Annotated in this window: 108 protein-coding genes and 2 tRNA genes (2 of these 110 running past the window's edge); 45 read left to right on the top strand and 65 right to left on the bottom strand. The window is 66.1% G+C overall.

The annotated features are described in order from the left end of the window. Positions 1–766 carry the 5' portion of a histidine--tRNA ligase gene (hisS, locus tag GGR11_RS11820; protein WP_183197232.1) on the bottom strand. 725 nt of this gene lie to the left of the window's left edge, so the window shows 766 of its 1,491 coding nt (coding positions 1–766); its start codon is at positions 764–766; its stop codon lies beyond the left edge, outside the window. A 155-nt stretch (positions 767–921) separates the two neighbouring features. On the opposite strand from hisS, the gene GGR11_RS11825 reads away from it, so the two are divergent. Together GGR11_RS11825 and GGR11_RS11830 are read left to right on the top strand one after the other, a co-directional pair. Then, positions 922–1,125, top strand: a complete 204-nt coding sequence (locus GGR11_RS11825; RefSeq protein ID WP_246331781.1) for a hypothetical protein — start codon at positions 922–924, stop codon at positions 1,123–1,125. Then, positions 1,125–1,706 (top strand): ATP-dependent Clp protease proteolytic subunit, encoded by a 582-nt coding sequence (locus GGR11_RS11830; protein ID WP_183197236.1) that lies wholly within the window; start codon positions 1,125–1,127, stop codon positions 1,704–1,706. Before GGR11_RS11825 ends, GGR11_RS11830 begins: the two co-directional genes overlap by 1 nt. Positions 1,707–1,722: 16 nt before the next feature. Here GGR11_RS11830 and hslV read toward each other — a convergent pair whose 3' ends face one another. Further along, positions 1,723–2,277 carry an ATP-dependent protease subunit HslV gene (gene hslV, locus GGR11_RS11835; protein WP_183197238.1) on the bottom strand — a complete coding sequence of 185 codons (555 nt, stop codon included), beginning with the start codon at positions 2,275–2,277 and terminating at the stop codon, positions 1,723–1,725. A 132-nt stretch (positions 2,278–2,409) separates the two neighbouring features. Here hslV and GGR11_RS11840 point away from each other — a divergent pair, with 132 nt between their 5' ends. From GGR11_RS11840 to GGR11_RS11850, 3 genes are all read left to right on the top strand, one after another. Next, entirely contained in the window at positions 2,410–2,820 is a 411-nt protein-coding gene (locus GGR11_RS11840; RefSeq protein WP_183197240.1) for a BLUF domain-containing protein, read from the top strand. A gap of 81 nt (positions 2,821–2,901) precedes the next feature. Beyond that, positions 2,902–3,312 (top strand): BLUF domain-containing protein, encoded by a 411-nt coding sequence (locus GGR11_RS11845; RefSeq protein WP_183197242.1) that lies wholly within the window; start codon positions 2,902–2,904, stop codon positions 3,310–3,312. 38 nt (positions 3,313–3,350) lie between these two features. Further along, on the top strand, positions 3,351–4,088 hold the full coding sequence (locus GGR11_RS11850; RefSeq protein ID WP_183197244.1) for a HesA/MoeB/ThiF family protein: 738 nt from the start codon (positions 3,351–3,353) through the stop codon (positions 4,086–4,088). Positions 4,089–4,091: 3 nt separating this feature from the next. On the opposite strand, the gene GGR11_RS11855 is transcribed toward GGR11_RS11850, so the two are convergent. Continuing rightward, entirely contained in the window at positions 4,092–4,343 is a 252-nt protein-coding gene (locus tag GGR11_RS11855; RefSeq protein WP_183197246.1) for a hypothetical protein, read from the bottom strand. A gap of 119 nt (positions 4,344–4,462) precedes the next feature. Between GGR11_RS11855 and GGR11_RS11860 the strand changes: the two genes are divergently transcribed. After that, positions 4,463–5,668, top strand: a complete 1,206-nt coding sequence (locus GGR11_RS11860; protein WP_183197248.1) for a DUF6880 family protein — start codon at positions 4,463–4,465, stop codon at positions 5,666–5,668. Here GGR11_RS11860 and GGR11_RS11865 read toward each other — a convergent pair. After that, complete coding sequence (locus GGR11_RS11865; protein ID WP_183197250.1) at positions 5,665–6,651, bottom strand: 2-hydroxyacid dehydrogenase; 987 nt, start codon at positions 6,649–6,651, stop codon at positions 5,665–5,667. The two genes, GGR11_RS11860 and GGR11_RS11865, sit on opposite strands and share 4 nt — an antisense overlap. A 65-nt stretch (positions 6,652–6,716) precedes the next feature. On the opposite strand from GGR11_RS11865, the gene GGR11_RS11870 reads away from it, so the two are divergent. The 5 genes from GGR11_RS11870 to GGR11_RS11890 all read left to right on the top strand — a co-directional run bounded on the left by GGR11_RS11870 (position 6,717) and on the right by GGR11_RS11890 (position 12,667). Then, entirely contained in the window at positions 6,717–7,289 is a 573-nt protein-coding gene (locus tag GGR11_RS11870) for an SH3 domain-containing protein (protein WP_343051126.1), read from the top strand. Between the two features lie 77 nt (positions 7,290–7,366). Continuing rightward, positions 7,367–7,903, top strand: coding sequence for a 3-hydroxyacyl-[acyl-carrier-protein] dehydratase FabA (gene fabA, locus GGR11_RS11875; protein ID WP_008263519.1), 537 nt, complete (start codon positions 7,367–7,369; stop codon positions 7,901–7,903). Between the two features lie 77 nt (positions 7,904–7,980). Further along, positions 7,981–9,198: a beta-ketoacyl-ACP synthase I gene (gene fabB / locus GGR11_RS11880; protein ID WP_183197252.1), complete on the top strand. Its 1,218-nt coding sequence runs from the start codon at positions 7,981–7,983 to the stop codon at positions 9,196–9,198. Positions 9,199–9,474: 276 nt separating this feature from the next. Beyond that, the gene (locus GGR11_RS11885) at positions 9,475–11,088 is read left to right on the top strand and encodes an NAD(P)/FAD-dependent oxidoreductase (protein WP_183197254.1); all 1,614 of its coding nucleotides are present in this window, start codon (positions 9,475–9,477) and stop codon (positions 11,086–11,088) included. A gap of 535 nt (positions 11,089–11,623) precedes the next feature. After that, the gene (locus GGR11_RS11890) at positions 11,624–12,667 is read left to right on the top strand and encodes an aspartate-semialdehyde dehydrogenase (RefSeq protein WP_183197256.1); all 1,044 of its coding nucleotides are present in this window, start codon (positions 11,624–11,626) and stop codon (positions 12,665–12,667) included. 18 nt (positions 12,668–12,685) lie between these two features. Here the strand turns inward: GGR11_RS11890 and truA are convergent, their stop codons facing one another. The 10 genes from truA to GGR11_RS11940 all read right to left on the bottom strand — a co-directional run bounded on the left by truA (position 12,686) and on the right by GGR11_RS11940 (position 20,135). Then, complete coding sequence (gene truA / locus GGR11_RS11895; RefSeq protein WP_183197258.1) at positions 12,686–13,429, bottom strand: tRNA pseudouridine(38-40) synthase TruA; 744 nt, start codon at positions 13,427–13,429, stop codon at positions 12,686–12,688. After that, on the bottom strand, positions 13,429–14,352 hold the full coding sequence (fmt, locus tag GGR11_RS11900; protein WP_183197260.1) for a methionyl-tRNA formyltransferase: 924 nt from the start codon (positions 14,350–14,352) through the stop codon (positions 13,429–13,431). Before fmt ends, truA begins: the two co-directional genes overlap by 1 nt. Before the next feature lie 27 nt (positions 14,353–14,379). Next, positions 14,380–14,622, bottom strand: a complete 243-nt coding sequence (locus GGR11_RS11905) for a hypothetical protein (RefSeq protein WP_183197261.1) — start codon at positions 14,620–14,622, stop codon at positions 14,380–14,382. Continuing rightward, positions 14,622–15,200: a peptide deformylase gene (def, locus tag GGR11_RS11910; protein ID WP_183197264.1), complete on the bottom strand. Its 579-nt coding sequence runs from the start codon at positions 15,198–15,200 to the stop codon at positions 14,622–14,624. The genes GGR11_RS11905 and def overlap by 1 nt, the downstream gene beginning before the upstream one ends. Positions 15,201–15,259: 59 nt before the next feature. After that, positions 15,260–15,529 carry a hypothetical protein gene (locus GGR11_RS11915; protein ID WP_183197266.1) on the bottom strand — a complete coding sequence of 90 codons (270 nt, stop codon included), beginning with the start codon at positions 15,527–15,529 and terminating at the stop codon, positions 15,260–15,262. A gap of 83 nt (positions 15,530–15,612) precedes the next feature. Further along, the gene (locus tag GGR11_RS11920) at positions 15,613–16,014 is read right to left on the bottom strand and encodes an acyl-CoA thioesterase (RefSeq protein WP_008260913.1); all 402 of its coding nucleotides are present in this window, start codon (positions 16,012–16,014) and stop codon (positions 15,613–15,615) included. Between the two features lie 33 nt (positions 16,015–16,047). Continuing rightward, complete coding sequence (locus tag GGR11_RS11925) at positions 16,048–16,644, bottom strand: hypothetical protein (protein WP_183197268.1); 597 nt, start codon at positions 16,642–16,644, stop codon at positions 16,048–16,050. 1 nt (position 16,645) lies between these two features. After that, complete coding sequence (locus GGR11_RS11930; protein WP_183197270.1) at positions 16,646–17,818, bottom strand: polysaccharide biosynthesis/export family protein; 1,173 nt, start codon at positions 17,816–17,818, stop codon at positions 16,646–16,648. A gap of 30 nt (positions 17,819–17,848) precedes the next feature. Beyond that, the gene (locus GGR11_RS11935) at positions 17,849–19,132 is read right to left on the bottom strand and encodes a glycosyltransferase family 4 protein (protein WP_183197271.1); all 1,284 of its coding nucleotides are present in this window, start codon (positions 19,130–19,132) and stop codon (positions 17,849–17,851) included. 10 nt (positions 19,133–19,142) lie between these two features. After that, entirely contained in the window at positions 19,143–20,135 is a 993-nt protein-coding gene (locus GGR11_RS11940; protein ID WP_183197273.1) for a KpsF/GutQ family sugar-phosphate isomerase, read from the bottom strand. Positions 20,136–20,288: 153 nt separating this feature from the next. On the opposite strand from GGR11_RS11940, the gene otsB reads away from it, so the two are divergent. Genes otsB through GGR11_RS11955 form a run of 3 tightly spaced genes read left to right on the top strand, consistent with a single transcriptional unit; the run spans position 20,289 to position 24,318 of the window. Further along, positions 20,289–21,062 (top strand): trehalose-phosphatase, encoded by a 774-nt coding sequence (gene otsB / locus GGR11_RS11945; protein ID WP_425485673.1) that lies wholly within the window; start codon positions 20,289–20,291, stop codon positions 21,060–21,062. 4 nt (positions 21,063–21,066) lie between these two features. After that, positions 21,067–22,851 (top strand): glycoside hydrolase family 15 protein, encoded by a 1,785-nt coding sequence (locus GGR11_RS11950; RefSeq protein WP_183197275.1) that lies wholly within the window; start codon positions 21,067–21,069, stop codon positions 22,849–22,851. A 54-nt stretch (positions 22,852–22,905) separates the two neighbouring features. Further along, a complete protein-coding gene (locus tag GGR11_RS11955; RefSeq protein WP_183197277.1) occupies positions 22,906–24,318 on the top strand; it encodes an alpha,alpha-trehalose-phosphate synthase (UDP-forming) in 1,413 nt (470 codons plus the stop codon). A 4-nt stretch (positions 24,319–24,322) separates the two neighbouring features. Here the strand turns inward: GGR11_RS11955 and GGR11_RS11960 are convergent, their stop codons facing one another. The 6 genes from GGR11_RS11960 to GGR11_RS11985 all read right to left on the bottom strand — a co-directional run bounded on the left by GGR11_RS11960 (position 24,323) and on the right by GGR11_RS11985 (position 30,385). Then, on the bottom strand, positions 24,323–25,306 hold the full coding sequence (locus tag GGR11_RS11960) for an esterase-like activity of phytase family protein (RefSeq protein ID WP_183197279.1): 984 nt from the start codon (positions 25,304–25,306) through the stop codon (positions 24,323–24,325). Continuing rightward, positions 25,303–27,186 carry a cobaltochelatase subunit CobT gene (gene cobT / locus GGR11_RS11965; RefSeq protein WP_183197281.1) on the bottom strand — a complete coding sequence of 628 codons (1,884 nt, stop codon included), beginning with the start codon at positions 27,184–27,186 and terminating at the stop codon, positions 25,303–25,305. Before cobT ends, GGR11_RS11960 begins: the two co-directional genes overlap by 4 nt. Positions 27,187–27,227: 41 nt before the next feature. Further along, positions 27,228–28,481: a DUF418 domain-containing protein gene (locus GGR11_RS11970; protein ID WP_183197283.1), complete on the bottom strand. Its 1,254-nt coding sequence runs from the start codon at positions 28,479–28,481 to the stop codon at positions 27,228–27,230. 39 nt (positions 28,482–28,520) lie between these two features. Beyond that, entirely contained in the window at positions 28,521–29,078 is a 558-nt protein-coding gene (locus tag GGR11_RS11975) for a phthalate transporter (protein WP_183197285.1), read from the bottom strand. Further along, positions 29,075–29,956 carry a 3-hydroxybutyryl-CoA dehydrogenase gene (locus tag GGR11_RS11980; RefSeq protein ID WP_183197287.1) on the bottom strand — a complete coding sequence of 294 codons (882 nt, stop codon included), beginning with the start codon at positions 29,954–29,956 and terminating at the stop codon, positions 29,075–29,077. Before GGR11_RS11980 ends, GGR11_RS11975 begins: the two co-directional genes overlap by 4 nt. Positions 29,957–30,079: 123 nt before the next feature. Continuing rightward, the gene (locus GGR11_RS11985) at positions 30,080–30,385 is read right to left on the bottom strand and encodes a YggT family protein (RefSeq protein WP_008262663.1); all 306 of its coding nucleotides are present in this window, start codon (positions 30,383–30,385) and stop codon (positions 30,080–30,082) included. A 166-nt stretch (positions 30,386–30,551) separates the two neighbouring features. Between GGR11_RS11985 and GGR11_RS11990 the strand changes: the two genes are divergently transcribed. Then, positions 30,552–30,627: transfer RNA gene (locus GGR11_RS11990), tRNA-Ala, on the top strand. 39 nt (positions 30,628–30,666) lie between these two features. Here GGR11_RS11990 and GGR11_RS11995 read toward each other — a convergent pair. Both GGR11_RS11995 and GGR11_RS12000 read right to left on the bottom strand, forming a co-directional pair. Then, on the bottom strand, positions 30,667–31,224 hold the full coding sequence (locus GGR11_RS11995) for a lipocalin family protein (protein ID WP_183197290.1): 558 nt from the start codon (positions 31,222–31,224) through the stop codon (positions 30,667–30,669). 64 nt (positions 31,225–31,288) lie between these two features. Continuing rightward, positions 31,289–31,666: a hypothetical protein gene (locus GGR11_RS12000; RefSeq protein ID WP_183197291.1), complete on the bottom strand. Its 378-nt coding sequence runs from the start codon at positions 31,664–31,666 to the stop codon at positions 31,289–31,291. Positions 31,667–31,807: 141 nt separating this feature from the next. Between GGR11_RS12000 and GGR11_RS12005 the strand changes: the two genes are divergently transcribed. Beyond that, a complete protein-coding gene (locus tag GGR11_RS12005) occupies positions 31,808–32,599 on the top strand; it encodes an SDR family oxidoreductase (protein ID WP_183197293.1) in 792 nt (263 codons plus the stop codon). Between the two features lie 18 nt (positions 32,600–32,617). On the opposite strand, the gene GGR11_RS12010 is transcribed toward GGR11_RS12005, so the two are convergent. From GGR11_RS12010 to fsa, 3 genes are read right to left on the bottom strand one after another with little or no spacing between them, the layout of a single operon-like run. Continuing rightward, a complete protein-coding gene (locus GGR11_RS12010; protein WP_183197295.1) occupies positions 32,618–33,547 on the bottom strand; it encodes a tyrosine recombinase XerC in 930 nt (309 codons plus the stop codon). Next, positions 33,529–34,242, bottom strand: a complete 714-nt coding sequence (locus GGR11_RS12015) for a DUF484 family protein (RefSeq protein WP_183197297.1) — start codon at positions 34,240–34,242, stop codon at positions 33,529–33,531. The genes GGR11_RS12010 and GGR11_RS12015 overlap by 19 nt, the downstream gene beginning before the upstream one ends. A 36-nt stretch (positions 34,243–34,278) precedes the next feature. Next, positions 34,279–34,932, bottom strand: a complete 654-nt coding sequence (gene fsa, locus GGR11_RS12020) for a fructose-6-phosphate aldolase (protein WP_183197299.1) — start codon at positions 34,930–34,932, stop codon at positions 34,279–34,281. Positions 34,933–34,962: 30 nt separating this feature from the next. Here fsa and GGR11_RS12025 point away from each other — a divergent pair, with 30 nt between their 5' ends. Beyond that, a complete protein-coding gene (locus GGR11_RS12025; RefSeq protein WP_183197302.1) occupies positions 34,963–37,125 on the top strand; it encodes a primosomal protein N' in 2,163 nt (720 codons plus the stop codon). A gap of 23 nt (positions 37,126–37,148) precedes the next feature. Here the strand turns inward: GGR11_RS12025 and GGR11_RS12030 are convergent. Beyond that, a tRNA-Ala gene (locus GGR11_RS12030) sits at positions 37,149–37,225 on the bottom strand. A gap of 257 nt (positions 37,226–37,482) precedes the next feature. Here GGR11_RS12030 and GGR11_RS12035 point away from each other — a divergent pair. The 6 genes from GGR11_RS12035 (at position 37,483) to GGR11_RS12060 (ending at position 42,575) form a co-directional block, all read left to right on the top strand. Next, positions 37,483–37,908 carry a DUF2141 domain-containing protein gene (locus tag GGR11_RS12035; RefSeq protein WP_183197304.1) on the top strand — a complete coding sequence of 142 codons (426 nt, stop codon included), beginning with the start codon at positions 37,483–37,485 and terminating at the stop codon, positions 37,906–37,908. A gap of 24 nt (positions 37,909–37,932) precedes the next feature. Further along, entirely contained in the window at positions 37,933–39,405 is a 1,473-nt protein-coding gene (locus tag GGR11_RS12040) for a carotenoid oxygenase family protein (RefSeq protein WP_183197306.1), read from the top strand. Between the two features lie 66 nt (positions 39,406–39,471). Next, positions 39,472–40,599, top strand: a complete 1,128-nt coding sequence (locus tag GGR11_RS12045) for an acyltransferase family protein (protein WP_183197307.1) — start codon at positions 39,472–39,474, stop codon at positions 40,597–40,599. Positions 40,600–40,647: 48 nt separating this feature from the next. Continuing rightward, on the top strand, positions 40,648–41,178 hold the full coding sequence (locus tag GGR11_RS12050; protein WP_183197310.1) for a CHAP domain-containing protein: 531 nt from the start codon (positions 40,648–40,650) through the stop codon (positions 41,176–41,178). Positions 41,179–41,218: 40 nt separating this feature from the next. Next, on the top strand, positions 41,219–42,016 hold the full coding sequence (locus tag GGR11_RS12055; protein ID WP_183197311.1) for a tryptophan 2,3-dioxygenase: 798 nt from the start codon (positions 41,219–41,221) through the stop codon (positions 42,014–42,016). Between the two features lie 73 nt (positions 42,017–42,089). Continuing rightward, complete coding sequence (locus GGR11_RS12060; RefSeq protein WP_183197313.1) at positions 42,090–42,575, top strand: PA2169 family four-helix-bundle protein; 486 nt, start codon at positions 42,090–42,092, stop codon at positions 42,573–42,575. 97 nt (positions 42,576–42,672) lie between these two features. Here GGR11_RS12060 and rplS read toward each other — a convergent pair whose 3' ends face one another. From rplS to GGR11_RS12075, 3 genes are read right to left on the bottom strand one after another with little or no spacing between them, the layout of a single operon-like run. Continuing rightward, positions 42,673–43,095 (bottom strand): 50S ribosomal protein L19, encoded by a 423-nt coding sequence (gene rplS / locus GGR11_RS12065; RefSeq protein WP_008262119.1) that lies wholly within the window; start codon positions 43,093–43,095, stop codon positions 42,673–42,675. Position 43,096: 1 nt separating this feature from the next. Continuing rightward, positions 43,097–43,822 carry a tRNA (guanosine(37)-N1)-methyltransferase TrmD gene (gene trmD / locus GGR11_RS12070; RefSeq protein WP_183197315.1) on the bottom strand — a complete coding sequence of 242 codons (726 nt, stop codon included), beginning with the start codon at positions 43,820–43,822 and terminating at the stop codon, positions 43,097–43,099. Between the two features lie 44 nt (positions 43,823–43,866). Next, the gene (locus tag GGR11_RS12075; protein ID WP_183197317.1) at positions 43,867–45,714 is read right to left on the bottom strand and encodes a DUF885 domain-containing protein; all 1,848 of its coding nucleotides are present in this window, start codon (positions 45,712–45,714) and stop codon (positions 43,867–43,869) included. 185 nt (positions 45,715–45,899) lie between these two features. Between GGR11_RS12075 and GGR11_RS12080 the strand changes: the two genes are divergently transcribed. Beyond that, positions 45,900–46,037 (top strand): entericidin A/B family lipoprotein, encoded by a 138-nt coding sequence (locus GGR11_RS12080; protein ID WP_183197320.1) that lies wholly within the window; start codon positions 45,900–45,902, stop codon positions 46,035–46,037. Positions 46,038–46,129: 92 nt separating this feature from the next. Here GGR11_RS12080 and GGR11_RS12085 read toward each other — a convergent pair whose 3' ends face one another. The 8 genes from GGR11_RS12085 to GGR11_RS12120 form a co-directional block, all read right to left on the bottom strand. After that, complete coding sequence (locus GGR11_RS12085) at positions 46,130–47,818, bottom strand: AmpG family muropeptide MFS transporter (RefSeq protein WP_183197322.1); 1,689 nt, start codon at positions 47,816–47,818, stop codon at positions 46,130–46,132. 41 nt (positions 47,819–47,859) lie between these two features. Beyond that, the gene (locus GGR11_RS12090; protein WP_183197324.1) at positions 47,860–49,395 is read right to left on the bottom strand and encodes a response regulator; all 1,536 of its coding nucleotides are present in this window, start codon (positions 49,393–49,395) and stop codon (positions 47,860–47,862) included. A gap of 51 nt (positions 49,396–49,446) precedes the next feature. Beyond that, the gene (locus tag GGR11_RS12095; protein WP_183197326.1) at positions 49,447–51,063 is read right to left on the bottom strand and encodes a YifB family Mg chelatase-like AAA ATPase; all 1,617 of its coding nucleotides are present in this window, start codon (positions 51,061–51,063) and stop codon (positions 49,447–49,449) included. A gap of 61 nt (positions 51,064–51,124) precedes the next feature. Beyond that, positions 51,125–52,081 carry a glutathione synthase gene (gene gshB / locus GGR11_RS12100; RefSeq protein WP_183197328.1) on the bottom strand — a complete coding sequence of 319 codons (957 nt, stop codon included), beginning with the start codon at positions 52,079–52,081 and terminating at the stop codon, positions 51,125–51,127. Between the two features lie 83 nt (positions 52,082–52,164). After that, on the bottom strand, positions 52,165–52,359 hold the full coding sequence (locus tag GGR11_RS12105) for a Trm112 family protein (RefSeq protein WP_183197330.1): 195 nt from the start codon (positions 52,357–52,359) through the stop codon (positions 52,165–52,167). Between the two features lie 26 nt (positions 52,360–52,385). Next, entirely contained in the window at positions 52,386–53,042 is a 657-nt protein-coding gene (locus GGR11_RS12110; protein WP_183197332.1) for an LON peptidase substrate-binding domain-containing protein, read from the bottom strand. Between the two features lie 16 nt (positions 53,043–53,058). Continuing rightward, positions 53,059–53,964 carry a thioredoxin family protein gene (locus GGR11_RS12115; RefSeq protein WP_183197334.1) on the bottom strand — a complete coding sequence of 302 codons (906 nt, stop codon included), beginning with the start codon at positions 53,962–53,964 and terminating at the stop codon, positions 53,059–53,061. Positions 53,965–54,229: 265 nt separating this feature from the next. Continuing rightward, positions 54,230–54,550: a 2Fe-2S iron-sulfur cluster-binding protein gene (locus GGR11_RS12120; protein WP_183197336.1), complete on the bottom strand. Its 321-nt coding sequence runs from the start codon at positions 54,548–54,550 to the stop codon at positions 54,230–54,232. Positions 54,551–54,637: 87 nt separating this feature from the next. Here GGR11_RS12120 and GGR11_RS12125 point away from each other — a divergent pair, with 87 nt between their 5' ends. Both GGR11_RS12125 and GGR11_RS12130 read left to right on the top strand, forming a co-directional pair. After that, the gene (locus GGR11_RS12125) at positions 54,638–54,859 is read left to right on the top strand and encodes a hypothetical protein (RefSeq protein WP_183197338.1); all 222 of its coding nucleotides are present in this window, start codon (positions 54,638–54,640) and stop codon (positions 54,857–54,859) included. Beyond that, positions 54,856–55,233, top strand: coding sequence for a PIN domain-containing protein (locus GGR11_RS12130; protein WP_183197340.1), 378 nt, complete (start codon positions 54,856–54,858; stop codon positions 55,231–55,233). Before GGR11_RS12125 ends, GGR11_RS12130 begins: the two co-directional genes overlap by 4 nt. A 25-nt stretch (positions 55,234–55,258) precedes the next feature. Here the strand turns inward: GGR11_RS12130 and GGR11_RS12135 are convergent, their stop codons facing one another. The 6 genes from GGR11_RS12135 to sdhC all read right to left on the bottom strand — a co-directional run bounded on the left by GGR11_RS12135 (position 55,259) and on the right by sdhC (position 61,507). Further along, on the bottom strand, positions 55,259–55,717 hold the full coding sequence (locus GGR11_RS12135; RefSeq protein WP_183197342.1) for an ASCH domain-containing protein: 459 nt from the start codon (positions 55,715–55,717) through the stop codon (positions 55,259–55,261). After that, a complete protein-coding gene (locus GGR11_RS12140) occupies positions 55,707–57,863 on the bottom strand; it encodes a GNAT family N-acetyltransferase (RefSeq protein WP_183197345.1) in 2,157 nt (718 codons plus the stop codon). Before GGR11_RS12140 ends, GGR11_RS12135 begins: the two co-directional genes overlap by 11 nt. Before the next feature lie 161 nt (positions 57,864–58,024). Beyond that, positions 58,025–58,822 carry a succinate dehydrogenase iron-sulfur subunit gene (locus GGR11_RS12145; protein WP_183197346.1) on the bottom strand — a complete coding sequence of 266 codons (798 nt, stop codon included), beginning with the start codon at positions 58,820–58,822 and terminating at the stop codon, positions 58,025–58,027. 12 nt (positions 58,823–58,834) lie between these two features. Beyond that, a complete protein-coding gene (gene sdhA, locus GGR11_RS12150) occupies positions 58,835–60,619 on the bottom strand; it encodes a succinate dehydrogenase flavoprotein subunit (protein ID WP_008261579.1) in 1,785 nt (594 codons plus the stop codon). Positions 60,620–60,626: 7 nt separating this feature from the next. After that, a complete protein-coding gene (gene sdhD, locus GGR11_RS12155) occupies positions 60,627–61,046 on the bottom strand; it encodes a succinate dehydrogenase, hydrophobic membrane anchor protein (RefSeq protein WP_183197348.1) in 420 nt (139 codons plus the stop codon). Continuing rightward, positions 61,043–61,507 (bottom strand): succinate dehydrogenase, cytochrome b556 subunit, encoded by a 465-nt coding sequence (sdhC, locus tag GGR11_RS12160; protein WP_183197351.1) that lies wholly within the window; start codon positions 61,505–61,507, stop codon positions 61,043–61,045. The genes sdhD and sdhC overlap by 4 nt, the downstream gene beginning before the upstream one ends. A gap of 255 nt (positions 61,508–61,762) precedes the next feature. On the opposite strand from sdhC, the gene GGR11_RS12165 reads away from it, so the two are divergent. Next, positions 61,763–62,659, top strand: coding sequence for a pirin family protein (locus tag GGR11_RS12165; RefSeq protein ID WP_246331785.1), 897 nt, complete (start codon positions 61,763–61,765; stop codon positions 62,657–62,659). Positions 62,660–62,702: 43 nt separating this feature from the next. On the opposite strand, the gene GGR11_RS12170 is transcribed toward GGR11_RS12165, so the two are convergent. The 3 genes from GGR11_RS12170 to GGR11_RS12180 form a co-directional block, all read right to left on the bottom strand. After that, entirely contained in the window at positions 62,703–63,053 is a 351-nt protein-coding gene (locus tag GGR11_RS12170) for a hypothetical protein (RefSeq protein ID WP_246331787.1), read from the bottom strand. A 45-nt stretch (positions 63,054–63,098) separates the two neighbouring features. Next, on the bottom strand, positions 63,099–63,311 hold the full coding sequence (locus tag GGR11_RS12175) for a hypothetical protein (RefSeq protein WP_183197353.1): 213 nt from the start codon (positions 63,309–63,311) through the stop codon (positions 63,099–63,101). 146 nt (positions 63,312–63,457) lie between these two features. Next, complete coding sequence (locus GGR11_RS12180) at positions 63,458–63,886, bottom strand: VOC family protein (protein WP_183197354.1); 429 nt, start codon at positions 63,884–63,886, stop codon at positions 63,458–63,460. 233 nt (positions 63,887–64,119) lie between these two features. On the opposite strand from GGR11_RS12180, the gene alaS reads away from it, so the two are divergent. Continuing rightward, a complete protein-coding gene (gene alaS, locus GGR11_RS12185) occupies positions 64,120–66,768 on the top strand; it encodes an alanine--tRNA ligase (RefSeq protein WP_183197356.1) in 2,649 nt (882 codons plus the stop codon). Positions 66,769–66,780: 12 nt separating this feature from the next. On the opposite strand, the gene GGR11_RS12190 is transcribed toward alaS, so the two are convergent. The 3 genes from GGR11_RS12190 to GGR11_RS12200 form a co-directional block, all read right to left on the bottom strand. Beyond that, complete coding sequence (locus tag GGR11_RS12190; RefSeq protein WP_183197358.1) at positions 66,781–67,335, bottom strand: DUF2939 domain-containing protein; 555 nt, start codon at positions 67,333–67,335, stop codon at positions 66,781–66,783. A 46-nt stretch (positions 67,336–67,381) separates the two neighbouring features. Continuing rightward, the gene (locus GGR11_RS12195) at positions 67,382–67,987 is read right to left on the bottom strand and encodes a DUF2939 domain-containing protein (RefSeq protein WP_183197360.1); all 606 of its coding nucleotides are present in this window, start codon (positions 67,985–67,987) and stop codon (positions 67,382–67,384) included. A gap of 171 nt (positions 67,988–68,158) precedes the next feature. Further along, positions 68,159–69,379: an NADP-dependent isocitrate dehydrogenase gene (locus tag GGR11_RS12200; protein WP_183197362.1), complete on the bottom strand. Its 1,221-nt coding sequence runs from the start codon at positions 69,377–69,379 to the stop codon at positions 68,159–68,161. 308 nt (positions 69,380–69,687) lie between these two features. On the opposite strand from GGR11_RS12200, the gene GGR11_RS12205 reads away from it, so the two are divergent. The 3 genes from GGR11_RS12205 to GGR11_RS12215 are packed head-to-tail and all read left to right on the top strand — an operon-like array spanning position 69,688 to position 71,959. Further along, positions 69,688–69,900 (top strand): hypervirulence associated TUDOR domain-containing protein, encoded by a 213-nt coding sequence (locus tag GGR11_RS12205; RefSeq protein WP_183197364.1) that lies wholly within the window; start codon positions 69,688–69,690, stop codon positions 69,898–69,900. After that, entirely contained in the window at positions 69,897–71,054 is a 1,158-nt protein-coding gene (locus GGR11_RS12210) for a DUF1176 domain-containing protein (RefSeq protein WP_183197366.1), read from the top strand. The genes GGR11_RS12205 and GGR11_RS12210 overlap by 4 nt, the downstream gene beginning before the upstream one ends. Then, on the top strand, positions 71,003–71,959 hold the full coding sequence (locus GGR11_RS12215; RefSeq protein WP_183197368.1) for an NAD(P)/FAD-dependent oxidoreductase: 957 nt from the start codon (positions 71,003–71,005) through the stop codon (positions 71,957–71,959). The genes GGR11_RS12210 and GGR11_RS12215 overlap by 52 nt, the downstream gene beginning before the upstream one ends. A gap of 12 nt (positions 71,960–71,971) precedes the next feature. On the opposite strand, the gene GGR11_RS12220 is transcribed toward GGR11_RS12215, so the two are convergent. Then, a complete protein-coding gene (locus GGR11_RS12220; RefSeq protein ID WP_183197369.1) occupies positions 71,972–73,801 on the bottom strand; it encodes a DUF885 domain-containing protein in 1,830 nt (609 codons plus the stop codon). 25 nt (positions 73,802–73,826) lie between these two features. After that, positions 73,827–75,662: a DUF885 domain-containing protein gene (locus tag GGR11_RS12225; protein ID WP_183197371.1), complete on the bottom strand. Its 1,836-nt coding sequence runs from the start codon at positions 75,660–75,662 to the stop codon at positions 73,827–73,829. Between the two features lie 237 nt (positions 75,663–75,899). Here GGR11_RS12225 and GGR11_RS16660 point away from each other — a divergent pair, with 237 nt between their 5' ends. Next, entirely contained in the window at positions 75,900–77,327 is a 1,428-nt protein-coding gene (locus tag GGR11_RS16660; RefSeq protein WP_221205251.1) for a tyrosine-type recombinase/integrase, read from the top strand. A 543-nt stretch (positions 77,328–77,870) separates the two neighbouring features. Here the strand turns inward: GGR11_RS16660 and GGR11_RS12235 are convergent. After that, complete coding sequence (locus GGR11_RS12235) at positions 77,871–79,970, bottom strand: ATP-binding protein (protein WP_183197373.1); 2,100 nt, start codon at positions 79,968–79,970, stop codon at positions 77,871–77,873. A 180-nt stretch (positions 79,971–80,150) separates the two neighbouring features. After that, positions 80,151–81,155: a hypothetical protein gene (locus GGR11_RS12240; RefSeq protein WP_183197375.1), complete on the bottom strand. Its 1,005-nt coding sequence runs from the start codon at positions 81,153–81,155 to the stop codon at positions 80,151–80,153. 525 nt (positions 81,156–81,680) lie between these two features. Here GGR11_RS12240 and GGR11_RS12245 point away from each other — a divergent pair. From GGR11_RS12245 to GGR11_RS12275, 7 genes are all read left to right on the top strand, one after another. Further along, a complete protein-coding gene (locus GGR11_RS12245) occupies positions 81,681–83,429 on the top strand; it encodes a DNA methyltransferase (protein WP_183197377.1) in 1,749 nt (582 codons plus the stop codon). Then, positions 83,419–85,977 carry a DEAD/DEAH box helicase gene (locus tag GGR11_RS12250; RefSeq protein ID WP_183197379.1) on the top strand — a complete coding sequence of 853 codons (2,559 nt, stop codon included), beginning with the start codon at positions 83,419–83,421 and terminating at the stop codon, positions 85,975–85,977. The genes GGR11_RS12245 and GGR11_RS12250 overlap by 11 nt, the downstream gene beginning before the upstream one ends. A 49-nt stretch (positions 85,978–86,026) precedes the next feature. Beyond that, a complete protein-coding gene (locus GGR11_RS12255; protein WP_183197382.1) occupies positions 86,027–86,515 on the top strand; it encodes a hypothetical protein in 489 nt (162 codons plus the stop codon). A gap of 306 nt (positions 86,516–86,821) precedes the next feature. Then, entirely contained in the window at positions 86,822–89,101 is a 2,280-nt protein-coding gene (locus tag GGR11_RS12260) for an ATP-dependent nuclease (protein WP_183197384.1), read from the top strand. Further along, positions 89,094–91,016, top strand: a complete 1,923-nt coding sequence (locus tag GGR11_RS12265; RefSeq protein WP_183197386.1) for a UvrD-helicase domain-containing protein — start codon at positions 89,094–89,096, stop codon at positions 91,014–91,016. The genes GGR11_RS12260 and GGR11_RS12265 overlap by 8 nt, the downstream gene beginning before the upstream one ends. Positions 91,017–91,459: 443 nt before the next feature. After that, positions 91,460–91,957, top strand: coding sequence for a Panacea domain-containing protein (locus GGR11_RS12270; RefSeq protein ID WP_183197388.1), 498 nt, complete (start codon positions 91,460–91,462; stop codon positions 91,955–91,957). Positions 91,958–91,963: 6 nt separating this feature from the next. Next, positions 91,964–92,692 (top strand): hypothetical protein, encoded by a 729-nt coding sequence (locus GGR11_RS12275; RefSeq protein WP_183197390.1) that lies wholly within the window; start codon positions 91,964–91,966, stop codon positions 92,690–92,692. 51 nt (positions 92,693–92,743) lie between these two features. Here GGR11_RS12275 and GGR11_RS12280 read toward each other — a convergent pair whose 3' ends face one another. Then, the gene (locus GGR11_RS12280; RefSeq protein WP_183197392.1) at positions 92,744–94,336 is read right to left on the bottom strand and encodes a type IV secretory system conjugative DNA transfer family protein; all 1,593 of its coding nucleotides are present in this window, start codon (positions 94,334–94,336) and stop codon (positions 92,744–92,746) included. Between the two features lie 13 nt (positions 94,337–94,349). Then, positions 94,350–94,637 carry a mobilization protein gene (locus GGR11_RS12285; RefSeq protein WP_183197394.1) on the bottom strand — a complete coding sequence of 96 codons (288 nt, stop codon included), beginning with the start codon at positions 94,635–94,637 and terminating at the stop codon, positions 94,350–94,352. 428 nt (positions 94,638–95,065) lie between these two features. Between GGR11_RS12285 and traA the strand changes: the two genes are divergently transcribed. Both traA and GGR11_RS12295 read left to right on the top strand, forming a co-directional pair. Continuing rightward, positions 95,066–98,056, top strand: a complete 2,991-nt coding sequence (gene traA, locus GGR11_RS12290; RefSeq protein ID WP_183197397.1) for a Ti-type conjugative transfer relaxase TraA — start codon at positions 95,066–95,068, stop codon at positions 98,054–98,056. Between the two features lie 18 nt (positions 98,057–98,074). Then, the gene (locus GGR11_RS12295; protein WP_183197399.1) at positions 98,075–98,770 is read left to right on the top strand and encodes a DUF6118 family protein; all 696 of its coding nucleotides are present in this window, start codon (positions 98,075–98,077) and stop codon (positions 98,768–98,770) included. Here GGR11_RS12295 and GGR11_RS12300 read toward each other — a convergent pair. Both GGR11_RS12300 and GGR11_RS12305 read right to left on the bottom strand, forming a co-directional pair. Continuing rightward, positions 98,767–100,149 carry a recombinase family protein gene (locus GGR11_RS12300; RefSeq protein WP_281380222.1) on the bottom strand — a complete coding sequence of 461 codons (1,383 nt, stop codon included), beginning with the start codon at positions 100,147–100,149 and terminating at the stop codon, positions 98,767–98,769. The two genes, GGR11_RS12295 and GGR11_RS12300, sit on opposite strands and share 4 nt — an antisense overlap. A 274-nt stretch (positions 100,150–100,423) precedes the next feature. Then, positions 100,424–100,714: a helix-turn-helix domain-containing protein gene (locus tag GGR11_RS12305; protein WP_183197402.1), complete on the bottom strand. Its 291-nt coding sequence runs from the start codon at positions 100,712–100,714 to the stop codon at positions 100,424–100,426. Positions 100,715–100,810: 96 nt separating this feature from the next. Here GGR11_RS12305 and GGR11_RS12310 point away from each other — a divergent pair, with 96 nt between their 5' ends. The 3 genes from GGR11_RS12310 to GGR11_RS12320 all read left to right on the top strand — a co-directional run bounded on the left by GGR11_RS12310 (position 100,811) and on the right by GGR11_RS12320 (position 102,260). Further along, positions 100,811–101,356 (top strand): helicase, encoded by a 546-nt coding sequence (locus GGR11_RS12310; protein WP_183197404.1) that lies wholly within the window; start codon positions 100,811–100,813, stop codon positions 101,354–101,356. Positions 101,357–101,404: 48 nt separating this feature from the next. After that, the gene (locus GGR11_RS12315) at positions 101,405–101,722 is read left to right on the top strand and encodes an RNA polymerase sigma factor (protein ID WP_246331789.1); all 318 of its coding nucleotides are present in this window, start codon (positions 101,405–101,407) and stop codon (positions 101,720–101,722) included. A gap of 229 nt (positions 101,723–101,951) precedes the next feature. Next, positions 101,952–102,260, top strand: a complete 309-nt coding sequence (locus GGR11_RS12320) for a hypothetical protein (RefSeq protein WP_183197408.1) — start codon at positions 101,952–101,954, stop codon at positions 102,258–102,260. Between the two features lie 443 nt (positions 102,261–102,703). On the opposite strand, the gene glmM is transcribed toward GGR11_RS12320, so the two are convergent. Next, positions 102,704–104,053 (bottom strand): phosphoglucosamine mutase, encoded by a 1,350-nt coding sequence (gene glmM, locus GGR11_RS12325; RefSeq protein WP_183197409.1) that lies wholly within the window; start codon positions 104,051–104,053, stop codon positions 102,704–102,706. A 179-nt stretch (positions 104,054–104,232) separates the two neighbouring features. Here glmM and glmS point away from each other — a divergent pair, with 179 nt between their 5' ends. Then, positions 104,233–106,047 carry a glutamine--fructose-6-phosphate transaminase (isomerizing) gene (glmS, locus tag GGR11_RS12330; protein ID WP_183197411.1) on the top strand — a complete coding sequence of 605 codons (1,815 nt, stop codon included), beginning with the start codon at positions 104,233–104,235 and terminating at the stop codon, positions 106,045–106,047. Here the strand turns inward: glmS and GGR11_RS12335 are convergent. The 7 genes from GGR11_RS12335 to GGR11_RS12365 all read right to left on the bottom strand — a co-directional run. Next, entirely contained in the window at positions 106,008–106,691 is a 684-nt protein-coding gene (locus GGR11_RS12335; protein WP_183197413.1) for a Crp/Fnr family transcriptional regulator, read from the bottom strand. The genes glmS and GGR11_RS12335 overlap by 40 nt on opposite strands. A gap of 51 nt (positions 106,692–106,742) precedes the next feature. After that, entirely contained in the window at positions 106,743–107,498 is a 756-nt protein-coding gene (locus GGR11_RS12340) for a Crp/Fnr family transcriptional regulator (protein WP_183197416.1), read from the bottom strand. After that, positions 107,495–107,758, bottom strand: coding sequence for a DUF6894 family protein (locus GGR11_RS12345; RefSeq protein ID WP_008263959.1), 264 nt, complete (start codon positions 107,756–107,758; stop codon positions 107,495–107,497). Before GGR11_RS12345 ends, GGR11_RS12340 begins: the two co-directional genes overlap by 4 nt. Positions 107,759–107,813: 55 nt before the next feature. Then, a complete protein-coding gene (locus tag GGR11_RS12350) occupies positions 107,814–108,500 on the bottom strand; it encodes a class I SAM-dependent methyltransferase (RefSeq protein ID WP_183197418.1) in 687 nt (228 codons plus the stop codon). A gap of 37 nt (positions 108,501–108,537) precedes the next feature. Then, a complete protein-coding gene (locus GGR11_RS12355; protein ID WP_183197420.1) occupies positions 108,538–110,037 on the bottom strand; it encodes a phosphomannomutase/phosphoglucomutase in 1,500 nt (499 codons plus the stop codon). Between the two features lie 9 nt (positions 110,038–110,046). Beyond that, positions 110,047–111,132, bottom strand: coding sequence for a glycosyltransferase family 4 protein (locus GGR11_RS12360; protein ID WP_035305868.1), 1,086 nt, complete (start codon positions 111,130–111,132; stop codon positions 110,047–110,049). Positions 111,133–111,232: 100 nt separating this feature from the next. Then, positions 111,233–112,781, bottom strand: partial view of an AGE family epimerase/isomerase gene (locus tag GGR11_RS12365; RefSeq protein ID WP_246331791.1) — the 3' portion only. It continues 671 nt past the right edge of the window; 1,549 of the gene's 2,220 nt are visible here — the last part of the coding sequence; its start codon lies off the right edge, out of view; its stop codon occupies positions 111,233–111,235.

Consider the following 112,781-nt stretch of genomic DNA (forward strand, 5'->3'; position numbering starts at 1 on the left):
GGCCCGGCGTATTGGCCGAGGCCAGAAAGGCCTCGATGGCGGCCGTCACCTTGGCCGGCAGGCTCGCGCCCTTGGTGTAGTCGCCGGAGTCGTCCAGACGGCCTTCGCCGAGCAGTTGGACGACGCCTTCCCAGCCCAGCCTGTCGAACTTGTCGATGGCCCGCAGGGCCGTCAGCCGCTGGCCCGCCTCGGTCACGCCGCCGGCGTCGAACAGGCCGTCGAACAGCTTGCGGTTCGAAACGCGGATCAGGGCCTGGCCCGCACCAAGGCCGGCGGTGCCCAGACCCTCGCAGGCCATGGCGATGATCTCGGCGTCGGCCTCGGGCCGGTCCGAGCCGACGGTGTCGGCGTCGCACTGCCAGAACTCACGGAACCGACCGGGGCCCGGCTTCTCGTTGCGCCAGACCGGGCCATAGGCATAGCGGCGGAACGGCTTGGGCAGAGTCTCCCAGGTCTGGGCGGCGAACCGGGCCAGGGGGGCGGTGTGGTCGTAACGCAGGGCCATCCAGTCGCCTGGCTCGTCCGAGCCCGCATCGTCCTGAAGGGCGAAGACCCCCTCATTGGGCCGGTCGGCGTCGGGCAGGAACTTGCCCAGGGCGTCGGCGTATTCGAAGGCTGGAGTCTCCAGCGGCTCAAAGCCCCAGCGCTCATAGACTTCGGACACGCGCGCGACGATGCGGCGTTCGGCGGTCAGGTCGCGGCCGCGCTTGTCGGCGAAACCGCGCGGATTGCGGGCGAGGGGTCGAAGGGGGGCGTCATCGGTCATGGCGCGCGCTTAAGCCAAGGGGGAGATGATCGCAACGTACCGCCGGCGGCTGCGCAGGGGGCAGACGCCCGTGAATTGCAGGCAGCCTGTTGTTCTCGCAAAGAAAATCGGACCGCGAAGGAACAAAGGCGAAGTCTTGCCCGTTGTTGCGCGCCATGACGCCACACGCCGTCCTCGTCTCCAAGACCTGCATCACCTCCGATCGCCGGACCATCCGGTGGTGGGAATGCGAATTGGTCGATGAAGGCGGCGCCCGACGCATCCGCGAGCAGGCTTTCTTCTCCATCGGCGAAGCTCGATCCTGGGCGTCGTCCCAAGGCTATCCGGTCGAGGAGCCGTCGTCGCCGGAGGGCCGCTGATGACGGCTTCGCCTTCATCCGAAATTCTGACGCCCGAAGCCTTCGACGCTCCGCGCATCCTGCTGGCGGGAACGGTCGATTATGCGATGTATGAGCGGTTCCGGGACCAGTTGGTCCGTGCGCCCACGTCCGGCCTGGTCGTGATCGAACTGTCCACCTTGGGCGGCGATCCGGAAGTGGCGCGCATGATGGGCGAGGACGTGCGGTTCCAGAGCGAGATCAACCCCGAGCGCCGCCTGGTGTTTCTGGGCAAGGCCGCCATCTATTCGGCCGGCGCCACCTTCATGAGCTTCTTCGCCATCCCAAACCGTTATCTGACCCGCGGAACGCGGGTGATGATCCACGAGCGCAAGATGGACAAGCATCTCCATGTCTCCGGCCCCCTGACGACCTGTATAGCCTCGGTCCGGGCGGTGCTGCATGAGTTGGAACACTCGATCGCGATCCAGAACGAGGGGTTCGAGAACCTTGTGCGCGGATCCTCCATCTCCATGGAGGATGTGCTGAAACGGGCGCCCGAGAACTGGTACGTCGAGGCGCAGGACGCCAAGGCCTTCGGCCTCATCGCCGACGTGATCTGAGCCTGCCGCAGGCCGATCAGGCCTCCAGCGTCTCCACCGTCAGATTGCCGTTGGTGTAGACGCAGATCTCGGCGGCGATCTTCATCGCCTTGCGGGCGACCTGTTCGGCGTCGAGGTCGGTCTCCTCGATCAGGGCTCGCGCGGCCGACAGGGCGTAGTTGCCCCCCGAGCCGACGGCGGCGACCCCGTGTTCAGGCTCCAGCACGTCGCCGACGCCGGTGACGGTGAAGATCGACGACTTGTCCGCGACCAGAAGCATGGCCTCCAGCCGACGCAGATAGCGGTCGGTGCGCCAGTCCTTGGCCAGGTCGACGCAGGCCCGCGCCAACTGGTCCGGATACTGCTCCAGCTTCGCTTCCAGCCGTTCGATCAGGGTGAAGGCGTCGGCCGTGGCGCCGGCGAAGCCCGCCAGAACCTTGCCGCCCGCCAGGGTGCGCACCTTGCGCGCCGCGCCCTTGACGATGGTCGGTCCCATCGAGACTTGGCCGTCGCCCGCGATGACGGTGCGGCCGTTCTTGCGCACCGCCAGAATGGTGGTGCCGTGCCAGTCGGGAAAATTCGATTGAGTCATGATCCGCAGATGGCGAGACGGCCGCCGCCGATCAAGAGTGGTCCTTTTTGGATACCGGTGTCATATTTACACCCTAGTTCCCACTATAACGCGCCATTCTTAACTGCATAATCCGCCAAGGGAGATATAAAATTGCTCTATCGCGTGCTTCTAGTGAGTGAAACGGTCGGCGCGATTGAACAATCTCCGCTGATGCTGGCTGACATTCTCGGTGCGTCCGAACGCAACAATCGTCGGGACATGATCGGCAGCGCCATGATGTTTCATGAAGGCCGGGCGGCCATGATGCTGGAGGGCATGCGCGCGGACGTCGATCGGTTGATCGCGCGCCTTCTTTCAGACCGCAGGCACCGGAATCTCAAGGTCGTCGAGGATCGCCCCATCGTTCACCGTCGCGTGGCCGAGCCGGTCAAGCTCAACGCCATGTCGCCTCATCAGGCGGGCGAATATCTGGGCGGTCGCCGACTGGACCAGCTCGCCGCCTCGGTGCTGGAGCGGCTGTTGTCCTGCGACGGATTGCGTGTCTCAAGCTGTGCGGTCTGACGCCTTTCCTGCGTGTTTCGTTAACTCTATGGCCTTACTTCGGTCCTGTGGCTGTAAATTGTAAAAGCGTAAGAGTAATCAATGAGTTTGTTCCGTATTGTCTATGTCAGCGACGCCGTGGGCGACGCGGGCGTGGGCCTGCTGCCCCTGATCGACATCATCGGCGCGTCGGACCGGAACAATCGCCGGGATCATGTGACCGGGGTGCTGATGCGCCACGACGGCCGGTTCTTTCAGGCCATTGAGGGCGCGCGGGTCGATCTGGATCGGTTGCTGGGCCGGCTGCGCGCCGATCGACGCCACACCAATATCCGCATCCTCGCCGACCTTGTGATCGATCAGCGCCTGTTCCCGGGTTGGGCCATGGCCCAGATGGACGCGTCGCCGGGGTTGGAGCGCCTGCTGTCCGAGGGGCTGGACCATCCGAGCGCGAGCGCGAGCGCCGACAGGATCGTGTCGGAGGCGAGCCGGAGCCTGGCCGCCGTTTCCTGAGGCCTCGCGCCTAAGCCTGCCCCTCGCTAGAGAAGGGCATGGTTTTCTCTGAAGACGAAGTCGAACGCTACGCCCGCCATCTGGTCCTGTCCGAGATCGGGGGGCCGGGCCAGCAGGCCTTGAAGCGCGCGCGGGTGCTGATTGTCGGGGCCGGCGGCGTGGGCGCGCCGGCGGCCCTCTATCTGGCCGCAGCCGGCGTCGGGACGTTGGGCCTGATCGACGACGACGTGGTGGGTTTGTCGAACCTGCAGCGCCAGATCGCCTTTTCCACGCCCGAGGTGGGCCGGCCCAAGGTCGAAGCGGCCGCCGAACGCCTGGGCGGGCTGAACCCGCATGTGACGATCCAGACCTTCGCCGAACGGCTGACGCCGGCCAATGCGGCCGAGCGGATCGACGGCTTCGACATCGTGCTGGACGGGACCGACGATTTCGAGACCCGGCTGATCGTCAACGCCGCCTGCGTGGCGGCCGGCAAGCCTCTGGTTTCGGGTGCGCTGGGGAGATGGAGCGGCCAGGTGGGGGTGTTCGCCGGTCGGCCCTGTTACCAGTGCCTGGTGCCCGAGGTTCCGCCGGACGCCGAGACCTGCGCCCGTGTCGGCGTGGTCGGCGCCCTGGCGGGCGTGGTCGGATCGATGGCGGCGCTGGAGACGATCAAGCTGATCACGGGGGCTGGCGAGGCTCTGGCCGGGCGGCTGATGCTGTACGACGGTCTGGCGGCGACGGCGCGGACGGTGCGGGTGACGGCCGACCCCCAGTGCCCGGTTTGCGGCGGCTGACCCTCAGGCGGCCGTGGCGAAACGGACGTCGGCCAGATCCAGGTCCGGGATGGGCGGGGCGAAGCCCAGGGCCGGATTGCTGAGCACCGTCACCAGCCGCTCGCCGCAGTACAGATAAAGGGTCTCGAATCCGACCCAGGTCCGGGCGAGTTCGGCCAGAGCCTGATTCGCCGCCGAGTCGTGGCTCGCGCCCAGAACACAGATGTCACGCACCGGAACGCCCGGCAGGTTGACGATACAATAGTAGGAGTCCAACGCACGCTTCCTCAGACAGGTCGCCGGAAACGAAGCTCGCTCGCGGCGGTTCCTCCCCTGCCCGTGGTTTTCGACAGCCGTGTGAGTCCGGTTCGACAGACTTGTGAAAAGGAGACCCGATGGCCCGACGTCCCGCCTCGCCCAAACGTCTGAGCGCCGCCAGTCTGGCGTCCCTGGGGGCGGATCGGCTGGGCGATCTGCTGATGCAGGCGGCGGACGGCGACGCCTTGTTGAAGCGTCGTCTGCGGCTGGTGCTGGCGGCCGAGGCGGGGGAGGAGCCCCTGACGGTCGAGCTGGACAAGCGGCTGACGGCTCTGGCGGTCGGACGGGCGCGGGTGTCCTGGCGCAAGCGGCCGGACCTGCTGCGCGACCTCTACATGTTGCGCCGTGCGGTGGTGGACGACCTGGCGCCGATCGCGCCCGTCGCCGGGCTGGACCGGATGATCGCCTGGTTCGACCTGTTTCGCGGTTTGACGCTGCGGGTCAAGGATCCGCGCGGCGAGATGACGGCCGCCTTCGACGCGGCTGCGCCCGATCTCTGGACCCTCGCTCAGACGGCCCTCATGGATCAGGCGGCGATGGAACGTGTGGCCGCCGCCATCGAACGCCATCCGCTCGACTACGCCCGCTGGATCGACGCGGCGGGCGAGGCCCTGACCCCGGAACTGGCGCGGGCTCTGCTGGCCGTGCTGGACACCAGTTTAGGTGTGCGCGGCGCGCGGACGGCGATCCGGCGACTGGCGGACCGGGCCGAGGACCTGGATCTTTGGCTGTCCTTGGTCACGCCGGATGAACAGGGATCGCCGGACTTCGCGGCGGCGGCGGCGCGGCGGTTGCTGGCCGCCGGTCGGATCGCCGAGGCGCGACAGGCCCTGGAGGCGGCGCTGAAGCCGTCGGCGGCGAACCGGCGCTTTACCTTCGGCCGGTCGCCGTCTGCGGGTCCGCCGATCCTGACCCCCGCCTGGGAGGCGGCCTCCATCGATCTGCTCGACGCCGAGGGGCGCAAGGCCGAGGCCCAGGATCTGCGCTGGGCCATGTTCGAGCGCGACCTGTCGGCGTCGGCCTTACGGGACTATCTCGCCCGCCTGCCCGATTTCGACGATGTCGAGGCGCTAGACCGCGCCCTGGCCCATGCCGCGACCCACGCCGATTTCGAGACCGCTTTGGGCTTCCTGATGGACTGGCCCGCCCACCGCGAAGCCGCCGCCCTGGTTGAGCGCCGCATCGGTCAGGCCCGCACGTCTCTGCCGCTCAAGGCCGACTGGGCCGCGCGGCTGGCGCAGAAATATCCCGACGCCGCCGAACGGCTGCTGGCCGCGCCCTAAAGCATCGCCGGGATGACCCGGTCAGGCGGGCGGTGGCCGTTCTGGTAGGTCATGACATTGGCGATGACCCGGTCGCCCATGTCCTGGCGGGCCTCCAGCGTCGCCGAGCCCAGGTGGGGCAGAAGGACGACGTTCGGCTGGCCCAGCAGGCCGGGGTGGATGGCCGGCTCGTTCTCGAACACGTCCAGGCCAACGCCGGACAGGGACCGGGTCGCCACGGCCTGGGACAGGGCCGCCTCGTCGATCAGATCGCCCCGCGCGGTGTTGATCAGTATGGCGTGGGGCTGAAGCCGGGCCAGGCGTTCGGCGGACAGCAGATGATGCGTGTCCTTCGTCGCCGGGCAGTTCAGAGAGATGATGTCCATCCGGGCCAGCATCTGGTCCAGATCGTCCCAGTAGGTCGCGCCCAGTTCTTCCTCGATCAGGGCGGAGACGGGTTTCCTATTGTGATAGTGGACCTGCAGGCCGAAGGCCCTGGCGCGTCGGGCCAGGGCCTGGCCGATCCGGCCCATGCCCACGATGCCCAGTCGCTTGCCCCACAGTTTGCGGCCGCACATCCAGGTCGGGGTCCAGCCCTCGAACCGTCCCTCGGCCACCACCTGGGCGCCCTCGACGATGCGGCGGCTGACGGCCAGGATCAGGCTCATGGCCAGGTCGGCGGTGTCCTCGGTCAGGACGCCGGGGGTGTTGGTGACGATAATGCTGCGCGCCACGGCCGCATCGACGTCGATATGGTCCACCCCTGCGCCGAAGTTGGCGATCATCTTCAGTTGATCGCCTGCGCCGTTGATCAGGTCGGCGTCGATGACGTCGGTGATGGTGGGGACCAGAACCTCGGCGCGCTGAACCGCCGCCTGAAGCGCCGCCCGGTCCATCGGCTGGTCCTTCAGGTTCAGTTCGGCGTCGAATAGTTCGCGCATCCGCGTCTCGACCGCGTCGGGCAGGCGTCTGGTTAATACGACCTTAAGCTTGCGGACGGACATTGCGGGCCTTGGTTAGCGGGCGGCGATTCAGGATCGAAAGCCCGCGCGACGGGTCGTTCCATCCAGTGTCTAGCAAAGCCTCCGCCATCTTCCAAAGCCTGCGACGCCGCAGCGCCCTCGCCCTGGCCATTCTGGGCGTGGGCCTCATGGCCGGCGCGGGCGCGACCATGCCCGATGGCCGCCCCACGCCGACTGGGCTGGAGGTGCCGCGCTGGATATCGCTGAAGTCGTCGCACGTCCGTGCGCGCCAGGGGCCGGGGCTGGATTATCCAATCCTGTGGGAATATCGCGCCGCCGGCCTGCCGGTGCAGGTGATCGCCGAGACGACCGAATGGCGCAAGATCTGCGATCCGGACGGGGCAGTGGCCTGGATCCACCGCACGGTGTCGTCGGGCCGCCGGTCCGTCTTCAACACCTCGCCCGAAGAAGTGATGATCCACGCCGGCAAGTCCCAGGCCTCGGCCGTGCGGGCGCGCCTGTCGCCCCGCTCGTTGGTGACGCTGGACGAATGCGAGGACGGCTGGTGCCAGGTGCGGGCGCGGCGCCTGCGCGGCTGGGTCCAGGAACGGGCGGTGTTTGGAACCCAGCAGAGGGCGCTGTGCAACGCCAACCGCCCCGCCGGGACCGGTCGGGACTGACCGCCGTAACCCTTGGTGTTGAGCGAAGTCGCGCGGTCGTGTAACCCGCCAGCAACAGCAGACGTAACGGAACCGCCTTGACCCAGTCCCAATATCCCTCGTCCTTCGATCACGAGGCCCTGCTCGCCTCCGGGCGCGGCGAACTGTTCGGTCCCGGCAACGCCCAACTGCCCGCCCCGCCCATGCTCATGTTCGACCGGATCACCCAGATCTCGGCCGATGGCGGCGCCCACGGCAAGGGCTATGTCGAGGCCGAACTCGACATCAATCCCGAGCTCTGGTTCTTCCAGTGCCACTTCATCGGCGACCCGGTCATGCCCGGCTGCCTGGGCCTGGACGCCATGTGGCAGCTGGTCGGCTTCTATCTGGGCTGGATCGGCGGCCCGGGCCGCGGCCGCGCCCTGGGCGTCGGCGAGGTCAAGTTCACGGGCCAGGTCACGCCGGACATCAAGAAGGTAGTCTACAAGATCAACCTGAAGCGGGTCATCAATCGCAAACTGGTCATGGGCATCGCCGACGGCGTGCTGGAGGCCGACGGCGAGGTCATCTACACCTGCAACGACATGCGTGTGGGACTCTTTGGCGCCGCCAAGGATGAGCAAGCGGGCGCCTAAACCCCTATATAACCGCGGACAGCGCGGAAGGCCCCCGCTCGAGAAGCTCGGGTCGAGAAGCTTAAGAAGGAAACACCATGCGTCGTGTCGTCGTCACCGGCCTGGGCATCGTCTCTTCCATCGGCCATGGCGCCGAAGAGGTGACCCAGTCCCTGCGCGAGGCCCGTTCGGGCGTCGTCCATGCCCCCGATCACGCCAAATACGGCTTCCGCAGCCAGGTCTGGGCCCCGCCCAAGATCGGCCCGTGGGAAGAACTGATCGACCGCCGCGCCGCACGCTTCCTGGCCAACGGCACGGCCTGGGCCCACATCGCCTTTGAAGAGGCGCTGAAGTCGTCGGGCATGACGGCCGAAGAGATTCGCGACGACCGCATCGGCCTGATCGTCGGCGAGGGCGGCCCCTCGACCCAGGTGATCCTCCAGGCGGCGGCGACCACCATCGAGAAGACCTCGCCCAAGCGGATCGGCCCGTTCGCCGTGCCGAAAGCCATGGCGTCCGGCCCTTCGGCCGTCCTGTCCACCTGGTTCCAGATGCGCGGCGTCAACTATTCGATCAGCTCTGCCTGCGCGACCTCCGCCCACTGCATCGGCGCCGGGGTCGAACAGATCCAGTGGGGCAAGCAGGACGTGGTCTTCGCCGGCGGCTGCGAGGACATCGACTGGTCCATGTCGAACATGTTCGACGCCATGGGCGCCATGTCATCCGACTTCAACGAGACCCCGTCCGTCGCCTCGCGGGCCTATGACGTCAACCGCGACGGCTTCGTCATCGCCGGCGGCGCCGGCATCGTCGTGCTGGAAGAATACGAGCGGGCCAAGGCCCGCGGCGCGACCATTCTGGCCGAAGTCACCGGCTATGGCGCCAATTCCGACGGCTACGACATGGTCGCCCCCTCGGGCGAGGGCGCCCAGCGCTGCATGAAGATCGCGCTGGAACAGGCCGGCAATCCCCGGATCGACTATCTGAACCCGCACGGCACCTCGACCCCGGTCGGCGACTCCAAGGAAATGGAGGCCGTGCGCGCCGTCTTCGGCGACCAGATGCCGATGATCTCCTCGACCAAGTCGCTGACGGGCCACTCGCTCGGCGCGGCGGGCGCCCAGGAAGCCATCTACTGCCTGTTGATGATGCAGAACGGCTTCGCCGCCGAGAGCGCCCATATCGAGACCCTGGATCCGGCCTTCGAGGGCATGCCGATCCTGCGTCAGCGCCGCGAGGGCGAACTGACTCACGTCATGTCCAATAGCTTCGGCTTCGGCGGCACCAACGGCACGCTGATCCTGTCCAAGGTCTGAGCCCCTGTTCGCCCTGCGGGTGGACGATCTGAGCGGGGAGGCGGTTCGCGCCCTGCTGGCCTTCCACCTGTCGGGCATGCACGCGCGACCGTGACGACCGCTTCTGACTGAGGCTGTGTGAAAACGTGCGGAGCCGGTTTGAACCGGATCAGGCATTGAGGCGCAGATTGCTATCGTTTCAGGCCCTGATCGCTTCCATCAGCGGCGTGGTTCCCGGCGCCGCCCTTTGAATCTTGCCTCATGCGTTTGGCGTCGCGAGCGGCTAGAACGGCCCGGATGTTGCGCCTGTCAGAACTCAAGCTGCCCCTCGACCACCCGCCGGAGGCCTTGCCCGCCGCGATCGCCGCCCGCTTGGGCGTGCCGCCGCACGATCTTATCTCTTGGTCGATATGGAAGCGGGCGCACGACGCCCGCCGGAAGTCCGCGATTCTGAAAGTCTACATCTTCGACGTCGAGGTGAGGGACGAATCGGCGGTGCTGGCCCGTTTTGCGGACGACGTGCACGTGGCGCCGACGCCAGACGTCGCCTATCGCCCGGTCGCTGTCGCGCCCAAGACCGATCGCCTGCGGCCGGTCGTGATCGGGGCCGGGCCGTGCGGCTTGTTCGCCGGGCTGATCCTGGCCGAGATGGGGTTCAAGCCGATCATCCTCGACCGCGGAAAAGTGGTTCGGGAGCGGACTAAGGACACCTGGGACCTGTGGCGGAGAGGCAGGTTGGACCCGGAATCCAACGTGCAGTTCGGCGAGGGCGGCGCGGGCACCTTCTCCGACGGCAAGCTCTACAGCCAGATCAAGGATCCGCGTTTCCTGGCCCGCAAGGTGTTGACCGAATTCGTCGCGGCCGGGGCGCCGGCGGAAATCCTCACCGAGGCCCACCCGCACATCGGCACCTTCCGCCTGGTGACCATGGTCGAGGCCATGCGCGAGAAGATCGAAGCCCTCGGCGGCGAATACCGCTTCGAGCATCGGGTCACCGACATCGATCTCGACAAGGGCGCCCTCCGGGGCGTGCGCCTGCACACCGGCGAGACGCTGGAGGCCGATCACGTGGTCTTCGCCATCGGCCATTCGTCGCGCGACACCTTCCAGACCCTCTACGACCGTGGCGTCCATATCGAGGCCAAGTCGTTCTCGGTCGGTTTCCGCATCGAGCATCCGCAGTCGTGGATCGATCGGGCGATGTTCGGTCCTTGCGCCGGCCACCCCGATCTTGGCGCGGCGGCCTATACGCTTTCGCACCATTGCAGCAACGGTCGCACCGTCTACAGCTTCTGCATGTGCCCGGGCGGCACCGTGGTCGCGGCCACCAGCGAGCCGGGCCGCGTCGTGACCAACGGCATGAGCCAATATTCGCGCAACGAGCGGAACGCCAACTCCGGCTTCGTGGTCGGCATCTCGCCGGAGGATTATCCGAGCGACCATCCGCTGGCGGGCATCGAACTGCAACGGGAGCTGGAGACCCGCGCCTATGTGGCCGGCGGCGGGGACTATTTCGCGCCGGGCCAGCTGGTCGGCGATTTCATGCAGGGCCGCGCCTCGACCGCGCTGGGGGAGGTTGTTCCCAGCTACAAACCCGGTGTGCGCCCAACCGACCTGGCGCCGCTGATGCCCGACTATGTGATCGCCGCAATGCGCGAGGCCCTGCCTGTCTTCGGCCGCAAGATCGCCCGCTACGACGACGCCCAGGCGGTTCTGACGGGCGTCGAAACCCGAAGTTCATCCCCGATCCGAATGACCCGCGGCGCGGACTTTCAGAGCCTGAACGTGCGCGGCCTGTTCCCTGCCGGCGAAGGCGCCGGCTATGCGGGCGGCATCCTGTCGGCCGCCGTCGACGGCATTAAGGTGGCCGAAGCCGTCGCTCGGTCGATGGTCGCGAAGGTGGCGGCGTAGACAGCGCCCACGATCCTCGCCGTCAGCTTTTTGGATGCCCTTGGCCGGCGGCTACTGGAGCGTAGCAGCCGCCATCGTGCGACAATCCGGACCTCGTCAGAGGGAGCGGAGCAGACGTCTACTCTCAGTTGAGTTTCGCCTAATGCAGCGTTAGGCGAAAGGCATGCCGCCTTGCTCGCCTGTCCAACAGTTACGCATGCTTCTGGCGCAAACCCTCTGGGTCTTGCCGATGCCTCCATCCCCGTCGTTTCAGGGGCGGAATGACGGATTTTTGCGCGTTGAGCCCTCAAAACTATGCGCGGCGCCGGTCTTGTCTCCAAATGGCTGTTTACAGGGATGATCCTTGCCCCTAGAGAGCGTCGCCGTGACCCGGCCCATGACCAAAGCGATTACCTCGAAAACCACCCGCTGCGGCGGGGCGGTTTCGGGTATGTGCGCGGTCTGAAGCGCCGAAGCCCGATCCCAAGCCCCGCCGATGCGCGGGGCGGTCGATCCGGCTGAACCCCGCGCCTCCATCCTTCCAGGAGACGCCTGAATGTCCTTTTCCCCGTCCAATCCCCCTCACGTCGGCATCGTCGGCGCCACCGGCCTCGTCGGTGAGATGATGCGTGGCCTGCTGGCCGAGCGGAACTTCCCGCTGGCCTCGCTGCGCCTGTTCGCCTCGGTCCGGTCGGCGGGCAAGACGGTTCGCTTCGGGGAGACCGACATCGTGGTCGAGGATGCGGCCAGCGCCGACTACGCCGGTCTGGACATCGTCTTCTTCTCGGCCGGCGGCGACACGTCCAAGGCCCTGGCGCCCAAGGTCGCCGCCGCCGGGGCGGTGGTGATCGACAACTCGTCCGCCTGGCGCTCCGACCCTCAGGTGCCGCTGGTGGTCGCCGAGGTGAACCCCCACGCCCTGGCGAACCTGCCCAAGGGGATCATAGCCAACCCCAACTGCACCACCATGGCCGCCATGCCGGTGCTGAAGCCCCTGCACGACGCGGCGGGCCTGAAGCGTCTGACGGTCTCGACCTATCAGGCCGTCTCGGGCGGCGGGGTCGAGGGCATTCGCGTGCTTGATGAGCAGTCGCGCGCGGCCGTGGGGCAGGGCGCGGCCCTGGCCCGCGACGGCGGGGCCGTGGACTTCGGCGCGCCTGAGAAGTGGGTCGTGCCGATCGCCGCCAATGTCGTGGCCCTGAACTACACGCTCGGCGAGGACGGCTATACCGACGAGGAGCTGAAGCTGCGCGACGAGAGCCGCAAGATCCTGGAAATCCCTGGCCTGCCGGTCTCGGGCACCTGCGTCCGGGTGCCGGTCTTCACCGGCCACTCCCTGTCGATCAACGCCGAGTTCGAGCGGGCGCTGTCGGTGACGCAGGCTTTGGAACTGCTGGCCCAGGCGCCGGGCGTGGTCGTCACCGCCGTGCCGAACCCGCTGGAGGCTGCGGGTCAGGATCCGGTCTTCGTCGGCCGGGTGCGCCCCGATCCGACCGTCGAGTACGGTCTGGCCCTGTTCGTCTCCAACGACAATCTGAGGAAGGGCGCGGCCCTGAACGCGGTGCAGATCGCCGAGGTTCTAGTCCAGCAGCGCGGCTGACCCGATCCCAGGCGGGGTTCAGTCGTAGCGCACGCCGCTGAGATAGAGCCCCGCCGACGGGGCGACGGGGCCGCACCGGGCGCGGTCCTTCGCCTCCAGCGCCGCCTTGACGTCATGGGCGGTCCAGCGGCCCAGCCCCACCTCGACCAGGGTGCCGGCCATCGACCGGACCTGGCGGTGCAGGAAGCTGCGGGCCTGGAAGACCAGATGCACCTCCTCGCCGAAGCGGGAGACGCGGGCGACGTCCAGGGTCTTGACCGGCGACTTGGACTGGCAGCCCACGTCGCGGAAGGTGGTGAAGTCGTGCAGGCCGACAAGGACCTGGGCGGCGTGGTGCATGGCCTCGGCGTCCAGGGTCTTCTTGACGTGCCAGACCCGGTCCCGCTCCAGCACCGGCTGGGGCCGACGGTTCAGGATCCGGTACAGATAGCCCCGGCCGGTGGCCGAGAACCGCGCGTGCCAGTCGGGATCGGGCGCGTATTCGGCCGACAGGACGCAGACGTCCTGTTTGATCAGATGGGCGTTGATGGCGTTCAGGACGGTGTCTACCGGCCAGTCGCGCTCCAGATCGGCATGGATGACCTGGGCCGTGGCGTGAACGCCGGTGTCGGTGCGGCCCGCCGCAGCGATGCGGATATGCTCGCCCGAAAAGGCCAGTATGGCGGCCTCGACCGCGCCCTGGACCGTCGGCTGGTCCGCCTGGGCCTGAAAGCCGTTATAGGCCGTGCCGTCGTATTCGAGGGTCAGCTTGTAGCGCGGCATCAGCCGAGCACGGTCCCGGCCGGCAGGGCAAAGCCCCGCAGCATCTCCTCGGCCGACTGCGCCGCCTTGCCCTCGCGCTGAACCCGGATCAGGCGCACGGCGCCGGTCCCGCAGGCCACGGTCAGGGCGTCGTCCAGCGTCGCGCCGGGCGTGCCAGAGCCGTCGGCCAGGGCCGACAGCAGGGCCTTGATCCGAACCGGCCCCGCTTCAGACGGCGCCTCGAACCAGGCGCCGGGGAAGGGCGACAGGCCGCGGATATGGGCGTCCACCTCGGCCGCCGAACGGGTCCAGTCGATGCGGGCCTCGGCGGGGGTGATCTTCCTGGCATAGGTCGGTTCGCCGACCTGTTCGGTGGGCGTGACGCCGCCGCGGTCAATGGCGGCCAGGGCGCGGGGCCACAGGCCGGCGCCGACATGGGCCATGCGTTCGGACAGGCTGGCGGCCGTGTCGTCGGGCCGGATGTCCATCACCTCGCCCAGCAGGATCGGGCCTTCGTCCAGGCCCAGGCTCATCTGCATGATCTGAACCCCGGTCTCGGCGTCCCCGGCCATGATCGCCCTCTGGATCGGCGCCGCGCCGCGCCAGCGGGGCAGCAGCGAGCCATGGAGGTTCAGACAGCCCAGCCGGGGCGCGGCCAGCACCTCGGCGTTCAGAATCTGGCCGTAGGCGACGACGCAGGCGGCGTCGAGGTCCAGGCTCTGGAAGTCGGCGACGGCCTCGGGCGACTTCATGCTTTCAGGCGTGAAGACCGGCAGACCCATGGTCTCGGCGAAGGCGTGAACCGGCGACGGCGTCAGCTTCTGGCCCCGGCCCTTGGGGCGCGGCGGCTGCGAATAGACGGCGACGATCTCGTGGCCCGAGGCGAGAAGCTCGGCCAGGGACGGCACGGCGAAATCGGGAGTTCCCATGAAGGCAAGGCGCATGGGCACGCCTTTAGAGGTTTAGGCGGCCTACTGCCAGCGGGTGAAGACGCCGCCGCCCTCGTCCCATTCGCCACCGGCGTCCAGGGCGTCGTCGAAATCGAGCAGGCGGTCCAGCAGCAGACCCGCAACCACGCCCAGCAGGGCGACGCCCGCCAGGGTCGCGACCCCGGCGACGCCGATCTTCTGGCTGCGGGTCAGGCGACGGCGCCCTTGCGTGTCGATGACCAGGGACTGGCCGCGGCGGATGGGGCGAGTGGGGCGTTGGGTCATCAGGCGGCGATCCTGTCGCGGGCGGCCTTCTTGACCTTGGTCACGGCGCGATCCCGCTTCAGCCGCGACAGATGGTCGATGAAGAGCACGCCGTTAAGGTGGTCCATCTCGTGCTGGATGCAGACGGCGTAGAGGCCTTCGGCCTCTTCCTCCACCGACTGACCGTCACGGTTCAGATAGCGAATGCGGACGCGGGCCGGGCGTTCCACCTTGTCGAAATACTCGGGGATCGACAGGCAGCCTTCCTCGTAGGTGTAGAGCTCGTCCGAGGTCCACAGGATTTCCGGATTGGCGAAGAAGCGCGGGTTCTTGCGCGCCTCGGCGGCTTCCGGGGTGTCTTCTTCCTCGGTTTCGCAGACGGTTCCGTCGCGATCGCCCAGGTCCATGACGATGACCCGGTCCAGCGCGCCGACCTGAACGGCGGCTAGGCCGATGCCCGGCGCGGCGTACATGGTCTCCAGCATGTCGTCCATCAGGGTGCGCACGGCGTCATCGACGGCCGTGACCGGCTTGGACACCTGTTTCAGAATCGCCAGGTCGGCGGGGATGTCGATGGTGAGGATGCGTCGGATGGCCATGGCCGGGACGTAGGCGCGCCCCGGCGCGAGGTCAAGATTTCCAGGCGTCGCACGCTGTTCTACAGCGGTGCAGCGGCCTGTAAAACGGCGCCGAAGAGGGTCCAAACGGTCCAGCCGACGGCGAGCGCGAGAACCAGTGCGCCGACGCCCATGGCTCGAAACCGGTTCGCGGCCAGAGCCGCGAAGCGTTCAGGCTCTTCCGCGCGCAACACCTTATGGCGTCGGTGGCCGCGTGTGTAGATGACCCCCGACGCTCGCGCCTTAAGCCACGGAACGGCCTCCCGCAGAACCAGAAAGAGACCCGCGATATAGGCGGCGATGACGATCATGCTGTTCCCCCAAACGGCCTGAGCATTTGTCGGTCCGGCTGCGCTACTGTCAACCGGACGACGCCAGACCTTGAGGGGACCGCCTATTCCTTGCCGGGCAGGGGGCGGGGTTTGCGGTTCTCGTCGATGGCCACATAGGTGAAGACGCCTTGGGTCACGCGGACCGAAGTGGCCAGAGGCTGGCCGCGCGCGCGTTTCCAGGCCTCGACATGGATGCGGATCGAGGTGCGGCCGGTGCTGATGACGTCCGCGTAGATGCTGACCTCGTCGCCGACGGCGACCGGCTGGTGGAACACCATGCCGTCCAGGGCCACGGTGGCGCAGCGGCCCTGGGCGAGTTCGAAGGCCGGGGTGGCGCCCGCGACGTCCATCTGGGCCAGCAGCCAACCGCCGAAGATGTCGCCTTCGGGATTGGTGTCGGCCGGCATGGCGATGATGCGTCCGACCGGACGGGTCTCGGGCGGATATTCGGGCGCGTCGGACATGGGCAGGCTCTGGCGTTCGGGAAGGCGGCGTTCCTAGCGCGCCTCGGACGACTTGTCGCGTCTGGTCCTGGCCTTCTTTGGCGGAGCCGGAGGCTTCAGGGTCAGGCGCGACGGCTTAACGGCCTGGGAGTCCCTGAGCGCCCGCCATGCCCCGCCCAGTTCCATCGCGATCGACAGGTGGTCCACGGTCAGAAGGCCTCGCCTGGCCGACCGAAGATCGGCGATGTCGCGCAACAGGCGCGAGGAGGCTTTCAGATCAGGGCGTTCGGACCGCGCGCCCAGGTCCTGCAGACGCGCGAACCGCCAGCCCATTTCCGCAGGATGTTCCAGCGTCAGGGCGAAGCGCGCCTCTGGCGACAGTGTGGCGGCGATGAAGGTCCAGGCGTCCGTGCCGGGCGGCTTGCGATAATGGCCCGGCTCAGTCGGGAGTCCGGCGCGGGCATAGACCTCCAGCGCGCCGGTCTCGATCTCGACGAGCGCGATCTCCAGAGGGTCCGGCGCAGACGGCTCGAGATCGGACGGACGGTCGAAGGGCGACGCCGCGGCGCTGTCGTCGTCTGTCCTTCGAAGGCGACCGGACGCGGCGGGGCCGCTCAGTCGGGACAGCAGGATCCGCCAGCGCCCCAGCACCTCAGTCGATGTTGACGGCGCTGGTCACCGACACGTCATAGACCACGCGAGTGACAGTCTGAACGAACTCGAAGAATTTACGCGCCTCGGCGGCGCCGGCCAAGGGCACATAGATTACGTCTTCGGGCATGATCTGCATATTGGTGGCGGCGAAGACGTTGGCCGCCTCGTTGAAGTTCAGTTCATAGACCACGGGCACGCCCCGCGGGGTAGCGGGCTGGTTGATACCCAGGGCTTGCGCCACTTCCGGACGCTCGAAGCGGAAGACCATCACACGACGGGCGTTGGCTGTATTGGTGTTCAGTCCGCCGACCTTCGACATGGCGCCGGTCAGGGTCATGACCCCGGCGGGCATGTCGACCTGCGTCACCGCATTCAGGGCGCCGAAGGTCGAGAAGCGGCGCGGCTTGTACTGGACATTGATCACGTCGCCGCGTTGCAGGCGGACGTTCTCGCCGAACTCCGTCGTCACGGCGGTCATGGGGGCAGTATAGGTCTGGCCGCCGCGTTGGACGCTGATGGTCAGGTCGTCGGTTTCACGCGCGGAGCCGCCGGCGGCGGCGATCACGTCCAGAATCCGGTCGCTGTTGACGCCCAGCGGCGCGCGACCGGGCCGGCGCACGTCGCCGAAGACATTGACCGTATTGGAGGCGTTGTCGGCGATGCCGACCAGAACCTGGGGATTGGCGACCTTGCCGACCAGGGCGCGCCGAACGGCCGCCGCCGCCTGGGGCGCCGTCAGACCCTGGACGCGGACCTGGCCGGCGAAGGGCACGGCGACCGAGCCGCTGCGGTCGACGGTCACGCCCGGCAGGGCCTGGGACCCGCTGGACGGGGTCGACAGAGTGCGATTGGCGCTGGAGCCGCTGCCGAGCGCGCCGCCGAACAGGGAGCCCGAGGGATCGTAGATCGAGATGGCCAGGGTGTCGCCAACGCCGATCACATCGGCCGGCTGCTCGCTGGAGGCGGCGACCAGGGTGCCGAAGAACTGGGGCGGCACCGCCTTCATCCGTTCGGTGATTTCATAGGTGAGGGGCACCAGAGCATAGCTGCCCAGAGCCTGGGGCGTCGTGGCGCCGGCGTTGATCGAGGCGCCTGAAGGTCCGTCGCGCGGCAGGGTGGAGCACCCGCCCAGGATGGCGACGATGGCGAGGGGGAGGATGGTGCGAGTCATGAAGCAGGACGGCCCTTGTTCGCGGACTGATTACAAGTCTTTGGAGGCGCCCGCCAGAGGCGAAGCCGGCGATAGACCGATGGCCTCGGCGACGATGTCGAAATGTCCCGCCCAGGACGGCGCGGACTGAGGCGTCGGTCGCGCGGGTCTTTCCAGGGTGGCGCGTTCGACCGCAGCCAGCCAGCCGAGCCCGTCCAGCGGGTCGATCAACTCGGCATCGGGCGTGAGTTCGCGGTGGGCCGGAATGTCGGAAGCGAGCAGGGGCAGGCCCATGGCGCGGGCCTCGACCGCCGGGAGGTCGAAGCCTTCGATCGAAGACGGCGCCAGGACCGCGCGTGCGCCCCGCATCAGCCGCGCCAGCAGGACGTCGGAGAGATTGGAGGCCTGGTGCACGACGCCTCGCAGGTTCGGCGACCGTTCCAGATGGTCCAACACCGCCTCGTTTTCCCAACCGTAGCGACCAACCAGCACCAGGGACGGCGTCCTCTCTCCCAGCCGTTCTTCCAGCCGCCGCCACAGGGTCAGCAGAAGCGCCAGATTTTTGCGGGCCTCGATCGTGCCGACATGAACGAAATACGGCCGGGCCGTCTCTACGACGTCGCCGTCGATGAAGGCGGGCTCCAACCCCAGGTGCGCGACATGGACGGGCGGTTGAGGCAGGCCTTCGCAGGAGGCGAAGGCGCGCAGCTCGTCCCCTGTGGAGACCGAGTTGACGATGACGCGGCTGGCGTATCGCAGGGTGTTGGCGACCCGGGCGTGATGTTTGGCGCCGTCGCCGGGACGGCAGAATTCCGGATGGGTGATCGGAATCAGGTCGTGGAGCAGAACAACCCGTTCCACACCCGCCGCCTCCAGCTCAATCAAGGCCGTCGGCTCGTGCAGCGTAGTGTGGCCCACGTTGAGATAGAGATCGGCGGGCGGCGGTGCGACGACATGGCGGGAGCGGAAGAACTGTTTCAGCACCCGGCTTCTGTCCGCCGGCTTTTTGAGCGACGGTGCGGGCGGTGGGCTGATCACCGACTGGTCTGGGCGAACCGACGCGGTCAGCGCAGTCAGCAGCCGCGCCTCGTGCGCCGGATCGCCCGACGCATCCGCAGCCCCGTTCCACCGCGCCCGCAGTTCGCCGACGAACCGGCGGAACCATTCGGTATCGACCGCCACCAGTCGGTTCTTGCGGCCCCGCACCGGTATGGTGACGACGTCGGGGCGGGACAGCAGCCATTCGGCGTAGGCCAGACAGACCCGATCGACTCCTGTGGGGGCGGAACGGTCGGCCCGGCTCATCAGCCGGCTGGCGTCGTAAAGGATTCGCATGTTCGGGTCGTCAGGCGACGTAGCCAGCCTGCATCAGTTCGGCGATGTGGACGATGGCGGTCGGCCGGCCCTCCTCGACGACAAACAGGTTGGCGATCTTGTTCGCGGTCAGAAGATCGACGACGTCGCTCATCCGCGCGTCCGGATCGACGGTGATGGGATTAGGTCCCATGATGTCGGCCGCCGTCAGATTGGTGGTGTCGCGCTGGAAGGCGCGGCGCAGGTCGCCGTCGGTGACGATCCCGGCCAGCGTCCCGTCCGGGTCGAGCACGGCGACGGCGCCCTTTCGTCCCTCGGTGATGGCCGAGACGACCTCGCTGAAATTGGCGTTCAGCGGCACGCTGGCGGGGGCGGCGGCGTTGTCGCCCATCCATTCGCGCACGCTCTGCAGGCTCATGCCCAGTGCGCCGCCGGGGTGGTGCAGGCCGAAGTCCATGGCGCTGAAGGCGCGGCGGTCCATCAGCACCATGGCCAGGGCGTCGCCCAGGGCCAGGGTCATCAAGGTCGAGGTCGTCGGGGCCAGGCCGTTGGGGCAGGCCTCGGCCACCTTGGGCATGGTCAGGCAGACGGCGGCGTTGCGGCCCAGGAAACTGGCAGGTCGCTGGGTGATGGCGATGACCGGTATGCCGTTGCGCTGGCAAAAGATCAGCGGATCACGCAGTTCGCGGCTCTCGCCCGAGTTTGAAATGGCCAGGACGGTCACGTCCGGGCGCAACATGCCCAAGTCGCCATGGCTCATTTCGGCTGGATGGACGAAGAAGGCGCTGGTGCCGGTCGAGGCCAGGGTGGCGGCGATCTTTCCGCCGATATGGCCCGACTTGCCCATGCCGGTGACGATCACATAGCCCGGCCTGCTCATGATGACATCGACGGCGCGGGCCATCGAAACGTCGATCGACCGCTCCAAGGCCTCCAGCGCCTCGATGTTCAGCCGCATCACGTCGCGGGCGCGATCAGTCATGGCGGCGATGTCATCGGGAGACGAGTGGGCGATCTCGGTCATGGTCTGTCAGGCCCCTTATGGGCTCTCCTTGGTGCGAGGCGCGCGATCTGCCCCATCCCAAGGCCACGCGCAACGTGTCCTTTCAGACGACTTTGTCGCTTTCGGGTCAACCTTTGCCGGAGTGGCGCGTTAGGAGATGCTGGGGAAGTCAAAATGAGTGCACGCCACATGCCGTCTCACGCCGGAGCCGAAGCTCTATTGCTGCCAACGCCGCCTGTCGTCGCGGATGGGATCGCCCTGTTCCTGGATATGGACGGCGTTCTGGCGCCCATGGCGCCGACGCCCGACGGCGTCGGGCCGGTCGCGCGTCGCACCGCCGCTCTGAAGGCGGTCGAGGCCCGATTGGCGGGCCGCGTCGCCATCGTCAGTGGGCGAACAATAGCCGAGGTCGACCGGATTTCCGACCATGCCCTGACCTCGGCGTCCGGGGTGCATGGGCTGGAGCGTCGGCTGAAAGACGGATCCATCAGCCGTGGCGCGCCGGACGCCGGCGTCGCCGTGGCCCTGGCCGGCTTCAAGGCTTTCGCTGCGGATCGGCCGGGCGTCATCGTCGAGGACAAGGGGGTTTCGGCCGGGCTGCACTATCGCCAGGCGCCGGAACAGACGGACGCGGCCAAGGCCCTGGCCAAACGCTTGCAGGTCGAGACGGGCTTGAGCCTGCAGCCCGGCCATATGGTGCTGGAACTCAAGACGCCCGGCGCCGACAAGGGCACGGCCGTGATCGATTTCATGCAGGACGCCCCGTTCAAGGACGCTATCCCTGTCATGCTGGGCGACGACCTGACCGACGAACACGGGTTCGAGGCTGCGGCGGCTCTGGGCGGATATGGCGTGCTGGTGGGGCCGCAACGCGAGACGGCCGCGCGCTATCGACTGGACGACGTAGACGCCGTCCTGACCTGGCTCGAAGCCGTGGCTAAGGCCTGAACCGATGAAACCCAATCTTGATCTCTTCCCCATCGGCAACTGCGCCATCAGCGCCCTGATCGATCGTCAGGGCCGGTTCGTCTGGGCCTGTGCGCCGCGCGTGGACGGCGATCCGGTCTTCTCGTCCCTGATGAACGGCGAGGATCCCGAACACGGCTATTGGGCTGTCGAACTGGAGGGCCTGAAACACGTCAGCCAAGCCTATATCCGCAACACGCCGGTGCTGCGCACGGTCCTGACGGCGGAAGACGGCGCGGCGGTCGAGATCATCGACTTCGCGCCCCGCCATGCGAAACACTCCCGCACCTATCGGCCTCTGGCGTTCGGGCGGATCATCCGGCCGCTGGAGGGCACGCCACGCATTCGTATCCGGCTGCGTCCGTCCGCCGACTGGGGCGCCCGGCGGGCGCCCTGCACCTCCGGCTCGAACCATATCCGCTACATCTGCCCGGATGTGACCTTCCGCCTGACCACCGACTGTCCGGTGTCGCATGTGGTCGAAGAACGGGTGTTCCGCCTGGAGCGGCCGCACGCCTTCTTCATGGGGCCTGACGAGGGCTACGATCAGGACGTCGGCCCCGGGGTTCAAGCGGCGCTGGACCGCACCATCGCCTATTGGCAGGACTGGGTGCGCAAGCTGTATCTGCCGCTGGATTATCAGGAGGCGGTCATCCGTGCGGCCATCACCCTGAAACTGTGCGCCTACGAGGAGACGGGGGCCATCGTCGCCGCCATGACCACCTCGGTGCCCGAGTTCAAGGAGAGCGGCCGCAACTGGGACTATCGCTACTGCTGGATCCGCGACGCCTATTATACGGTGCGGGCGCTGAACCGACTGGGCGCGGTCGATATTCTGGAAAACTATCTCGGCTATCTGCGCAATCTGGTCGATGACGCCGCAGGCGGCCATGTGCAGCCGGTCTATGGGGTGGGTCTGGAGCCCGGCATCGGCGAAAGCATCGTCGATACGGTCGAGGGCTATCGCGGCATGAAGCCGGTGCGGATCGGCAATCAGGCGCACGAGCATCTGCAACATGACGTGTACGGACAGATCGTCCTGCCTCTGGTTCAGGCCTTCTATGACCAGCGTCTGCTGCGTCCCGGCACGGTCGAGGATTTCCACGCCCTGGAGAAGGTCGGCGAGCGGGCCTTCGCCATGCATGATCAGACCGACGCCGGCCTGTGGGAGTTCCGCACCATCGCCCGCGTCCACACCTATTCGTCGGTCATGTGCTGGGCGGCGTGCGACCGTCTGGCCAAGGCGGCGGACCATCTGGGCCTCAGCGCGCGGGGCGAGGTCTGGCGGGAACGGGCCAGGATCATCCGCGAGCGGGTCGAGGCTGAGACCTTCCTGCCGGACGAGGGTCGGTTCGCCGCCAGTTTCGGCGGTCGCGAACTGGACGCCTCGTTGTTGCAGTTGACGGACCTGGGCTTCCTCGACGCCCACGACCCGCGTCAGGTCGCCACTTTCGACGCCATCGAGCGCGATCTGAAGAAGGGCGCCTTCCTGTTCCGCTATGTCGAGCCGGACGATTTCGGCGAACCGGAGACGGCGTTCAACTTCTGCACCTTCTGGTTCATCGAGGCCCTGCACCAGAACGGCCGGGTTGAGGAAGCCCGCGAAATTTTCCAGGAAATGCTGAACCGTCGCACCGAGGCGGGTTTGCTGAGCGAAGATATTTCGGTCGAGGACGGCGAACTGTGGGGCAACTACCCCCAGACCTATTCGCTGGTCGGCATCATCAATTGCGCCGTGATGTTGAGCCGTTCCTGGACCGACGTGCGTTAAACCGCCGAACGCCGTGTCTGACCCCGGGGCTGGGGTCGTTGCCGAAGTGAAATCATGAGCCGTCTTATCGTCGTATCCAACCGGGTTTCGGCCCCCATCGACCCTGCCGCAGGCTCGGCCGGGGGGCTGGCCATGGCCCTGTCCGCCGCCTTGAGGAAATACGAGGGTCTGTGGTTTGGCTGGTCCGGCGAGACGATCGAGACCTTCACCGGCGAGATGAAGGTGGAGGACCGGGCCGGGGTCACGGTCGGTCTGGTCGATCTGGAGCCGCAGGACGTCGACGAATACTACAACGGCTACGCCAACAAGACCCTGTGGCCGCTGTTCCACCACCGCACCGATCTGGCCCAGTACGAAAGGTCCTACGGCGAGGGCTATGAGCGTGTGAATCGACGGTTCGCCGAGGTTCTGGCGCCGGTGATCCAACCTGACGACGTCATCTGGATCCACGACTATCACATGATCCCGATGGCGCGGGACCTGCGCCGCCTGGGGATCCGCAACCGGATCGGCTTCTTCCTGCACACGCCCTGGCCGGCGCGTCAGCTGCTGGTCACCTTGCCGCACCACCGGCGACTGGTGGAGTCGATGTTCGATTTCGACCTGATCGGCTTCCACACCCAGGAATGGAGCGACCTGTTCACCGACTATGTGGTCAGCGAAGCTCAGGGCGAGTTGTTCGGCCATGGCGGGCTGGAATGTTTCGGACGGCGGGTTCAGACCGGCGTCTTCCCCATCGGCATCGACGTGGACGGCTTCCTGGCGGCGCGGAACTCGACGCTGGGCGCCCGGACCTATGACCGGATGGCGGCCTCGGCGGCCTTCCGGTCAATGATTGTCGGCGTGGACAGGCTGGACTATTCCAAGGGGCTGGAGGAACGGCTGCTGGGCTATGAGCAGTTCCTTCACGACAACGCCTCGATGCGGGGTGAGGTCTTCCTGCTGCAGGTGACGCCCATCTCGCGCGATGACGTGGACTCCTATCAGGATCTGCGGGCGCGTCTGGATTCCCTGGCGGGACGGGTCAACGGCGCCTTCGGAGACATGGACTGGCAGCCGGTCCGCTATCTGAACCGCACCTATCGCCGCGATCAGCTGGCGGGCATCTATCGGGCGGCCAAGGTCGGGCTGGTGACCCCGTTGCGCGACGGCATGAACCTGGTGGCCAAGGAATATGTCGCGGCTCAGAACCCCGACGATCCCGGCGTTCTGATCCTGTCGCGGTTCGCCGGGGCGGCGGAACAGATGGGCGAGGCCCTGCTGGTCAATCCCTACAGCCGTGAGGAACTGTCGGACGCCATCCAGAAGGCCCTGACCATGCCCCTGTCCGAAAGGATCCGGAAATGGGAGGCCCTGATGCAGGTGGTGCGCGACACCGATGTCGGCATCTGGCGCGACGACTTCGTCAAGGCGCTGCGGTCCGTGGCCGGCGAGCCGGAGACGGCCCAGTGGGCCGGGGCGGCCTGACGCCTCAGCGCAGGTCGAAGGCCAGCAGCAGGGTGCGCTGGGCGGGGTTGGCGTTGTCGTCGGACAGCAGATAAAGCCGCGTCGTCTGGCCGCGCCGTTCAGCCGACACCCCCTCGAAATTATCGGTCGTGCCGGGCAGTTTCAGCTCGATCAGCACCGGCCCCGTTGTCCCGTCCGGCGACAGACGGCGAAGACGGCCGCGCATGTCGAACGGCGGGCTGTAGCTGCGCTGGACCAGGAACCAGCCCTCGCCGGACGGGTCGCGATCCAGGCCGGTGTTGCGATAGTCGCCGCCCACCGGCGCCTCGGTCGGTTGCGGGGCGACCAGGCGGCATCCAACAGACGTGCAATCCCAGACGCCGCCGGTCTCACCCGCCGCGCGCCAGCCGTCGGCGCGGTCGCCCGGAAGGGCCGCAGCCAGGCCTTCCATGCCTTCGTTGTCGGGGAAGACGGCGTCGGGCGACGCTGCGGGCGTCGCCGCCTTCAGGGCCGACAGGGGGCCATAGTTCCAGATGCGATGATGACGCTCGAAACTGATCAACAGGTCGCCCGAACGGGTCAGGGCCAGACCCTCGGCGTCGCCGTCGACCTTGTCGGTGATCGGCCGACCGTCTTCCAGCGTCAGTCGGCGCGACGCCAGACGATCCACGCCCACCAGCCGCCCCTCGGCGTCCAGCCGCAGCGTCCCGCGCACCAGGTCTCCGGCGTCCGACACGGCCACGAAGCCGCCGTCGCCGGTCAGTTTCAGATCCGACAGGCCGTGCAGCGGCGAGCCCAGGCCGGCCACGATCTCCACCCCGCCCGCGAAACTGACGCCGGGCGCCAGGACCGCCCCCGGCAGGCCGAGGCCGACAGGCTTCAGCTCAGCCGGAGCGTAGGTCCAGCCGTTCATCCCCGCCAGATCCGGCTGGGGCGCGCTGAGCGCGGTGGCGCAGGCCGTCAGCGACAGGGCGGCCCAGACAGCGGCCAGACGGCGAAAACGGGTCATGCGGCCAGTTTCTTTCGAGTCCGGCGCGTGGGCCCCGCGACGCCCTCGGCCTCGAACAGTTCGGCCAGTTTCTCGGTCATGGCGCCGGCCAGTTGCTCCACATCGACGATGGTCAGGGCCTTGCGATACCAGCGGGTCACGTCGTGGCCGATGCCGATGGCCAACAGTTCGACCGGCGACCGGTCCTCGATCTCGGCGATGACCTGGCGCAGGTGTTTGTCCAGATACAGGGCGGCGTTGGCCGACTGGGTCGAGTCGTCGACCGGCGAGCCGTCGGAAATGACCATGAGGATCCGCCGCTGTTCGGTCCGGGCCAGCAGGCGGTTGTGCGCCCATTGCAGGGCCTCGCCGTCGATGTTTTCCTTCAGCAGGCCCTCGCGCATCATCAGGCCCAGGTTCTTCTTGGCCCGGCGCCAGGGCGCGTCGGCGGCCTTGTAGATGATGTGGCGCAGGTCGTTCAAACGGCCCGGATTGGCGGGCTTTCCGGCGCTGATCCAGGCCTCGCGGCTCTGTCCGCCCTTCCAGGCCCGGGTGGTGAAGCCCAGGATCTCGACCTTGACCCCGCACCGCTCCAGGGTCCGCGCCAGGATGTCGGCGCAGACCGCCGCCACCATGATCGGCCGCCCGCGCATCGAGCCGGAGTTGTCCAGCAACAGGGTGACGACCGTGTCGCGGAACGGGCTTTCGCTCTCGGCCTTGAACGACAGGGGGGCGGTGGGGTCGGTGACGATCCGGGTCAGGCGCGCCGTATCCAGCATCCCCTCCTCCAGATCGAACATCCAGGAGCGGTTCTGCTGGGCCAGAAGGCGGCGTTGCAGCTTGTTGGCCAGACGCGAGACCACGCTGGACAGGATGGTCAGCTGCTGGTCCAGCAGATTGCGCAGCCGCTCCAGCTCCATCGGGTCGCACAGGTCGGCGGCGTCCACCACCTCGTCATAGGCGGTGGTGAAGACGCGGTAGAAATCGACCGCCCGGCCGTCGTCGGCGGTCTGCTGGCGATTGGGCTGCTGGCCCTCGTTCAGTTCCGGCCCATCCTCCGAGGCGTCGCCTTGCGGGTCGCCAGGCGCGCCCTCGGGTCGGCTGTCGCGTTCGTCCTCCGACGACTGGTCGTCGGCGTCCCCCTCCATCGACTGGGAGCCTTCGCCGCCCTGTTCGTCCTCGTCCTCGTCCGGCTCGTCGCTGGCTTCGGGGTCCTGGGGATCGGGCTCGTCCTGGCCCGGATCCTCGGAGGAGTCTTCGCCCCGGCCGTCGCCGGGATCCAGGTCGAGGGCGCGCAGCACCTCGCGCATCTTTTCGGCGAAGCCCGCCTGGTCGCCGGCCGTCGCCGCCAGGGCGTCCAGCTTGTCTCCGGCCTTGGCCTCGATGCCGGCGCGCACCAGGTCCAGCATGGACCGGGCGCCGTCGGGCGACGGGCGGCCGGTCAGGCGTTCGCGCACCAGCAGGGCCACCGCCTCCGACACCGGCACGCGGTCGGCGTCGGCGATGCGCAGGGCGCCGGTCTTTTCCAGCCGGGTGATCAGGGCGGCGCCCATATTGTCGCGCACCCCGGCGAGATACTCCGATCCCACCGCCTCGACCCGCGCCTGTTCGACCGCGTCGAACACCTCGGCCGCCTTGGTGTCGACGGGCCGCATCCGGGCGTTGATGGCCGCGTCGTGATTGGCCAGGCGCAGCGCCAGCCGATCAGCCTGGCCTCGCAGAGACGCGCTGTCGGGCCCCGAAGGGTCGCGCGGCGGATGCGGCAGGGTCAGAACCCCGCCGACCAGCTTGGGTCCGTCAGACCCAAACACCACCTCCAGCTCGGGCTGTTCGGCCAGGGCGCGGGCGGCATGGCCCAGCGCGCGCTTGAAGGTTTCGGCGGGAGTATCCGGGGCGGCCATGGCCCTCAGTTAATCCCTTCGCGCCTGCGATAAAAGCGCGATCAGCCCGGTTTTCGGATCGGCGTCCAGCGGCCGTAGGTCAGACAGCGCCAGACCCACTCCAGCGGACCCATGCGGAAGGCCGACAGCCACAGCGGCGACCAGACCAGTTGAACCGCCCAGACAGACGCCACCAGGCCCCACATGCCGACATAATCCACCTGACCGAACAGGCGCGGCCCCCACGGCATGTAGAACAGGCTGGTCATGATCAGGGTCTGGGTCAGATAGTTGGTGAAGGCCATCTGGCCCACCGGCCGCAAGGGCGCCAGCCACGACGCCCCATGTCGCGTGACCAGGACGATCAGGCTGACATAGGCCAGGGTGATGAAGATCGGGAAGGAGGCGACGACCTCCGACAGGCCCCGCGTCGGGTGAGCGCCCCGGGGCGCCATGACCTCGACCCATTCCAGCACGCCCAGCAGGGCCAGCACCGCCCCGCCGGCCGCGATGACCGCCAGATAGAGGCCCGTCGGCGCCCGGCCGCTGAGGAAGCCCGCCTTGAACAGGCCCATGCCCGTCATCATCAGGGCCACGGTCGAAAAGACGAACATGCTCAGACTGGCGCCCTGAAGGAAAAGCCAGGCCGTCAGGTTCTGGCCCATGGCCCCGGCCCAGCCGCTGCGATAGGCGGCGATGGCGGCGTTGACGGCGTCGAGCGAATACTGCGGGCCGCCCTCGCTCATGGCGTCGACGACCACCGGCGGGCCGGCGACCATCAGCCAGGCGGCGCCCGCCTGCATCGCGCCCAGCGCCAGGGTCACGGCCAGGCCGATCCCGATCAGCAGCCGGGCGGAGAACGACCGCATCAGCATCACGAACAGGCCGGACCAGGCGTACAGCAGCAGGACGTCGCCGTACCAGAAGGCCAGGCCGTGGATCAGGGCGATGACCGCCAGCCAGAACAGCCGCCGTCGCAGCAGACGCCCGCGCGCCGCATCGCCCCGCTCGCCCCCGACCAGAAAGATCGAGGCGCCGAACAGCATCGAGAACAGGGTGATGAATTTCTGGTGGAAGAAGACATCCACCGCCCAGCGCGCCACGTCGTTGGCGCCGGTCACGGGAAAGGGGCTGAGGTCCGCGTCGCCATAGACCATGAAGGGCAGGCCGAACGAGGCGACATTGACGGCCAATATGCCCAGCACCGCCAGGCCGCGCATCACGTCCAGGCTGATGATCCGCGCACCCGCCTCGACCGGCGCCAGGACGGCGTCGCCGACGACGGCGCGGTCATTCCACTGGTTTTCCATCGACATCGGATCCCCCCAATCCCGCAGCCGAAAGGGCCGCCTGCCTCAGCCCCTCGGCATCAAGCCCAACCGGTCCTTGACCGCCGGCTTGGCCTCGAAGGCGATGAAGGCGGCGCAAAGCCCCGCCCACAGGGCGTAGCTGACGCCCACGATCATGGCGATGGGCAGACCTCCGACGCCATAGATCAGCAGGGTCGTCTCGGTGGCGCCCAGAGCCTGCATGACGTCGCCGGCCTCGAGCCAGCCCGAGACCACCATCCCCAGGGCCATCGCCACCTGCAGCGCGGCCGCAGCCAGTCCGCCGAACAGCATGAACCGCCAGACCACGCCCAGGCGCGAGCCCGGCCGGCCGCTGTGACGGCGCTCGATGATGATGCGCCACAGACCCACAGGCACCACAACCAGGCCGATCAGCAGCACCATGAGACGCCAGTCCAGATCGCGGCCGAACGCGACGGCGTGGGGCGGCCACAGCGGCAGGGTCAGCAGCAGCGGCGGCCAGGCCGCGCCGGCGACGGACGCCAGGATCGGATACAGGGGCGCCGGCCGCGAATGGATGGTCGCCTGCCCGGGCAGGTCGCTATAGCTCTCGAACCGGCTCATCGCGTCGGCGCCGGCGTGTCGCCGGAATAGTCATAGAAGCCGCGCCCGCTCTTGCGGCCCAGCCAGCCGGCCTCGACATATTTCACCAGCAGGGGGCAGGGCCGGTATTTGCTGTCGGCCAGGCCGTCGTACAGCACGTTCATGATGGCCAGGACCACGTCCAGCCCCATGAAGTCCGCCAGTTCCAGCGGCCCCATCGGGTGATTGGCCCCCAGGCGCAGCGCCTTGTCGATGGAGGCGACGTTGCCGACGCCTTCGTACAGGGCGAAGATCGCCTCGTTCATCATCGGCACCAGGATGCGGTTGACGATGAAGGCCGGGAAGTCCTCGGCGTCGGTGGTGGTCTTGCCCAGGCTTTCGGCGAAGGCGACGGCGGCCGAATGGGTCTCGGCCGAGGTGGCGATGCCGCGCACGATCTCGACCAGTTTCATCACCGGCGCCGGCTTCATGAAGTGCAGGCCGATGAACCGGTCGGGCCGGTCCGAGGCCGAGGCCAGGCGGGTGATCGAAATGGAGGAGGTGTTGGAGGCCAGCAGGGTCTGGGGCCCCAGGTGCGGCGCGACCTGGGCGTAGACGGCCTTCTTGACCGTCTCGTCCTCCAGCGTCGCCTCGATCACCAGGTCGGCCCCGGTCACGGCTTCGGCGATGTCCTCGGTCACGGTGATGCGGGCCAGGGCGGCGTCGGCGTCAGCCTGGCCGATCAGGCCGCGCGCGACATGGCGCGACAGGCTGGCGGCGATCTCGCCCTGAGCCAGCGGCAGTCGGGCGGCGGCCACGTCATAAAGCCGGACCGAATAACCGCCCAGGGCCACCGCGTGGGCGATGCCTGCGCCCATCTGTCCGGCGCCCAGGACGGCGACTGTGGTGATCGTGCTCATGAACCGTGGTCAAAAATGGTCGGGGCGGGCACCTTTAGGAAGGTGGCGGCGCGGCGCAAGGGTGGAATCGTCCCTGCACATGAGAATCCTGCGCACCGTGTCCGCCCGGACCGACGCCCGGCCTCAGCCCAGAAGCCCGATCAGGGCGGGGGCGGCGGCGCGGTTGAACAGGACGCTGGCGAACTGAAGCAATAGGATCACCACGATGGGCGAGATGTCGATTCCGCCCAGGTTCGGGATGATGCGGCGGAACGGCTCCAGCAGGGGCGCGGTGATCCGGTCCAGGAAGGTGCCGACCGAATAGACGAAACGGTTGCGGTAGTTGATCACGTCGAACGCGACCAGCCAGCTCAGGATCGCCTGGGCGATGATGAACCAGATCATCAGACTGATGACGGCGTTGACCAGCCAGACGATGGCGAAACCCATGGACGCTTCTCCTGCTTGAGCGAGCGGCGCTTTTAGCCTGTCCCGCCCCCTTCCGACAACGCCCCTCGCGCGCCTGCTTCGATTGCGCGCACAAGCCCGTTGACACCACGCCCGCCCGCCTTCTATGTCCCGCGCTCGCCTGGAGGCCCGATCCAGCACTGGAAACGGGGCCGTAGCTCAGTTGGTAGAGCGCGTCGTTCGCAATGACGAGGTCAGGGGTTCGACTCCCCTCGGCTCCACCAGGCGTTATCCGTCAATGACTTGGGCTTTGGGGCTGCGGCTTAAGGTTGTCGGGTTTCCCGCACCATGGACAGGTCGTAGCCCAGTTCTCGGGTCCGGCGCAGGATGGCGTCGTGGACGTCGCGAGACGGGTGGGGCGTGCGGCTCAGAAGCCAAAGATAGCGGCCGGAAGGCTCACCTACGATAGACCAGGAATAGTCTTCAGCGCGGGCGAGCACCCAATAGTCGCCCACGTAGAAGGGACCGAAGAACGAGACCTTCAGCTTGGCGTTCCGGCTTCCCTCGACGATCTTGGCCTTGCCCTCGACGGTCTTCTCGTCGCCATTCAGCCCGCCTTGGCGGCAGGAGTTCAGTATCCCCACAAGGCCGTCGTCCCGCACGGCGTATCGCGCGGTGACGCCCTCGCAATCGCGCTCGAACCCGTTCTCGTAGCGGCCGATCTCGTACCAGAGACCGGCGTAGCGGTTCAGGTCGACGGCCTGGGCGGGTTGGGGAACGGCCGTGTTGCCGACGGGGCCGCGCTGGAAGGTGGCGCAGGCGGTCAGGCCGACGGCGGCGCCCGCCAGAGCAAGGATTGGAAGAGTGCGTCTAAGGGACATGGCGATACAAACGGAGCGACACCGCCCGCGGTTCCTAGGAGAGATGGCGACCCCTCGGTCCCCTCTACTTCAACACCGCATATCCGCGCTCCACCATCCGGCGCAGGGCTTCGTAGACTTCGGCGAGTTCGTCGAAGGCGGTGCGGGCGGCGGTCAGGCGGGCGACCTGGTCGGCGGTGACGGGGGAGCCGGAATGGGCCAGGCGCAGGGCCTCGGCGCCCCATTTGGCGCGAGCGCCTGCGGTCAGGACGGCCAGTTTCTGCAGGGAGGCGGCGTCCAGCCCTGTCAGGGCCTGGCCGATCAGCTCCTTGTTGGCGACATAGGCGGCGTAGTCGATCTGCTCCAGCTGGCCACGCAGGCGGCGCTGCTCGTGCGGATCGGTGTCCTGCGGCTCGAAATGGTCGCTGTGGCGACGCACGCTCGAGGTCATCTTGGTCGACATGGGCCGGCCCTCCACGGCCGGTCCAGACGGTTGCTGGCGGCCACATGAAGACGAAGGTTGCGCTGCGTCGGTTAACGCCGCGTTGCGCTGACGCTACGGAAACCCGATATCCGCCGCCTGAGCCAAAAGCATGGAGCTGACATGGACCTGAAACTCGCACGCAAACGCGCCCTGATCTGCGGCGGTTCGTCCGGCCTGGGCCGGGCCGTGGCCACGGCCCTGGTGGCCGAGGGCGCCCATGTGGCCCTGCTGTCGCGCGACGCGGTCAAGCTTCAGGCCGTGGCCGATGAACTGAACGCCATGGGTCCGGGCAAGGCGGCCGTGGTCACGGCCGACCTGGCCGATCACGAGGGCCTGATGAAGGCCGCCGACCTGGCCGAGGAACTGCTGGGCGGCCATATCGAGATCCTGCTGAACAACACCGGGGGGCCGCCGCCGTCGGGCGTGTCGGGGCTGGAGCCGTCGGTCTGGCGCGATCATTTCGAATCCATGGTGCTGTCGATCTTCCGTCTGACGGACCGGGTGCTGCCGCGCATGCGGGCCGCCGGTTGGGGCCGGATCCTGAACGTCGCCTCGATCACCGTGGTCGAGCCGTCGGCCGCCCTGGGGGTGTCCAACACCCTGCGGGCCTCGGTCGCCGCCTGGGCCAAGACCCTGGCCAACGAGGTCGGGCCGGACGGGGTCACGGTCAACACCCTGCTGCCGGGCCGGATCGACACCCCGCGCATCGCACGCCTGGACCAGGCGACGGCCGAACGCACCGGCGTGACGCCGCAGGAGGCCCGCGCCGAATCCGTGAAATCCATCCCCGTCGGCCGGATCGGCGCGACCGAGGAGTTCGGCGCCACCGCCGCCTTCCTGGCCAGCCCCCTGGCCGCCTATGTCACCGGCTCGCTGATCCGGCTGGACGGTGGCGCGGTGAGGGCGATCTAGTCACGCGGGAGTTGGGGCTTACGCGCGGGGATGGGCCGCCGCATAGGCGTTCAGCAGGCGTTCAGCGTCGACGCCGGTGTATTTCTGGGTCGTCGACAGGCTGGCGTGGCCCAGCAGTTCCTGGATCGAGCGCAGGTCGGCGCCGGCGCTCAGCAGATGAGTCGCGAAACTGTGGCGCAGGGCGTGGGGGGTGGTGCGTTCAGGCAGGCCCAGCCGCCCGCGCAGCCGCTGGACCGACGCCTGGACGTGGCGCGGGCTGAGCGGACCGCCGCGCCGGGCGCGGAACAGGGCGTCGGACGGCTGAAGCGGAAAGGGCTGGAGCGCCAGATAGGCGTCCACGGCTGCGCGGACCGCCGGCAGGACCGGGACGATCCGGGTCTTTGATCCCTTGCCGAGAACACGCAGGGTTTCGCCCAGCGGGGCGTCGGCCCGGGTCAGGGACAGGCCCTCGGAAATTCGCAGGCCGCAGCCGTAGAGCAGGGTCAGGACGGCGCGGTCGCGCGCGGCCTCCCAGGGTTCGGCGTCCGGGTCGGCGTCGGGTTCGGCCAACAGGCCGCGCGCCTGATCCTCCGTCACGGGCCGGGGCAGGGACGGCTTGATCCGGGGGCCGCGCACCAGGGCCAGCTGGGGGGCGGGCGTGTCCAGCCGCCGGTCGAGAAAGGCGTGAAAGCCGCGAATGGCCGACAGGGTCTGGCTGAGGGACCGGGCCGCCAGGGGATGATCGCCGGATCGGCGGTCCGCCAGATGGGCGCGGACCTCGGCGGCGGTGACGGTTCCCAGCGTCTTCAACGTCAGGGCCTCGCCGCGATGGCGTTCGAGGAAGGCGACATACAGCCGACCGATATGGCCGTAGGCCTCGAGGGTGCGCGGCGACAGCCGCCGCTCGTGCGCCAGATGCTCGAGCCAGGCGAGCAGGGCGTCGGCGGCGGTCAGTTCAACACCGGCCATCGCTCGGCCATCCGCTCCACCACCCGGGCCAGGAAGGCCGCCAGTTCGCAGCCCATGGTCGGGGTGAAACCCGCTTCCTCGGGCGAGCCGAAGGCGCACAGGCAGGACCGGGGCGGTTCGCCCGGCGTCAGATGCGGGGCCATGCGGATCAGGGCGACCGACTTCACCTGATCGGCGGCCGCGCCGAACAGGTCCAGTCCCTCGAACACCGGCCCCAGCCACGTCAGGCCATGCTCGCCCAGCAGATTGTCCACCGCGCCCGGCTCCAGCGCACGCCAACCGAAGGGCACGCCGCCCGGCTTTTCCATGGCGATGGCGGCGCCGGCCAGACCGAACCGACCCTGGGCCGCCGCATCCAGACGGCGCGCCAGGTCGGAATGGTTGCGCGCCTCCATCAGGTCCAGGGCGGCGACATGGGTCTGGGTCTGGGCGGCGAAATTGGCCCGGGCGATCATCTCGACCTCGCGCCGGGCGCCGGTCTCGCGTTCGACCACCGCCTCGAGCCGGGTCAGGGCGGCGGCGCCGAACTCGACCACATTGCGACCGTGCGGACGCAGGCCGATCTCCTCCAGCAGGGAGCGATCGTCCAGCAGGGTCTGGGCGTGCGTCTGCAGCCAGCCGCGCACCTCGGGCCAGTGCAGGCCGTCGCCCAGATGGGGGACCGGCTCCGCCTCGGAGGTTTCGAAAAGGTCCAATGAGCCGCTCAAACAGACCTCTCCGTGACGCGCGATTTACAGGATGGACTGACCGGTCTTGGCCCAGTCCGCCACGAAGGCATCAAGACCTCTGTCGGTTAACGGGTGCTTTACCAGGGCCTTGAATGTGTCGGCGCCGAAGGTGGCGGCGTCCGATCCGGCGACGGCGGCGGCGGCCACATGGGCGACATTGCGCAGCGAGGCGGCCAGGATCTGGGTCTCGAAACCGTGCACGTCATAGAGGACGCGGATCTCTTCCAGCAGGGCGATGCCGTCGGCGCCATTGTCTTCCAGTCGGCCGACGAAGGGCGAGACGAAGGTGGCGCCGGCCTTGGCGGCCAGCAGGGCCTGGGCGGCGGAGAAGCACAGGGTGACGTTGGTCTGGATCCCCTTGTCGGTGAAGACGCGGCAGGCGCGCAGGCCGTCCCAGGTCAGGGGCAGTTTCACGACCACGTTCGGGGCGATGGCGGCGAGCTTGTCGCCCTCCTTGACCATGGTCTCGAAATCGAGCGAGACGGCCTCGGCGGAAATCGGCCCCTCGACCAGGGCGCAGATTTCGGCGATGACCTCGGCGATGTTCCGACCCGACTTGGCGATCAGCGACGGATTGGTGGTGACGCCGTCCACCATTCCGGTGGGGATCATGTCCTTGATGATGGCGACGTCGGCGGTATCGAGAAAGAGTTTCATGGACGGCTTCATAGCCGAGGGCGAAGTTCGGTGAAAGTCGCCTCGGTCCTCATTCCCCTGCCCGTGCCGGAAGCCTTCGATTACGAGGCGCCCGAAGGCATGACCCTGGCGCGCGGCGATCAGGTGGCCGTGCCCCTGGGCCCACGGCTGATCCGGGGCGTGGTGTCCGAGGTGTTCGAGACCACCGGCTCCAACCGGCGGCTGAAATCGGTCGACTCGAGACTGGACGATCCCGCCCTGCCGGCCGGCGTGATGGATTTCGTCGAATGGGCCGGGCGCTGGACCCTTTCCCCGCCCGGCGAGATGGCGGCGACGGCGCTGAAGGGGCTGCGCGCACCGAGTCCCCGGCCGGAACGCAAGGTGCGGCGGGTCGGCGACCGCCAGCCGGCGCGCGCCACCCCGGCCCGGACAGGCGTGCTTGAGGCCCTGGGTGAGCGCGCCATGGCGGGCGCCGATCTGGCGCGCTCCGCCGGCGTGTCGTCAGGCGTGATCAAGGGACTGATCGACGAGGGCGTTCTGGAGATCGTCGAGATCGCGGCGGAGGCGGCGTTCGACCGGCCCGACCCCGACCACGCCCCGGCGACCCTGAACGGCGACCAGGCGGCGGCGGCGGCGGCCCTGGTTGACGGCGTCACCGGCGGCGGCTTTCGCCCCTTCCTGCTGGACGGGGTCACGGGGTCGGGCAAGACCGAGGCCTATCTGGAGGCGATCGCACGGGTGCTGCGGGCCGATCCGGCGGCGCAGATCCTGATCCTTCTGCCCGAAATCGCCCTGACCCAGGCCCTGATCGAGCGGATCACGGCCCGGTTCGGCGCCGCCCCGGCCGAATGGCATTCCGGCGTCGCGCCACCGCGCCGGCGTCAGGTTTGGGAGGCGGTGGTCGCCGGCCGGTGCAATATCGTGGTCGGCGCCCGTTCGGCCCTGTTCCTGCCCTTCGTCAATCTGCGGCTGATCGTGGTGGACGAGGAGCACGACAGTTCGTTCAAACAGGAAGAGGGTCTGGTCTATCACGGACGGGATCTGGCGGTGGCGCGAGCGCGGATCGAAAAGGCGGCCGTGGTTCTGGCCTCGGCGACGCCGTCGCTGGAAACCCTGTGGAACGCCCAGGCCGGGCGGTATGACTGGCTGAAGCTGGGCGCGCGTCACGGTGTGGCGGTGATGCCCGATATCGAACTGCTGGACCTGCGCCAGCACACGCCCGATCCCCAGACATGGCTGTCGCAACCGCTGCGTCTGGCGGTGGCCGAGACCCTGGCGCGCGGCGAGCAGACCCTGTTGTTCCTGAACCGGCGCGGTTATGCGCCCGTCGTCCTGTGCCGCGTCTGCGGGCACCGGCTGACGGCGCCGGACACCGACAGCTGGCTGGTCGAGCACCGCTACACCGGCCGACTGGTCTGTCACCTGACCGGCTTCTCCATGGCGCGGCCCAAACAGTGCCCGTCATGCGGGGCTGAGGATTCCCTCGTCTCGGTCGGCCCCGGCGTCGAACGGGTCGAGGAAGAGGTGCGCCAGCTGTTCCCCGAGGCGCGGACGGCGGTGTTCAGCTCCGACACCGTGCCCGACGCCAAGTCGGCCCGGGCCTTGATCCAGCGGATGACCGACGGCGAGATCGACATTCTGGTCGCCACCCAGGCCGCCGCCAAGGGCCACAACTTCCCGCGCCTGACCCTGGTCGGGGTGGTGGATGCGGACCTGGGCTTGCGGGGCGGCGACCTGCGGGCGGCCGAGCGGACCTATCAGCTGCTGGCCCAGGCGACAGGGCGGGCGGGCCGCGCCGACCGACCGGGGCGGGCCATTTTGCAGACCTGGACGCCCGAACACCCGGTGCTTCAGGCCCTGGCGGCCGGCGACCGGGACGCCTTCGTCGAGGCGGAGATGGCCGAGCGGGAAGCCGCCGCCCTGCCCCCCTTCGGCCGGTTGGCGGCGATCATCGTGTCCAGCGAGAATGCGGCGGCGGTGGAGAAGGTCGCCGCCGACCTGGCCCAGGCCATTCCCAACGCCGAACGGCTGGAGGTCTATGGCCCCGCCGACGCGCCCCTGGCCCTGGTGCGCGGACGGCGGCGCAAGCGGCTGCTGGTGCGGGCGGACCGCGACGTCAATCTTCAGGCCTTCCTGCGCGCCTGGCTGACGCGGGTGAAAATCCCCGCCTCGGTCCGGCTGACGGTGGACGTCGATCCCTACTCCTTCCTCTGACCGCCCCATGGCCGCAACGAGGATGGAGGCCTGGCCTCCGAGTCGAACGGAGGGTTTTCGGGCTTGCAAGCCCGCCGCGTAGCCACTCCGCCACCAGGCCGTAACGCGTGCAGACTGCCACGGGCTTGGCTGCGGCTGATGTCAGGCGCGTTTCGACATGTAACGCGCCGTAGCGGCGATATGGGGCGCGAAAACTCATCGGGCGGGCGGCGACCCGCGCATCGTCGGCGGCGGAGACGGTCATTCACGAAGGCCGGGTGGTTGCTCCCGCATGTCCGATGGCGAAGGCGTGCCCCCGTCTTCAGGGTCCAGTCATCGAGGGCCGGTCGCCGGCCCGGCATGAACAGGACGCCCGCCATGAAGACCCTTTCCGCCCTTTGCGCTTCCGCTGCTCTTGCAACCGCCCTGGCGTCGACCTCCGCCTTGGCCGCCGACGTCACCTTCGACTTTGACGTCGCTGCGCCGACCGGGCGGATCATGGTCGCCCTGTTCGACAGCGAGGCCAACTACGGCGGCGAGGGCCAGCCGGTTCGTTACGCCATGGTGGACGCAGCAGCCGCTTCCAAACAGGTCAGGTTCGAGGACCTGCCGGACGGCGACTATGCGATGCGCGCCTTCCATGACGTCGACGGCGACGGGAAGATGAACACCAATCCGTTCGGCATGCCGATCGAGCCCTTCGCCTTCTCGAACAACGCCGCCGGAAACATGGGTCCGGCGTCCTGGGCGCGCGCGAAGTTCACAGCGACCGGCGCGGTCGTCCAGACCATCGCCCTGAAATAATCAGACCCTGTCCGGAGCCAGATCATGATCCCGTCCCGCCGTTCCTTCCTGTTGGCCGCCGCTGCGCTGTCGGCCGCCGTCGCCACGCCCGAGATGGTCCGCGCCGCCGCCGCCCTTGACGCCGCCGCCCAGGCGGACTGGGCCCTGGCCACCCGCGACGTCGAGGGCGATCTGCCGCGTCAGACGATGCGCCTGATCCACGGCCGGGCGCCGGCGGGGCTGGAGGGCGCCTTGTTCCGCAACGGACCGGGTCGGTTCCGACGGCCGGGCGGGTCCGTCACCCACTGGTTCGACGGCGACGGCCTGATGCGGGCCTTCCGCATCCAGGACGGCCAGGCCACGCTGGAGGCCCGGTTCGCCGATACGCCCAAGCGCCGGGTCGAGACCGAACTGGACGCCGTCGTGACCCCGGGGTTCGGGACCGGCGGCGACCCACGCGCGCGGGTCAGCTCGAACGACGACGCCAGCGCCGCCAACACGGCCGTCCTGGCGGCGGGAGACCAGATCTGGGCCTTGTGGGAAGGCGGTTCGCCCCTGGCGATGGATGCGTCCGACCTGTCGACCCAGGGCTTCGTCACCCTGCGGGAAGATCTGAAAGGCATGCCGTTCCAGGCCCACCCTCGGCGCGCGCCCGACGGCTCGATCTGGAACGTGGGCACGGCCGGCGCCCAAGCCGTGATCTGGCGGCTGAACGCCGACGGCGGACTGAACCGGGCCGAGATCGTCCGCCTGCCGCGCGCCAGCTATATGCACGACTTCACCGCCACCGACCGGCACCTGATCCTGGTGCTTCAGCCCTGGATCCAGGAACGCCAGGCCATGCCCGTCATCAATGGCCTGGTGTGGCGTCCGGAGACCGGGACACAGGTCATGGTGCTGGACAAGGACGACCTCACGCAGTCACGCCTCTATGAGCTGCCGGGCTTCTTCCATTTCCATCTGGGCGACGCCTGGGCCGAACGCGACGGTACCATCCGTTTCGACGTCGCCGCCAGCGGCGATCCGCGCTTCGCCGTCGCCGGCGCGCGGGTGCTGGTCGAAGGCCATGGCGTCGTGCCGGGCGACCCGGCGAAACTGGCCCTGGTCACCCTGCGCCCCGACGGCAAGGCTGACATGCTGACGACCGACGCCGTCGGCGAGTTTCCAAAGGCCGACCCCCGTCGTCTGGGGCTGAAGCGCAGCTTGACCGTTCACACCAGCGGCGAAACCACGGGGCGCCCCCTGCCCACGGGTCTGGCCGTGCAGGACTGGGACAGCGGCCGGTCGCACGGCTTCACCTTCGGGCTTCATCAGATCGTCGAGGAGACGGTCTTCGTGCCCAAGCCCGGCGCCACGGCCGAGACCGACGCCTGGCTGGTCGGACCGTCGGTCAATCTGAAGGCCGGGCGCACCGAACTGCACGTCTTCGACGCGGCCCATGTCGAGGACGGGCCAGTGGCGACCTGGCAGGCGGACACGGCCCTCCCCGCAGGCTTCCACGGAACCTGGGTGGGATAGGGTGGCCAAGGCACGGCGCTTGCGGGCCTTCACGGTTCGCAAAGCCCGACGTGCCAAGGTGAGACCATGACCCCCGTCCAGACGCCCGCCGATCTGCGCCCCATCACCGCCCTGCGTTTCGGCGCGGCGATCTGGGTGGCCGTCTACACCTTCTGGGAAAACCTTGCCGGCGCCGGGTCGTCCGGCCTTGTCGACAAGGGCTATCTGGGGGTCGAACTGTTCTTCGTCCTGTCCGGCTTCATCCTCAGCCATGTCTATCTTCAGTCGGCGGGCGAGAAGCGGTTTTCGTATCGCGGCTTCCTGTGGGCGCGGGTGGCGCGGGTCTATCCCCTCCATATCGCGACCCTGGTCGGGGTGGGGCTGTTGGCCGCCGTCGCCCTGGTCGCCGGGATGAGCGTGGACAGCAATGTGCTGTCGTGGGTCTCGCTTCCGGCCAATCTGCTGATGGTCCACGCCTGGGGCCTGGCCCCCGTCGCTGGTTGGAACCACCCGTCCTGGTCGATTTCGGCCGAATGGTTCGCCTATCTCTGTTTCCCCCTGTTCGCCTTCGTCTTCTGGCGCGCGCGTGAGAAGCCGGTGGCGGCCGTGGTCGGCGCGGCGGCCTTTCTGGCGGTGCTCTATTACGGGTTCGAGCGCGTCGCGGGCTTTCCGTTGACCGAGGCGACCATCCGCTGGGGCGCCTTGCGCATCGTGCCCTGTTTCGCCCTGGGCTGCGCCCTGTACCTCGTCTACCGCAAGGCGCCGCTGAAGGCGCCCTGGACCGCCTCGGCCGTGTCGTTCGGCCTCATGGTGCTGAGCGCGGCCCTGGGCCTGTGGGACGGCGTCACGGTGCTGCTGGCCGGCGCACTGATCCTGTCGCTGGCGTCGCTGCCGAACGAACGGGCCGGATGGCTGGCGTCCAAGCCGGCGGTCTATCTGGGGGAGATCAGCTATTCGGTCTATATGGTCTGCGTACCTTGGAAGCTGCTAGCCGTTAACCTTGCGGCCAAGCTGACCGACGCTCCGGACAAGCAGCTTCAACTTTTCGTGTGGTTGGCGATTTTCGCGCTTTTGCCGGTCGTGGCGGCCCTGTCCTACCACCTGGTGGAACACCCGGCACGCAAGGCTTTGAGAGGTATGGCGCAAGGACGCAAAACAGCGTCAAGCGACAAACCACAGGACGGCGATACGCCGAAAAGGGTTTTTCAATCCTAATTTCCTATGGTCTAAAAAGACCATCGGCAGTCGGGACGAGACCTCAGCATGATGAAACGGCTCAAAGCCGCCGCGGTTGCGGCGACCCTCGGTTTTTTTGCGCTGGGCGTCACCCCCGTTTCCGCAAAGGCCGATGAGCCGTACTGGCAGTGCGTGACCTTCGCCCGCATGTTCTCGGGCATCAACATCTTCGGCGACGCCTGGACCTGGTGGCGTCAGGCCACCGAGAAGTTCCGCACCGGCGACGCGCCCGAAACGGGTTCGGTCCTGGTCTTCCGTCCCGAAGGCCGGATGAGCCGGGGCCATGTCGCCGTCGTCTCCGACATCCTGACCGACCGGGTCGTGCGCGTGACCCACGCCAACTGGGGCGGCAGCCGCGGCAGGGTCGAGGAAAACGTCACCGTCGTTGACGTTTCTCCCTCCAACGACTGGTCCCAGGTCAAGGTCTGGTACAATCCGATCAACGGCCTGGGCACGACCGTCTATCCAACCTACGGCTTCATCTACAAAGGCGCCCGCGACGCCTTCGACGCCGGGCGTCAGATCGCGTCGAACGCTTCGAGCCAAGGCCAGCACTAGGCCGACTTGCGCATCCGCCCCCTGCGGGCGATAGCGACGCATGACCCAATCCAGCGACATCACCTACGCCGGCTATCTGGCGTTGGACGACCTGCTCTCGACCCAGCATCCGCTGTCAGACCAGCACGACGAAATGTTGTTCGTCGTCATCCACCAGACCAAGGAGCTGTGGCTGAAGCAGATCCTGCACGAGACAGCCCTGGCCCAGCAGCTGGTTCGCGCCGGCGACCTGGTCCCGGCTTACAAGAGCCTGGCCCGGGTTTCGCGCATCCAGGCGGTGATGACCCACAGCTGGGACATCCTTTCGACCATGACCCCGTCGGACTATCTGCGGTTCCGGGGCTCGCTGGGGTCGTCCTCGGGCTTCCAGAGCGACCAGTTCCGTCGGTTCGAGGCCATGCTGGGCCTGAAGGACGCCAGCTTCCTGAAGTTCCATACGGATCGGCCCGAAGCCCTGGCCGCGCTCCAGGCCGCCATCGCCGCCCCCAGCCTGTACGACGACGCCCTGGCGCAGATGGCCAAGGCCGGCCTGCCCATACCGGCCGAGGTGCTGGATCGCGACGTGACACAGCCCTACGAGCCCTCGGAAGCCGTCGAGGCGGCCTGGCTGGAGGTCTATCGCGACACCGAGCGGTGGTGGGCCCTGTACCAACTGGCCGAGAAGCTGGTCGATCTGGATGACGCCCTGCTGACATGGCGGCACAAGCACGTCGTCACGGTCGAGCGGATCATCGGCCGGCGGCGCGGCACCGGCGGCACCGAGGGGGCGGCCTATCTGGCCTCGACCCTGACCAAGCGCTGCTTCCCGGAACTGTGGTCCCTGCGCACCAAACTTTGATGTCGTGGGGCGGCAACCAAGGCCTCGCCCAGCCATTTCGCCGTTCGACCGCAATCGCGGAGGAACGGAAGACATGACCAATCCCAACGCCCACGACATCAAGGTTCTGAACGGCCTGATCGAGACGACTCTGGACAGCGCCGACGGCTATGGCGAAGCCGCTGTGGAATCCCGCGATCCCGATTACACCAGTCTGTTCGAGCGCCGCAGCATCGAACGCCAGCAGGTGGCGGACGACCTGTCCGAGGCCGTGCGGGGCCTGGGCGGCGACCCGGAATCCAAGGGCTCGATCCTGGCCAAGGCCCACCGCGCCTTTCTCGACGTCAAACACGCCCTGCTGCGCAACGACGACACGGTCGTCGGCTCCATCGACAGCGGCGAAGGCTTCATCGCCGCCAAGTTCGAAAGGGCGCTGGAAGACCCCAGTATCTCGGCCACGACCCGAGAGACCATCCGCCGGGCCTATGCCGTGGTGAAGGCCGATCATGACGAGGTTCACGACCTGAATCGCAGCCTGGAAGGCCAGAGGGACGCGTCCAATCCCCTGTACCCGCAGTAGGGTCAGTCACCGCGCATGAAAAAGGCCCCGGCGCTGTCGCCGGGGCCTTCGTCATTTAAGCACGATCCGCGCTCAAGCCGCGCGCCGCAAAGTCAAATCAGGCTTCGTCGCCCTTGGCGGCCGAACCGGTTTCCGGAACCACGACGCCCTTGGCGGGACGGACGGTCTGGCGTTCGGCGATCCGGGCCGACTTGCCGCGACGATCGCGCAGATAATAGAGCTTGGCGCGACGCACGACGCCGCGGCGCTTCACTTCGATCGACTCGATGTTCGGCGACAGAATGGGGAATTTACGCTCGACGCCTTCGCCGAACGAGATCTTGCGGACGGTGAAGGTCTCGCTGATGCCGCCGCCGTCACGGGCGATGCAGACGCCTTCGAAGGCCTGGACGCGCTCGCGCTCGCCTTCCTTGATCTTCACGTTGACGCGCAGGGTGTCGCCGGGCTGGAAGACCGGGATGGTGCGTTCGCCCAGGACGCGGGCTTTTTCTTCGGCGTCCAGCTGTTGAACGATGTTCATGTCATTTCTCCTCGAGCTTTGCGCTCTTTGCCTGTGATTTGGCGAGATGCGCTTCCCAGAGGTCTGGTCGTCGCTCTCGCGTGGTCTCTTCCCGCTGCGCCTCGCGCCATTTGGCGACCTTCTTGTGGTCGCCCGACAGCAGCACCTCGGGTATCTCCAGCCCCTCGAACGTCCGCGGTCGCGTGTACTGCGGGTGTTCCAGAAGCCCGTCCTCGAAGCTTTCTGACGACAGGCTGTCTGCCGCGCCGAGCACTCCGGGGATCAGTCTTACGCACGCCTCGATCACGACCATGGCCGCCGCCTCGCCGCCGGCGAGCACCGCGTCTCCGACCGAGACCTCCTCGAACCCGCGGGCGTCCAGCACCCGCTGATCCACCCCCTCGAAACGACCGCACAGCACGACGATTCCGTCGGCTTTCGCCCATTCCTTGACGCGCGCCTGGGTCAGGGGCCGACCCCGGGCGCTCATGTACAAAAGCGGCCGTTTCGGTCCCGGCAGGCTATCCACCGCCCGAGCCACCACGTCCGCCTTAAGCACAGCTCCCGGGCCGCCACCCGCAGGGGTGTCGTCCAGGAAGCCGCGCGTATCTGTGGAAAAGGCGCGAATGTCAACCGTATCCAGGCTCCAAAGGCCCTTCTCGCGCCAGGCCGTGCCGATCAGCGACACGCCGAGCGGGCCGGGAAAGGCCTCGGGAAACATGGTCAGGACGGTCGCGGTGAAGGGCATGGCGCGCGCCCTTTACCGCCCTGTGACCGGAAAGGCGAGCCGGGTCAGGTCGTCGGCGCCCCGCCGCCCGCCGCGATCCAGCCGTCGACCTGGTCTTCCAGCACGTCCAGCGGCACCGAGCCGGATCCCAGGACCACGGCGTGGAAGTCCTTGATGTCGAACCGGTCGCCCAGGGCCGCCCTGGCCCGGTCGCGCAGTTCCTCGATCTTCAGCTCGCCGATCTTGTAGCTGGTCGCTTGGCCGGGATTGGTGATGTAGCGCTCGACTTCCTTTTCGATGTCGCGTTCCGACAGCAGGGAGTTCTGGCGGAAATAGTCCATCGCCTGTTCGCGGCTCCAGCGCTTGGCGTGCAGGCCGGTGTCCGTCACCAGACGCACCGCGCGCCACAGCTCGGTCGAAAGACGGCCGAAGTCGGAATAGGGATCCTGATAGAAGCCCATCTCCTTGCCCAGCTGCTCCGCATAGAGCCCCCAACCCTCGGCGTAGGCGCCGTAGCCGCCGAAGCGGCGGAAGCGGGGCAGGCCCTCGATCTCTTGTGCATAGGCGATCTGGAAATGGTGGCCGGGCGCCCCCTCGTGATAGCTGATGCCCTCGATCTGGGGCTTCAGCACCTGGGTCATGTCCGACAGGTTGACGTAATAGATGCCCGGCCGCGAGCCGTCCGGCGCCGGCGAGTTGTAGAAGGCGATCGAGGCCGTCGCCTCGCGGAACGGCTCCACCGCTCGCACCTCCAGCGCCGCCTTGGGCAGGTTCGAGAACCACTGCGGCGCCGCCGCCATCACCTGGGCGATGAAGCCGCGCGCGTCGGTCAGATACTGCTCCTTGCCTTCAGGCGTATTTGGATACTGGAAGCGCGGATCGGTCTTCAGGAAGACGAAGAATTCCTGCAGCGTGCCGGTGAAGCCGACCTGGGCCTTGATGACTTCCATCTCGGCCTGGATGCGGGCGACCTCGTCCAGGCCGATCTGGTGGATCTGGTCGGCGGTCAGGTCGGTGGTGGTCGAGAGCTGGAGCCGGGCGTTGTAATAGGCCGCGCCCTGCGGCAGGCGCCACACGCCGGCGTCGCTGTCGGCCAGAGGCTGAACCTCGGCCAGGGCCGCCAGCACGGTGTCGAACCCGGTCTTGTAAGGACCGGTCAGGGCGCCGCGGCCATCGGACAGCAACCGGTCCTTCGTCGCCTGATCGGCCTCCAGCGCCGCGACCTTCTTGTTGAAGTCGGCCCAGACCGGATTGTCCGCGCCGTCGTCAAACGGGGCGCCGGAGATGACGTTGCGGGTATTGGCGATGGAGGGTTCAAAGACGAAGCGGGGCGACACCACGCCGGCCGCCGCGCGTTGGCGAAGTTCGTCGGCGACCTGGCTCATCTGGACTTGGGCGGCGCGCAGGCGGGCGACATAGGCTTCGGCGTCGGCGACGCTGGAGACGCGGTGGTTGTTGATCAGGAAGACGGGCAGGCTGGTGGTCGGATTGCCGTTGGCGGCGAACTGAAAGCCCCAGTCGCGCCACTGGTTCGACAGCCGCGCCTGCTGCACCCCGTATTCGAACATTCGCCACGACAACCGCGCCTGAGGCCCCAGTTTCTCGGGGTCGAACTCGGCCTTCATCCGCGCCAGCTGGCTTTCGGACAGGGCCAGGGCGCGGTCGGCGGCGGCGTCCGACACATCGTCCAGCTTGTCGTAATCGGTCTTGATCCCCAGGGACGTCATCTGTTGCGGGCTGAGGGCGATGCGGGCCTGGAAGGCCTCTTCGAAGAAGGCGTTCAGCCGCACGTCCTCGCTCTGGGCCTGGGGCGACGGCGCGGTGGTCGGCGCTACGTTTGGCGTCTGGGCCAGGGCCGGAACGCCGGACAGCACCGCCAGGCCGGCGACGGACGAGATCAGAAGACGACGCATGAACAACCCCTCAAAGAACAGGCGTCCACCTTCGGGGCGTCGCCCGTCCGACGCAAGCGTGTCAGCACGGCAGCGTCACCATCCAACAGGGATCGGTCGAAATCGCGATATGGCGCCGCTTGATGCAACCTATGTCCAGGCGCGGCGTTGGGGGACAGCTTGACCATAACATCCGGGTTTTCACCATGCGCAAGATCATCGCCCTCTCCATCGTCGCCGCCGCCCTGGCCGTGTCGGCCTGCAACACCATCTCGGGCGTCGGCCGCGACGTCTCCGCAGCCGGTTCGGCCGTCAGCCAGGGCGCCGAAAGCGCCAAGCACTAGGACCGGCCAACACTGGAACGAAAGAAGGCCCGCCGGCGTCCGGCGGGCCTTTTCTTGGGCGTCGTCCGTCTCGTAATCCGACCAGAAGCGGATTAGTCGGCGGCGCCGACGGTCGCACGCTCCAATTTGCGGCGTTCGAACGTAAGGCGAACCCATTCCAGTAGGCAGAAGGCGACGGCGACCAGCCCGATAAGGGCTGCGAACTGGAACATGGGCGCGAAGCCTTCGCGGTCAACCAGTTCTCCCAACGGCGCGCGCCCCAGTGTTCCGATAAGCAGGGCCAAGGACGCAAAGACGGCGAACTGCACCGCGCCGAACAATCTGTTGGACAGGGCGGACAGATAGGCGACGAAAGCCGCGCCCGCGAAGCCGCCCGCGATATTCTCGCCGGCGATTGCGGCCATCAGACGCGCCAACGGTTCTCCGACTCCGAATGCGCCGAACAGGCCGTAGAGGCCCGTCGCCCTCATGAAGGGATCGATGACGGGCGCGCCCATCGCCAGGTCCATCATCAGTAGGTTGGTGGCGGCGCTGAGGACGGCGCCGATCAGAAGACAGGGCATGCGGCCGACGACCACCAAGGCCCAGCCTCCCAGGCCGATGCCCAGAATGGTCATAACGACGCCGAACGTCTTGGACGCCAGCGCGACTTCCGTCATCGTCCGCCCCAGACCGCCGCCCTCCGTGCCGAGATAGAAGGGATAGGCGAACGGCCCCCAGACGCCGTCGGTGATCCGATAGCTGAGCACCAGGCCCAGGACGATCAAGGCGCCCCAGCCGAGTCGACCCATCAGTTCCACGAGCGGGGCGAGAATCGCATCATAGAAGCGATCGGCAACGCCCATCGAAGTCTGACCCGTCGAGACCGCCGACCGGCCGCGCCATACCAGGGCGCCCGCCAGAGCGGCCGGAAGTAGAACCGCCGCCGCCACGATTCCCGGTCCCCAGGACTGGATGAACTGGCCGGCGCTGGGCGCTGGAACCGTCGTCAGGGCGGTGATCATGAAGCGGACCAACATGAAGGCCGCCCAGGCCCAGGCCGCCAAGGTGATCAGGAGAGCCGCTCGGCGAAGCCGAGGCGAGCCGACACGTTCGCGCGCCACGGCCTGCTCGGCCGCGACGGCCGGTTCCGGCGCGATCAGGGTTCCGGCCAGCCCCAACCCCATCAGGACCGCAGCGGCGATGAAGGTCGCCGGCCACCCGGCCGTGTCGGCCAGGACCAGGGCGCCGGCGCCGCCGACGAGGGCGGCGGTGCGGAACCCCAGTTGATAGACCGAAGACAAAAGATCGACCGGCAGGGCGTCATCCGCCGCTTCGATCCGCCAGGTGTCGATGACGATGTCCTGCGTGGCGGAGGCGAAGGCGCCGACAGCGGCGGCCATGGCCAGAAGGCCGATAGCGCCGCCGGTCGGATGCGACGCAGCGATGACGAGGAAGACGGCGGCCAGGACCGACTGACAGACGACCAGCCAGGAGCGGCGACGCCCCATTCGTGCGACCAAGGGCAGCCGAAGGCCCACCGCCGGCGACCATAGGAACTTGAAGGCGCCGAACAGCCCGACCCAGGACAGTATGCCGATGGTTGCGACCGAGACGTCCACCTCTGAAAGCCAGGCGTTCAGGGTGCCGAACAGCATGGCGAACGGAAGACCGGCCGAAAACCCAAGCAAAAGCATGGCCAAGGTCCGACGTTCGCGGAAGGCGGCCTTGATGACGCCAAATCCCTTGGGCTGAGGCCGCAAGGCTGCGACTTCTTCGGCGGGGGTGGCTAGGTCGGTCATGCACGGCTCCGGCGGCGGCCGGAATCGCGGGCGCCTGTCACTCAGCCGACCTTGGCGCGGATGTCACGTTTCGTCCAGCGGGCCAGGGCGGCGCGCAGGGCGTCGGCGTCCAGCGGCTTGACCAGATGGTCGTCCATTCCGGCCTCCAGGCACAGGCGTCGATCTTCCGCGAAGGCGTTGGCGGTCAGGGCCAGGATGGGGGTGGCGTCGCCCGTGGCGCGGATGGCGCGGGCGGCGGCGGGACCGTCCATGCCGGGCATCCGCATGTCCATGAAGACCAGGTCGTAGCGGGCGCGCGCCAGGGCGGCGACGGCTTCATGACCCGTGGCGGCGGTCTCGACCGTGCAGCCCTCGCGCCGCAGCAGGGTGCGGGCCAGAAGGGCGCCGACCGGATTGTCCTCAGCCAGCAGCACGCGGACGCCGGCGAACCGGGCGGGGACGACGCGGTCGTCCTCGGGCGCAGCGGCGGCGGTCGCGGCGGCGGGGTCGGCGCCCACAGCGGCCAGAACCCGTTCGGCCAGGGAGGCGCGGCGCAGGGGTTTGATCAGATAGCCATGGAAACCGGCGGTCCGGTAGCGGGGGATCAGGTCCCGCTCGGAGGGCTTCAGCAGCACGACGCCCCGCCCGGTGGCGGGAAGGGACGCCAGGTCTCCGGCGGGGGTCCCCGCATGATCGATCAGGCTCACGGCGGCCTTGGCGGCGACCTTGCCCCCGGACGCCTTGATCTGATCGGCGGCGGCGGCGTGGACGAAGGGGTCGGGCGAGCGGACGGCGACCGTCTGACCCCGTAGCGGCTTGTCGCGCGGGGCGGCGACCGCCTCGAACGCCGCTTCAAAGCGGAAACGGGCGCCGCCTTGGGCGCTGTCGTCGGCGCTGCTCGGCCGATCCTCGACCGTGGCCGTTCCCCCCATGGCCGCCGCCAGTTTGCGCACCACCGCCAGGCCCAGGCCCGCGCCGTCATGGCGCACGGCGTCGGAGGAATCGGCGTGGCCGAACTCTTCGAAGATGCGGGCGCGGGCTTCTGGCGGCACGCCAGGACCGGTGTCGTCGACGATGAAGGCTAGGCGGACGCGACCGTCGTCCGCATCGGGGGCGACGCGTTCGACCGACAGGCGCACGCCGCCCGCCTCGGTGAACTTGACCGCATTACCGGCCAGATTGAACAGCACCTGCCGCAGCCGGCCCTCGTCGGCCAGGATGTCGGGGGCGTCGGCGGCGACCGACCAGACGATCTCCAGCCCCTTGTCGTGGGCGCGCGGGCTCAGCAGTTCGGCGACGCCGCGCACCAAGCCTTCCAGATCGACCGGGGCCAGGTCGAACTCCAGCGCCCCCGCCTCCAGCCGGGCGTAGTCCAGCAGGTCGTTGACCAGGCCCAGCAGATGTTCCGCCGACTGGCGCGCATTCTCGGCATAGGCGCGCTGGGCGCCGTCCAGCCGGGTGCGTTGCAACAGGTTGATCATGCCCAGCACGCCGTTCAGCGGCGTGCGCATCTCGTGGCTCATCAACCGCAGGAACTGCTGGGCCGGGTCCACGGCCTGCGTCTCGATCCGTTTCGTCGCCGCCCGTCGCGCCATCATCGTCTCCGTAGGCCGCACAATATAGGGCCGGCGGGTTAAGGATTGCCCCTCTCACGAATAGAGGAAGGGCGTCTGTTCCGCCGTCGCTTCCCGGATCTCGGACCCCTCGCCCCGCTGGGCCTGGCGTCGGTCGAAGTCGGCCTCGGCGCCCACGGTGGTGCGGCGGTAGATCAAGGCCTCGGCGATGTGGCGGCGCAGCACCCCGGTGCAGCCGTCCAGATCGGCGATGGTGCGGGCCAGCCGCAGGGTGCGGGTCCAGCCCCGCGCGGTCAGGCCTCCGGCCTCACCTGCCCGCGTCAGCAGCATCCGACCGGCCTCGTCGGGCGTGGCGAACCGATCAAGAGTGTCGCCTGACGCGCGGGCGTTCAGGCCCTGGGCCGGATCCAGCCCCGCCTCGCGGACCCGATCCTCCTGCATGGCGCGGGCGGCGGCCACGCGGGCCTTGGCCTCGGCCGTGCCTTCGGGCGGGGGCGGCAGGGTCATGTCGGCGGCGGTGACCGGCGGGGTCTCGACCGTCAGGTCGATGCGGTCGAACATCGGGCCGGACACCCGGTTCTGATAGTCGCGCTGGCAACGCGGAGCCTTGCCGCAGGCGCCGCGCCCGGCCCCGCCCATGCCGCAGCGACAGGGGTTCATCGCCGCCACCAGCTGGAATCGGGCTGGATAGCGGATATGGGCGTTGGCGCGGGCCACCACGATCTCGCCCGTCTCCAGCGGCGCCCGCAGCGAATCCAAGGCCTGGGCGCTGTACTCGGGCAGTTCGTCGAGGAACAGGACGCCGTTGTGGGCCAGAGAGGCTTCGCCCGGCTTGGCCCGCAGACCCCCGCCCGTCAGAGCCGCCATCGAGGCGGAGTGATGGGGGCTTCTGAACGGTCGGTCCCGGGTCAGAGCCCCCCGCTCGATCAGGCCGGCGACCGACCAGACCATCGAGGTCTCCAGCAACTCCTGCGAGGTCAGGGGCGGCAAGAGGCCGGGCAGGCGTTGCGCCATCATCGACTTGCCAGACCCCGGCGGGCCGATGAACAACAGGTTGTGACCGCCGGCCGCGGCGATCTCCAGCGCGCGCTTGGCGCCTTCCTGGCCCTTCACCTCGCGCAGGTCCGGCACGACCTTGCCGCTGGCCAGGGGGCCGGGCTCGGGCGCGCGCAGGACCTGGGTTCCCTTGAAGTGATTGACCAGGGCGATCAGGGACCGCGGCGCCAGGACGCGGGCCCCGCCGGCCCAGGCCGCCTCGGGCCCCGTCGCCTCTGGGCAGATCAGGCCCAGGCCCATGGCGTCGGCGGCGACGGCGGCCGGCAGGGCGCCGCCGACCCGCGCGATCTGGCCGTCCAGCCCCAGTTCGCCGATGGCGGCCCAGCCGTCCAGGGCGTCCGGCGCGATCACTCCCATGGCCGCCATCAGGGCCAGGGCGAGCGGCAGGTCGAAATGGCTGCCTTCCTTGGGCAGATCGGCCGGGGCCAGATTGGCGATGATCCGTTTGGCCGGAAGCGCCAGGCCGATGCCCGCAAAGGCGCCCCGCACCCGTTCGCGGCTTTCGGCCACCGCCTTGTCCGGCAGGCCGACGATGTTGAACACCGTCTGCTGGTCCTGGCCGACCAGCTGGACCTCGACGTCCACGCGCCGCGCCTCGACCCCGTCGAAGGCGACCGTGACAACCCGCGCGACCATGACGTCCTCCCCCACCCACAGAAGGAACGAACCATGAACTGAAATCTAATTCAAGTGGCGATCACGCAACCTGTGCGGCGCACTTCTTCTCTATGACGTCCCACATCAGGGCGGTGGCGTCGATGCCGGTGAAGGTCTTCAGCTGCTGGGCGCCGGTGGGGGAGGTGACGTTGATCTCGGTCAGATAGTCGCCGATCACGTCGATGCCGACGAAGATCAGGCCGCGCTCTTTCAGGGTCGGGCCGATGGCGGCGCAGATCTCCAGGTCGCGCGGGGTCAGTTCGACCGGCATGGCGGTGCCGCCGACGTGCAGGTTGGAGCGGACGGCGCCGGCCGCAGGCACGCGGTTGATCGCGCCCACCGGCTCGCCGTCAATCAGCAGGATGCGCTTGTCGCCCTTGGACACGGCCGGGATGAATTTCTGGATCACCAGCGGGTCGCGGCTGCCGGCGGCGTGGATTTCGATCAGGGCGTCCAGATTGGGGTCGTCGGCGCGCAGCTTGATCACGCCCGAACCGCCGTTGCCGTGCAGGGGCTTCAGCACCACCTCGCCGTGCTTCTGATGGAAGGCGGTCAGGGCGACGGGATCGGCCGAGATCAGGGTCGGCGGCTGAAGTCCGGTGAAGGCGGTGACCAGCAGCTTCTCGGGCGCCGAACGCACCTGGGCCGGGTCGTTGACCACCAGGGTCTTCGGATGGACAGTCTCCAGCAGATAGGTGGCGGTGACATAGGCCATGTCGAACGGCGGATCCTGGCGCATCAGGATGACGTCCACATCCTCGGCCAGATCCAGCCGGACCCAGTCGCCGAAATCGACATGGTTCCCGACCTCGCGCCGCACGGTGATCGGCCGGGCGCGGCAGTAGAGACGGCCCTCCTCCAGGGCCAGGGTGCGGAAGTCATAGACCCACAGCCTATGCCCGCGCGTCTGGGCCGTCTCGGCCATCAGGAAGCTGGTGTCCCCGGCGATGTCGACGGCCTCGATCGGGTCCATCTGGATGGCGATTTTGAGTGTCATGCTTGGGCCTATCGCGCTTCGCGCTACTTGAGGCCCGTTTGGCGCGCCGCGCTCAGGGCCAGTGAAGGGTCGCCGGCTAAGGCTCAGTCCAGCGGACGGGCTTCCTCCGCCAGCATGATCGGCACGCCTTCGCGGATCGGATAGGCCAGTTTGGCGCCGGCCGAGATCAGTTCACCCGCGTCGCGGTCATAGGTCAGCTTGCCGCGCGTGACCGGGCAGACCAGCACCTCGAGCAGACGGGGATCGACCGAAACAGGGGTGTTGAAGGCGTCACTCATTGGCGGGTTCCTGAAAGCGTGGCCGCTTATTGCATGGACGGCGCGGCGTCGTCACCGGCGTCGGCGGCGTCGATGCGGAGTAGGGCGGTCAGGGCTTCGGCGCGGGGCAGCAGGCCCATGGCCTCCAGCAGGGCCTGTTTCTCGGCCGGTTCGAACGGCAGGGCCATGGACAGGCTGTTGACCAGGGCCTCCATCGGCGCGGTCTCCGCGGTGTCCCAGTCGATGTCCAGCAGCCGGTGGGTCATGTAGGCGCGCAGGGCGTCGAGGAAGGCTTCGCGGTCGAAGTCCGGCTCTTCCGGCGGGGGCGCCAAGTCGTCCTCATAGGCGTCGAAGGCCGCGCGCACTTGGCGATAGGGCGCCTTGGACGGCAGTTCGGCGGCGATGCGGAACCGCGACACCCCGGTCAGGGTGATCAGATACCGCCCGTCCGAGGTTTCCGCGAAACCGGTGATCCGCCCGGCGCAGCCGACCGGCGACAGGCCCGGCAGGGCCGGCGTCCCGCCCTTGGGCTGGACCAGGCCGATGATCCGGTCCCCGGCCATGGCGTCGTCCACCATGTTCAGATAGCGCGGCTCGAAGATGTTCAGCGGCAGCTGGCCGCGCGGCAGCAGTATGGCCCCCTCCAGCGGGAACACCGGGATCACCTGCGGCAGATCGAGTGCTCGAACATAGCCCTGGGGCATGAAGGCTCCGATATGCTTACGAGAAGAGGATCGACGACAGGCGGCGACGCCCGTCCTTGGCGACGTCGGAACTGACGCCGGCCGCGTCGAAGATGACCAGCAGCTGCTTGCGCGCCGCCTGTTCGTTCCATTCGCGATCGGCCTGGATGATGTGCAGCAGATTGTCGACCGCGCCCTTGAAGTCGCCGGCCGCGCTCTGGGCCTCGGCCAGGTCGAACCGGGCCTGATGGTCGTTAGGATCGGCCGCGACCTTGGCCTCAAGCTCGGCGGAGGCCCCAGTCGGCGCCTTGGCGGCCAGGGCCAGCTGGGCGCGCACGCTCTGGACCGTTGGCTCCTTGGAGTCCTGGGGGGCCATGGCGATGGTCTGGGCGGCCTGTTCGGGATCGCCGCCGGCCAGATAGACCCGCGCCATGCCGGCGATGGCCTTTTCATTCTCGGGCTCGATCGACAGGACATGGGCGAAGGCCTGAGCCGCGCCGCCGAAGTCGTTCAGGCCCAGGGATTCCTCGCCCAGCTCCAGCAGTTGCGCCGTCTCGGTGGATCCACCCTGACCACCGGTCAGCTTGTCGATGAAGGCCTTGATCTGGCTGTCGGGGATCGCGCCCTGGAAGCCGTCCACCGGCTGGCCGTCGACGAAGGCGTAGACGGTGGGGATCGACTGCACCCGCAGCTGGCCCGCATAGGCCGGATTGGCGTCCACATCGATCTTGACCATCTTCACCGCCCCCTTGGCGGCGCGCACGCCCTTCTCCAGCGCCGGGCCCAGGGTCCGGCACGGCCCGCACCAGGTGGCCCAGAAATCGACGATGACCGGCTGATGCTTCGACGCCTCAATGACGTCGGTCATGAAGGAGGCGTCGGTGCCTTCCTTGATCAGGTCGCCCGAGAGATTGGGGTCCAGGGTCGGGTCGGCGAAGGTCATGTCGGGGGTCCGTGCTGGGTCGAAAGATCGTAACGGCTCAGATGGCGACGGGATGCGCCGGCATCAAGCGGCGAATTGACCCGCTGTGACCCAGGGCGGCGCCCGCCGCGCGGGTTTCAGACTCGGCCGGCGGAAAAACACCGTCTGAATCGTATGAATCGTCTGAAAGTCCCGCCTCACGCGGCCTCGGTTCGCCGCTGCATCGACATGGGGCGCCGGTCGCGCGGTTCAAGCGGCGAAAGACGTCTTCGCCGGGCTGTGTCGCCTAGTGCTGGTTTTCCGGCAGGCGCACGACCAGGCCGCTCAGGGCGTCGGACACTCGGATCTGGCACGACAGGCGGCTGTTGGGCTCGACCGCCTCGGCGAAGTCCAGCATCGACTCCTCCATGGCCGAGGGTTTGCCCGTCGCCTCGCGCCAGGCCTCGTCGACATAGACATGGCAGGTGGCGCAGGCGCAGGCCCCGCCGCAATCCGCATCGATCCCCGGCACATTGTTCCGGATCGCGCCCTCCATGACGGAGAGCCCCGGTTTCACGTCAACGACGTGCTCGGTTCCGTCATGCTCGATATAGGTGATGCTGGCCATGGCCCGCTCATATCAAGCCGGGGCGTGGGCGCAAGGCCGTAAGTTGGCGCCAGCATCGGCATATGGCATCATTGTCCCATGAACGACATGCGCAAGATCACCGCCATCCTGCCCGCCCGCCTGCTGGCGGCGGCCCAGGACGCGACCGGCCAGGGCGTGACGGAAACCCTGCGTCAGGCGCTCGAAACCCTGGCTCATTCCGATTGGAGCCGCCGCATGCTGGCCCTGGAAGGCGGCGCCCCCCTGGACCTTGATCTGGACGACCTGCGAGAAGATCGGCCTACCGACCGACCGGATCAGCGGGTTTGATCGCCGCCGACACCAGCGCCGTCCTGCACTTCCTGCACGGCTTCGACGGACCGGCCCGCCCCGCCGTCCGCCGCGCCCTTCAGGACGAGACCCTGGTGCTGCCGCCTCTGGTCCTGACCGAACTGCTGTCTGCCGCCACGCCCGAAAGCCATCTCGACGCCCTGCTCGCCGCCGCCCCCCTGCTGCCGATCCTCGACGGCTATTGGGAACGCGCGGCGCTGTACCGCCGCGCCCTGGCCCAGCGCGGCCTCAAGGCGCGCCTGGCCGACGCCCTCATCGCCCAATCCTGCATCGACGCCGGAGTCCCGCTAATCACCGGCGACTCCGACTTCCGCCATTTCGCCGCACATTGCGGGTTGAAGCTGGAGGGGTGACGCTGCTCACCGACGCCGCAGGTCTTCAACCGACAGCGAGACGCATCTTGGGATGGAGTTCGCTCATAGTAAGACGAGCCGCCGCCGCACCAGCGCGCACGCGTCGGTAAAACTGCGGCGGTTGAAACGCTTCGCTTTCTCGGATTTCCCTCAACGACACAGGCGTCTTGAGAGCTTGAACGTCGCGTATGACTAATGCCGCGCCGTGGGTGAGTCCTGCAAAATAGCTACTGAAAACTTCGCGAGTTACCGCTGTGTGAGCGCCATAGCGATGCCAGAGTTCTGTCAGCGGCGCCTCAACGACTTGGTCAATGGTGAGAATAGCCACCACTTCACCGACCGGCAGTGTTGAGTAGAGCCATGCTCGAGTTCCCGGGCTAATTCGAGGAGCACGGCGCCGCAACTCCACACCTTTGACGCCAGCTAGGATCGACCGAGCATATTCGGGCGAGACCGAAAGCATGATCGAATCATCATCGCGCATTGGGGCGTCCAGCTTCGAGAATTTTCGCCGCCGTGTCGAAATTCAGCATGTGGCTTTTAACTAGCTTGGTCTTGTCGTCCATTCCGAAGCTCTCCATGCGGCCGAATGACACCGGGTTTTCGAAGCGCATGATATTATCGAACCATACGGCTAAAACGGACGTACCCTTCACCAAATTATTGAGCTGGGAGCCGCGCACGACAGCAGCGCGTAATAAAATTTCAGGCGCTTGATCCTTTAGAAGGACTTCCGCCTTCGATACTCTGGCTACGGCAACGGCCGCCCCGCTTCCGCCTTTCTTCCCAGACTCGTAAACTATAATTGGGCGGCCCCTAACGAGGTTTTGGTGGTTTTTCACTGAAGCAAAATAAACCCGGCGAGATCGAAGCGCAGCCTCGGGCTTGGGCAACAACCCAAGCTGCGTTCCTCCAATAAGATCCTCTGCCCAAATACGGCGTATTGGGACAATCGCCACCGGCCGGCCAGGCAACAGAAAGAGGCCCGGAGCCATCATTGATTCAAGATCCCCCAGCGAGACCGAGGTAGCCTTCCCCTCTAGCGCTATGGAAATTTCTTGTTCGTCATTATCGAACGGCGGGCAGACTTGGGGAAGTGTAAGGCCAGTGCTGCGTTCAATATGACTACGTAAAGTCGACCAATTTGAAGGGGCCACCACGGCCCCGATTGCAATCTTTGTGAGGGACTTATCTTCTCCCGAACTCGACGCGAGGAAGCCGTTTGCCACGGCGCTACGCCGCGTCACCGACTGGCCCTCAATGTGATGAAGTTCGATCCGCGCCGGTCTCGAAAGAGTTGACGCTCGAACGGCGTGCTCGATTAGAAAATCTGCTGCAGTAGACGTAGCCGAATGCCGTGGATCAGCCACAAGAAGTAAACGTGATTTGTCGTTGGGGCTGGTCGCTGATTTGTAGGCTGAGAATGCAATCAGCGTCGCCGATTCCCTTACCGCAACATACCGGAACCGCTTATCGGCTGCATCCAAGCGCGTGAAGGCCGCGATTACATTTTCCGACACTCCATGCGTGACGAGAAAAGCCTTAGCTTCCTCAGACAACGCCGACTCCTTAATCGACAAGTCATGTTCACCATCACGATCAGGAGAAAGTTCTTCGAACGCTGGCGTGACAGAAGCGGCGAAATCTTCAGTGGACCAAACGCTTAGGTGATGCTGCTCCCGCAGGATCCCATGTGCCCGAATGATGGCTCGCTCGCCTGTGACGAAGCCGGCTGCTCCGACGAGTATTGCTTCGGCAAGATGTTTCAGATCCGACGAGTCGTTGTTCGAAAGTTTTCCATCACGTGTTTTATCGGGGAATACTATCCCAGATAAGCGCGCCGCTAGGATCTCAATTTCTTTGTTTGAAGGGCCCGAAACAAATGGGAGCTGTTTTGCAAAGCTAAGAACAGGATCATCCTTGCTAATGGATGTTCTCTGAAGTTCTTTAACGAACTCCGATGTGACAGCGAGCCGAACTCCACTGCTCAATGCTGCGGCAAGTATTTTTTCAGCAGCCTTTGTCGTTTTTCTTTTACGCGTAGCGTCAAAAAAGACGTTTAAGTCCAAAAGATAAAGAGGCTGAACATCCGATCCTCCTTCAACGTCCGATACCGTCAACGATGACGTCGGGCGGTAATTGAAAAGGGTTGGGGTCGATAAGTTCCTAATTCGAACATTGATTAGGCGGTTTCGGGTTTTTCCGCCCGGTTTTGTTCGCACAACTTCAAAGCCGTGATGCTCATATACCTTATTCGCGGATAAATCCGATGCGACACTCGCTTTAATAGTCAAGTATCCGCCCGTCTCTGCGGTTTGGATTGCCGAACGAAGCAGGCGCGTCGCGAGTTTTTGGCTCCGAAATTCTGGCAATACGAAGAGCTGGACAACTCGCGCATGCGGGTAAGCCCCGCTAACCCAAATATGCCCTGCATAGGCAGAACCTGCGCCGGTATCCTTTAGGATGAGAGTGAGCTCGCCCTTACGAAGGGCCTCCGCGTAGGCAGATGCGGGGATAAAACCAAGCGCCTCCTTATCAGTGTCAGCCGCCCGTTGAACGTCTCCGATGAAACCAGCAATCGTGGCGCTTTGTATCGCTATTCTGAAAGCCATAATCCCCCCAAGTTGCATAGGGACCTTATGACCCTCCGTGGTCAACCTTCTTCAAACGCCGAGACGTCCTCTGTTCTCGGCTTCGATCCACCCGATCAACTGAAATTTTTGGCGCTATATGCGGCGCTTAATGATGCGCAGACACGACCTGGACGCTCCCGCCCAGGTCGTGTTTGACCTTAGGCCGCCTGTCTCTTCCGGCTGGGCGCGACCATCAGCTTCTTGGTTTCGGCGATGGCCTTGGCCGGGTTCAGGCCCTTGGGGCAGACCTGGGCGCAGTTCATGATGGTGTGGCAGCGGTACAGTTTGAACGGGTCTTCCAGGTCGTCCAGACGTTTCTGCGTGGCGTCGTCGCGGCTGTCGGAGATCCAGCGATAGGATTGCAGCAGGGCCGCCGGGCCGAGGTATTCCTCCTGGTTCCACCAGTAGCTGGGGCAGGAGGTCGAGCAGCAGGCGCACAGGATGCACTCGTACAGGCCGTCCAGCTTTTCGCGCTCGGCCGGGGTCTGCAGCCGTTCCTTCTCCGGGTCGGGCTCGTCCGACTGGAGATAGGGCTGGATCGAGTCGTACTGGGCGTAGAACAGGCTCAGATCCGTCACCAGGTCCTTGATCACCGGCTGGTGCGGCAGGGGGGCGATGGTGATGTTGTGCGACTGGCACTCGTCCCAGCCCTTGGTGCAGGCCAGGGTGTTGCGCCCGTCGATGTTCATCGAGCACGAGCCGCAGATGCCTTCACGGCACGAGCGCCGGAACGACAGCGTCGGGTCGATCTCGTTCTTGATGTGGATCAGGGCGTCCAGCAGCATCGGGCCGTGGTCGCCCGTGGGCACCTCGAACGTGTCCCAGCGCGGGTCGGCGTCGACCTCGGGGTCGTAACGATAGACCTTGTAGGTCCGGACGTCCTTGGAGCCGGGCGCGGCCTTGTGGACCTTGCCCTTGGTGGGCTTGGAGCCGCGGGGGAGGGAGAGTTGAACCATCTGCGTTCGACCTCAGTAAACCCGAGCCTTGGGCTCGATGTACGCGATGTCGTCGGACATCGTGTAATTGTGCACGGGACGGTAGTCGATCTGGACCTGCTCGCCCGGACGCTTCCACGCCAGGGTGTGTTTCATCCAGTTGGCGTCGTCCCGATCCGGATAGTCCTCGCGGGCGTGGGCGCCGCGCGATTCCGTGCGGTTCAGCCCGCTCTCGATGGTGACGACGGCCTGGGCGATCAGGTTGTCGTACTCCAGCGTCTCCATCAGGTCGGTGTTCCAGATCAGGCCGCGATCGGTGGTCTTGATGTCGGCGCCGGCCGCATCGATGGCCCGCAGCTTGTCGGTGCCCTGTTGCAGGGTCTCGCCGGTGCGGAACACCGCCGCGTCGGCCTGCATGGCGCGTTGCATCGACAGGCGCAGCTCGGCGGTCGGGGTCGAGCCGTCGGCGAAGCGGAAGCGGTCCAGGCGGGCCAGGTGGGCGTCGGTCTGGGTCTTGGAGGCGGACGGCACGGCCGAGGCCTTGTCCACCACCTCGCCGCAGCGCAGGCCGACGGCGCGGCCGAACACCACCAGGTCGGTCAGGGAGTTGGAGCCCAGGCGGTTGGCGCCGTGAACCGAGACGCAGGCCGCCTCGCCCACAGCCATCAGGCCGGGCACCACGCTGTCGGGGTTGCCGTCGCGCAGCGTCAGGACTTCGCCGTGATAGTTCGTCGGGATGCCGCCCATATTATAGTGGACGGTCGGCAGGACCGGGATCGGCGCCTTGGTCACGTCCACGCCGGCGAAGATCTTGGCGCTTTCCGAAATGCCCGGCAGGCGCTGGTGCAGGATCTTGGGATCCAGGTGGTCCAGGTGCAGGAAGATGTGGTCCTTGTTCGGGCCCACGCCACGGCCTTCACGGATTTCGATGGTCATGGACCGGCTGACCATGTCGCGCGGGGCCAGGTCCTTCACGGTGGGCGCATAGCGCTCCATGAAGCGCTCGCCTTCCGAGTTGGTCAGATAACCGCCCTCGCCGCGCGCGCCCTCGGTGATCAGGCAGCCGGCGCCATAGATGCCGGTCGGGTGAAACTGGACGAACTCCATGTCCTGCAGCGGCAGGCCGGCGCGCAGCACCATGGCGTTGCCGTCGCCGGTGCAGGTGTGGGCGCTGGTGGCCGAGAAGTAGGCGCGGCCGTAGCCGCCGGTGGCCAGAACCACCATCTTGGCCCGGAACTGGTGAAGCTGGCCGTTGTCGAGCTGAAGCGCCGTGACCCCAGTGCAGGCGCCGTCCTGCATGATCAGGTCGAGCGCGAAATATTCGACGAAGAACTTCACTTCCCGACGCACCGACTGGCCGTACAGGGTGTGCAGGATGGCGTGGCCGGTGCGGTCGGCGGCGGCGCAGGTGCGCTGCACCGGGCCTTCGCCGAAGTTACGGGTCATGCCGCCGAAGGCGCGCTGATAGATCTTGCCTTCGTCGGTGCGGCTGAAGGGCACGCCCCAGTGTTCCAGCTCGTAGACGGCCTTGGGCGCGTTACGGACCAGATATTCGATCGAGTCCTGGTCGCCCAGCCAGTCCGACCCCTTGACGGTGTCGTACATGTGCCACTGCCAGCTGTCCTCGCCCATATTGCCCAGCGAGGCGGAGATGCCGCCCTGGGCCGCGACGGTGTGCGAGCGGGTGGGGAAGACCTTGGTGACGCAGGCGACCTTCAGTCCCTGCTGGGCGGCGCCGAGGGCGGCGCGAAGGCCGGAGCCCCCGGCGCCGACGACGACGACGTCGTATTCGTGATCGATCAGTTCGTAAGCGGCCATCAGCTAATCAGGCTCCGAAACCAGCGGGCAGGGGCGCCGAACCCAGCGCCATCCGCACGATGAAGAAGACGCTGGCGGCCGCCAGCACGAGGAAGACCAGGTTCAGCAGCGCCACGAGCGCCTTGCGCGTTCCCGGCTGGGGCACATAGTCCTCGAGGATCACCTTCCAGGCCACGCTGACGTAGCCGAAGAAGACCACGGCCGTCAGCGCCAGCAGGCCGGCGTTCAGCCGGTTGGCGAACCAGTCCTGCACGGCGTCATAGCCGGCGCCCGCCAGGGTGAAGGCGGTCGAGGCGACCCACAGACCCAGCGGCAGCACGACGACCAGCAACACCCGCTCGGCCAGCCATTCGCCGGCGCCGTGGCGCTCGGAAATCTTGACGTTGTTCTTGAACCGGGGCCCGTTCCCTTTGACTTGACCGCTCACAGCGAAACCCTCCCGACGGCGAACAGGACGACCCAGAACAGGATCGCCAGCGGAACCGGCGCCCAGACCGCGATGCGCGACAAGATCGTGGACGACTTGATGGTCAGGCCATTGCCGGTGTCGTTGATCGTGTGACGCGTCCCGTTCAGGATGAAGGAGAACAGCACGACCGTCAGGCCGAAGCCGACGAACAGACCCAGCGGCGACCCGGCTGTCGCCAGGGCGGTCGCATAGGCGTCCGGTCCAAAGGCCAGGGCGCCCAGCCAGGCGACGACGATCAGCGCGCCGACGGTGGCGGCGATGACGGTGGCGCGGAACAGGATAGAGGCCGCCATGGTGACGTGCCAGCGCCAGATGCCCATGTGGGGCGAAAGCGGCGTGACGTGACCATTGGGCTGGGTGACGAAACGACCGGTCCGGTCGCTAGAGGCGCCACCCGAGGTCGGGCTGGGCTGGGTCATGCGAATGGTTCTCAAAAGCGAATGAATTCAATCGCCGTGTGCGGTTGCGAAGGCTTTTGTGACCCTAGAGGGACGGTGTCAACGGACCGTTGATCACTTAGCGGATTCTAGGGTCGCTTAGCCCGATCTCGTGTCGTCGTCTTCGGATTTGCGCATTATCGATCCACGCTCTGCCTCGGATAGAGGATTTACGCGCCCGGCCGGCGATTGGATTTTTCCGCGCTTGAGACGCATCAAGCCCGTCCTGATCTCGCCATGCCCAATCCGCCACCCTATATGTGGCGAATGACCGAGATCACGCCCCGCCCCGTTCTTCGCCTGCATCCCGCCCACCGCGACGACATCGGCGACCTGACCACGCGCCGCCCCGTACCCGGCCCGGGCCTGGACCAGGTCGATCCCTTCCTGTTCCTGAACCACCACGGGCCCCAGACCTATGCGCCGGGCAATCGCGGCCTGCCCTTCGGCCCGCACCCGCACCGGGGGTTCGAGACCGTGACCTTCATTCTGGACGGCGAACTGGCTCATAACGACTCCGGCGGCGGCGAGAGCATCATCAAGGCGGGCGGGATCCAGTGGATGACCGCTGGCTCGGGCCTGATCCACGCCGAACTGTCGCCGGCCGACTTCAAGCGGAACGGTGGGCCTATGGAGATCCTGCAGCTGTGGGTGAACCTGCCGTCGCGCCTGAAGATGACCCAGCCCGACTATGTGGGGCTTCAGGCCGCCGACATCCCGACCTTCACCACCGAGGGCGGCGTCGTGGTCGAGCCGGTGTCCGGCGAATGGCTGGGGGTCAAGGCGCCGATCCAGTCGCTGATCGACATCCATCTGGCCGTCGTCCGCCTGCCCGCCGGCGCCCGGTTCCAGGCCCCGGTCGCCCCCGGCCGCACCGTCTTCTTCTATGCGGTCAAGGGCCAGGTCTCCATCGCCGGAACACACGTGCCCGAATGGAACCTCGCCGCCCTGGGCGACGGCGACGCGGTCGAGATCACGGCCCAGACCGACGCCGTCGTCCTGCTGGGCCACGCCGAACCGATCAACGAGCCGGTCTTCAGCCACGGCCCCTTCGTCATGACCACCCGCGAGGAAATCATCCAGGCCATCCAGGACTACCAGTCCGGCAAGTTCGGCCCGCCACCACGGGTGTGAGGCGCGCGACATAGGGGCGGTTCACCGAACCGCCCCTTGCCGATCAGTAAGGCCAATCGGGCGGCAGATACGGCCCCATGCCAGAGCACACATAGGCGGGTGTCTCATCATAGTAGGGCGTCGGAATATAGGGCTTGAGCACATACACGTTGCCGCCGCCTCCGCCGCACGTATCCCAAGCGTAGCCAAGCACTTCCGTCTTTGCTGCGTCAGCATAGTAGACATAGGAATAGGCCACGAGGCTGGGATCCCAGGATTCTTGGACTAAGGCTTCGGCGGGGCCGAACGCCACAGTAGTCGCCGCGACCGCAGCGATCGCGATGGCGAGGTTTTGAACGCGTTTCATTTCAGTCCTCTCAAGAGGCGCGAAATTGCGCGCTTCGAACGTGTGCATCAATCAATCACAAGTTCAACTCACATGTTTGACCTTTCGCACGTGTCAGCACCCGACCTTAGAGCAGCTATCCAGGACGTTGCCGATCATCGCCAGCCAAAAGGCGACGACCACCAAGGGCGCCAGTAGGAGAGTGCGCAGACCTTTGCGGCCATTATTCCGAACATCAAAAACCACGAGTGCGATCCAGGCGCCAGCTATCGCAATTTGAAGGTAGAGCCAGGGCGGCTGCGCTATCGGGAAAATGTAAAACAGCATTGCCATCACCCTGATTTGACTCGTGACAATCGACGGCTAGCGCCCTGTGCGCAATGTCCGCAACGGGTCGGTTTGCGAAACGGGCGTCAGCCCTGAAATCGGACCTTGGCATTGACACTGGTGGACCCGTCGGCCTCCCGGAATCCTCAGAAACCGATCGTCACCGACGGCGCGCTACGCCGCGCCTCGCCATGGTGCACAGCTTCGATGTTGTTGCCGTCGGGATCGAGCACGAAAGCGGCGTAGTAGCCCGGATGATAGGCCCGCTCGCCCGGCGCGCCGTTGTCGCGTGCGCCATGGGCCAGCGCCGCCCGATAGAAGGCATCGACCGTCGCGCGGTCCTTGGCCTGAAAGGCCAGGTGGTGCCGACCCGTCAGGACGCCCCGGCTCTCCGCGCTTTCCGGCGAGGACACGACGAGTTCATCGGCCCAGAAATAGCCGTCGGCCGTATCGATGACGGGGATCTCCAGCACGTTCAGAACAGCCGTGTAGAATTTCCGACTAAGCGCGAGATCACGGACGACCAGCTGGATGTGGTCTATGAGCCGACCCCTATGCAGTTGTGTCGTTCCCATGGTCGTCTGTCCTGTTTCCCTGGCGTCGCGAAAAACTCGAAATCCGAGTTTCCAACCGACATGTGTGACGCCGCAGAATGGGGCTCCGCGCAAGGATCGCCTTGATCTTTCGCAAAGCGATCATTCCCCGGCTCGACCGCGACGGGCGCGGGGCGGGACCAGATGATGCGTTCCCCGATAAAACCCTATATGACGCCGGTTCCTTGCGACGACCGAGCCGAAGACACGCCCAAATGCCCAGCCTGAACGAGATCCGCGCCACCTATCTGAACTTCTTCGCGGCCGACGGGCACGAGAAGGTGCACTCGGCGCCGCTGGTGCCGCAGAACGATCCGTCCCTGCTGTTCGTCAATGCGGGCATGGTGCCGTTCAAGGACTATTTCACCGGCGCGTCCAAGCCGCCCTATCCGCGCGCCACCTCGTCGCAGAAATGCGTCCGCGCCGGGGGCAAGCACAACGACCTGGACAATGTCGGCTACACCGCCCGCCACCTGACCTTCTTCGAGATGCTGGGGAACTTCTCCTTCGGCGACTATTTCAAGGAACACGCCATCGACCGGGCGTGGAAACTGGTCACGCAAGAGTTCGGCCTGGACGCCAAACGCCTGCTGGTCACCGTCTATATCGACGACGACGAGGCCGCCGCGATCTGGAAGAAGGTCACCGGTTTCGGCGACGACAAGATCATCCGCATCGCCGGCAGCGACAATTTCTGGGCCATGGGCGACAGCGGCCCCTGCGGCCCCTGCACCGAGATCTTCTGGGACCACGGCGACAAGATCCCCGGCGGCCCTCCCGGCTCGCCGGACGAGGACGGTGATCGCTACGTCGAGATCTGGAACAACGTCTTCATGCAGTTCGAGAAGGAGAACGACCAGATCGTTCGCAACCTTCCCAAGCCCAGCGTCGACACCGGCATGGGGCTGGAGCGGATGACCACCGTGCTTCAGGGCGTGCATTCGGTGTTCGAGACCGATCTGTTCAAGACCCTGATCGCCGCCTCGGAAGACGCCACCTCGACCAAGTCGGACGGCGAGCGCGCCGCCAGCCACCGGGTGATCGCCGACCACCTGCGCTCCTCCTCCTTCCTGATCGCCGACGGCGTAACCCCGTCGAACGAGGGACGGGGTTATGTGCTGCGCCGGATCATGCGCCGCGCCATGCGACACGCCCACCTGCTGGGCGCCGCCGATCCGCTGATGCACCGCCTGGTCCCGACCCTGGTGGCCCAGATGGGCGACGCCTATCCCGAACTGGCCCGCGCCCAACCCTTCATCGAGGACACGCTGAAGCAGGAAGAGGTCCGCTTCCGCACCACTCTGGGCCGGGGCATGGCCCTGTTCGACACGGCGGTTCAGGGCTTCTGTCCCGGCGACATGCTGGACGGCCAGACGGCCTTCACCCTGTCCGACACCTATGGCTTCCCGCTGGACCTGACCCAGGACGAGGCCCGTCGTCGCGGCTTCTCGGTCAATGTCGACGGCTTCGAATCCGCCATGGCCGAACAGCGCCAGCGCTCGCGCGAACACTGGAAGGGCTCGGGCCAGACCGCCAACACCAATGAATGGCTGGCGATCCGCGACCGCATGGGGCCGACCGTCTTCACCGGCTATGACGCCATCGAGGGTTCGGGCGAGGTCCTGGCCATCATGAACGGCGGCGCTCCGGTCGAGACGGCCGAGGCCGGCGACATCGTCGAGATCCTGTTCGACGCCACCCCCTTCTACGCCGAAAGCGGCGGCCAGAGCGGCGATCAGGGCTCGCTGGAATGGCCCGGCGGGGAAGCCGAGGTTCTGGACGTCAAGAAACACGCCGGCGACCTGCACGTCCTGTCGGCCCAAATCACCGCCGGCGCGCTGCAGATCGGCGTCCGCGTCGCCCAGCTGGTGGACGCCGACAAGCGCACCACCACCCGCGCCAACCACTCGGCCGCCCACCTGCTGCACACGGCCCTGAAGAATGTGCTCGGCCCGGCGGTCGCCCAGAAGGGCCAGTTGGTCGATTCCGAGCGCGCCCGCTTCGACTTCAGCCACGGCGCCCCCGTGACCGAGGACGAGCTGGCGGCCATCGAGGCCGAGGTCAACGCCGTCATCCGCCAGAACGTCCCGGCGGAGACCAAGCTGATGGCCCCGCAGGAGGCTATCGAGGCCGGCGCCATCGCCCTGTTCGGCGAGAAATACGGCGACGAGGTCCGGGTCCTGACGCTCGGCCGTTCGCTGGTCAGCGACAACGCCCCCTATTCGGTCGAACTGTGCGGCGGCACCCATGTGGCCCGCACCGGCGACATCGGCCTGTTCAAGGTGATCCAGGAAACCGGCGTCGCCGCCGGCGTGCGCCGTATCGAGGCCCTGACCGGCGAGGCCGCCCGCCTCTATCTGGAAGGTCAGGCCAAGGTGACCCGCAACCTGGCCCGCGACTTCAAGATCCAGACCCAGGACGTCCCCGGCCGGGTCGAGGCCCTGCAGGGTTCGGTCAAGACGCTGGAGAAACAGGTCGCCGAGCTGAAGAAACAACTGGCGCTCGGCGGCGGCTCCGGCGCCGCCTCGGCGCCGGAAGAGATCGGCGGGATCAAGCTGATGGCCCGCGTGCTGGACGGCGTGGACGGCAAGGGTCTGCGCGGCGTGGCCGAGGACTTCCGTAAACAGGTCGGCACCGGCGTCGTCGCCCTGATCGGCGTAACCGAGGGCAAGGCCGCCGTCACCGTCGCCGTCACTTCCGATCTGACGGACCGCGTCAACGCCGCCGACCTGGCCCGCGCCGCCGTCATCGCCATGGGCGGCCAGGGCGCCGGCGGCAAACCCGACTTCGCCCAAGGCGGCGCCCCGGATGGGGCCAAGGCCGAAGACGGTCTGGCGGCCGTGCGGGCGGCCCTGGCGGGCTGACCTAGACTTTCGTCACCCCATCGGATCCGGCGTCAGGTCGACGCCGGCCAGTTTCCAGTCGAACATCCCGCGGCGCTCCAGGACCAGCACCAGGGCGTCGTCGGGCTGGTCGTCGCGCGTCAGGGTGACCGCGAAGCGGTCAAACCCGCGATAGGCCCAAGACTGATGGATTTCGGACTTGGGCGCGGCCGGAGTGTCCGTTGCGGGCACAGGCCGCTCCGGCCGGGGCTTTTCGCCGGATCGGACCATGGCGGCGACGGCCTGGGGGGTGACGAAATTATCGACGGCCCCGTCCACCAGCGACGGCGCCAGCAGCATGCCCAGGGCGGCCAGGCCCGTGTCGCCCCCGGCCCGATGGCGGATTTCCAGGGCGGCGCGGGCGTTCAGCTCGCTCTTCAGACTGGCGCGGAAGGCGGGAAAATCGACGCGGCGTTCCAGTTCCGCCGCATCCCCGGTGCGCGCCGCCCGGATCAGGCCCTGGGCGGCCACGAAGGGCGAGACGAAACAGGCGATCAGCAGGCCTGCGGCCACGGCGGCCAGCAGCCCGACGACGATCTTCTTCAGCATAGGAACTCCATCCTCACTCAACGCGGACTCCGGCCGGCCGGTTGCCTCAGCGCGGGGCGGCGGCCGTCTCGCCGGGAACCACAGCGACAGGCGCGGCCACGGCCGGCGCGGCGCCGTCCGGCAAACCGATCTGGACCAGGGTCCATTCGAACGGGCCCCGACGTTCAAAAGTGAAGATGGTGCGCGATCCGCCCTGGTCCGCCACCGCCATCCGCGCCCGGTTCACGCCCCAGAAGACCGGCTTGGGCCAGGGTTGGGGCGCATCGTCCGCAATGGCGGTCGCGGTCATGCTGGACCGTTGGCTGGCGTACCGGCCCTCGCCGCGCGTCAGGGCCGCCAGGGCGGCCGGGGTCAGATAGGCGTCCACGTCCGGCCCGTTCAGCATCGGGTTCCGCTCCATCTGGCGCCGCACTGCCCCGATGGGGTCTTCCAGGAAGGAGGGCGCGGGCGCCAGGGCCAGGGCCTTTCCGGTCAGCTGCGGCCGCAGCGACTGGCGCACGGCCGTGAAATCGATCAGGCGCGCCAAGCCCTGCACGTCTCCCGCCTCGGCCGCAGACCGGATGGCGAAGAAGCCCACCGCCGGCGCGACGAAAAAGGCCACGGCCGCGACCACGACCGCCAGGATCAGAACATTGCCGAACAGCCGTTTCACGAAGCCTCCCCCACGCTGGAACCGATCATGCACGGCCTCCGCGACGACGCAATGAAAAGCCCCGCCGGATCGTTCCGGCGGGGCTTCATTCTTGTTTGTCCTACCGCGCTTCGCGCTGCTTGAGGACGTTGAGCGTCCTGTCGGCAACGTTTTGCGGCCGGATCTTGTGGCTCAGCCGACGTCCGGCAGGGCGGTCTTCAGGTTCTCGGCGACCTTGTCGAGGAAGCCCTCGGTGGTCAGCCAGCCCTGTTGGTCGCCGACCAGCAGGGCCAGGTCCTTGGTCATGTCGCCCGCCTCGACCGTCTGCACCACAACCTTTTCCAGGGTGTCGGCGAAGACGTCCAGGGCCGCATTGCCGTCCAGCTTGGCGCGGTGCTTGAAGCCGCGGGTCCAGGCGAAGATCGAGGCGATGGAGTTGGTCGAGGTGGCCTCGCCCTTCTGGTGCTGGCGATAGTGGCGAGTCACGGTGCCGTGGGCGGCCTCGGTCTCCAGCACCTTGCCGTCCGGCGTCATCAGCACTGAGGTCATCAGGCCCAGCGAGCCGAAACCCTGGGCGACCACGTCCGACTGGACGTCGCCGTCATAGTTCTTGCACGCCCAGACGAAGCCGCCCGACCACTTGATCGCGGCCGCGACCATGTCGTCGATCAGACGGTGTTCGTAGGTCAGGCCCTTGGCCTTGAAGTCCTCGGCGAATTCGGCGTCGAATACTTCCTGGAACAGATCCTTGAAGCGGCCGTCATAGGCTTTCAGGATGGTGTTCTTGGTCGACAGATAGACCGGGTAGCCGCGTTGGAGGCCGTAGGACAGCGAGGCGCGGGCGAACTCGCGGATCGACTCGTCCTGGTTATACATGGCCATGGCCACGCCGGCGCCGGGGGCCTTGTAGACCTCGTGCTCGATCACTTCGCCGTCGTCACCGACGAACTTGATCGTCAGGGTGCCGGGTCCGGGCATCAGGAAGTCGGTGGCCTTGTACTGGTCGCCGAAGGCGTGGCGGCCGACGACGATGGGCTGGGTCCAGCCGGGCACCAGGCGCGGCACGTTCGAGCAGATGATCGGCTCGCGGAAGACCACGCCGCCCAGGATGTTGCGGATGGTGCCGTTCGGCGACTTCCACATCTTCTTCAGGCCGAACTCCTTCACCCGAGCCTCGTCCGGGGTGATGGTGGCGCATTTCACGCCGACGCCGTGCTTCTGGATGGCGTGAGCGGCGTCGATCGTCACCTGGTCGTCGGTGGCGTCGCGGTGCTCCATGCTCAGGTCGTAATAGTCCAGGTCGAGGTCCAGGAACGGGAAGACCAGCTTGTCCTTGATCATCTGCCAGATGATGCGGGTCATTTCGTCGCCGTCGATGTCGACGATGGGGTTTTCGACCTTGATCTTGGCCATGCGTGAGGTCCGCCTCTGAACTTTGGGGAATGATATCGTGGCGGGGATATAGCGGGGCTGGGCGTCCGCGCAAACCCCGCCGTCCGTTAACCCTGCTCGGAAAAAACCTCGACGGTCGCGCTGAACCCTTCGGCCGGTCTTGGCTTCTCTTTGACCAGCGGTGCGACGGACGATCAAATGACAAAGGACGAACGTGAACTGGTCGATCGGTGGATCGTCACCTTCTGCGAAGTCCCGCCCGTGATCGATGGGGAACTGATGCGCAGGCTGATCGCTGAACAGGAAGCGACACAGCAGGGAACGCAGCCATGCCAGACAAGACCTTCAAGGCCGGGGATCGCGTGACGTGGGACCACAGCCAGGGCGCGACGACCGGCAAGGTCATCAAGAAGGTCACCGCCGACACTCACATAAAGGGCCATAAGGTCGCAGCTTCGCCGCATAGTCCCGAGTATATCGTAGAGAGCGCCAAGACCGGCGCGCGCGCGGCGCACAAGCCGTCGGAGTTGAAGTCGGCATGAAGACCTTCGACCTGTTTCGCGGCGTCGCGCTTTCTGCGCTGGCCGCTTCGACATTCGCCGTCGCCGGTTGCGGCGACAAGGATGCCGCCAAGACGCCCGGCGCGCCGCAGGCCGCCATGCCGGCGACAGCGACGGCCGCGATCGCTGCCGCGCCTGTGCTTCAGATCCGTAGCGAGACGAAATCGTTCCGAGATTGGAGTGCGACCTGCGGCAACGACGGAACCTGCTGGGCCTTCGGCTTCGCGCCTGAGTTCGCCGCCGGCTGGGTGCGCATCACTCTGGCGCCCGGCCCGGACGCCCAGCCGCAAATCTTGTTCGGCTATTGGCCCGACAGCGACGCCAAGGGCCCTGGCCCGATCGCGCTGACGATCGATGGTCGCGCCTTTGCTTCTGCGCCCAGCCCAGAGGGCGAGGTGGACACGCCAATCGGCGAAATTCGCACTGACGCCCGCGCTGCAATCGACGCCATGGCCCAGGGCAAGGTGATGACCATTCGCGGCGCCTCCACCCAGGACGTCTCGCTGCACGGCGCCGCCGCCGCTCTGCTGTGGATCGACGAGAAGCAGGGCCGCCTCAACACGCCCACCGCCCTGATCCGCCGGGGCGACCGTCCTGCCTCGAACGTCCCGGTCGCGCCGCCCCTGCCGACGGTCACGCCCGCGCCGGCTGTGGATCAGGCGGGCTTCGGCGACGTGAACCAGCGCGTGCCCGCCGCCCTTCGGGCCCGCACCGAGGTCGGAACCTGCCTGAAGGAATCGGCCATGCCGGCGGTCAGCGACATGGTGATGTCCGCCCGGCTGGACGCCCGCACCGTGCTTTGGGCCGTGCCCTGCGGTTCAGGCGCCTATAACGTGACCCACAATTGGTATCTGACGGGGCCGGATGGTCGCGACGCGCGTCCGGCGATCCTTGCCGGAACGGCCGGACCCGGCGCCGACCCGGTCATGCCCGACAACTCCACCGTCAACGGGGCGTATGATCCCAAGACCCGCACCCTGTCGGCCTTCGCCAAGGGGCGCGGCATCGGCGACTGCGGCTCGGCTCAGACCTGGACCTGGACCGGCGACCGCTTCGTCCTGACGCAGGAGAGCACGATGGGGGAATGCGCGGGCGTGCCGTCCGACTTGTGGCCCGTCGCCTGGCGCACGCGGTGAACGACCCGGAGGTCCTGATCATCGGCGCGGGTCCGGCCGGTCTGACGGCGGCGACCTATCTCGGGCGGTTTCGTCGGCGGACCCTGGTGATGGACGCCGGGGCGCCGCGCGCCTGCTGGATCCCGCTCAGCCACAATATGCCGGGCTTTCCGGCCGGCATCACGGGCGCCGATATTCTGAACCGGATGCGCGAACAGGCCGAGGAATACGGCGCCGTCATCAGGCCAGGTCGGGTCGAGAGCCTGGTCCATGACGGCGAAGGCTTCATAGCCCAGGCCGAGGGGAGATCCATCCGCGCCCGCGCCATCCTGCTGGCGACAGGCGTCGTCGATCATCACCCCGACTTGCCGGGCGTGGAGCGCGCGGTGCAGAAGGCGCTGGTCCGCATCTGCCCTATCTGCGACGGCTATGAAGCGACGGGCAAGGCGGTCGCCGTGATCGGCCACAGCGACAAGGGCGCGCGCGAGGCCGCCTTCATGCGCACCTATTCCGACCGTGTGACCCTGATCCACATCGGCGCGGCCGAAGCCCTGCCCCGTCGCGACGAACTGGACCGGCTGGGCGTCGAACTGGTTCTGGCCCCGCTTGAGTCCATCGATATCGAACAGGACCGGGTGACCGCCCTGAGCTATGGCGGCCAGAGCCGGGCCTTCGATCTCGTCTATTCGGCCCTGGGCACGTCGCCCAACGCCGAATTGGCGCAGAGCCTCAAGGCCCGGCTGGCTCCCGACGGCCGGCTTGAGGTCGACCTGCACCAGGCGACCAGCGTGCCGGGTCTCTACGCCGCCGGCGACGTGGTGCGCGGCCTCAACCAGATCGCCGTCGCCACGGCGGAGGCCGCCGTCGCCGCCACCGACATCCACAACCGCCTGCGCCGCATCGACGGCCTGACGGTCGCCGACTAGGCCCCGACTAGACTAAGCTTGGGTCGCCACCCAGTCGTCCACGATCCGCTCCAGCACCGACAGGGGCACGCCTCCGGCGGCCAGGGTCGTGTCGTGGAAGCCCTTGATATCGAACCGGTCGCCCAGACTCGACTTCGCCTTTTCGCGCAGACGCACCCATTCGGTATGTCCGACCTTGTAGCTGCAGGCCTGGCCGGGCCAGACGCAGTACCGCTCAATCTCGGTGGCAATGGCGCTTTCCTCGTCGCCGCCCGTGTCCACCATGTAGCGGATCGCCTGTTCCCGGCTCCAACGCTTGTGGTGCAACCCGGTGTCGGCCACCAGGCGCGAGGCGCGGAACAACAGGCTCTGCAGATAGCCCAATTCGCCGAACCGATCATCGGCGTAGACGCCCACCTCGTCGGCCAATTGCTCCGAATACAGCGCCCAGCCTTCGCCGTGCGCACTGAAGAACAGAGCCTTCGAGATCAAAGGCAGGCGGGTGTTTTCGATCGCAAGCGTGCCCTGGAGATGATGCCCCGGCAGCGCCTCATGATAGGCTAGGGTCGGCAGGCTGAAGCGCGGACATTCGGCCGTGTCGCGCAGATTTATGTAGAAGGCGCCCGGTCGCGACCCGTCCAGGCTGGGCGCTACGGCATAGCCGCCCGGCGCCCCGGCCTCGATGGCGGCGGGCACGCGACGGACCTCCACCCTCGCCTTCGGCAGCCGTCCGAAATACTGCGGAAGTCGCGCCTCCATGTCGGCGATCTGGGCGTTCAGATCCGCCAGAATCTGGGCCTTGCCCGCATCGGTGTTCGGATAGATCTGCGACGGCTGGCGGCCCAGGGCGGCCATTCGCCGGCCGACCGTCCCCTCGGTCATGCCTTCGGCCTTCAGCAGGGCGTCCATGCGCGAGAGAATGTCGCGCGACTGGTCCAGCCCCATCTGGTGGATGGTCTCGGGGTCGAGATCGGTGGTGGTCATCAGCCGCAGATTGGCGGCGTAATAGGCCTCGCCCTGAGGCCGGGCCCAGAGGCCCGCGTCGGTCGTGGCGCGAGGCCTCCAGGTTTCGAGCAGGGCGATCTGTCGCTCTAGCGCCGGATAGATCTCGTGCTCGACGATGACGGCGGCACGCTCCGACCAATCGCCGGCGATGCCCTTCTCCGCAGTGCGTCGGGCGATGCTGCGCGTCAGGCCCGCCTCGGCGGCGGTCGGCGCACGCAGGGCCCGCATCTGATCCAGCGCCTTGGCGACGATGAAGATCGGCGGAATCACGCCGCGATCCGCGTCCAGACCGCTGGCCTCGGTCTCCTGGTCCAGAACCTGTGCGAACGCCGAGAGGCGAGACAGATAGGCGTCTGCGTCGGCGGCGGTCTCGATCGAATGCTGGGTGTCGAGGAAATCCGGCGTCGCCTGATAGGCGCCGGTCAGCTGGGAGACTGTATAGGGCTGAAGCGGATAGACGCTGGGATCGACGAAGCCGAAATCGCCGTAGCCAAAGCCCTTGGCCGCATCCAGAGCCTCCGCCTGGAAACGAACCACTTCGAAACTGGCGGCGCTCTGGCCGGTCAGGCTCGAGCCGTCGATGGCGCGAATCTCGGCCAGCCAGGCCTCGTTCAGGGCGATCGCCCTGGCCCGGTCCTGAAGGCCTCGGCCCGCCAGGGCGGACTTCAGGCCGGCGCGGGGCCCTGTATCGAGGCCGAGATTGGTCGCCAGCTGCGGATTGATGTCGACGGCCTGCTCGCCGATCCGGGCGACCAGGGCGTCCGCCGCCGCCGTCTGGTCGCGCGCGAAGGCCGGCGCGGCGAATGCGGCGACGCCCGCAAGAGCTCCAGTCTGCAATAGTCGGCGACGGTCGATCATCTCTGCCTCCTCAGCCCTAGTGGCCTTAGGCTTGGGTCGCTACCCAGCCGTCCACGATCCGCTCCAGCACCGACAGGGGCACGCCTCCGGTGGCCAGGGCCGTGTCGTGGAAGCCCTTCAGGTCGAACTTGTCGCCCAGGCTGGTCCTGGCCTTCTCACGCAGGCGGACCCATTCGTTGTGGCCGACCTTGTAGGCGCAGGCCTGTCCCGGCCAGCCGCAATAGCGTTCGACCTCGGACACGGCCGCGCCTTCCTGGTCGCCATAAGCCTCCATCATGTACTGGATGCCCTGTTCGCGGCTCCAGCCCTTGGAATGGATGCCGGTGTCCACCACCAGACGGGCGGCGCGGAACATCAGCGACTGGACATAGCCGATCTGGCCCACCGGATCATTCTCATAGGCGCCCAGTTCGTCGGCCAGCTGTTCGGCGTACAGGCCCCAGCCCTCGACATAGCTGGAGAAGCCCAGCAGGTTCATCAGCTTGGGCGCCGCCGCGCTCTCCTGTTGCAGGCTGATCTGCAAATGGTGACCCGGTGTGGCCTCGTGATAGGTCAGGGTCGGCAGGGTCCAGGACGGCCATTCCGCCGTGTCCTTCAGATTGATCCAGTAGATGCCCGGCCGGGTCCCATCCAGGCTGGGCGAGTTGTAATAGCCCATCGGGGCGCCGGCCTCGATCTCGGGCGGGACGCGCTTGATCTGGACCGAGGCCTTGGGCAGGCGGCCGAAGGCGCCGGGCAGGCGAGCCTGCATGTCCGCCATCTGCTCGTTCAGCTTTTCGATCAGCTCGGCCTTGCCCGCGTCAGTGTTGGGATAGACGTATTTTGGATCCTGACCCAGGGCGCGGATCCGTTCGGCCACCGATCCTTGCGTCAGGCCCTGGGCCTTCAGCAGGCCGTCGGCGCGTGCCGTCAGCTCGGCCATCTGGGCGCGGCCGGTCCGGTGAATCTCGTCGGCCGTCAGCCGGGTGGTGGTGATGAAGCGCAGGCTGTTGGCGTAATACTGCTGGCCCTGGGGCAGGCGGCGCACCGAAGCCTCGTGGCCGGCGCGGGGCAGGGCGGCCTTCAGCAGGGCGTTCTGGGCCGACAGGGCGGGATAGACCCGCTGGCTCAGCAAGGTCTCGACCTGGGCGCCCCAGTCGCCGGTCAGTCCCTTGGCCCGCGCCCGATCCGCCACCGAGGCGACCAGGGGCGAGGCGGCGGCGTTCGTGGCCAATATGCCGTCCTGCTGGGCGATGGCCTTGGCCAGGATGAAGTCCGGCGGAATGACGCCCAGGGCGTACTCCTCACGCAAACGGTCCGTCTCGGCGCTCAGCACGTCGGCGAAGGCGTTGACGCGGGCCACATAGGCGTCGGCGTCGGCGGCGGTCTCGATCGTGTGCTGGTTGGCCAGGAAGTCGGGCGTCGACTGATAGGCGCCGCCCTGCTGGCTGACCCGGTAGGGGTTGGGCCAGCCGCCCTGGCCATAGGGGATGGCGAAGGTGGCGATCACCCCGTCCAGATTGTCGGCGATGGTGTCGAAATAGATGCCGTCCTGGGCGTCCATGGACGCGCGGTCCATGGCGCTCAGGGCGGCGCGCTGGGCCTTGGTGAAGGCCCGGAACTTTTCTTCGTTCTCCAGGGTCGGCGCGGTCAGCTGGGACTTGGCGGCGGTGCGCGGACCCTTGTCCAGACCGAAGGCGGTGACGGCCTCGGGGCTCAGGTCCAGGGTCTGTTCGAAGGTCTGGTCCATGAAGCCGGCCAGGGCGGCCTTGGCTGCGGCGGCGTCGCCGGCCGGGGCGGTTCCGGCAAAGACCTGCCCCCCTGCGGCGGCCAGGCCCGCCCCGGCTGCGGCGGACAGAAGAAGGCGGCGACGGTCGATCATGGAAGGCCCCTGCGAAGATGTCGGCCGCAATGGAGCGCCGAGAGCCCCAGGCCGCAAGTGAAATTGCGGATAGGTAGGCCGCTTCCTTCTCCCATAGGGATAAGGCCATATCTCTAAATATCTAGAGTTACACAGTATTTTTTGCTATAATGTTGCTACACGTTGTATGCACGTCACGGCAGATCAATGACTTAGCGCCGCGATGTGCACGAAATCTGCACGACGATCGAGGCTGTCATGGCGTTTGTCACGGACAAGGAAGAACTGAAACCCGGCCTGGTCATCTTCCGGCGCGGCGACTTGCAGACCCGGGATTGGTACTGCCGCGTCAGGCTGCCGAAGGCGACGCGCTACAAGACCATAGCCCTGAAAACGCCAGATATCACGACGGCGCGAACTCTGGCCTATGATCACGAGAGCGAAGTCCGCTTTGCGCTGAAACGCAATCTGCCGGTGTTCAACCGCCCGTTCTCCGCCGTGGCTAAGGATTACATCGCGGAACAGAAACTGCGCGCGCAGCGCGGCGAGATCACGATGGGCCGGGTCAAGCTGATCGAGTCCGTCGTGAAGAACCAGCTTAACCCCTATGTCGGCAAGACCCAGATCGACCTGATCGCTCTGGACCGTTGGCAGAACTATCCGTCCTGGCGGCGGTCACTGGGTCAGGGACGGATGACCCGCCACGGCAATGTGCGTCCGATGACAGAGGCCGAGCGCGATGCCGCCAAGACCCTCGCCGACGCCAAGGCGAAGCAGAAAGCGCGCACGGTCGGCAACCAGACGACGGAGACACCGGCGCCAGAGAATACGGAGTGGATCATCGTCAGCGACGCGACGATCCGTTTCGAGATGAAGATCTACCGCGCCATCATCAATGACGCCGTTTCAAAACAGGAGGCCCCGGCTCATCACCGTATCGAAGGGATGCCGTCGCTCGAGAAGCAGCGCCGGGATGCGTTCTCGCTGGAAGAATATCGCAGGCTTCACACCCACGCCCGCACCAAATGGGTCGATGCTGCCGAGACCAAAACCGCCCGCTGGTATCGGGCCATGGTTTATCAATTCGTCCTCATCATGTGCAACACGGGCATGCGGCCTTCCGAGGCGCGCAACCTCCGTTGGCGCGACGTGATGGAGGCGACCGACAAGAACGGCCAGCCGGTCACCGTGTTATCCGTGCGAGGCAAGGGCAAGTCCCGCCAACTTGTCGCGCCGAGCGGAAACGTCGGCAAATACCTCGACCGTATCCGCGCCATAGCGGTGAGCACGGCGCCCGAGGCTCCTGTGTTCAGCAGTGCGACCGGCACGACGGAACGCACGCTCTACAAATCTTTCATCGCCGACCTTCTGAAAGACGCCAATCTGCGCGTCGGGCCCTCCGGCATTCTGCGCTCGACTTATTCGTTCCGGCACACCTATGCCACCATCCGCCTGACCGAAGGTGTCAGCGAACTGCTGCTGGCCGAGCAGATGGGAACGTCAGTGCAGATGATCCAGGAGCACTACGGCCATGTGGACACCATCAAACACGCCGACCTCGTTCTTCAAGGCATGAGCGACTGGGAGCCGAGGGAGCTGGCGACCCCGACAGACGACAAGCAAACCGTTAGGGTCAAACGGAACGCGCGTGCGAAGATCAACACCGAGCCGCGCAAGCCTCATTAATGTCCCGGCCTTCGCCGCCGAGGATCACGCGCCGAGTTCGGTGCGCCGCTGTGGCGAAGGGCTGGTCTGCGTCTCTGCCATACGTCCGATGCGCAGCCTGCGTCCTTGATCGGCCGTCTGGCTAAGCAGGCCGGTGGAGCAAGCCGCGTCGAGTTCGATGCGGCCCGCGGGCCTGCGTCTTCCGCCGCTATGCTCCCGCGCGCCGTGGCGCTCTTGGTGGGGGCTAAGCAAGGCTTTATACGTTGGGGATCGGCGATGTCGCGAATAGCCACTCTGACTCCGAGCGGACCCTTGAGGGTCTGCTTTCCGGCAGGCCTTGGGTGCCCACGCTTGCGGATGGGCAACTTCGAGCGAACAATACAACATTTGCGGGAAGCCGCAGGGCGTCGAGACGGTTCTGATCGAGTGCACCCGATCCTATCGCAGCTGGCGTTAGCCTCATGTCGGTCGACAGCTCAGCGAAAGCCCACTTCCTGGTAATACGGGAATAACCGCTGGCGCATTGAGGCGGCTGGTGTGGCCGAAAGGATCGCTGCGGTCGCCTTAATCGTCGTCCTCAAGGACATTCTCCTCGACCTCTGGGGCTTCTCCAGCCTGCAGGCTGGTCGGCCGCTGTCGGCTTAAGCCTGCGGTGTGCAGGGTCGCCCGGTTGCGGAGCCAAGCGTCATTGACCAAGTCCTGCCACTGGATGACTTCGATCTGACCGCGGTAGCGGCCCTTGAGGCTCCGGAGACGTCCTTGACCGTTCGCTGTGGTGTCCCAGCTTGAGAGCTGTTGCTCTAGATCGCCGACGATGTCGGCGACTATATAGCAGTGAAAGACGCAGTCATCAGCGACGCGAACCCGGGAGCGCCCGAAGGACTCGATTTCTCCGTCCTTCAACTGCGCCAGATAGCGGGTGATCTGCTGTTCAATCTGGTCCTCCGCCTTCCCATAAGTCTTGCGTCCCGGCTTCTTGAACTCGACGACCATCACCGTCCGAAGAGGCTCGGAGGTATCGACGGCGTCTTCTTGCGCGGGGTGCGTAACGCCTAGGCCATAGGCCAGATCCCACACCAGAAGGTCGGGCCGATCCGATGATCCACCTTGCGCGAGAACGGCGTCGAGACGCTTGTCTGACGAGAAAGCGCGCGTGAACGCCAGCCTCTCGTCCACAATCCAGAGATCATGTGCGCGACTCTTAGGTTCTGCGGGATCGTCGCCGCGGACGCCCATAGGGCAGATGAAGGAATGAAGCGTCCGCTCCAAATGGTAATCGTCTTCCTTCCCCTCTCTGGCCCGAATGCGGGTGATCAGTTTCTCTAAAAGTTCAAGCGCGAGTTTGCGGCGCACGACGTGCTGCGCCAACGCTAGTTGCTCAGAAGCCTGTATTTCGCGAGCCGCAGTTGCAACCGATGCATCGAAGTGGATCGGCGTCTCTCCCAGGTCGAGGGAGTCGATCAAATTCTGGAGTGTAATCTGCCGGCTCTCCTCCCGCCGGATTTGATACTTGATCAGGCCCGACGCGAAGTCCTCAGCGCTAGCCGCATGAAACGGTACCCGGCCGAGTTGGGTCGCATCGTCGTCGAAACCGAAGGTCGGGTATCGTTCAACGAAGCTTTCGTAGCGCTTCTTACGCTTGGCGACATATGCCTTGACCTGATCGGGCAGCATACGGTCTCGCACCACGTCCATGCAGGCGCGACTGATTTCCTTGAGCGTGCGCTCAGGCAGATTGAACGCCGTGCGCCCTTCGTTGACGCGCAGATCAAGGTATTCGCCGGACACGCAGCCATGAAAGACAAGGTCGGTTTCGTCGCCGCGCGAGAGAGTTTCAATTCCGAGCAGATTGTCGACCTTTCGGGTCTCGACGGTGCGGCTATTGGCCAAGAGATGGAGCTGATGGCGGCCTTCAAGGCCGGTGCTGGCTTCGGCGCGACAGGTGAACCCTGTGATCTTCAGCGCGCCGAAGACCTCATGCTTGAACTCGGCGTCGATGGGCCGCCCGACGGTTAAGTCCGACACGGCTTGAGGATAGGTTGTCGGCTCGCCATCCAAGTCAATCAGGATCGAGGGCCCCGATCCCATAAGAAAATCGGCGATGAAGTGTGCGCTGAAGTAGCGGAGAAAGGTGTCTCGGCGCTTTGGAAACGCGTCGGCGTACTCCTTGGTGCGCAGACCGCTGAAACGAATGCAGGTGCCCCGTTGGGCCCTCTCGGGTGCGGGTTCGTCCTCGATCCGAGAGACCACCTGCTCGGCGTTATTCAGTACAAAATCGAATTGACGAACCGATATGGAGTCGCCCGACGCGTAGGTACTCTCGAGCGAAATCTCGGAGAAGGCGTCGAGCCAGAAGAGACGGCCGACACCCTTGCCACCCTTGGCGCGCTTATAGTCGGTGTCGATCTCGCAGAAGGCCTCGTAGCGTTCCTTGTCTAGCCCCACACCGTCGTCCGCCACCAGGATTGAAATCCGATCCGGATCCGAGAGGTTGGTCACCGCGATCCGAACGCTGCCCCCGGCCACGTCATCACCGAAGCGGTCTTCGATCGCGAACATGGCGTTGCTCACTGCCTCGAAAAGAGGCTGCAATCCTTGGGTCGCGTTTGAGGGTTTCGGCAGCTTTCGAACGCGATTTTCGATATTTGGCGTCAGGGCGGGCAAGGCGGCTCCAGTCTTCGCCGATCAAGGTGCGAGTGGTTGTTCCTAACCCGAACGCCGCGAAAAGTACGGCTTCTAAGGCGTGGTGGTCTTGGCGATAGGAAGGCAGCGGCGACGGCGGTCAAGCGATGCTCGGTTCGTGGCCAAAGATCAAATAGACCGTTGGGTGTTCAACAGGCGGTCTCAAGCATCGAAAAAGCTGCACGGCATGTCAGGTCCGAGGTAGGCCAGCGGGTGGGTCGGCCCGAGCACATACTCCGGCCACTCGGCAGCGATCGCGTCGGCGGCGGTCGCCGCAATGTAGGGACCACGCCTGACGTTGTTTCGCGCCGCTTCAAGCCAGTCCTCTACGATCTCGATGACCACCGCCGAACCGAGGACCGCCGGAATCGTCAGGCGGAAGGCCTCGCCTGTGCCAAGTGCGATGTGGACGAGACGTTCGTGGTTCGCTTTCGTCCGCTCCAGTAAGCTGCGATAGTCGAAAATGCGTCGGTCACCCCCCATGAAGACCACGTCGTAGAGTCGCCCCGTCGCGCCGTCGACGGCCTCGGAGTCTTGTGCCCAAGGGCGACGTAGAAGGTTGACTACGACGTTGACGACCTCCGACTTGTCGACAAATCCGATCCTCGCCCACTGCCCCGGCTCGATCTCGCCCCATGGCAGCGGGTCATATCCGATGAAATGTCGAGTGACCTTGTCGCGGTCCGGCGGCAAGATGGGCAGAAGGTCGTTGTAGCTGGTGCAGAACGTCCAGAATCCGCGATCGAGGTCACGCAGGAACTGCAGAAGGCGAGAGTGATCGTCAGGGTGCCCCGCGCGAAAGTGAGCGATGCGGTGGCGTATCTGTTCGATTTCCTTAAGTTTGGTGTCCCAGAGCGGCTTCGGCGGCAGGTAAATGGCGAAGCACTCCCAGTGTGCGTCGATCAGACCCGCAAGCTGCCCGAGGGACGCATAACTGAGCGCGTTCATCTCCGGCGTCGGCATGTGTTTGAGGAATTTGTCCGCCTCGAACGATCGCGGGTTCGTTTTGAGCGACGCACGCCAGTCATCCCCAAGCAAAGCCCGCAACTCGACATAAATTATTGACCGCAGCCAAGTCTCGAATTGCCAAAGGCGCGCGTAAATCCGCAGTGCGCGTTCGGGAACGTCGCGAGCTTCTTCGATCAGAGTGGGTGGGGCTTGAGTCATGGCGCCTTTAATGTCTGTGAGTGCGGGCGAGCGGAGCTAGCTCTGGGGGGTTCATATTTGACGCTTACCGCTCAGGCCGCGCGTAGGTCGACCCCAACGGTTGGACGGGTCGGCTCGGCGATGGCCGACGCCATTCTCATCGCATGTGCGCCGCTGAGGCACACATGGCTCGACGGGACCCTCGCGAACGGCGAGACGTTTGCCTTCGGCCTTGGCTCGAAGCCGCTGCCAGACCCCACTGGGCGTCGAGCCTGACGATCGGCCTGACCTGCTTCATATCCCTCATGCTGGCTGCGCGACCGGCAGGGAAGAAGCGGTCATGGGGGAGCCGGGCGAGTCAATCGGCGGCGTTTGGCGCCGCCCTAGATCAGATCAGGAGTACCGTCTCGACCAGGCGGGGCCCTACTGCTGAAAAGGCGCTCCCCGCCGCTGTTCGGCCCGTCAACTTCTCAGGATGCGTTCCGCTTGCGATTCAGCCCATAAGGGCGACGGAGCGGCGAGATCCGCGAGAAATGGAGGGCGCTCGTGCCGACACTGGAATTCAAGGGCAAGCCCTTTGTCTATTCCCACCATCTGGCCGTGCCGTTTCGCGAACTCAGAGTGGTCGCGGACAAAAGCGCGCCCGGTCCCGTCGGGCCGGCGCTGGACGACAGTCTCGTCATCCATGGCGACAACCTGCATGCCCTGAAGGCCTTGCTGCCGCGGTATGCGGGGAAAGTCGACGTGATTTATATCGATCCGCCCTACAACACCGGCAAGGACGACTGGCGCTACAACGACCGGGTCGACTCGCCCCTGATGAACAGTTGGCTGGGGTCGCTGGTCAACAAGGAGGATATGGAGCGCCACGACAAATGGCTCTGCATGATGTGGCCGCGCCTGCACCTGCTATATGACCTACTGTCTCCCTCGGGCGTGCTGTTCGTCAGCATCGACGACAATGAGGCGGGCCCGCTCAAGGCGCTCCTCGGCGAGATTTTCGGCGAGGACAACTGGCTCGGGACGATCGTTTGGAAGAACGCGACCGACAACAATCCCACGCGGATCGCGATCGAGCACGAGTACGTTCACGTCTGGGCGCGCAGCAAGGAGGAGAGCGCGTCGGTCTGGAAGGCGCCGTTGTCGGACGTCAAGGACGTCATGCTCGCCAAGGGCGAGGAGCTCCTAGCGACCTTTAAGGGCGACGCCGACCTCTCGGCCGCCTATCGCGTCTGGCACAAGTCGGTGAAGAGCCAGCTCGGCCCGCTGGCCGGTTATGAGATGATCGACCGCAAGGGAATCTATGCGGCCAGCCGGAGCGTGCACAACCCGGGCAAGCAGGGGTACGACTGGGAGCTCCTGAACCCCCTCACCCAGACCTACGTCCCCAAGCCGTTGATGGGTTACCGCTTCCCCGAGGAGACACGGGATCAACTCCTCGCCGAAGACCGGATCATTTTTTCGGACGATCCAGGACAGCTCATCCGGCTGAAAACCTATCTCGAGACCTATCAGGAGAAGATGCCGTCCGTTGTCGAGATCGACGGGCGTCGGGGGGCCAATGAGCTCCGTCAGCTTTCGGCCGGGATGTCCGATCTGAAATTCAAGAACCCCAAGACCTTCACCCTGATCGAATGGCTGCTCTCCTATGTGGCCAAGCCGGACGCCCTGGTGCTGGACTCCTTCGCCGGGTCGGGCACGACGGCCCATGCTGTCCTCTCCCTAAACAAGGCCGACGGCGGCGATCGGCGGTTCATCCTCGTCGAGGCGGGCGACTATGCCGATGGTTTGACCGCTGAGCGCGTTCGGCGGACAATCAAGGGTGTGCCGGCCGCGTCGGACGCAGCGATCCGTGAGGGCCTCGGGGGCTCGTTCTCCTACTGCGAGCTCGGCGAAGAAATGAATATCGAGCGCTTCTTCGCCGGCGAGGGAGCCGAGCCGGGCTGGAGCCGCCTGGCGGAGTACGTCGCCTACACGGCGACAGGCGCAACCCTGAGCGTAGGGGAAGAAGGGGCTGACGGATACGCCGGGGCCGTCGCCGGCTTCCGTCTTCACCTGATCTATCGGCCTGATCAAACCTGGATGCGATCCAACGCCGCCATGCTGGACATGGCGACGGCAGAGCGGATCGCGGCGGCCGCCGAAGGGAAGCCCGTGCTGATCTTCGCGGCAGGCAAGTTCGTCGCCCAGAAGACGCTGAGCGCCATGGGCGTGACCTTCTGCCAGCTCCCCTATGCGATCCATCGTATTCTCGGAGACGGGACCGAGACGGGGCCAGCCGGCGATGCAGCTTAAGCAGTACCAGCTCGACACCCTCGAGGCGCTCGACCGCTACGTTCAGGCGCTCGCACAGGCTCGCGTGGCGGAGGCGAACCAGCGCGCAGCGCTCGAAGCCCTAGACGATGCGACGCGTGCGCCGCTCCTCGCCGTTCTCCCGGACCCCCCGGTTGTCGCCTGGGCCGCGCTCCAGCAGGCCGGGCAGACCGCTTCGCCCGACCCCTGGCGTGATCTTCCGGATGGTCACGGGCGCCAGACGCCGCACGTCTGCCTCGAATTGCCTACGGGGTCGGGCAAGACGCTGATTGCGGGGCACGCAGTCGGCCGCATCCTGTCCGGGCTGAACGGGGCGTCAACGGGCTTCGTCCTCTGGCTCGTCCCCTCGGACGCCATCTACCAGCAGACCCGGGCCCAGCTCCGGGATCGCGGCCATCCCATTCGCCAGGCGCTGGAGATCGCCAGCGGCGGCCGGCTGAAGCTGCTCGAAAAGGGATCGGACTTCTCGCGGGCGGATGTCGAGGACGGCCTGACCGTCATGCTTCTGATGCTTCAGTCCGCGCGGCTCCCGCGTGAGAACTCCGAACAGAAGGCGCTCAAGGTCTTCCGCGAAAGCGGACGCTACGCCAGCTTCTATCCGGAGGGAGACGACCTGACCGCCGCCCAGGCGCTGAAGGCGCGCGTTCCGAACCTCGAGACGCATGACCTGCTCAGCGGAGAGCCGGGGGCGATTGTCCAGAGCCTTGGCAATACGCTCAAGCTCATTCGCCCGGTCATCGTGCTCGATGAGGGTCATACGGCCTACAGCGTCGAACGGCGGCGCCTGCTAGGGCAGTTCAACCCGCGCTTTCTGGTCGAGCTGACGGCCACGCCGGGCCGCGAGCTGTCCAACATCCTGGTGAAGATCGGCGGGCAGCGGCTCCGCGACGCCGAGATGATCAAGCTGCCGATCGAGCTTGTCGCCGACAACCAGGTGCCGTGGCAGGACACCCTGCAGGCCGCCTTGGAGCAACGCGCCCGGCTCGAACGGCTTGCGTTGGATCATGAGGCGACGAGCGGTCGGTACATCCGGCCCATCATGCTGGTCCGCGTCGAGGTCACCGGCCGGGAACAGAGGGACAAGGGCCGCATCCATACCGAGGACGCCGTCGACGCCCTCATCGGGATGGGGGTGCCGCCGGAGTGGATTCGCCGGCAGACCGCCATCGACAAGGAACTGGACGACCAGCTGCTGTCCGACACCAGCCCGGTGCGTATCATCATCACCCGGGACGCGCTGCGTGAAGGTTGGGACTGCCCCTTCGCCTATGTCCTGACGCTCCTGACCAAGTCGCGGGCAAAGACCGCGCTGACGCAGATGATTGGGCGGGTGCTGCGACAGCCAGGCGCAAGGCGGACCGGCGTTCCGGAACTCGACAGCGCCTGGGTGTTCTGCACCGACACGACGGTCAAGGACGCCGTCGAGGGGGTGCGCAACGGTCTGAGTGAGGAAGGCATGGCCGACCTGAGGCTGCAGGTGCGCAGCCAAGGACTGGCCGAGGCCGAGACGCGGACCGTGGGGCGGCGCCCACAGTGGGCCGGCAGCCGGGTTCTCGTGCCCACGGTGACTCATGCTGACGACAAGGGCGGTGTGCGCCTCCTGGATTTCGATCGGGATATCCTGGCCGAAGTCGACTGGTCCGCACTTCTATATGAGGGCGGCGCGGATCTGGTCCTCGACGAGCCCGGCGCGCGAAGGGCGCGTCGATCCGTCGACTATACGAACGGTCAGCTCGCGGCCGGGGCCGCGTCGCCCACCCAGCGCTTGGCGGGCGAGATCGATCGACCCGATTTGGCCCGACGCCTCTTGGGATTGGTCCCTAACCCGTGGGTGGCGATGACCTTCGTCGATCAGGCGATCGCAGCGCTTCGGGGGCGCGGCCTCGGCGACGTCGAGATCGGCCGCGGACGGCTGGATATTGTTTCGTCTATCCGCGTCGAGCTGGGCGGGAAGGTCGAAGCGGCGGCCCGCGCCATCTTCATGACGAAGTTGGACGCGGGCATAATTGCATTCCGATTGACAGGGTCTGCGGTCGACTGGGAAATGCCGCTGACGTTTGAAACGTCCTTCCGTCCTCGCGTCGACAGGTGGCTGACTGATGACCACGGGGACAAGGTCGGCCGGACGCTCTTCGTCGACGGCGTGAAGGACGGCGAGCTCAACGGGTTCGAAACCGACGTCGCCCTCTATCTCGACGGCAAGGACGCTCTCGCCTGGTGGTGGCGCCTAACCTCGCGAGGCGCCTGGGGCTTGCAGGGTTGGCGGCGCAACAGGATCTATCCGGACTTCCTTGTTCGCTTCGCCGGCGACGGCAGGAATCTCATGGTCCTCGAGACCAAGGGCAAGCAGCTCGACAACGACGACACCCGGTTCAAGCGCGAGCTCATGGACGCGCTTCAAGCGGCCTATCGCCAACCGATAACCGGTGAAGTCGAACTATTTGACGAAGCGCCCGACTCTGTCCGGTTCACGATGTTGCTGCAGGACGAGGACTGGAAAACGAGTCTGGCTGGCGCTCTCGCGCCGTGAGCTGGCCAACCGCCGCGAGAAGTCAATCGCCGCAGCCGTGGCCGGCAGCATGAAGCCGATTGACCTGATCACATCGCGCCGGGTGCATCTGGCCCGGTTTTCTAATCGAAGTGGGGCCGAGGGAGAGCGCACCGCCGCCTTGATTCAGTCGGACTGGACCGAGCGCCCGCGTGGGGCCGCGCTCGCAGGGCTTCTCGCGGCGCTCAAGCGCGACGGCGTCATCCTCAAAGCCTCGAGTTTCGACGCGCTCGCGACCCCCTCTCCCTTGGACTACATTGATCAGGAGCGGCTGCGATCGCAGCTGGCCCTCACCACCTTCATTGAAATCAAGACGGCGAACCAGCCACGGGTCAAACCCGGTTTCGCGGGGTTCTTTTTTGCACTTACTGAGGCGGAGATCCAAGCCGCTAATCAGCTGGGAGAACGCCACCGGGTGGCGCTGTTCAACAAGCTGACCGGAGAGCTCTTGCTGACTTCCGTACCAGAGATCCTGTCGCGAAGCCGGTCGACGAACTGGCAGGTCTCGGTTCAGCTTTAGGCTGGAGACCGGTGGGGCTCCCCCAGTCGGCCTTCCCCGCTCACATTCGTTTCCGTGTGGAAAGATGGTAAACCAAGTCGATCGCCTGGCTGTTGAGACGCAGGGGGTCGCCTGTCTCCAGCGGTGGGCCTACCGGCTGAAGGACGACAAGCGGGAGGCTAGCTTCCAGATGGCCGGCGACGCCATCCATTTCTCGTCGCATCGCGCGAAGCGCCAACGGTCGTTGCGCTTCTGCTGACCGTACTAGCTCTTGCTCGACTTCGACCTCTGGTTGAGATAGCCGTAATAGACGCGCGAGGGGGCCATATGTATCTACACTCTTACCGTCTCAAGAACTACCGACGGCTACGCGACGTCCGCGTTGAGCTCGCACCGGATATCTCGATTTTCGTTGGAGCAAACAACAGCGGGAAGACATCCGCCACGCAAGCCATCATCATGTTCTTGTCAGGTGCGAAGGACCGTTTTTCACTTTTTGACTTCAGCTCCAACACGTGGAGAGAGCTGAATGTTCTCGAGGAAGGTAACCCTGCTGAAGACACAAACGCCGTCATCCCGGCGATCAGCTTGGACCTTTGGTTTGAGGTAACCGAATCGGATCTGTATCTGGCCATCCCAATCCTCCCGAGCACCGCGTGGGCGGGCAACATGGTCGGAGTCCGCGTCGAACTCGCCGCCAAAAATGGCGGCGAACTCCTCCAACGCTATCGCCAGCAGAAGCAGACAGCACTCGCACATGCAGCCGCGCTACCGGAAAGCAGCGGTAACTATGTGCCGTGGCCCAAGTCGCTCACGGACTACTTGGAGAAGGAGCTCCATAGCGAGTTCGAGCTCCGTTATTCGGTCCTTGACCGTGCACAGTTCAACGACGAGTTGGTCGCCAACGAAGGCTATGAGCCAGCACTCATCGCCGGTGAATTGAGCGGCGCAGCTGTCCTAAAATCACTTGTCCGCGTCGATTGTCTCAACGCTCAGCGCCACCTCGCGGACCCCTCGTCGCGCACCGAAGGAAGTGCTGGCAGATCGGAAGACCTGTCACGCCGCCTGAGCCGATTTTATCAGCGAAATTTAGAGCAGCGCGAAGAAGACCACTCCGCCCTCGCCGCCCTCTTCGCGTCAGAGGTCGGACTGAACCAGCACCTGATGGATGTCTTCGCGCCGACGCTCGAACGGATAGCGACCCTTGGATATCCGGGCCTGAATAATCCACGTCTGGAGATCAAGTCTGCGCTGAACCCCGCGTCGGTCATGAGCCAGGACGCGCGCATCCATTACATTCTTGGCGATGGTGACGATGCCACGCGACTTCCGGATACTTACAATGGCTTGGGCTTCAAGAACCTCATCTACATGGTTGTGGAGATCCTCGACCTCCAAGCGAAATGGGTGGCGGAGGAAGAGAAACGCCCCCCTCTGCACCTGATTTTTATTGAGGAGCCGGAAGCGCACCTCCATGCCCAGCTGCAGCAAGTCTTTGTGCGAAATGTCCTCAGCCTATTGAGCCTGCCTGGCGAGATCGAGGGCGCGTTCGCCAGCCAAGTAGTCGTCACAACTCACTCCCCGCATGTGCTCTACGAGCGCGGCTTCGCACCAATCCGCTACTTCCGCCGGCACGTGGTCGATCAAGAGCAGACGACCCAGGTGTTGAACCTCTCCGCGTTCCAGCCCGGCGACGCTCCCAAGGACCGCGACTTTCTCCAGCGCTATTTGAAACTGACGCACTGCGATTTGTTTTTCGCCGACGCTGCGATCTTGGTGGAGGGCAACGTCGAACGCCTTCTCATGCCGCTGATGATCGAGAAGGAAGCCACCGGCTTGCGTTCGGCCGCCCTTTCGATCTTGGAGGTTGGCGGTGCATTCGGTCATCGGTTCAAGGAGCTCATTGAGTTCTTGGGCATCACCACGTTGATCGTAACCGACATCGACAGCGTAACCGCTGCGGCAGACCCGACCGTGACCGAAGAGGATGATTCCGAAGACGAAGAGGAAATCGAATTCGAGGTTCCTGCGGATCAGGCCGCCGATCCGGCGGTCAAGCGGTATGGCAAAGCCTGCCTGCCCAGCACGGCCGGTGCCGAAACGTCAAATCAGACCCTCATTCAGTGGCTGCCGAAGAGGCGCACCATTGCGGAGCTTCTCGCCGCAACGGCGGATGAAAAGACGGCCGATCTAATCGGCTCAGAGCCCTCCAAGGTAATGGTCACCTATCAGACGGCAACCGACGTCACCTGGGGCGGTCAGACGACGTCGTTCTGTGGTCGTACGCTTGAAGAGGCCTTTGGTCTTGAGAACGCCGCGTGGTGCCAAGCGGCTGAACAGAAACCTGTGGGTCTCAAACTTCGGAAGGCAGCCGTTGACCCGATGGCGCTTGCTCTAGGCCTGCACAAGCGTGTGGGCGGAAAGGGCTTCGACAAAACTAAGTTCGCACTCCAGGTCCTCGCTGCAAACAAGGATGCTTGGGTGTCGCCGGGTTACATTCGAGCCGGGCTCCTATGGCTCGCGGAGCAGGTCGATCTGGAGGTCGAGCAGGAGGCGGATGCCATCGTCGAGGCGGCCGAGGCGGTCGACGGAGCTCCGCATGAGTAGCAGTCGCGCGAACAAGCCCGACACTGCGGCAGACCTTGAACTCGCCACATGCCTATTGGGAGCGGAACTGCGTTGCTTCGTGATGGTCGCTGGCGCGGGTTCCGGCAAAACGACCTCGTTGGTGAAGGCGCTTGCGACCACAGTCGCCACCCACGGCAAAACGCTAAAACTGCGACGCCAACGCATCGCGTGCATCACCTACACGGAGGTCGCGGCCGGGGAAATTTGGGCCGATGTTGGGAATAATCCGCTGGTTCACGTCTCGACGATCCATAGCTTCCTCTGGTCGATCACGCGCTCATTTCAGCGGGACATTAAAGCCTGGGTTCTGCGCCGCATCGGTGAAAGGATCGACGACCTGACTGCGACGGCGGCCGGCTACGGCCCGCGCGTTCAGCAGCGCACCCGCGACAAAAACCAGCGTGACATCGCGCGGTACGAGGCGGCGACTGCCGAGGTGCAAAGCGTGAAAAACTTCACCTACGGCACTGGCAGTGACTACCCAAAAGGCATTCTCGGGCACGACGACATCATTCATATGGCGACGGACCTTATGCGCGAGCGCCCACTTTTTCGGACGTTGGTAGCGCAGCAGTTTCCGTTCGTTTTCGTCGATGAAAGTCAGGACACTCAAGAGGCTGTTGTAGAAGCCTTGAAGGCTGTCGCAGCCCAAGCTGGCAACCGCTTCTGCCTTGGCTTCTTCGGTGACCCGATGCAGCAGATCTATCCCACCGGAATCGGGCCGATCACGCTGGAGAATGGCTGGCTACTGATTGAGAAGGAGGAGAATTTCCGTTGCCCGCGCACCGTGCTTAACGTTGCGAACGCCATTCGACGTGATGGTGATGACCTGGTCCAGATTGGAGGGCGGAGTGCGGAAGTCGACGGCGTCCGTGCGGTCGTTGAAGGTTCGGCTCGCATCTTTGTTCTTCCGGCCGATGGGCGGCGAAACGAACGTCTTGCAGCGGTGCGAGGCTTCGTAGCGCGCGAGGACCAGAACCCAGCCTGGGCAGACGGACCCGATGCTGACTTCAAAATGCTCGTGATCGTCCATCGCATGGCAGCCGATCGCCTAGGCTTCGGCGCGCTGTACGCCGCGATGAATGATAAAGCGCCAAGCGCGTTCAAAGACGGATTTCTCGACGCTTCAGCTTGGCCGATCCGACCATTCGAGAGCTTCGTCCTTCCACTTACTGAGGCGTTGGAAGCCGGCGACGAGTTTGCGGCGATGTCGCTGCTGCGGAAGCAGTGTCCATTGCTTGAGAAAGACAGTCTTCCGAAGGCCGGCGTGGCTGCGCTTCTGGCCAAGCTCCGAACAGCGAGCGCGCATTTACAAGCACAAATGCAGGCCGGATCTGGGGCGTCTGTTGGTGACGTCTTCACCCATCTACGGGACGCACGGCTTCTCACACTCGATCCACGCCTCTTGGCATTTCTGGATGATCGCGCCCCAGCGCAGCCACAGGCTGCTGAGGGCGACGAGGATGAGGAAGATGGCGGTCGCGAGATCGCAGCGATGGACGCTCTCCTCCGATGTGCTGCCTCTGAGTTTCGAGGCTATCGCGGGTACATTCAGCAGCTCTCGCCCTTCTCAACGCAGCAAGGCATCAAAGGTGCGGAGTTCGAACGAGTGCTAGTCGTGCTCGATGACGATGAGGGTACGCACGTTCAGTTCTCGTACGACAAGTACTTCGGCGTGAAGGCTCCCTCGGCCCGCGATCTGGAAAACATGCGTGAAGGCAAGCCAACATCCGTCGATCGCACTCGACGACTTTTCTACGTGTGTTGCACACGGGCTCTGACCGACCTCATCGTCGTGTATTTCGCGCCCTCGACGGCGGACGCGGAACGTCAGGTCAGAGCTTCCGGCATCTTCCCAGATGCGGCCGTTTACGACGGAGCAGCCTTGGCTTAGCGCTAACGCGGTTAGGACGCTTTGAACAGGATCTCCCTTCACAGCGCAGTCCGCTCACGGCTTCAGTTTGGCGAGCGTTATGACAACGGTCCGGACGCGATCAACCCAGCTCGCTTCCGTCGCCTTCGGCTGGCGTGCAGCTCCACTCCATGGCGTTTCCACAGCGGCAAATGTCCGCTTCCAGTACACTGTTCAACGACCGCTCCTGGCGCATTATAGGCCTTAGGCGTAGAGCGGCGGTCGGTAATCGCCGCTTTGGCGACGAGCACGTTAGGTGCGCTTGGCTCTAGGAGCCGCCTCTGGTGGCTGGAACCAAGCCTATGCGTCCAAGGCTTCCACAATCTGATCAACACTCACGATCGCCAGTCGTTGGAACATATGGCGAACTCGGCTATGGTCTGGATACGGATTCGTGTTGGCCATTTCGGCCGAAGGACAATCGGTTGGCCAGAGACGTCAGGGAGATCGCAAACGCCGTCCTCGACGTGGCTGAGGCGAACGGCTTGGTCCTTTCCAACCTGCCCCTGAACAAGATCATCTACTTCGCGCATGCTTGGTATCTGGCCCAGTACAATGAGGCGTTGGTGGACTCCGCGTTCGAGGCTTGGCAGCACGGTCCAGTCCATCCGCAGGTTTACCGCCAGCTTCGGACCTACGGCGACAAGCCGATCAAAGGGCGTCTGACCCGCATTGACCTGACGACTGGACAGGACGTGCCGGTGGAGGTCGGGCTGAGCGATCAGGAGCGCCAGCACGTAGAACAGATGACAAAGTTCTACGGGACCAAATCTGCGTTCTGGCTTGTCCAGAAGACCCACGAACCGGGAGCGCCGTGGGACCAGGTGTGGACGGCGGCGGAGGGTCGCCCGATGCCCGGAATGGTCATCCCGGACTCGATGACCGAATCATATTACCGCGATATCTTAAGGAGGCGTGTGTAACCGCTGATGGCCGATCTGCGCAGAACCCCATCCGTCCAACACGCCGTGGCGCTGATCAGGCCCACGATCGAGGCAACCGTCTTTGAGATGGAGAAGCTCGATCTCGCGCAGATACCGTTCTCGCTCGATCCCGGCCGCAGACTGTTCAAGCCACTGATGGAAGGTCAGTCCCTTGAATGGGCCCTGGGCCAAGTCGCGGCTGACAAGCACCAGAAGAACATCGCGCCGAACAAGGGGCTGGTGACGGCGTTCGCGCCCTATGCCGCCGAGAAGAAGGTGCCGTGGTTCCGCGAATGCGAACGCTACCTATTCCCCATCGGCAGCGGCGTATCTATCCCGGTGCGGCCGTCGGGGTTCTGGGTTGAAGACGGTCGTCTGCGGGTGCTCTGGGCGCAGTGCTGGAAGGGCCGGACGCTCGACCCAACCCAGCGCGCCATCTTTAATACGATCCTGCGTCAGACCTTCTTCGTCGGCGACTTCAAAGACGCGGCGATGGAGTGGGTTGACTTGCGGGAACAGACTCCGCGTGCCGGGCGCGAGGTTCAGGTCATCAACGGTGGTGATCTGGGAACCGTGTCGGCGGCGGAACTGGAGGACGCCCTGCGCATCCTGCTCGCGGCCTTCGAGATTCACAGCGAGCGGAAGGCCGAGCGCAAGGCGACGGAGAAGGCCAAGCGCAAGCCCAAGGATCGAGGTCCCGATCTGTTCGACCCGTCTGGCGGCATCACCGAGTAAGTATGATTGAGGTGCTGAAGCAGGCACCGAAACATGCGAGTACCGACACGGTTACTTGATAGTGCCGACGAACTCCGGATCAGAAAAATACCGCACCTTCAGTGCGGCGACTGGCGCTTGCCCTTGGCGCAATAGAATCTCGAGACTGGAGTCGAGCCGCATCACCTCATCCGGCGTCAGCAGTTCGCGCTTCACGAGATGATCTGTCGTGGAGGTATTGGTGGACGTTTGCGAGAACATCATCGGCCCCGGCGATTGCGACTCTCCGCTGCTCGCCGTTCGGTAGGCGACGGTCCCCGAGCCCATCGACCGGGAGACCCAGCTCGCGGTCTCGACATCCCCGACGTTGAAGATCTGGATCAGCCCGGCGTTCGACAGAAACGTCCCCGCCCGCTCGCCGTAGACGCTCCGGAGCTGATGCAGGTCCTGGAGGATGGGCCAGAGTTGCAGGCCATAGCCCGCCATCAGACCGAAGGCCTGCTCCAGCGGCTCCAACCGACCCAGGGCCGCGAACTCGTCGAGCAGCAGCAGGACCGGCCGCTCGGGCCGCGCCGGGGATTGGGCCAGCGCTCCGATGGCTTGGGCGACGAGCAGACGCAGCCAGCGAGCATGGGTGCTCAACCGCTCCGGCGGCAGGACCAGGAACACCGTGCCGACCCCGGCCTTTAGATCCTCGAAGCGGAAATCCGAGTGCTCCAGCACCGCCGCCATTCGCTGGCTGTCGAGGAAGTGGGTATGGCGCTGGGCCGACGACAGCACGCCCGCCGCCTCCCGACCGCTCTTGCTCAGATGACGATTGGCGGCCCGCGCGACGAGGCCGCCGGCACACCTGGATTTCTGCATGACAGCCAGCATCTCGTCGAAGGCCTCGGGGGCACTGGTGAGCCTCTCGCGCACGGTGACGAGGTTGCGGGTGCCCGGATGTTCTGAACAGACGACATGGAGGATGATGCCGCTGATCAGCGCCTTGGCCTCCTCATTCCAGTGCGCCTCGCCAGTCTGGCCCGGCGGATCGTAAACGAGGGCATCGGCCAACAGCGCCGCGTCCTCGGCCAGCTCCAGACCGTCCGGATCGAGACCATCCAACGGATTGAAGGCGGCGGACGGCACGCCCGATGCGCCGAACGGGTCCAGCACCTCAACCGGCCCGAAGCCGAGCCGCGCCCGTTCCGTGATCCGCGCATTCTCACCCTTGGGGTCGATGCAGAGGATCGAGCGGTTTGCGGTCAGCAGATTGGGAATGATGGCGCCGACGCCCTTGCCAGAGCGGGTAGGCGCGATGGTGATCAGATGCTGCTCGCCGTCGTAGCGCAGAAGCGCACCGTTCCTGCGGTTCTCGCGCCCGACGATCAGGCCGTCGCCGCCGACCAGCGACGCCCGCACCTCGCGCTCGCTGGCCCACCGGGCCGAGCCATGCACGTCGCCGGCATCTTCGAGTCCCGCGCCCGCCGCCCGCCGTTTGAGCCAGGCGATAAGGGCGCCCGTCGATCCGGCCGCGAGTAACAGCCAGTTCTGCTCAGTTTCATTGGTGTGCCGGATCAGGATGAACGGGATGATGAAGACCAAGCCGACGATCGTGCCCATCAGGTAGCCGCCGATCAGGGTGGCAGTCAGCCCGATCCACCCAAAGACCCACCGCACCATCCCGGGCGCCCGATCAAGTCTTGTCTGGCAGCGGCGCCGCGCCGCCGCCGAGCAGATCGGGGAACAGGGCGGCGTCGTCGTCACGGGTGATGAAGCCGGGCAGTTCACGCCGCAGCCAATCGGGAAGCTGCTCTTTGGAGAAGGCGTCCTGACCCTTCTCCAGTCGGTGCAGGACCAGGGCGCCGAGCAGGATCTTGCGGCGCGTGTCCCTGGCCCGTTCCTGTTTGCCGAGCTTGGTCTGTAGCGATTTCCGCTGGGCCTCCAGTTGAGCCAGCCGCTCGGCGATTGACCGCCTCGCCATCGTCTCCTCCGTGTCGCCGCTCCTTTTCCAGAACCCAAGGTAGCACAAGAGCGCCAAGCCGTCATCGGTCAACAGCGACGCACCCCGGCGATGCAATCAGCAACGGCCGAGCAATACCCCGGTGTTCACCGCGCCATTGCGACGGACCGCCAGCCCCACCATGCTCGCCCACAGCAGGCAATCCGATTCGCACGGCGACTGATGCTGCGTTGCTGAACGGCATCTCTGGATGCTCGCTCCGCTTGCTCACAAGCGCACCCCACCGAGCGTATCGAGCGAAGTGAAGATTAGCGAAGGGCGCACTTACGAGTTGCTGCGCAACTCAGGGCTTGGTATTTTCAGATCGACGGACCCAGGTTGCAGCCTGGCCTTGCGTGATCTCGGCCCGCCAGACTGGCCGCCCTAGCGGCGGCTCCCTGGAGGTCGTCATGGCGATCTATCATCTGGCGATGAAGCCGATCAGCCGCAGCAGCGGTCGTAGCGCCGTCGCGGCTGCCGCCTATCGCGCCTCGCTGAGGCTGACGAACGAACGCGACGGCCAGACCCACGACTTCACCGCCCGTCGCGGCGTGGAGCACACCGAGATCGTGCTGCCGGACGGCGTGGACGCGGAGTGGGCGCAGGACCGCTCGAACTTGTGGAATGCGGCGGAGTTCGCAGAGACCCGCAAGGACGCGCGGGTGGCCCGCGAGGTGGAGGTGGCGCTGCCGCACGAACTGACGCCCGAGCAGCGGCTGGCGCTGACACGGGAGTTCGCTCAAGGGCTGGCCGATCGCTACGGGGTGGCGGTGGATTTTGCGATCCACAGCCCGCACGGCGACACCGACGTGCGCAACCACCACGCCCACATCCTGCTGACCACACGCAAGGTCGAACGCGAGGAGTTGGGCGAGAAGTCCGAGATGGAGCTGGAGAACAAGAAGCTGATCGCGCTCGGCCTGCCGACTTCGCACGATCAGCTTCGCGATCTTCGTCTGGATTGGGAGGACCGCGCCAACCGGCATCTGGCGCTGGCGGGTCACGACCTCCGTATCGATCATCGCTCGCATCAGGCCTGCGGTCTGGAGATCGAGCCCACCGAGCATATGGGCGTCCACGCCACCCAGATGGACCGGCGCGGCAAATCCGTGGTGCGGGCGCGTCAGGATGAACAACAGGCGCAGCGGAACGCCCGACTGATCCCCGAGAAGCCCGAACAGGCGCTGACGATCGTCACCAACGAGAAGAGCGTGTTCGACCGCAACGACGTGGCCAGGGTGATCCACCGCTACGTCGATGATCCCGACCAATTCCAGCGGGCCTTCGCCGCGGCGATGGCCTCGCCCGCCTTGGTCGAGCTTCGCCCGGAGCAACGCGATGAGTTCGGGCGCACTCTGGAGCCGGCGCGCTACTCCACCACGGAGATGATCGCCGTCGAACAGTCGATGGCCGACAGCGCCGACCGACTGGCGGACAGCCGTACGATCGGCGTCGGTAGGGCTCACACGGATCGGGCCTTGGCCGAGCGGCCGTTCCTGTCCGGGGAGCAGACGGGGGCGGTTCGTCACCTCACGGGTCCCGAACGGATCGGGGCCGTGGTCGGCATGGCGGGCGCCGGCAAGAGCACCATGCTCGGCGCGGCGCGTCAGGCGTGGGAGGCCGAAGGCTACCGGGTCATCGGCGCGGCCCTCGCCGGCAAGGCGGCCGAAGGGCTGGAGGAATCGTCGGGGATCGCCTCACGGACGCTGGCGAGCTGGGAACGGAGCTGGGAGCGGGGTCGAGACAGCCTGGATCCGCGCAGCGTGCTGGTGATCGACGAGGCCGGTATGGTGGGGAGCCGCCAGCTTTCGCGCGTCCTCGCTGAGGCGGATCGCAGTGGCGCCAAAGTGGTGCTGGTGGGCGACCCCGAGCAACTCCAGCCGATCGGGCCGGGGGCGGCCTTCCGCGCGGTGGCCGAACGCGTCGGCTTCGTCGAGCTGGGCGAAATCCGACGGCAGCGCGAAAGCTGGCAGCGGGACGCCTCCGTAGACTTCGCCCGGCACCGCACCGCCGAGGGTCTGGCGGCCTACGCCGAGCGCGGCGCCGTCCGTTTCGAGGCCAATCCCGGCGCGGCGCGGCAGGCGATCGTCGCCGACGTCATCGCCGATATGGACGCCCGGCCAGACGGGTCGCGTCTGGTTCTGGCCCATCGTCGCGTGGACGTGGCGGAGTTGAACGATGCGATCCGGGCTGCGCGGCAGGACCGGGGCGAGCTTGGTGGCGAGCAGGTCTATCGGACGACCGAAGGCGAGCGGGCCTTCGCCGCCGGGGACCGCATCCTATTCCGCGAGAACAATCGCGACCTCGGCGTGAAGAACGGCATGCTGGGCACGGTGGCGCGGGCCGAGCCCGGTCGGCTTGAGGTGCGGCTGGACACCGCCAAGGGGCCGGGTCAGGGCCGCACCGTGTCGGTGTCGATCGCTGACTACGCCGCCGTGGATCACGGCTACGCCACCACCATCCACAAGGCGCAAGGGGCGACGGTCGACCGGACCCATGTGCTCGCGTCAGGCACGATGGACCGGCATCTGACCTATGTGGCCATGACCCGTCACCGGGAGACCGCGACCCTCTATGCCGACCGGAATGAGTTCAAGGAGCAGGACGCTTTGTCGGCGCGGCTTTCGCGGACGGGGCTCAAGGAAACCACGCTGGACTATGCCGCACGGCGCGGCATCGAAGCGCCGACCCGCGCCACGGGTCACGACGCCGAATCTCGCAAACGGGGCCTGTTCGACGGGTTGACCCTGAACAAGCGCGCGGCGCCGTCGCAGTTCAGCCGCGTGGGGGGCCTGTCGTCGTCGGGGCCGGGGCGAACGGCTCCCATTCCCGCGCAGACGTTGGAGGTTTCGGTGGAGCGCTATGCGCGGGCTATGGACGATACCGAGCGGACGCGCGCCCAGAAGCTCCCCGTGCTTGAATGTCAGAAGCGCGAACTGCGCGAGGCCGGGGCGCTGCTGGATCAGACGAGGCCGGGGGCGACGCGCGACCTGCATAACGCCTTGCGTCATGAGCCCTCAACCTGGCGCGCCATGCGGGATCTTCGCGGGTCTGAACGCGGTGCCGAGCTGGCGGGCGCCATCCGCCGCGAAGCGCGGGTGCGGCATGATCCGATGTTGAAGGCCGACCGGTTGGTGAAGGATTGGAAGCGGCTGGAAACGCAGCATGACCGGCTGGACGGTTGGCGGCACAGAGGCGAACGCCAACGCGTGGAGGCGCGCATGAAAGCGATGGCGGGTACGCTGAAGCGCGATCCGCAGCTGGCATCGCTGGTGCGGTCGCGGGCGCAGGACTTGGGAATGGGCCAGAGTTCGACCCTCGGTCGGGTGATCTCGGCGCGTAGCGTGCAGCAGGCGACCCAGCAGATCGGGCGGGACTTGCATCGGGGCCTGTCGTTGTAACGAAGTCAGGAGGCGGGGATGGCGGAGGATCAGGCGGGCGACCCGGCCCAAGCGTTCGAGGACCTGCGGGCCGAGGTCTCGGTGCTGCGCCGCGCGATCGAGGGCCTTCCAGCGGCGATTCGGGAGAACCGGCCGCCTGACTACAGTCAGGATTTCGCGATACTCGGCAAGGGTCTCGACGAGATCGGCCAGTCGTTGGAGACGGTGCTGGCCTCGCCGGCGCTTAACCTCACGCCCGAGCAGCAGGGTCAAGGTATCGCGAGGGCGGGTTCCGCGCTTGTGCGGGAGGCGGCGCAGAGGCTGGATCGTGCTACGCAGGAGATGGAGCGCGAGCGGGCGCGGCTCTCCGGCCTCATCGGCCAGGCTTGGGCGCGGGATCGGCAGGTCCGTCTGCTGTGGTGGACGGGCAGCGTGGCGTTCGCGGTCGGGCTGCTGGTGTCCCCGATCCTCGCCAGTGTCCTACCGTTCGGGCTGAACGCGCGGGTGGCGGCCATGGTGATGCACGAAAATCGGTGGACGGCGGGTGGGACGTTGATGCGGATGGCCAATCCGGCTGGCTGGGATCGGGTGGTCGCGGATGCCCGGCTGGCCGACGGGAACAGGGACGCTCTCGACGCGTGCCGGGCGGCGGCGGTCGAGAGCGGGAAGACGCAGCGATGTACGGTAATGGTGGCGGCGTCGCAGGATTCGACAGCTGACCCGGCACTAGATTAGCAATTGGCCATACCTGTCACATTGGATCGTCGAAGGCGTTTGCGATCCCAAGCCAGCAAATGCGGACTCCCGACAAAACCAGCAAGCTCATATGCTCTTGTGGTCGAGCCAAACCGTGCCACCAGAGAAGCCATTGCTGGGACGCTTCGGTCTGCCGCGATGATCTTTGCGGTCAGGTGGCCGTGTCGCTCTCTGAGCGCGGTCAGGGCGGCTATCACGTCCGCGTCGCTCGTGCGCTTCGATTGCATCGAACGAAGCTGCTTGTCAGTGTAGCTATATCCAATGAGCCTGTAGGCCTCATGGATCGAGCCGAAGCGCTTGCGGAACACGTTGAAGGTTGGGAGAAAACAGCAACCTTCGATAAGCGCCGCCGACAACACCCCCTTCTCCTGCGAAAGCCGCCGCAGGCCCTCAAGCAGTTCCTCGTTCGTGTATTTCCGCCTTCTCGTTGAGGCCAGCCGGTCAGATGCCTTCCTGAAGACGCTTTCACTAACCAGGGGCTTCATCACCTTGATGCGACCCCACTCGGCATGAGGCACTAGTGTGCGCGGTCCGCCTACCTGACCCCGTGATTGATTGAACACGGAGAGCCCGAGGGCAACTTCATTACGAAGAACGACGTCCACCTGCATCCCGGTCCACAGAATTCCTCTCGGGGGCTTTATGCCTTGCTGATTCAGCCTCGTGGCAATCTGCGAACGTCGCATGCTCTTGTGAGTGAACAGTCTAAAGACCTCCCGGATCGTAGCGACCTCTTCGGCAGGGCCATGAACCATCTTAACAACATCGGTTGAACGCTGCTTCCGGCGTCCGCCTGTCAGCACTTCAAGCGCATTTCCACCATCGTCAAAAGCCTGGTGACGGACTCCATATGCTGCTGGCCCGCCCTTCACGCCCCCCGCGACAACCGTCCTACGGATGGCTGTCTTGAGACGCTCCGACAGTTCCCTGCTGTACTCGCCAGCCATCACTCGCTTGAGATGCTTGACGATGTTCGCAACGGTCGATCCATCGTTGGTGAACGCTTCCGCGCAGTAGTGAATGTTTACGCCCGCCTGGTCGCACAAGAATTCATAGTGAGCGCCTTCGTCGGGGTTCTGAAACCGTCCCAAACGGCTGACGTCCCTGATGAGGACCGTTTTGTAAGGCGGTGAGCCGGTGAGGATGTCCGACAGGAGCCTTTTCAAACCATCGCGCCCCTTCACAGTAAGGCCGCTTTTCCCCGCATCTTCGTATGAGGCTACGATTTGGTATCCGTTCGCCTCGGCATAGGCTGCCACCGTCCCTCCTTGGTTTTCCAATGAGTACCGCTGGTGGTCCGTGGACATCCTCAGATACTGCGCTGCTGGAATGAGAGGCTTTGGGATAATTGATTTCATCGCGGTGGTTAGAACTGTAAGTGTGAATATAGAGGCCCAGCAATCTCGGTCTCGGTCTCGGCTCGGCCGATCCCAAATGGTGCAGCGGAGCAAGCCGCTCACCGATCCCAGCGCTCCGCCCCCTGAGTCGCGTAGACCCCCGGAGCACCTTTCAGAAGGTTCGCTCGTGGCTACGGCCCGGCGAGGGCAATCCCGCTACAGATGTTTCCAACGTCACCTTGGATTGCTGTTCGCGTCGTCCGGTAGCTTCTCGCGCCAACGGCTGCTTCGTCGGTCATGACTGGTCCGAATTCGATCCAGACAAACCGGAACTACTCTCGCTCACCATTTTTAGTCGCACCCCTGGGCCGACTTCGCTCGCGTCATCTGCATGAAGGAAGATGACGCCTGCCGTCTCCAGAGCACGCCGCACGCCTTCGACATTGGCGGCCGAACTGCGACCTGGGCCCAGTGCGCTTTCCATTCGCCGGATTGTTTGAAGCGAGACACCAGCCGCTTTAGCCAGTTCAGCTCCATTCCATCCCAAGAGAGCGCGCGCCGCACGGATTTGGGCAGGCATTATCATCGATTGTCACTTTTAGTGCCGGTCATGGTATTTTTGGATTGCTCTCGACGGAGTGTTTTGGTACTAAAAGACTAACACAGAGAGAAAGGCAGAGTCATGGGCTCGCGTCGAAAGACGGGCGTCGAGGACGCGCGCCTGCCTGAGATTTCCAGGCGCGCGCTCATCGCTGGAACATCGGTGGCCGCTTTTGGGGCGGTCAGTCCTGCCTCCGCCTCGGCTAATCTGGCACCCATCGCGGTGGTCGCCTCAACTGAGGCGGTCAGACACTGCAAGAACTGGCTGGCTATCGACGCCCAGATAGGCCGGCTCCAGACCCGCTGGGCCAAACTGGAGGGCTGGCTGATCAGGGAGCATTCCTGGTGCAATCTTAGCCGCGCCGAACAGCAAGCCTTGCCGTGGTCCAAGGAGCTTCAAGACATAGACGGCATCCTGGACACGTTGTTCGACAAGCGTGAGCGTCTGTTGGAGGCCATTCCGGATTCCGCATCGGCGAGCTTCGAGGCAATCATCGCAAGGCTCGCTGTTCTGGAGCGTCTAATTTGGCCCGAGGACCACCCCGAAGCCCACGCCATGATTGCGAGATCGCGGCAAGATCTCATCGCGCTGTCGGCGGATCCCCATCACGGCGTGTTCGGCGCGTAGACCGCAAACGGAAGAGACCAGCCACGGCTTCGATGGGAGGACAGGCGGATGACAGCATCAAAACCTCGGCCAAGACGCCGACGTGCACGAAGCTCTGCGGATGTCATCGAAGTCGCAATCCTGCGACTGCCCACAAGGCTGCGCGACGTGTTCGTTCTCCATCGTTTCGGGGGGATGACCTACGACGAGATCGGATTGCATCTTGGAATACCCCCGGAAGCCGTGAAGGCGGTGTTTGCCGCCGCGATGGTGCGGCTCGCACGAGCGGTCAGGACCGCCGAGCGTGACGAGGCGCTGGAACTCGCGCGACTGAAAAAACGAGACCCAGCAGCAGGGCGATCCGCGCCGAAGCGCGGCGGGCTTTAGGCTTCGCCTGAGCTTCCGGCTGGGCCGGTGATCTCAGCCCATCCGGGTTGCAATCCCTATCGCGAAGAGCTCGGGGCGTTGCCCCTGGCGCACTTCGGAGAGGCTTCCGCCCAGCTTCTCTCGCGGTGCTCGTTGCAGCCGGGTCCCCGCGAAGTCTCCCGCTCCGTTTGCTCCCCCAGTCTCGCCGACGGGCAAGGGTTCAGTACGAACCCAAACCCCAGAGGCGGATATGAAGAAGGACTATTCAATCACACGGACACACTGGAACGGCATCGAGATCGAAATCACGTGGAACGCCGACTATCTGGTCTATGACGACAGAACCCACATGGCCCATCTGGAAGTGGTGAGCGTGTCGCCCGAGCGGGCCCCGTTGCCGATCACCGAGACGGGTTACAGGTCGCACTTCACGCCCAAGGCGGCGATGGACGGTTACGACAGTGCGGAAGCCTTTGTGGAAGCGTGGCTGGATCATGAATCACGGTCGCCGGAATGGAAGGCCTTCGATCAGGAGACAAGGCAGCTATCGCTGTTCTAAGCGAGCAGGGCGTTCACGCGGCGGCGTGGACGTCCGCCATCACCATCTGTCCTTGGGCTGGCGGGCTTTGCGCGTCTTGGGCGCAGAGAGGGCTACGGCGGCCTTCGACTGACGCGTTGTAAGGCTCGTTCACTGATACGAACAAGCGGCCCAAATCATTGGACGCCGCCGCCGACTCCAGCCATCTTTTGCTGCCCGCGTGAAGAATTATCTACACGAAATCTGCACGGCGTTTATTACTCAGAAAATCACTTTATTTTTCAGATAATTATACCAGAGTAGGAATGCTATCTTTCTCCCCAAGGGAGAAGGTGGCCCGAAGGGCCGGATGAGGGTTCCGCCGGTGGGCCAGTTCGCACCACCGTAGCCCTCACCCTATCGCGCCAGAACGACGGCTTCGCCGCCGTGCGCTCAAGCCCTCTCCCGCCGGGAAGGGGAAGCTGTCACCCCGCCGCCTTCACCGCCGCCGAAACCTCGGACACCACCCGTTTGACCAAGGCGGCGTCGTCGCCCTCCGCCATGACGCGGATCAGCTTCTCGGTGCCCGACGGGCGGACCAGCAGACGTCCCTGGCCGTTCAGGCTCGCTTCGGCCTCGGCGATGGCCGTCTTGACTGTGTTGCTCTCCAGCGGCTTGCCGGCGGTGTAACGGACATTCTCCAGACGCTGCGGCACCGGGTCGAACTGGCGGGCCAGTTCGCTCATCGGTTTGCCGGATTCAACCAGAACGGTCAGCACCTGCAGCGCCGCCATCAGGCCGTCGCCGGTGGTGGCGTGGTCGTGCAGGATGATGTGGCCCGACTGTTCGCCGCCGATGTTGAAGCCGCCTTCGCGCATCCGCTCCATCACATAGCGGTCGCCGACCTTGGTCCGCTCCAGCGTCAGGCCCTCGGCCTTCAGACGGCGCTCCAGCCCCAGGTTGGACATGACGGTGGCCACCACGCCGCCGCCGGTCAGCAGGCCGCGTTTCGCCCAGTCCAGCCCGACCAGGGCCATGATCTGGTCCCCGTCCACCACCTGGCCCTTTTCGTCGCAGATGATCAGCCGGTCGGCGTCGCCGTCCAGGGCGATGCCGATGTCGGCGCGGTAGCGTTTGACCGCCTCGACCAGGGTCGCAGGATGGGTTGAGCCGCATTCGGCGTTGATATTGGTCCCGTTCGGGGTCACGCCGACGGGGAAGACCTCGGCGCCCAGTTCGAACAGGGTGGTGGGGGCGACCTTGTAGCCGGCGCCGTTGGCGCAATCGACGGCGATCCGCAGCCCCTGCAGGCTCAGCCGCTTGGGGAAGGCCTGTTTGGCGATCTCGATATAGCGAGCCTGGGCGTCGTCGATGCGTTTGACTCGGCCCAGCTTGTTCGACGGCGCCAGACCCTGGTCCAGGCCATCGTCCATCAGGGCCTCGATCTTCAGCTCGATCTCGTCCGACAGCTTGTAGCCGTCCGGTCCGAACAGCTTGATCCCGTTGTCGGCGTAGTCGTTGTGCGAGGCCGAGATCATCACGCCCAGGTCGGCGCGCATAGACCGGGTCAGCATGGCCACGCCCGGCGTCGGCACCGGCCCGAAGGTCCGCACGTCCATGCCCACCGAGGCGAATCCGGCGACCAGGGCGGGCTCGATCGTATAGCCCGACAGACGGGTGTCCTTGCCGATCACCACCAGATGACGCCGGTCGTCGCTGGTGCGGAACAGCTTGCCGGCGGCCAGACCGACCCGCAGCGCGACCTCGGCCGTCATCGGATAGGTATTGGCGCGCCCGCGAATGCCGTCGGTGCCGAAATATTTTCTGTCGCCCACGGGCTGGTCCTTCGTCTGGCGGTTCCCGAACAGGAAACCTTCCGAAACCCCTTTTTAGGTGCGGTCCGTCCTAAGATTGCATAGACGGCCGGTGGGGCTTGATGCGTGGCTTAGCCCCGGATCGCCGTCTGTGCAAAGCGGCGCCCTTCTGTTTTCCCTCGTCCTCGGAGTTCCTGCGCATGTGCGGCATCATCGGCGTCACCGGCAATGGACCCGTCGTCCCTCGGCTGATCGACAGTCTGAAGCGGCTGGAATACCGCGGCTATGACTCGGCCGGGGTCGCCGCCATGGTGGACGGCGCCGTCGAACGCCGCCGCGCCCAGGGCAAGATTCGCAATCTGGAAGCCGTCCTGGCCGAACAGCCGCTGGCGGCCTCGGTCGGTATCGGTCACACTCGTTGGGCCACCCACGGCGCCCCGACCACGGCCAACGCCCACCCGCACAAGGCCGGGCGCGTCACCCTGGTCCACAACGGCATCATCGAGAATTTCGCCGAGCTGAAGGCCGAACTGGCCGCCGAAGGCCATGTCTTTGAAAGTCAGACCGACACCGAGGTCATCGCCCATTTGCTGGACGCGGAGCTGAACACCGGCCGGGCGCCACTGGAGGCCTTCAAGGTCACGCTGGACCGGCTGACCGGGGCCTATGCCCTGGCCGTGCTGATCGACGGCCAGGGCGACCTGATCCTGGGCGCCCGTCGCGGCAGTCCGCTGGTCGTCGGCTGGGGCGAGGACGAGATGTATCTGGGCTCGGACGCCCTCGCCGTCGGCCCCTTCACCCAGAAGATCAGTTATCTGGAAGAAGGCGACTATGTCGCCGTGACCCGCAGCGGCGCCCAGATGTTCGACGTGACCGGCTCCCCGGTTGAACGGGCGGTGGTCCAGGTCTCGGCCTCTTCGGCGATGGTCGAGAAGGGCGAATATCGCCACTTCATGGAAAAGGAGATCCATGAACAGCCCGACAGCGTCCAACACACCCTGTCGGAGTATCTGGACCTGGTGACAGGGACGGCCAAGTCTCAGGCCGTGGACTTCGCCGCGATCGACCGAATCCAGATCGTGGCCTGCGGCACCGCCTTCTACGCCGGCCAGATCGCCCGTTACGCCTTCGAGAAACTGGCGGGCCTGCCCTGCGACGTCGAGATCGCGTCCGAGTTCCGTTATCGCTCGCCGGCGGTGTCGCCAAAGACCCTGGCGGTCGCCGTCAGCCAGTCGGGCGAGACGGCCGACACCCTGGCCAGCCTGACCTGGTGCAAGGCCCAGGGGCTCAGGACGGCGGCGGTGGTCAATGTCCATTCCTCGTCCATGGCGCGCGAGGCCGAGGTGCTGTGGCCCACCCATGCCGGACCGGAAATCGGCGTCGCCTCGACCAAGGCCTTCACCGCACAGGTCGCGGCCCTGCTGGCCCTGGCCGTGGCGGCCGGGGTGGCGCGCGGCCGGATCGACGCCGCGACCGAGGGCGAACTGGTCAAGGCCCTGTTCGAAAGCCCGCGCCTGATCGCCGACGCCCTGCGCATGGGCGACAGCATCCGCGCCGTCGTTCAGGATCTGGCCAAGGCCGACGATGTCCTGTTCCTGGGCCGGGGCGCCATGTTCCCTCTCGCCATGGAAGGGGCGCTGAAGCTCAAGGAGATCAGCTATATCCACGCCGAGGGTTACGCCGCCGGCGAGCTGAAGCACGGTCCCATCGCCCTGATCGACGAGGAGACCCCGACCATCGCCCTGGCTCCGCTGGACGATGTGTTCGAAAAGACCGCCTCGAACCTGCAGGAGGTCGCCGCCCGCGGCGGCCCGGTCATCATGATCACGCCGGAAAGAGCTCCGGATCTGCACGGCGCCGGCATCCGCCGCATCCACGCCCCGGACTGCCACCCCCTGATCGCGCCCCTGGTCTATGCCGTGCCGGTCCAGCTGTTGGCCTATTACACCGCCGTCCAGAAAGGCACCGACGTCGATCAGCCCCGCAACCTGGCCAAGTCCGTCACGGTGGAGTGAGGGGCCTGTTCGCCGACCGAGCCCGCCGCCGCCCTTTGCAGGGCGGCCACGTCGGACAGCAGGATGGACGCCCGTCGCACCCGGATCGCCCCGGTCGCCTGAAGCTCGCCGGCTGCAGTCGAGATGCCGGCCCGGCGCACGGCCAGAAGATCGGCGATGTCGCTCTGGCGCAATGTGACCTCGGTCGCGCCGCCGAGAGCGTGGATGTCGAGCAGGAGGCCGGCCAGGCGTTCCGTCACCCGGCCATGCGCGTGACGCGTCACCTCGGCCTGGGCTGTTTCCATCCGACGGCGCAGGTCCGCCAGGGCGGTCTCGATCAGGGTGTCGCGATCGATCGCCTCGATGAGGCGGTCGGCTGAAATCACGACCTGTCGACCGCGCGTCAGCCACAGAGCGCTCTCGTCCGGTCCCGTTCCCAATGCGGCGTCGAAGTTCAGCAGGTCGCCGGGACCGACGAGGCCGAGGCAGACGGGATCCCCCGCTCCCTGCCGCGCCGCCACGCCTTCCAGAACCAGGGTCACAAGCGATCGACCCGACTGCAAGGACTGGCTGCGGGCGCCGGGAAAGACGGGGGCTTCGCCCGGTTCCATCCCATGGATCGCCAGTTGGGAGAGGAGTGCGCGCGCGAGATTCGGTCGGAGCATGGGCCGATCAATCGCGAAGCGGAGCCGCGCGCGATAACATGGGTTAAACCTTCACACCGGCTCGTTCTGAAGCCGCAGATAGGTGGCGTCGAATTCCGCGATCTCGGCCAGCCGGTGCCAGTTCAGAATTTCCACCTGTCCGCCGCTCCAACTGACCACCCCCTCGCCGCGAAGCTCGGTGACGAGACGGCTGACGTGAACGGTCGAAAGGCCCAGGGCGTCGCCCAGGGTCGCCTGGGTGAGGGGCAGGTTGAACCGCATTCCGTCCGCCTTTCCGCTGGCCTGGCCGACAGCCTGAAGGCGCAGATAGAGTTCGCACACCAGATGGGCTAGGTGGCCCAGGCCGCTGCGACGCCCCATGGCCACCAGCCACTGGCGATGGATGGCGGCGTCGATGATGGTGTCCAGCCATAGAAGCCGCGTCAGGTGCGGATGGCGCTCGGTCAAGCGGATCAGCTTGGCGTGGGGAGCGGAGGCGACGACGCAGTCGGTCAGGGCCACGACCCCGTGGTCCATCTGTTTCATCAGCAGACTGTGCAGGTCGATGAAATCGCCCGGCACATTGAGCTCCGTGATCTGGCGCGCGCCGTCCGCCAGACTGCTGTAGCGGGCCGAGAAGCCGGAGATCAGAAGCGTGCTGTGCAGGGGATGGGAATGTTCCTTGACGATGTCCGCGCCGCTGCGAATCTCGCGCGGCGGATCGAGCACATCCTTCAGGGCCTCGATCTCATCCGGCGCGACCTGATCGCGCAGCGAGAGTTTCTCGACCAGAGTGGTGATCCTGGAGGGGGGCGAGACGGTGGTCATTCACCGGTCTCCTGCAAGGTCCAACCTTCCGGCGCCGCGTCCGAGGCCCTGGCGGTGACGCTGACCACCGTACGGCCGTCGGCATCGGTCACGATCACGCTAAACGACGCCGTTTCCCAAAAAGCCGCGCCGCGATAGCGCAGAATCTCCCCAAGGACGGTGACCGCTTCTTCGCGGGCGGCTTCGACATCGGGCAGATCCTCGCCCTGATCATCGCGAATACAGTCGCCGTTTTCGGTGTGGAAATAGAAGTGCGGCAATCGGGCCTCCAGCAGCAGGTCTGCAGGAAGCGGTTGTCAGGTCGATTGGTTCAGATCACGCTGCATGATCGAGGACAAAGGCCAGATCCTGGCTGCGCCACATGACGAGATAACCGTCATCGTAAAGCGGGGTAGGAAAGTCGTAAGGCCAGATCTGGAGATTCAGAGGTCTGGACGATCCCGCCACATTTTCCGGAAGTTCGATGTTTGGAACCGGATCGCTATTGGACGTGATCATTACATAGTCCGCGCCGGAGCGGACCATGTTCGCTACCGCGCTCCACACATCTCGCTCCAGCAGATGGTTCACCAGGTCCTTGGAGAAGATGAGGTCGGCGCGGGCTGGAATTTCGTGCGTGATGTCGAGGGCGTGGAAGGCGTAGCCTGGAAAGGCCCGTCGATTGGCGGCGATCAGGGCGTCGACGATGTCGTACCCGATATAGTCGATCTTCGGATTTTCCTTGAGGAACGACGGCATCCAGTTGAAATCGCCACAAGGCAGGTCGGCGATGGATTGAATGTTGTGGACGCTGACGACCTGCGCCAGGGCGATAAGCGCTTGCCGAACGGAGCCCGAATCCAATGTTGACCCGGGACCCGACGCGGACTCCGACGATTTCCAGGTCTTGCCGCGATAGACGTGGGTAAAGCGAGCTTTCAGGTTCCGATGCGCCTTTGGCCGCTTGCCTATGCCTAGCAGCTTTCGAGTACGGCTGCGTAGGCGCTTCAAAAATAGAGTCATGCTTGTGCTTGCCAAGGTTGAAATCGGCTGGCGGGCTTCAGATTTCCTGGTTGAAGGCGCCGATCTCGGGATAGGCGGCCAGGCGCGGTTTGATTTCCTTGCGGAACAGATCGCGCATGTCGTCCTCGGAACGCATGCTCTCGACCACCACCACCAGTTCGGGCTTGTTGGACGAGGCGCGGACGAGCACCCAGGAGCCGTCCTCCAGGTGTACCCGCACGCCGTTAACGGTGATGGCTTCGAGGATCTTGCGCCCCAGGACTTCGCCGCCGGAGGCCGCGAGGTCCGAGTATTCCTTCACGATCCGCTCCAGCACCCCGTACTTCAGCTCGTCGTCGCAATGGGGCGACATGGTCAGGCTGGTCCAGGCGTCGGGCAGGGCCGCCTTCAATTCGGAGAGCGTCTTGCCCGGATTGCGGTCCAGCATGGCCAGGACCGCGCCGGCCGCGACCAAGCCGTCATCGTACCCATGCCCCAGGTCGCCGGCCATGAAGAAGTGACCCGACTTCTCGAACCCGGCCAGGGCGCCCAGTTCGGCGGTCTTGCGCTTGATGTAGGAATGGCCGGTCTTCCAATAGACCACCTCGGCGCCGTTGGCCTTGAGGATCTCGTCGGTCTTGTAGAGGCCGGTCGACTTCACATCGACCACGAAGGTGCTGTCCGGATAGACCTTCGACAGGTCGCGGGCCAGCATCAGGCCGATCTTGTCGGCGAAGATCTCCTCGCCCGTATCGTCCACCACGCCGCAACGGTCGCCATCGCCGTCGAAGCCCAGGGCTAGGTCGGCGCCCGTCTCGCGCACCCGCTGGGCCATCTGCACCAGCATGGCGTGATCTTCCGGGTTCGGATTGTACTTGGGGAAATTGTAGTCGAGGTCGGTGTCCATCTCGATCACCTCGACGCCCATCCGACGCAGGGCGTCCGGAGCGAAGGCGCCGGCCGTGCCGTTGCCGCAGGCGCATACCACCTTCAGCGGGCGTTTGATCTGCACCTTGGAGGCGACATCGGCCACATAGGTCTCGCGGAAGTCCTCGACCCGGACCAACTTGCCGCCCGGTCGGGCCAGGCCCTCGCCGTTCAGCACGATCTGTTTCAGCCGGCCCATCTCCTCGGGCCCGAAGGTCAGGGGCTTGTTCGCTCCCATCTTGACCCCGGTCCAGCCATTCTCGTTGTGGCTGGCGGTGACCATGGCCACGCAGGGCGCGTCCAGTTCGAACTGACCGAAATAAGCCATGGGCGAGAGGGCCAGGCCGACGTCCAGCACCTCCATCCCGCCTTCCAGCAGGCCCAGGATCAGGGCCTGTTTGACGCTGAGGCTGTAGCCGCGGAAGTCATGGCCGGTGACGATCCTGGGCGCGACGCCGATCTCGTGGACATAGGTGGCCAGGCCCAGGCCCAGGGCCTGGATGCCGAGGAGATTGATCTCTTTTTCCAGAATCCAGCGGGCGTCGTACTCACGAAACCCGGTCGGTTTCACGAAGGCCAGATTCTCATAGTCCGCCGTATTCGGCGTCAAATCCTGCCGTGGCTTGAGCATTCTGCGTGTTCAGGCCGCCGCGCGCTTGCGAATGCGAGCGATGCGGCGCAGGCGGCGCCAGAAGCGGCCGCGTTCCGGTTCGGGATAGGGCTGCAGATTCTCGACGAACTGATCCGCTGAGGCGCGCCAGCTGAACTTTTCCGCATAGGCGCGGACGACCTTGCGGTCGAGTTCGAGGCATTTCAGGCAGGCGGTCTTCAGGTCCTCGTCGATCGCGCCGGCGTTCGAGCCGGGGATGATGTCGATGGGGCCATGGGCCGGATAGGCGGCGACGGGGGTTCCGGCGGCCATGGCCTCCAGGATCACCAGGCCGAAGGTGTCGGTCCAGCTGGGGAAGACGAAGACGTCGGCGTCGCGGAAACAGCGAGCCAATTCGTCGCCGAACCGTGCGCCCAGGAACTTGGCCTCGGGATATTTTTCCTGAAGCTCCGCGCGGGCCGGGCCGTCCCCGACGATGATCTTGGTGCCCGGCAGGTCCAGTTCGAGGAAGGCCTCGATGTTCTTTTCCACCGCAACCCGGCCGACATTCAGGAAGAAGGGCCGGGGCCAGTCTTTTCCCCCCATCTGGTCGTAGATGCGCTCCAGATCGGGGTGAAACATCTCGGTGTCCACGCCACGCGACCAAGGGGAGACGTTCTTGAACCCATGCTCGACCAGCTCGTCACGCAGGGTCGGGGTCGCCACCATCAGCCGGCCCGACGGCTTGTGGAACCATTTCATATAGGCGTAGCCGACCTGAACCGGGATCGGGAACCGGGCCGAGACGTATTCGGGGAATTTTGTATGGTAGCTGGTCGTGAACGGCAGCTTCCATTCCACGCAGATGCGGCGCGTGGCGATGCCGATCGGACCCTCGGTGGCGATATGCACGGCCTCGGGCTCGAACGCCCGCAGCATCTCGCGAATCTCTTCCTCCGCGCCCAGGGCCAGCCGGATTTCCGGATAGGTGGGGCAGGGGATGGTCTTGAACAGGCTGGGTTCGATGACCTCGACCTCGTGACCCATGCCGCGGCATTCCGCGACGGTGCGGGTCAGGGTGCGGACGACGCCGTTGACCTGAGGTTCCCAGGCGTCGGTGGCCAGAACGATGCGCATGGAGGCGGGCGGACCCTGAGCCGTTGAGTAAGGGCGGAACTTCTAGACGGTTCGGATGACGAAGGCGAGACGGTCGTGGGTGTTTGAGTAAGGGAAACCCCTATGAAAGGCGAAGGGCCGGGATCCGGTCCGGCTCCAGCGCGACGAGGGTCTCTCTCGTCTGAACATGGGCGGCCATGATGTGATGAAGGGAGCTGGCCGGAGCGGGCTCGTCGATGAATTTGCCCCCCTCCAGCATCTTGTCATGCCAGAGGCCCTGCGGCGTCAGATAGCGCCATAGCGCCCTCTGGGCTCTGGCCGCCTGTTCGAGGCAAAGGGCGCGCCGGCCGTCATCGCTGAGCGAGGCCAGGATGAGGGAGGCCTTCAACCATTCTGTCTGGGGCCAAAGGCGCGCGCGTGGGCTTCTTACGCCGCCGTCGATGTTCATGGCGTCGATGGCGATGCCGCGTTTGAGATCGACGCCCTTGAGGCCCGCTTCATAGAGCCGCCAGGCGTCGGCCAGGACGGCCGGGTCTGCGCGTTTTCGGCCGTACCGCGCCATCAGCCAGGCCCATTCGAACTGGTGTCCCGGTTCCACCAGCCGCCCATCGTCGCCCGAAGCGGGGGTCCAATCCTGCTGGAAGAATTCACGCAAGCAACCGGTGTCCGGGTCGATGAAGCGGGCGCGCGCCAAGGTGACGATGCGGTCGGCGAGCGCGGCCCAGGCCTGGTCTCCGCCGGTGTCTTCCCAGGCAAGCGCCGCTTCCAGAAGATGCATATGGGCGTTGGACTGATAGGGATGGCCGCCGTGTTCCGTCAGTCCCCCCTGGCTGTCTGCACGTTCCAGCAGAAGGTCGCGCACCGCTGCGGCTTCGACCTCGAGTTCCGGCGCGTGGGTCGCATCGGCGACACAGGCCAGGGCGAAGATCAGGAAGGCCTGATCGTAGACCGTCGCGGTTTCGTCGAGGGGCGAACCGTCCGCCGCCAGCAGGGCTCGCATCTGGCCGTCGGGTCGAAGATAGACGGCCCGCAGACGATCCAGGCCTGTGGCGACCACCGCCTTCCAGGGACCTCGCCAGCCTTGGCGCCCCGCTTCGGCATAGACCTGCAGCTGTCGCGCCTGGACCCGAGCCCGCCGGGATGTGGCGACGTGACGTCCGTCCAGGGCGACCACCTCTTCGAAACCGCCCGCCGAATCCTGACCCAGGCTGGACCAGACAGGAAGAGCAGCCTGCCGGAGCCAGGTCGTCAGCCGTGCAGCGCCAGCGTCGAGGGTTTCCGGAGCATTGGCGCGGGGGAAGTCGAGATGCTGAGGCGACAGCTTGCGCAGCCGCTCCACCACCTTCTTGACGTCCTGGCTTTTGCGAAGGTCGGTCACCAGCACTGCATCGCGTTCGACGATAATGCCGATGTCCTTGAGGCCGATTGCCGCGACCATCACGCCGTCGCAGGCTCGAACCAGGCAGCCTTCCGAGTCTTCCAGGATGTGCAAGCCGACGCTGCCTTCGCCCGACGCATGAACCGAATCCCAGGCGCCGAGATCCGACCATTCGAAACGGACCGGCAGAACCGAGGCGCGGTTTGTCTTCTCCATAACGGCATAGTCGATGGAAATCTTGGGAGCTGAGTTGAAGCCGGACCCAAGCAGGACACAGGGACCGTCGATCTCG

Origin of the sequence: Brevundimonas mediterranea (assembly GCF_014196125.1) — a bacterium.
GTDB classification, from domain to species: Bacteria; Pseudomonadota; Alphaproteobacteria; order Caulobacterales; family Caulobacteraceae; genus Brevundimonas; species Brevundimonas mediterranea.

Coding starts and splice junctions, on each gene's coding strand:
- GGR11_RS12335 (WP_183197413.1), bottom strand. CDS start 106,691: ATGCTCCGACCGAATCTCGCGCGCGCACTCCTCTCCCAACTGGCGATC.
- GGR11_RS12210 (WP_183197366.1), top strand. CDS start 69,897: ATGAAGACCTTCGACCTGTTTCGCGGCGTCGCGCTTTCTGCGCTGGCC.
- GGR11_RS12035 (WP_183197304.1), top strand. CDS start 37,483: ATGAAGACCCTTTCCGCCCTTTGCGCTTCCGCTGCTCTTGCAACCGCC.
- GGR11_RS11890 (WP_183197256.1), top strand. CDS start 11,624: ATGTCCTTTTCCCCGTCCAATCCCCCTCACGTCGGCATCGTCGGCGCC.
- def (WP_183197264.1), bottom strand. CDS start 15,200: ATGGCCATCCGACGCATCCTCACCATCGACATCCCCGCCGACCTGGCG.
- GGR11_RS12115 (WP_183197334.1), bottom strand. CDS start 53,964: ATGACCTTCGCCGACCCGACCCTGGACCCCAATCTCTCGGGCGACCTG.
- glmS (WP_183197411.1), top strand. CDS start 104,233: ATGTGCGGCATCATCGGCGTCACCGGCAATGGACCCGTCGTCCCTCGG.
- GGR11_RS12215 (WP_183197368.1), top strand. CDS start 71,003: ATGCGCGGGCGTGCCGTCCGACTTGTGGCCCGTCGCCTGGCGCACGCG.
- GGR11_RS11905 (WP_183197261.1), bottom strand. CDS start 14,622: ATGACCCAACGCCCCACTCGCCCCATCCGCCGCGGCCAGTCCCTGGTC.
- GGR11_RS12360 (WP_035305868.1), bottom strand. CDS start 111,132: ATGCGCATCGTTCTGGCCACCGACGCCTGGGAACCTCAGGTCAACGGC.
- GGR11_RS12145 (WP_183197346.1), bottom strand. CDS start 58,822: ATGGTTCAACTCTCCCTCCCCCGCGGCTCCAAGCCCACCAAGGGCAAG.
- GGR11_RS11985 (WP_008262663.1), bottom strand. CDS start 30,385: ATGGGTTTCGCCATCGTCTGGCTGGTCAACGCCGTCATCAGTCTGATG.
- GGR11_RS12010 (WP_183197295.1), bottom strand. CDS start 33,547: ATGGCCGGTGTTGAACTGACCGCCGCCGACGCCCTGCTCGCCTGGCTC.
- GGR11_RS11845 (WP_183197242.1), top strand. CDS start 2,902: ATGAGTTTGTTCCGTATTGTCTATGTCAGCGACGCCGTGGGCGACGCG.
- fabB (WP_183197252.1), top strand. CDS start 7,981: ATGCGTCGTGTCGTCGTCACCGGCCTGGGCATCGTCTCTTCCATCGGC.
- GGR11_RS11865 (WP_183197250.1), bottom strand. CDS start 6,651: ATGTCCGTCCGCAAGCTTAAGGTCGTATTAACCAGACGCCTGCCCGAC.
- GGR11_RS11860 (WP_183197248.1), top strand. CDS start 4,463: ATGGCCCGACGTCCCGCCTCGCCCAAACGTCTGAGCGCCGCCAGTCTG.
- GGR11_RS12200 (WP_183197362.1), bottom strand. CDS start 69,379: ATGGCCAAGATCAAGGTCGAAAACCCCATCGTCGACATCGACGGCGAC.
- otsB (WP_425485673.1), top strand. CDS start 20,289: ATGAGTGCACGCCACATGCCGTCTCACGCCGGAGCCGAAGCTCTATTG.
- GGR11_RS12090 (WP_183197324.1), bottom strand. CDS start 49,395: ATGATGGCGCGACGGGCGGCGACGAAACGGATCGAGACGCAGGCCGTG.
- fsa (WP_183197299.1), bottom strand. CDS start 34,932: ATGAAACTCTTTCTCGATACCGCCGACGTCGCCATCATCAAGGACATG.
- GGR11_RS11940 (WP_183197273.1), bottom strand. CDS start 20,135: ATGACCGAGATCGCCCACTCGTCTCCCGATGACATCGCCGCCATGACT.
- gshB (WP_183197328.1), bottom strand. CDS start 52,081: ATGACACTCAAAATCGCCATCCAGATGGACCCGATCGAGGCCGTCGAC.
- GGR11_RS16660 (WP_221205251.1), top strand. CDS start 75,900: ATGGCGTTTGTCACGGACAAGGAAGAACTGAAACCCGGCCTGGTCATC.
- GGR11_RS12040 (WP_183197306.1), top strand. CDS start 37,933: ATGATCCCGTCCCGCCGTTCCTTCCTGTTGGCCGCCGCTGCGCTGTCG.
- GGR11_RS12085 (WP_183197322.1), bottom strand. CDS start 47,818: ATGACCGACCTAGCCACCCCCGCCGAAGAAGTCGCAGCCTTGCGGCCT.
- trmD (WP_183197315.1), bottom strand. CDS start 43,822: ATGCCCTTCACCGCGACCGTCCTGACCATGTTTCCCGAGGCCTTTCCC.
- GGR11_RS11970 (WP_183197283.1), bottom strand. CDS start 28,481: ATGTCGATGGAAAACCAGTGGAATGACCGCGCCGTCGTCGGCGACGCC.
- GGR11_RS12120 (WP_183197336.1), bottom strand. CDS start 54,550: ATGGCCAGCATCACCTATATCGAGCATGACGGAACCGAGCACGTCGTT.
- GGR11_RS11915 (WP_183197266.1), bottom strand. CDS start 15,529: ATGATCGTCATCGCCGCCTATATCGCGGGTCTCTTTCTGGTTCTGCGG.
- GGR11_RS12050 (WP_183197310.1), top strand. CDS start 40,648: ATGATGAAACGGCTCAAAGCCGCCGCGGTTGCGGCGACCCTCGGTTTT.
- GGR11_RS11960 (WP_183197279.1), bottom strand. CDS start 25,306: ATGACCCGTTTTCGCCGTCTGGCCGCTGTCTGGGCCGCCCTGTCGCTG.
- GGR11_RS11885 (WP_183197254.1), top strand. CDS start 9,475: ATGTTGCGCCTGTCAGAACTCAAGCTGCCCCTCGACCACCCGCCGGAG.
- GGR11_RS11950 (WP_183197275.1), top strand. CDS start 21,067: ATGAAACCCAATCTTGATCTCTTCCCCATCGGCAACTGCGCCATCAGC.
- GGR11_RS12140 (WP_183197345.1), bottom strand. CDS start 57,863: ATGCAACTTGGGGGGATTATGGCTTTCAGAATAGCGATACAAAGCGCC.
- GGR11_RS12315 (WP_246331789.1), top strand. CDS start 101,405: ATGACAGCATCAAAACCTCGGCCAAGACGCCGACGTGCACGAAGCTCT.
- GGR11_RS12340 (WP_183197416.1), bottom strand. CDS start 107,498: ATGACCACCGTCTCGCCCCCCTCCAGGATCACCACTCTGGTCGAGAAA.
- GGR11_RS12350 (WP_183197418.1), bottom strand. CDS start 108,500: ATGACTCTATTTTTGAAGCGCCTACGCAGCCGTACTCGAAAGCTGCTA.
- GGR11_RS12095 (WP_183197326.1), bottom strand. CDS start 51,063: ATGGTCGCGCGGGTTGTCACGGTCGCCTTCGACGGGGTCGAGGCGCGG.
- GGR11_RS11830 (WP_183197236.1), top strand. CDS start 1,125: ATGACGGCTTCGCCTTCATCCGAAATTCTGACGCCCGAAGCCTTCGAC.
- truA (WP_183197258.1), bottom strand. CDS start 13,429: ATGCCGCGCTACAAGCTGACCCTCGAATACGACGGCACGGCCTATAAC.
- sdhC (WP_183197351.1), bottom strand. CDS start 61,507: ATGACCCAGCCCAGCCCGACCTCGGGTGGCGCCTCTAGCGACCGGACC.
- GGR11_RS12300 (WP_281380222.1), bottom strand. CDS start 100,149: ATGAAATCAATTATCCCAAAGCCTCTCATTCCAGCAGCGCAGTATCTG.
- GGR11_RS12220 (WP_183197369.1), bottom strand. CDS start 73,801: ATGATCGACCGTCGCCGACTATTGCAGACTGGAGCTCTTGCGGGCGTC.
- GGR11_RS12285 (WP_183197394.1), bottom strand. CDS start 94,637: ATGGCGAGGCGGTCAATCGCCGAGCGGCTGGCTCAACTGGAGGCCCAG.
- GGR11_RS12180 (WP_183197354.1), bottom strand. CDS start 63,886: ATGGGAACGACACAACTGCATAGGGGTCGGCTCATAGACCACATCCAG.
- GGR11_RS12060 (WP_183197313.1), top strand. CDS start 42,090: ATGACCAATCCCAACGCCCACGACATCAAGGTTCTGAACGGCCTGATC.
- GGR11_RS12295 (WP_183197399.1), top strand. CDS start 98,075: ATGGCGGAGGATCAGGCGGGCGACCCGGCCCAAGCGTTCGAGGACCTG.
- GGR11_RS12265 (WP_183197386.1), top strand. CDS start 89,094: ATGAGTAGCAGTCGCGCGAACAAGCCCGACACTGCGGCAGACCTTGAA.
- GGR11_RS12205 (WP_183197364.1), top strand. CDS start 69,688: ATGCCAGACAAGACCTTCAAGGCCGGGGATCGCGTGACGTGGGACCAC.
- GGR11_RS12320 (WP_183197408.1), top strand. CDS start 101,952: ATGAAGAAGGACTATTCAATCACACGGACACACTGGAACGGCATCGAG.
- GGR11_RS12055 (WP_183197311.1), top strand. CDS start 41,219: ATGACCCAATCCAGCGACATCACCTACGCCGGCTATCTGGCGTTGGAC.
- GGR11_RS12175 (WP_183197353.1), bottom strand. CDS start 63,311: ATGCTGTTTTACATTTTCCCGATAGCGCAGCCGCCCTGGCTCTACCTT.
- fmt (WP_183197260.1), bottom strand. CDS start 14,352: ATGCGCCTTGCCTTCATGGGAACTCCCGATTTCGCCGTGCCGTCCCTG.
- alaS (WP_183197356.1), top strand. CDS start 64,120: ATGCCCAGCCTGAACGAGATCCGCGCCACCTATCTGAACTTCTTCGCG.
- GGR11_RS12250 (WP_183197379.1), top strand. CDS start 83,419: ATGCAGCTTAAGCAGTACCAGCTCGACACCCTCGAGGCGCTCGACCGC.
- rplS (WP_008262119.1), bottom strand. CDS start 43,095: ATGAACATCGTTCAACAGCTGGACGCCGAAGAAAAAGCCCGCGTCCTG.
- hslV (WP_183197238.1), bottom strand. CDS start 2,277: ATGACTCAATCGAATTTTCCCGACTGGCACGGCACCACCATTCTGGCG.
- GGR11_RS11825 (WP_246331781.1), top strand. CDS start 922: ATGACGCCACACGCCGTCCTCGTCTCCAAGACCTGCATCACCTCCGAT.
- GGR11_RS12005 (WP_183197293.1), top strand. CDS start 31,808: ATGGACCTGAAACTCGCACGCAAACGCGCCCTGATCTGCGGCGGTTCG.
- GGR11_RS12080 (WP_183197320.1), top strand. CDS start 45,900: ATGCGCAAGATCATCGCCCTCTCCATCGTCGCCGCCGCCCTGGCCGTG.
- GGR11_RS12225 (WP_183197371.1), bottom strand. CDS start 75,662: ATGATCGACCGTCGCCGCCTTCTTCTGTCCGCCGCAGCCGGGGCGGGC.
- GGR11_RS12305 (WP_183197402.1), bottom strand. CDS start 100,714: ATGATAATGCCTGCCCAAATCCGTGCGGCGCGCGCTCTCTTGGGATGG.
- GGR11_RS11935 (WP_183197271.1), bottom strand. CDS start 19,132: ATGCGAATCCTTTACGACGCCAGCCGGCTGATGAGCCGGGCCGACCGT.
- GGR11_RS12190 (WP_183197358.1), bottom strand. CDS start 67,335: ATGCTGAAGAAGATCGTCGTCGGGCTGCTGGCCGCCGTGGCCGCAGGC.
- GGR11_RS11980 (WP_183197287.1), bottom strand. CDS start 29,956: ATGAGCACGATCACCACAGTCGCCGTCCTGGGCGCCGGACAGATGGGC.
- GGR11_RS12045 (WP_183197307.1), top strand. CDS start 39,472: ATGACCCCCGTCCAGACGCCCGCCGATCTGCGCCCCATCACCGCCCTG.
- GGR11_RS12255 (WP_183197382.1), top strand. CDS start 86,027: ATGAAGCCGATTGACCTGATCACATCGCGCCGGGTGCATCTGGCCCGG.
- GGR11_RS12105 (WP_183197330.1), bottom strand. CDS start 52,359: ATGAGTGACGCCTTCAACACCCCTGTTTCGGTCGATCCCCGTCTGCTC.
- traA (WP_183197397.1), top strand. CDS start 95,066: ATGGCGATCTATCATCTGGCGATGAAGCCGATCAGCCGCAGCAGCGGT.
- GGR11_RS12275 (WP_183197390.1), top strand. CDS start 91,964: ATGGCCGATCTGCGCAGAACCCCATCCGTCCAACACGCCGTGGCGCTG.
- GGR11_RS12075 (WP_183197317.1), bottom strand. CDS start 45,714: ATGCGTCGTCTTCTGATCTCGTCCGTCGCCGGCCTGGCGGTGCTGTCC.
- GGR11_RS11930 (WP_183197270.1), bottom strand. CDS start 17,818: ATGACTCGCACCATCCTCCCCCTCGCCATCGTCGCCATCCTGGGCGGG.
- GGR11_RS12240 (WP_183197375.1), bottom strand. CDS start 81,155: ATGACTCAAGCCCCACCCACTCTGATCGAAGAAGCTCGCGACGTTCCC.
- GGR11_RS11850 (WP_183197244.1), top strand. CDS start 3,351: ATGGTTTTCTCTGAAGACGAAGTCGAACGCTACGCCCGCCATCTGGTC.
- GGR11_RS12170 (WP_246331787.1), bottom strand. CDS start 63,053: ATGCACACGTTCGAAGCGCGCAATTTCGCGCCTCTTGAGAGGACTGAA.
- GGR11_RS12125 (WP_183197338.1), top strand. CDS start 54,638: ATGCGCAAGATCACCGCCATCCTGCCCGCCCGCCTGCTGGCGGCGGCC.
- GGR11_RS12110 (WP_183197332.1), bottom strand. CDS start 53,042: ATGCCCCAGGGCTATGTTCGAGCACTCGATCTGCCGCAGGTGATCCCG.
- GGR11_RS11975 (WP_183197285.1), bottom strand. CDS start 29,078: ATGAGCCGGTTCGAGAGCTATAGCGACCTGCCCGGGCAGGCGACCATC.
- cobT (WP_183197281.1), bottom strand. CDS start 27,186: ATGGCCGCCCCGGATACTCCCGCCGAAACCTTCAAGCGCGCGCTGGGC.
- GGR11_RS11995 (WP_183197290.1), bottom strand. CDS start 31,224: ATGTCCCTTAGACGCACTCTTCCAATCCTTGCTCTGGCGGGCGCCGCC.
- GGR11_RS12310 (WP_183197404.1), top strand. CDS start 100,811: ATGGGCTCGCGTCGAAAGACGGGCGTCGAGGACGCGCGCCTGCCTGAG.
- GGR11_RS12280 (WP_183197392.1), bottom strand. CDS start 94,336: ATGGTGCGGTGGGTCTTTGGGTGGATCGGGCTGACTGCCACCCTGATC.
- GGR11_RS12000 (WP_183197291.1), bottom strand. CDS start 31,666: ATGTCGACCAAGATGACCTCGAGCGTGCGTCGCCACAGCGACCATTTC.
- GGR11_RS11920 (WP_008260913.1), bottom strand. CDS start 16,014: ATGTCCGACGCGCCCGAATATCCGCCCGAGACCCGTCCGGTCGGACGC.
- GGR11_RS12135 (WP_183197342.1), bottom strand. CDS start 55,717: ATGCGCGATGATGATTCGATCATGCTTTCGGTCTCGCCCGAATATGCT.
- GGR11_RS12355 (WP_183197420.1), bottom strand. CDS start 110,037: ATGCTCAAGCCACGGCAGGATTTGACGCCGAATACGGCGGACTATGAG.
- sdhA (WP_008261579.1), bottom strand. CDS start 60,619: ATGGCCGCTTACGAACTGATCGATCACGAATACGACGTCGTCGTCGTC.
- GGR11_RS11955 (WP_183197277.1), top strand. CDS start 22,906: ATGAGCCGTCTTATCGTCGTATCCAACCGGGTTTCGGCCCCCATCGAC.
- GGR11_RS12260 (WP_183197384.1), top strand. CDS start 86,822: ATGTATCTACACTCTTACCGTCTCAAGAACTACCGACGGCTACGCGAC.
- GGR11_RS12165 (WP_246331785.1), top strand. CDS start 61,763: ATGCCCAATCCGCCACCCTATATGTGGCGAATGACCGAGATCACGCCC.